99 protein-coding genes, 1 pseudogene and 1 CRISPR repeat array (1 of these 101 cut by a window edge) are annotated in these 115,343 nt (G+C 65.9%); of the genes and pseudogenes, 66 read left to right on the top strand and 34 right to left on the bottom strand.

What is annotated here, in order from left to right; all coding sequences use genetic code 11:
- Together G332_RS0105070 and G332_RS0105065 are read right to left on the bottom strand one after the other, a co-directional pair.
- Window positions 1-690: the 5' portion of a hydrogen peroxide-inducible genes activator gene (locus tag G332_RS0105070; protein WP_019625916.1), read on the bottom strand. The gene continues 249 nt to the left of window position 1, outside the view; the window shows 690 of its 939 coding nt (coding positions 1-690); it begins with the start codon at window positions 688-690; its stop codon lies beyond the left edge, outside the window.
- Complete coding sequence (locus G332_RS0105065) at window positions 687-1,043, bottom strand: DUF3301 domain-containing protein (RefSeq protein WP_019625915.1); 357 nt, start codon at window positions 1,041-1,043, stop codon at window positions 687-689. The genes G332_RS0105070 and G332_RS0105065 overlap by 4 nt, the downstream gene beginning before the upstream one ends.
- 112 nt (window positions 1,044-1,155) lie before the next feature.
- Between G332_RS0105065 and G332_RS0105060 the strand changes: the two genes are divergently transcribed.
- The 4 genes from G332_RS0105060 (at window position 1,156) to G332_RS0105045 (ending at window position 5,836) form a co-directional block, all read left to right on the top strand.
- Entirely contained in the window at window positions 1,156-1,986 is an 831-nt protein-coding gene (locus G332_RS0105060) for an inositol monophosphatase family protein (RefSeq protein ID WP_019625914.1), read from the top strand.
- Entirely contained in the window at window positions 1,983-3,377 is a 1,395-nt protein-coding gene (locus G332_RS0105055) for an adenylate/guanylate cyclase domain-containing protein (protein ID WP_019625913.1), read from the top strand. Before G332_RS0105060 ends, G332_RS0105055 begins: the two co-directional genes overlap by 4 nt.
- Window positions 3,378-3,464: 87 nt before the next feature.
- A complete protein-coding gene (locus G332_RS0105050; RefSeq protein WP_019625912.1) occupies window positions 3,465-4,538 on the top strand; it encodes a hypothetical protein in 1,074 nt (357 codons plus the stop codon).
- A gap of 83 nt (window positions 4,539-4,621) precedes the next feature.
- Window positions 4,622-5,836: a TraB/GumN family protein gene (locus G332_RS0105045; RefSeq protein WP_019625911.1), complete on the top strand. Its 1,215-nt coding sequence runs from the start codon at window positions 4,622-4,624 to the stop codon at window positions 5,834-5,836.
- 196 nt (window positions 5,837-6,032) lie between these two features.
- Here G332_RS0105045 and G332_RS0105040 read toward each other — a convergent pair whose 3' ends face one another.
- The 9 genes from G332_RS0105040 to metH all read right to left on the bottom strand — a co-directional run bounded on the left by G332_RS0105040 (window position 6,033) and on the right by metH (window position 17,446).
- Complete coding sequence (locus tag G332_RS0105040; protein WP_019625910.1) at window positions 6,033-7,031, bottom strand: zinc-binding dehydrogenase; 999 nt, start codon at window positions 7,029-7,031, stop codon at window positions 6,033-6,035.
- Between the two features lie 407 nt (window positions 7,032-7,438).
- A complete protein-coding gene (locus tag G332_RS0105035; protein WP_019625909.1) occupies window positions 7,439-7,936 on the bottom strand; it encodes a Slp family lipoprotein in 498 nt (165 codons plus the stop codon).
- Window positions 7,936-8,502, bottom strand: coding sequence for a Slp family lipoprotein (locus G332_RS0105030; protein ID WP_038059517.1), 567 nt, complete (start codon window positions 8,500-8,502; stop codon window positions 7,936-7,938). Before G332_RS0105030 ends, G332_RS0105035 begins: the two co-directional genes overlap by 1 nt.
- Before the next feature lie 96 nt (window positions 8,503-8,598).
- Window positions 8,599-9,489 (bottom strand): HDOD domain-containing protein, encoded by an 891-nt coding sequence (locus G332_RS0105025; protein WP_019625907.1) that lies wholly within the window; start codon window positions 9,487-9,489, stop codon window positions 8,599-8,601.
- Between the two features lie 278 nt (window positions 9,490-9,767).
- Window positions 9,768-11,006 (bottom strand): response regulator, encoded by a 1,239-nt coding sequence (locus G332_RS0105020; RefSeq protein ID WP_019625906.1) that lies wholly within the window; start codon window positions 11,004-11,006, stop codon window positions 9,768-9,770.
- A gap of 175 nt (window positions 11,007-11,181) precedes the next feature.
- Window positions 11,182-12,750 carry a bifunctional GNAT family N-acetyltransferase/carbon-nitrogen hydrolase family protein gene (locus G332_RS0105015; protein WP_019625905.1) on the bottom strand — a complete coding sequence of 523 codons (1,569 nt, stop codon included), beginning with the start codon at window positions 12,748-12,750 and terminating at the stop codon, window positions 11,182-11,184.
- Window positions 12,751-12,807: 57 nt separating this feature from the next.
- Window positions 12,808-13,131, bottom strand: coding sequence for a hypothetical protein (locus tag G332_RS0105010; RefSeq protein WP_019625904.1), 324 nt, complete (start codon window positions 13,129-13,131; stop codon window positions 12,808-12,810).
- A complete protein-coding gene (locus G332_RS0105005) occupies window positions 13,128-13,520 on the bottom strand; it encodes a PH domain-containing protein (RefSeq protein WP_026340613.1) in 393 nt (130 codons plus the stop codon). Before G332_RS0105005 ends, G332_RS0105010 begins: the two co-directional genes overlap by 4 nt.
- 134 nt (window positions 13,521-13,654) lie before the next feature.
- Window positions 13,655-17,446, bottom strand: a complete 3,792-nt coding sequence (gene metH / locus G332_RS0105000; RefSeq protein ID WP_019625902.1) for a methionine synthase — start codon at window positions 17,444-17,446, stop codon at window positions 13,655-13,657.
- A gap of 146 nt (window positions 17,447-17,592) precedes the next feature.
- Between metH and G332_RS0104995 the strand changes: the two genes are divergently transcribed.
- Complete coding sequence (locus G332_RS0104995) at window positions 17,593-18,333, top strand: arginyltransferase (protein ID WP_019625901.1); 741 nt, start codon at window positions 17,593-17,595, stop codon at window positions 18,331-18,333.
- 28 nt (window positions 18,334-18,361) lie between these two features.
- On the opposite strand, the gene G332_RS0104990 is transcribed toward G332_RS0104995, so the two are convergent.
- The gene (locus tag G332_RS0104990; protein WP_019625900.1) at window positions 18,362-19,210 is read right to left on the bottom strand and encodes a methyltransferase domain-containing protein; all 849 of its coding nucleotides are present in this window, start codon (window positions 19,208-19,210) and stop codon (window positions 18,362-18,364) included.
- On the bottom strand, window positions 19,210-20,025 hold the full coding sequence (locus tag G332_RS0104985) for a class I SAM-dependent methyltransferase (RefSeq protein ID WP_019625899.1): 816 nt from the start codon (window positions 20,023-20,025) through the stop codon (window positions 19,210-19,212). The genes G332_RS0104990 and G332_RS0104985 overlap by 1 nt, the downstream gene beginning before the upstream one ends.
- Before the next feature lie 473 nt (window positions 20,026-20,498).
- On the opposite strand from G332_RS0104985, the gene purH reads away from it, so the two are divergent.
- Genes purH through G332_RS0104970 form a run of 3 tightly spaced genes read left to right on the top strand, consistent with a single transcriptional unit; the run spans window position 20,499 to window position 25,894 of the window.
- A complete protein-coding gene (purH, locus tag G332_RS0104980; RefSeq protein WP_019625898.1) occupies window positions 20,499-22,064 on the top strand; it encodes a bifunctional phosphoribosylaminoimidazolecarboxamide formyltransferase/IMP cyclohydrolase in 1,566 nt (521 codons plus the stop codon).
- An 8-nt stretch (window positions 22,065-22,072) separates the two neighbouring features.
- Window positions 22,073-23,365 (top strand): phosphoribosylamine--glycine ligase, encoded by a 1,293-nt coding sequence (gene purD, locus G332_RS0104975; RefSeq protein WP_019625897.1) that lies wholly within the window; start codon window positions 22,073-22,075, stop codon window positions 23,363-23,365.
- A 42-nt stretch (window positions 23,366-23,407) separates the two neighbouring features.
- Entirely contained in the window at window positions 23,408-25,894 is a 2,487-nt protein-coding gene (locus G332_RS0104970) for a glycogen/starch/alpha-glucan phosphorylase (protein ID WP_019625896.1), read from the top strand.
- A gap of 20 nt (window positions 25,895-25,914) precedes the next feature.
- On the opposite strand, the gene cysQ is transcribed toward G332_RS0104970, so the two are convergent.
- The 3 genes from cysQ to G332_RS0104955 all read right to left on the bottom strand — a co-directional run bounded on the left by cysQ (window position 25,915) and on the right by G332_RS0104955 (window position 28,470).
- Entirely contained in the window at window positions 25,915-26,748 is an 834-nt protein-coding gene (cysQ, locus tag G332_RS0104965; protein ID WP_019625895.1) for a 3'(2'),5'-bisphosphate nucleotidase CysQ, read from the bottom strand.
- Window positions 26,749-27,105: 357 nt separating this feature from the next.
- Window positions 27,106-27,651 (bottom strand): ADP compounds hydrolase NudE, encoded by a 546-nt coding sequence (gene nudE, locus G332_RS0104960; protein WP_019625894.1) that lies wholly within the window; start codon window positions 27,649-27,651, stop codon window positions 27,106-27,108.
- 105 nt (window positions 27,652-27,756) lie between these two features.
- The gene (locus G332_RS0104955) at window positions 27,757-28,470 is read right to left on the bottom strand and encodes a hypothetical protein (RefSeq protein ID WP_026340612.1); all 714 of its coding nucleotides are present in this window, start codon (window positions 28,468-28,470) and stop codon (window positions 27,757-27,759) included.
- A 41-nt stretch (window positions 28,471-28,511) separates the two neighbouring features.
- Here G332_RS0104955 and G332_RS0104950 point away from each other — a divergent pair, with 41 nt between their 5' ends.
- Window positions 28,512-29,243: an HAD family hydrolase gene (locus G332_RS0104950; RefSeq protein ID WP_081619757.1), complete on the top strand. Its 732-nt coding sequence runs from the start codon at window positions 28,512-28,514 to the stop codon at window positions 29,241-29,243.
- Here the strand turns inward: G332_RS0104950 and G332_RS0104945 are convergent.
- On the bottom strand, window positions 29,236-29,475 hold the full coding sequence (locus G332_RS0104945; protein ID WP_019625891.1) for a hypothetical protein: 240 nt from the start codon (window positions 29,473-29,475) through the stop codon (window positions 29,236-29,238). The genes G332_RS0104950 and G332_RS0104945 overlap by 8 nt on opposite strands.
- Entirely contained in the window at window positions 29,472-30,113 is a 642-nt protein-coding gene (locus tag G332_RS0104940; protein ID WP_019625890.1) for a 7-cyano-7-deazaguanine synthase, read from the bottom strand. The genes G332_RS0104945 and G332_RS0104940 overlap by 4 nt, the downstream gene beginning before the upstream one ends.
- 52 nt (window positions 30,114-30,165) lie before the next feature.
- On the opposite strand from G332_RS0104940, the gene G332_RS0104935 reads away from it, so the two are divergent.
- Window positions 30,166-30,639, top strand: coding sequence for a TerB family tellurite resistance protein (locus G332_RS0104935; protein ID WP_019625889.1), 474 nt, complete (start codon window positions 30,166-30,168; stop codon window positions 30,637-30,639).
- A gap of 26 nt (window positions 30,640-30,665) precedes the next feature.
- Entirely contained in the window at window positions 30,666-31,328 is a 663-nt protein-coding gene (locus tag G332_RS0104930) for a sulfite exporter TauE/SafE family protein (RefSeq protein WP_019625888.1), read from the top strand.
- Between the two features lie 51 nt (window positions 31,329-31,379).
- Here G332_RS0104930 and G332_RS0104925 read toward each other — a convergent pair whose 3' ends face one another.
- From G332_RS0104925 to ppsA, 4 genes are all read right to left on the bottom strand, one after another.
- A complete protein-coding gene (locus G332_RS0104925) occupies window positions 31,380-31,832 on the bottom strand; it encodes a DUF4426 domain-containing protein (protein ID WP_026340611.1) in 453 nt (150 codons plus the stop codon).
- Between the two features lie 137 nt (window positions 31,833-31,969).
- Window positions 31,970-32,533 (bottom strand): YggT family protein, encoded by a 564-nt coding sequence (locus G332_RS0104920; RefSeq protein WP_019625886.1) that lies wholly within the window; start codon window positions 32,531-32,533, stop codon window positions 31,970-31,972.
- 196 nt (window positions 32,534-32,729) lie between these two features.
- Entirely contained in the window at window positions 32,730-33,554 is an 825-nt protein-coding gene (locus G332_RS0104915) for a pyruvate, water dikinase regulatory protein (protein WP_019625885.1), read from the bottom strand.
- Entirely contained in the window at window positions 33,554-35,932 is a 2,379-nt protein-coding gene (gene ppsA, locus G332_RS0104910; RefSeq protein WP_019625884.1) for a phosphoenolpyruvate synthase, read from the bottom strand. Before ppsA ends, G332_RS0104915 begins: the two co-directional genes overlap by 1 nt.
- Before the next feature lie 164 nt (window positions 35,933-36,096).
- Between ppsA and G332_RS0104905 the strand changes: the two genes are divergently transcribed.
- The 10 genes from G332_RS0104905 (at window position 36,097) to G332_RS0104860 (ending at window position 45,010) form a co-directional block, all read left to right on the top strand.
- The gene (locus G332_RS0104905) at window positions 36,097-36,591 is read left to right on the top strand and encodes a RimK/LysX family protein (RefSeq protein WP_026340610.1); all 495 of its coding nucleotides are present in this window, start codon (window positions 36,097-36,099) and stop codon (window positions 36,589-36,591) included.
- Window positions 36,588-38,123 carry an inactive transglutaminase family protein gene (locus G332_RS0104900; protein WP_019625882.1) on the top strand — a complete coding sequence of 512 codons (1,536 nt, stop codon included), beginning with the start codon at window positions 36,588-36,590 and terminating at the stop codon, window positions 38,121-38,123. The genes G332_RS0104905 and G332_RS0104900 overlap by 4 nt, the downstream gene beginning before the upstream one ends.
- Entirely contained in the window at window positions 38,123-39,145 is a 1,023-nt protein-coding gene (locus tag G332_RS0104895; protein WP_019625881.1) for an alpha-L-glutamate ligase-like protein, read from the top strand. The genes G332_RS0104900 and G332_RS0104895 overlap by 1 nt, the downstream gene beginning before the upstream one ends.
- A 4-nt stretch (window positions 39,146-39,149) precedes the next feature.
- Window positions 39,150-39,632 carry a Fur family transcriptional regulator gene (locus G332_RS0104890; protein WP_019625880.1) on the top strand — a complete coding sequence of 161 codons (483 nt, stop codon included), beginning with the start codon at window positions 39,150-39,152 and terminating at the stop codon, window positions 39,630-39,632.
- Window positions 39,633-39,644: 12 nt separating this feature from the next.
- The gene (locus tag G332_RS0104885; protein ID WP_019625879.1) at window positions 39,645-40,148 is read left to right on the top strand and encodes a DNA-deoxyinosine glycosylase; all 504 of its coding nucleotides are present in this window, start codon (window positions 39,645-39,647) and stop codon (window positions 40,146-40,148) included.
- A gap of 149 nt (window positions 40,149-40,297) precedes the next feature.
- Entirely contained in the window at window positions 40,298-41,620 is a 1,323-nt protein-coding gene (locus G332_RS0104880) for a hypothetical protein (protein WP_019625878.1), read from the top strand.
- 105 nt (window positions 41,621-41,725) lie between these two features.
- On the top strand, window positions 41,726-42,652 hold the full coding sequence (locus G332_RS0104875; RefSeq protein ID WP_019625877.1) for a metal ABC transporter substrate-binding protein: 927 nt from the start codon (window positions 41,726-41,728) through the stop codon (window positions 42,650-42,652).
- 89 nt (window positions 42,653-42,741) lie between these two features.
- On the top strand, window positions 42,742-43,350 hold the full coding sequence (locus G332_RS0104870) for an ATP-binding cassette domain-containing protein (RefSeq protein ID WP_026340609.1): 609 nt from the start codon (window positions 42,742-42,744) through the stop codon (window positions 43,348-43,350).
- Window positions 43,340-44,110, top strand: coding sequence for a metal ABC transporter permease (locus tag G332_RS0104865; RefSeq protein WP_019625875.1), 771 nt, complete (start codon window positions 43,340-43,342; stop codon window positions 44,108-44,110). The genes G332_RS0104870 and G332_RS0104865 overlap by 11 nt, the downstream gene beginning before the upstream one ends.
- Window positions 44,111-44,143: 33 nt before the next feature.
- On the top strand, window positions 44,144-45,010 hold the full coding sequence (locus G332_RS0104860) for a class I SAM-dependent methyltransferase (RefSeq protein ID WP_019625874.1): 867 nt from the start codon (window positions 44,144-44,146) through the stop codon (window positions 45,008-45,010).
- 166 nt (window positions 45,011-45,176) lie between these two features.
- On the opposite strand, the gene G332_RS0104855 is transcribed toward G332_RS0104860, so the two are convergent.
- Complete coding sequence (locus G332_RS0104855) at window positions 45,177-46,139, bottom strand: LysR family transcriptional regulator (RefSeq protein ID WP_019625873.1); 963 nt, start codon at window positions 46,137-46,139, stop codon at window positions 45,177-45,179.
- 81 nt (window positions 46,140-46,220) lie between these two features.
- Between G332_RS0104855 and metE the strand changes: the two genes are divergently transcribed.
- From metE to G332_RS0104825, 6 genes are all read left to right on the top strand, one after another.
- A complete protein-coding gene (metE, locus tag G332_RS0104850) occupies window positions 46,221-48,539 on the top strand; it encodes a 5-methyltetrahydropteroyltriglutamate--homocysteine S-methyltransferase (RefSeq protein WP_019625872.1) in 2,319 nt (772 codons plus the stop codon).
- 332 nt (window positions 48,540-48,871) lie between these two features.
- Window positions 48,872-50,878 (top strand): TonB-dependent hemoglobin/transferrin/lactoferrin family receptor, encoded by a 2,007-nt coding sequence (locus tag G332_RS0104845; RefSeq protein WP_019625871.1) that lies wholly within the window; start codon window positions 48,872-48,874, stop codon window positions 50,876-50,878.
- A gap of 16 nt (window positions 50,879-50,894) precedes the next feature.
- A complete protein-coding gene (locus G332_RS0104840) occupies window positions 50,895-52,010 on the top strand; it encodes a hemin-degrading factor (protein ID WP_019625870.1) in 1,116 nt (371 codons plus the stop codon).
- Window positions 51,997-52,830, top strand: coding sequence for a hemin ABC transporter substrate-binding protein (locus G332_RS0104835; protein ID WP_019625869.1), 834 nt, complete (start codon window positions 51,997-51,999; stop codon window positions 52,828-52,830). The genes G332_RS0104840 and G332_RS0104835 overlap by 14 nt, the downstream gene beginning before the upstream one ends.
- Window positions 52,827-53,924, top strand: coding sequence for an iron ABC transporter permease (locus G332_RS0104830; RefSeq protein ID WP_019625868.1), 1,098 nt, complete (start codon window positions 52,827-52,829; stop codon window positions 53,922-53,924). The genes G332_RS0104835 and G332_RS0104830 overlap by 4 nt, the downstream gene beginning before the upstream one ends.
- On the top strand, window positions 53,921-54,766 hold the full coding sequence (locus tag G332_RS0104825) for a heme ABC transporter ATP-binding protein (protein ID WP_081619756.1): 846 nt from the start codon (window positions 53,921-53,923) through the stop codon (window positions 54,764-54,766). The genes G332_RS0104830 and G332_RS0104825 overlap by 4 nt, the downstream gene beginning before the upstream one ends.
- 207 nt (window positions 54,767-54,973) lie before the next feature.
- Here the strand turns inward: G332_RS0104825 and folE2 are convergent, their stop codons facing one another.
- Complete coding sequence (gene folE2 / locus G332_RS0104820) at window positions 54,974-55,918, bottom strand: GTP cyclohydrolase FolE2 (protein WP_081619755.1); 945 nt, start codon at window positions 55,916-55,918, stop codon at window positions 54,974-54,976.
- Window positions 55,919-56,036: 118 nt separating this feature from the next.
- Between folE2 and dksA the strand changes: the two genes are divergently transcribed.
- From dksA to G332_RS13460, 7 genes are all read left to right on the top strand, one after another.
- Window positions 56,037-56,438: an RNA polymerase-binding protein DksA gene (gene dksA, locus G332_RS0104815; RefSeq protein WP_019625865.1), complete on the top strand. Its 402-nt coding sequence runs from the start codon at window positions 56,037-56,039 to the stop codon at window positions 56,436-56,438.
- Between the two features lie 63 nt (window positions 56,439-56,501).
- On the top strand, window positions 56,502-57,755 hold the full coding sequence (gene zigA / locus G332_RS0104810; protein WP_019625864.1) for a zinc metallochaperone GTPase ZigA: 1,254 nt from the start codon (window positions 56,502-56,504) through the stop codon (window positions 57,753-57,755).
- Window positions 57,752-58,399: a DUF1826 domain-containing protein gene (locus G332_RS0104805; RefSeq protein WP_019625863.1), complete on the top strand. Its 648-nt coding sequence runs from the start codon at window positions 57,752-57,754 to the stop codon at window positions 58,397-58,399. The genes zigA and G332_RS0104805 overlap by 4 nt, the downstream gene beginning before the upstream one ends.
- A 328-nt stretch (window positions 58,400-58,727) precedes the next feature.
- Complete coding sequence (locus G332_RS0104800) at window positions 58,728-59,189, top strand: hypothetical protein (RefSeq protein WP_019625862.1); 462 nt, start codon at window positions 58,728-58,730, stop codon at window positions 59,187-59,189.
- 4 nt (window positions 59,190-59,193) lie between these two features.
- Window positions 59,194-60,162, top strand: a complete 969-nt coding sequence (locus G332_RS0104795) for a YafY family protein (protein WP_019625861.1) — start codon at window positions 59,194-59,196, stop codon at window positions 60,160-60,162.
- The gene (locus tag G332_RS0104790) at window positions 60,162-60,692 is read left to right on the top strand and encodes an MOSC domain-containing protein (protein WP_019625860.1); all 531 of its coding nucleotides are present in this window, start codon (window positions 60,162-60,164) and stop codon (window positions 60,690-60,692) included. The genes G332_RS0104795 and G332_RS0104790 overlap by 1 nt, the downstream gene beginning before the upstream one ends.
- 87 nt (window positions 60,693-60,779) lie before the next feature.
- Window positions 60,780-60,938: a hypothetical protein gene (locus G332_RS13460; protein WP_019625859.1), complete on the top strand. Its 159-nt coding sequence runs from the start codon at window positions 60,780-60,782 to the stop codon at window positions 60,936-60,938.
- 157 nt (window positions 60,939-61,095) lie between these two features.
- Here the strand turns inward: G332_RS13460 and G332_RS0104780 are convergent, their stop codons facing one another.
- Together G332_RS0104780 and G332_RS13750 are read right to left on the bottom strand one after the other, a co-directional pair.
- Complete coding sequence (locus G332_RS0104780) at window positions 61,096-62,262, bottom strand: Fic family protein (RefSeq protein WP_019625858.1); 1,167 nt, start codon at window positions 62,260-62,262, stop codon at window positions 61,096-61,098.
- 105 nt (window positions 62,263-62,367) lie between these two features.
- A pseudogene (locus G332_RS13750) lies at window positions 62,368-62,469 on the bottom strand (histone deacetylase family protein); the annotation flags it as partial.
- Window positions 62,470-62,541: 72 nt separating this feature from the next.
- Between G332_RS13750 and G332_RS0104770 the strand changes: the two are divergent.
- The gene (locus G332_RS0104770; protein WP_019625856.1) at window positions 62,542-62,955 is read left to right on the top strand and encodes an HIRAN domain-containing protein; all 414 of its coding nucleotides are present in this window, start codon (window positions 62,542-62,544) and stop codon (window positions 62,953-62,955) included.
- Between the two features lie 192 nt (window positions 62,956-63,147).
- On the opposite strand, the gene G332_RS0104765 is transcribed toward G332_RS0104770, so the two are convergent.
- Entirely contained in the window at window positions 63,148-63,375 is a 228-nt protein-coding gene (locus G332_RS0104765; protein ID WP_019625855.1) for a BrnA antitoxin family protein, read from the bottom strand.
- Window positions 63,356-63,676 (bottom strand): BrnT family toxin, encoded by a 321-nt coding sequence (locus G332_RS12675; RefSeq protein ID WP_019625854.1) that lies wholly within the window; start codon window positions 63,674-63,676, stop codon window positions 63,356-63,358. Before G332_RS12675 ends, G332_RS0104765 begins: the two co-directional genes overlap by 20 nt.
- Before the next feature lie 362 nt (window positions 63,677-64,038).
- Between G332_RS12675 and cas3u the strand changes: the two genes are divergently transcribed.
- Genes cas3u through csb2 form a run of 4 tightly spaced genes read left to right on the top strand, consistent with a single transcriptional unit; the run spans window position 64,039 to window position 70,800 of the window.
- Window positions 64,039-66,702 carry a type I-U CRISPR-associated helicase/endonuclease Cas3 gene (gene cas3u, locus G332_RS0104755; RefSeq protein WP_019625853.1) on the top strand — a complete coding sequence of 888 codons (2,664 nt, stop codon included), beginning with the start codon at window positions 64,039-64,041 and terminating at the stop codon, window positions 66,700-66,702.
- Window positions 66,702-67,577, top strand: a complete 876-nt coding sequence (gene cas8c, locus G332_RS0104750) for a type I-U CRISPR-associated protein Cas8c (RefSeq protein WP_019625852.1) — start codon at window positions 66,702-66,704, stop codon at window positions 67,575-67,577. Before cas3u ends, cas8c begins: the two co-directional genes overlap by 1 nt.
- On the top strand, window positions 67,574-68,614 hold the full coding sequence (gene cas7u, locus G332_RS0104745; RefSeq protein ID WP_019625851.1) for a type I-U CRISPR-associated RAMP protein Csb1/Cas7u: 1,041 nt from the start codon (window positions 67,574-67,576) through the stop codon (window positions 68,612-68,614). The genes cas8c and cas7u overlap by 4 nt, the downstream gene beginning before the upstream one ends.
- A gap of 11 nt (window positions 68,615-68,625) precedes the next feature.
- The gene (csb2, locus tag G332_RS0104740) at window positions 68,626-70,800 is read left to right on the top strand and encodes a type I-U CRISPR-associated protein Csb2 (protein WP_026340606.1); all 2,175 of its coding nucleotides are present in this window, start codon (window positions 68,626-68,628) and stop codon (window positions 70,798-70,800) included.
- Here the strand turns inward: csb2 and G332_RS0104735 are convergent.
- Both G332_RS0104735 and G332_RS12670 read right to left on the bottom strand, forming a co-directional pair.
- Entirely contained in the window at window positions 70,794-71,165 is a 372-nt protein-coding gene (locus G332_RS0104735; RefSeq protein ID WP_231362879.1) for a type II toxin-antitoxin system PemK/MazF family toxin, read from the bottom strand. The genes csb2 and G332_RS0104735 overlap by 7 nt on opposite strands.
- A complete protein-coding gene (locus G332_RS12670) occupies window positions 71,156-71,446 on the bottom strand; it encodes a CopG family transcriptional regulator (protein WP_019625848.1) in 291 nt (96 codons plus the stop codon). The genes G332_RS0104735 and G332_RS12670 overlap by 10 nt, the downstream gene beginning before the upstream one ends.
- A 134-nt stretch (window positions 71,447-71,580) precedes the next feature.
- Here G332_RS12670 and G332_RS0104725 point away from each other — a divergent pair, with 134 nt between their 5' ends.
- From G332_RS0104725 to pap, 3 genes are all read left to right on the top strand, one after another.
- Window positions 71,581-73,308, top strand: a complete 1,728-nt coding sequence (locus G332_RS0104725) for a CRISPR-associated endonuclease Cas4/Cas1 (protein ID WP_019625847.1) — start codon at window positions 71,581-71,583, stop codon at window positions 73,306-73,308.
- A 13-nt stretch (window positions 73,309-73,321) separates the two neighbouring features.
- Window positions 73,322-73,615, top strand: a complete 294-nt coding sequence (gene cas2, locus G332_RS0104720) for a CRISPR-associated endonuclease Cas2 (protein ID WP_019625846.1) — start codon at window positions 73,322-73,324, stop codon at window positions 73,613-73,615.
- A gap of 204 nt (window positions 73,616-73,819) precedes the next feature.
- A CRISPR array of direct repeats spans window positions 73,820-75,534; the repeat unit is 36 nt; unit sequence GCTACCCGGAGCCTTTAGCTCCGGCCTCATTGAAGC.
- A gap of 166 nt (window positions 75,535-75,700) precedes the next feature.
- Complete coding sequence (gene pap, locus G332_RS0104715) at window positions 75,701-77,212, top strand: polyphosphate:AMP phosphotransferase (protein WP_019625845.1); 1,512 nt, start codon at window positions 75,701-75,703, stop codon at window positions 77,210-77,212.
- Between the two features lie 66 nt (window positions 77,213-77,278).
- Here pap and G332_RS0104710 read toward each other — a convergent pair whose 3' ends face one another.
- Together G332_RS0104710 and G332_RS0104705 are read right to left on the bottom strand one after the other, a co-directional pair.
- Window positions 77,279-80,485, bottom strand: coding sequence for a DEAD/DEAH box helicase (locus G332_RS0104710; RefSeq protein WP_019625844.1), 3,207 nt, complete (start codon window positions 80,483-80,485; stop codon window positions 77,279-77,281).
- Between the two features lie 111 nt (window positions 80,486-80,596).
- Window positions 80,597-81,970 (bottom strand): NAD-dependent succinate-semialdehyde dehydrogenase, encoded by a 1,374-nt coding sequence (locus G332_RS0104705; RefSeq protein ID WP_019625843.1) that lies wholly within the window; start codon window positions 81,968-81,970, stop codon window positions 80,597-80,599.
- Window positions 81,971-82,074: 104 nt separating this feature from the next.
- Here G332_RS0104705 and G332_RS0104700 point away from each other — a divergent pair, with 104 nt between their 5' ends.
- From G332_RS0104700 to G332_RS0104660, 9 genes are all read left to right on the top strand, one after another.
- Entirely contained in the window at window positions 82,075-83,046 is a 972-nt protein-coding gene (locus G332_RS0104700; protein ID WP_019625842.1) for a complex I NDUFA9 subunit family protein, read from the top strand.
- 25 nt (window positions 83,047-83,071) lie between these two features.
- Entirely contained in the window at window positions 83,072-84,304 is a 1,233-nt protein-coding gene (locus tag G332_RS0104695) for a multifunctional CCA addition/repair protein (RefSeq protein ID WP_019625841.1), read from the top strand.
- 141 nt (window positions 84,305-84,445) lie between these two features.
- The gene (locus tag G332_RS0104690) at window positions 84,446-85,105 is read left to right on the top strand and encodes a protein-L-isoaspartate O-methyltransferase (RefSeq protein WP_019625840.1); all 660 of its coding nucleotides are present in this window, start codon (window positions 84,446-84,448) and stop codon (window positions 85,103-85,105) included.
- A gap of 106 nt (window positions 85,106-85,211) precedes the next feature.
- Window positions 85,212-86,537, top strand: a complete 1,326-nt coding sequence (locus G332_RS0104685; RefSeq protein WP_019625839.1) for a TolC family outer membrane protein — start codon at window positions 85,212-85,214, stop codon at window positions 86,535-86,537.
- Window positions 86,537-87,109 (top strand): isochorismatase family protein, encoded by a 573-nt coding sequence (locus tag G332_RS0104680; RefSeq protein WP_019625838.1) that lies wholly within the window; start codon window positions 86,537-86,539, stop codon window positions 87,107-87,109. Before G332_RS0104685 ends, G332_RS0104680 begins: the two co-directional genes overlap by 1 nt.
- Window positions 87,110-87,133: 24 nt before the next feature.
- Entirely contained in the window at window positions 87,134-87,274 is a 141-nt protein-coding gene (locus G332_RS13660; RefSeq protein ID WP_019625837.1) for a hypothetical protein, read from the top strand.
- 10 nt (window positions 87,275-87,284) lie between these two features.
- Complete coding sequence (locus G332_RS0104670) at window positions 87,285-88,136, top strand: hypothetical protein (RefSeq protein ID WP_019625836.1); 852 nt, start codon at window positions 87,285-87,287, stop codon at window positions 88,134-88,136.
- Window positions 88,136-89,206 carry a homoserine O-succinyltransferase gene (locus G332_RS0104665; RefSeq protein WP_019625835.1) on the top strand — a complete coding sequence of 357 codons (1,071 nt, stop codon included), beginning with the start codon at window positions 88,136-88,138 and terminating at the stop codon, window positions 89,204-89,206. The genes G332_RS0104670 and G332_RS0104665 overlap by 1 nt, the downstream gene beginning before the upstream one ends.
- 311 nt (window positions 89,207-89,517) lie before the next feature.
- Complete coding sequence (locus tag G332_RS0104660; protein ID WP_019625834.1) at window positions 89,518-90,858, top strand: MFS transporter; 1,341 nt, start codon at window positions 89,518-89,520, stop codon at window positions 90,856-90,858.
- Window positions 90,859-90,967: 109 nt separating this feature from the next.
- Here G332_RS0104660 and G332_RS0104655 read toward each other — a convergent pair whose 3' ends face one another.
- Window positions 90,968-91,393: a hypothetical protein gene (locus G332_RS0104655; protein ID WP_026340604.1), complete on the bottom strand. Its 426-nt coding sequence runs from the start codon at window positions 91,391-91,393 to the stop codon at window positions 90,968-90,970.
- Between the two features lie 449 nt (window positions 91,394-91,842).
- Here G332_RS0104655 and G332_RS0104650 point away from each other — a divergent pair, with 449 nt between their 5' ends.
- From G332_RS0104650 to G332_RS0104595, 12 genes are all read left to right on the top strand, one after another.
- Window positions 91,843-93,357 (top strand): multiheme c-type cytochrome, encoded by a 1,515-nt coding sequence (locus tag G332_RS0104650; protein ID WP_019625832.1) that lies wholly within the window; start codon window positions 91,843-91,845, stop codon window positions 93,355-93,357.
- A 369-nt stretch (window positions 93,358-93,726) separates the two neighbouring features.
- A complete protein-coding gene (gene ccmA, locus G332_RS0104645; RefSeq protein ID WP_019625831.1) occupies window positions 93,727-94,389 on the top strand; it encodes a cytochrome c biogenesis heme-transporting ATPase CcmA in 663 nt (220 codons plus the stop codon).
- Window positions 94,386-95,054 carry a heme exporter protein CcmB gene (gene ccmB, locus G332_RS0104640; RefSeq protein WP_019625830.1) on the top strand — a complete coding sequence of 223 codons (669 nt, stop codon included), beginning with the start codon at window positions 94,386-94,388 and terminating at the stop codon, window positions 95,052-95,054. The genes ccmA and ccmB overlap by 4 nt, the downstream gene beginning before the upstream one ends.
- 12 nt (window positions 95,055-95,066) lie before the next feature.
- Entirely contained in the window at window positions 95,067-95,819 is a 753-nt protein-coding gene (locus G332_RS0104635) for a heme ABC transporter permease (protein WP_019625829.1), read from the top strand.
- Complete coding sequence (gene ccmD, locus G332_RS0104630) at window positions 95,816-95,983, top strand: heme exporter protein CcmD (RefSeq protein WP_019625828.1); 168 nt, start codon at window positions 95,816-95,818, stop codon at window positions 95,981-95,983. The genes G332_RS0104635 and ccmD overlap by 4 nt, the downstream gene beginning before the upstream one ends.
- On the top strand, window positions 95,980-96,441 hold the full coding sequence (gene ccmE / locus G332_RS0104625; RefSeq protein ID WP_019625827.1) for a cytochrome c maturation protein CcmE: 462 nt from the start codon (window positions 95,980-95,982) through the stop codon (window positions 96,439-96,441). The genes ccmD and ccmE overlap by 4 nt, the downstream gene beginning before the upstream one ends.
- 2 nt (window positions 96,442-96,443) lie before the next feature.
- Window positions 96,444-98,483, top strand: coding sequence for a heme lyase CcmF/NrfE family subunit (locus tag G332_RS0104620; RefSeq protein WP_019625826.1), 2,040 nt, complete (start codon window positions 96,444-96,446; stop codon window positions 98,481-98,483).
- A 195-nt stretch (window positions 98,484-98,678) separates the two neighbouring features.
- Complete coding sequence (locus tag G332_RS0104615) at window positions 98,679-99,209, top strand: DsbE family thiol:disulfide interchange protein (protein WP_019625825.1); 531 nt, start codon at window positions 98,679-98,681, stop codon at window positions 99,207-99,209.
- Entirely contained in the window at window positions 99,206-99,721 is a 516-nt protein-coding gene (locus G332_RS0104610) for a cytochrome c-type biogenesis protein (protein ID WP_019625824.1), read from the top strand. Before G332_RS0104615 ends, G332_RS0104610 begins: the two co-directional genes overlap by 4 nt.
- Window positions 99,718-100,659 (top strand): c-type cytochrome biogenesis protein CcmI, encoded by a 942-nt coding sequence (ccmI, locus tag G332_RS0104605; RefSeq protein WP_019625823.1) that lies wholly within the window; start codon window positions 99,718-99,720, stop codon window positions 100,657-100,659. The genes G332_RS0104610 and ccmI overlap by 4 nt, the downstream gene beginning before the upstream one ends.
- Before the next feature lie 407 nt (window positions 100,660-101,066).
- A complete protein-coding gene (locus tag G332_RS0104600) occupies window positions 101,067-102,983 on the top strand; it encodes an ATP-binding cassette domain-containing protein (RefSeq protein ID WP_019625822.1) in 1,917 nt (638 codons plus the stop codon).
- A gap of 117 nt (window positions 102,984-103,100) precedes the next feature.
- Entirely contained in the window at window positions 103,101-105,116 is a 2,016-nt protein-coding gene (locus G332_RS0104595; RefSeq protein ID WP_019625821.1) for a methyl-accepting chemotaxis protein, read from the top strand.
- A 6-nt stretch (window positions 105,117-105,122) separates the two neighbouring features.
- On the opposite strand, the gene G332_RS0104590 is transcribed toward G332_RS0104595, so the two are convergent.
- The gene (locus G332_RS0104590; RefSeq protein ID WP_019625820.1) at window positions 105,123-107,072 is read right to left on the bottom strand and encodes a GNAT family N-acetyltransferase; all 1,950 of its coding nucleotides are present in this window, start codon (window positions 107,070-107,072) and stop codon (window positions 105,123-105,125) included.
- Window positions 107,073-107,311: 239 nt separating this feature from the next.
- Here G332_RS0104590 and G332_RS0104585 point away from each other — a divergent pair, with 239 nt between their 5' ends.
- From G332_RS0104585 to G332_RS12665, 3 genes are all read left to right on the top strand, one after another.
- Window positions 107,312-108,031, top strand: coding sequence for an SDR family NAD(P)-dependent oxidoreductase (locus G332_RS0104585; protein ID WP_026340601.1), 720 nt, complete (start codon window positions 107,312-107,314; stop codon window positions 108,029-108,031).
- Between the two features lie 402 nt (window positions 108,032-108,433).
- Window positions 108,434-108,637 carry a cold-shock protein gene (locus tag G332_RS0104580; RefSeq protein ID WP_018873518.1) on the top strand — a complete coding sequence of 68 codons (204 nt, stop codon included), beginning with the start codon at window positions 108,434-108,436 and terminating at the stop codon, window positions 108,635-108,637.
- 491 nt (window positions 108,638-109,128) lie between these two features.
- A partial coding sequence (locus G332_RS12665; protein WP_231362875.1) for a PKD domain-containing protein occupies window positions 109,129-115,343 on the top strand: 6,215 nt, incomplete at its 3' end.

Raw genomic sequence — 115,343 nt, 5'->3', positions numbered from 1 at the left:
CAGTGAAGACCCCTCCAGATTGCGCGGCGTACTGCCATCGGCGGTCACGGTACGCTGACAGTCCGCGCAGCGCTCCAGCACCTGGTCGCGAAAGCAGTGCCCGGCACCCAGCATCAGCAGGGTCGCATCGGCCATGTCCTCCAGGCGCAGCGGCGTCTTGTCCTTGAGCGGGTGCGCCGCGGGCAGCACGGCCATGAAAGGCTCGTCGTACAACGGCAGGGTGACCACACCCGGTTCCTCGAACGGCAGCGAAATGATGATCGCATCCAGCTCACCCTGCTTGAGCCGTTCGCGCAAGCGACCGGTGTAATTCTCCTCGATCACCAGCGGCATGTTCGGAGCCCGGTCGCGCAACGCCGGGATCAGCTCCGGCAACAGGTACGGCCCGATGGTGTAGATCGCACCCAACCGCAGGGGTCCGGAAAGCTGATCCTGGCTTTGCACCGCCACCGAGCGCAGTTGCTCGACCTCGGCCAGCACCCGCCGCGCCTGCGCGATGATCTGCTCCCCTGCGGGCGTCACACTCACCTCCCCGCGGCCGCGCTCGAACAGCGTAACCCCCAGCTCGTCCTCGAACTTGCGCACCGCCACCGACAGCGACGGCTGGCTGACATTGCAGGCCTCCGCCGCCCGACCAAAATGACGGGCATCGGCCACCGCCACCACATAGCGCAGCTCGGCGAGCGTCACCCTGCCGGCCCTCCCCTGCGATCGTCCGGGTCCGGTCCCTGAAACTCGCGCCCGCCGTCCGGCCAGTCCAGGGTCACCCGTTTTAGCTGTTGTCCCTCCAGCGAGATCTCGCCGGGATGCCGCCCGGCGCCGTCGGCAGAAAACTCGAAGCGGTAACGCCGCTGTAGCGCGAACCCCCGCGCGCCCCACACCGGACGCTGTCCGATACGCACCACGGTCGCATCCAGTAACTGCACGCCGGCGCGCTCACAAGCCTGACGCCCCACCCGCCGGGCACGTTCATTGGCACGCCAGGTGTCATTCACGTAAAACGCCACCAACGCAAGGGAAAGGATTATCATCAAGCCCGTCATGGCCCGGTATGATACGGCGATCCGGGCTCGAATTCGCCTGTGCGCCGACGCCAACGCCGCTCCGCCCCGAACCGATCCAGTCAACCCGCCACCCTATCCCCCAGGCCCCCCCATGACCGCCACCCGCATCCCATTTTCCGATCTCGCCCAGGATCTGCGCGAGATCGGCCAGCAGGAATTGCTGCCCCGCTTCGAGGCCAACATCGCGGTGGACTACAAGGCCGATGGCAGCGTAATCACCCCGGCCGACCATGCAGTGGATGCACGGGTACGCCAGCTGCTGCCCGCGCACGGCCAGCACGAACCGATCCTGAGCGAGGAGCAGACCCGGGGCGAGCAGACACGGGTCCTGGAGTCCGCCCCGGCGTTCTGGCTGGTAGACCCGCTGGACGGGACCTCCAACTTTGCCGGCGGCATGCCGTTCTTCGCCATCTCCATCGCGCGTATCGAGGGCAACCGGGTCACCCACGGGGCGACCTACGACCCCGTACGCGACGAGCTGTTCAGCGCCACCGCAACGACCGCACTGGAACTCAACGGCGCCCCGCCTGCCGCGAGCCGCCGCCCGCCGGTCGAGGAACTCGGGCACGCGATCGCACTGGTGGACTACAAGCGCCTGCGCACACCGCTGGCACAACAGCTCGCCAGCGCCGCCCCGTTCCGCTCGCAACGCAACCTCGGGGCCTGCGCACTGGAATGGGCCTGGCTGGCCGCCGGGCGGGCCGATCTCTACCTGCATGGCGGCCAGGCCCCGTGGGACAGCGCCGCCGGCGGCCTGCTCCTGGCGCAAGCCGGGGGGGCGATGTGCAGCCTTGATGGCGGTCCGGTGTTCGCACGCTCCCTGGCCAAGCGCTCCGCCGTGGCAGCCCGCTCCGACACTCTGCTCGCGGACTGGCGCCAGTGGCTGGCCCCCTGGCTCGCCCCCGCGGGTGCGGCCCCGTGACAGGCCGCCGTCAGCCGGGGCGCGGCACCCGCCTGCACCTCACCGGCAGCGACTTCACCCCCCGCTATCTCCCGATCGCGTGGAAGATCGTCGCCGCGATCGCCGGGCTGACCCTGGCAGGGATCGTAACCCTGTCCGCCGTGGTCCTGAATCAGGTCAATAACGTGCTGGACAACCAGATCCGCGCCCAGGCCGAGAGCACCATTGCGCCAGTGGCGAGCACATCGGCCGAACTGATCCTGGCCGAGGACTACCTGACCCTGGAGACCCTGCTGAACTCGCTGGTGGAAGAGGGCCGGGTCGAGTCCATCGCCGCCTACGCGATCGACCGCGGGCAAGTGGCCCGCGCCGGGACCCCCCCGGATCAGTCCCTCACGGAGGGCGTGTGGCCACTGGCCCCCAGCGTCGAGCCCTATCGGCGCAACGTGCGCTTCCAGGATGTGCAGGTGGGCCACATCGAGGCGTACATCGACACCTCGCCCATGCAGGAGTTGATCCGCAACACGCTCAATGCCGGGATTGCCACCGCCATCGGGGTGTTCCTGCTGAGCCTTGTGCTCGCCATCGACATCAGCAAGCGCCTGGTGCGTCCGCTGGAGCGCCTGGCGGAGAGCATGCGCGCCCGTATCCAGCCGACGGCTGACCCGGGTCAGCCATTGCCGATGGTGCGCCAGGACGAGATCGCCCAGCTCACCGATGCCTTCAACGACATGGCGCGCGACCTGCTGCGCAAGGACCAGGTCGAGGCCGCCCTGCGCCGCTACGTGTCGGACGCCATTGCCCAGGACATCCTGGAGAACCTGGACCGAGTGGAACTGGGGGGCCGCGCGGTGGAAGGCTCGGTACTGTTCGCCGACATCCAGGGCTACACCGCCCTGTCCGAGCGCTGTACCCCGGAGGCGCTGGGGCAGATGCTCAACGAATTCTTCGGTCCGATGGCGGAGTGCATCGCCCGCCACGGCGGCATGGTGGACAAGTACATGGGCGACTGTACCATGGCCGTTTTCGGGCTCGGGACCGAACCGGGTGCTCACCGCCTCGCTGCCGTGCAGACAGGCCTCGCCCTGCTCGAGACCGTGGCCACCATCAACGCGGAACGCGAGCGCCGCGGCGAACCACGGGTGGAATTCCGCATCGGCCTGAATGCCGGCGAGATGCTGGCCGGCAACATGGGGGCAGAGGACCGCATGCAGTTCACCGTGGTGGGCGACACCGTCAACCTGGCCGCCCGCCTGGTCACGATCGCGCCACCGGGCGGACTGGTCACCACCCGCGCATTCATGGAGCACGAACAGGTGAAGGGGCAGTTCCACACCGAAGACTGGGGCACCCACGAACTGCACGGCGTCAGCGCCGCCGTGCCGGTCAGCCGAGTGGCCGGGAAACACTGATCCGTGTTTCCCCGGGAGCCTGTCGGATCGGGAACGCATCTGCTGCGCTGCGCCAGGCGCGGCCCAAGCGCCCTGCTGGCGGCGCTAATGCTGGCCCTACTGGTCCAGGGCTGCGCCATCCTCGACCCACTGGCACCCCCGGAACTGCGCATCGAACGCGCGGTCGCAGACGGCGACTACCAGCACGCACTCGAACTGATCGACCTCCATGACCCCGCCCCCCGGGCCGAGTGGGACGAACGCCGCGTGGCCATCACAGCGCGTGCGGAGACGGCCGCGGCAGACGCCATGCGCCAGGCTCGCGCCGCATCCGCCGAGGGTGCAGTCGCACAGGCCCTGGAGATCCTGGAACAGGCCGAACAACGGCTGCCGGCCGACGACGAACGGCGCCAGTTCCTGGAGCAGATCGAGCGCCAGCGACAAGTGGCACTGCACACCCTGGGACAACGCCACCATATCCTCGAGGCCCGGACGCTGGTCCAGCAACTGCGGCTGCTGGAGGTCATGCGTCCGCTGGTCCACCATGGCGAACAGCTCCCCGATGACCCCGACCGCCTCGCGGCCCGCAGCAAGCCTCTGGCCGCCACCATGGATGCCTATGCCGAACGTGCCGAGGGCGAGGAGCGCCTGCAGCTGCTGCGACTGGCCCAGGGCCTGAACCCCGGCCCGGAGCGCGCAGAGCAGATCGCAGCACTGGAACGCGAACAACAAGCAGAGGCCCCCGCCGCGATCGCGGACGAGCTCCCGCGCGCGACCATGAATGCCCGTCTGCGCGAGGCCCTGGAGGCCGACGATCTGACCGCAGCCGCACGCTGGTGCCACAGCGAGCTTATCCCCGATGCCGACGCCTCCGGACCCGACCAGGCGGCCCAACGCACCCACCGTGCGCTGTGCGCGGAGTGGCACGAGCGACGCGACATCCGCGTCGAGCGTCTGCTGGAGGAAGGCCGGCACCACTACTCCGCCGGGCGCATTGAAGAGGCCCTGGGGCAATGGGCAGAAGGGCTCGAACTGAAACCCGATCACGCCGGCCTGATCGCCGCCCACCAACGCGCCCTGCGCGTAATCGAACGCCTGGAGACCCTGCGCGTGCCGGAACCGCGGCTGCAGACGGACGGCCTGCCGGAGGATGCCCCCCGGGGCGAACCGCACGCCCCGTGACCCGCCCTGGCCGGGCCGGCGCTGCGAGGCCCGGCCATTCACCGTAGAATAGCGCCGCCGCTCCGGAGCAAGAGCCACCACAGATGAATCCAGCCGTACAGGAACTGATCACCAACGAACCCCACCGCGTCCTGCAACTGGGCGATACGGAGGTCGTGGTGCTGGGCACCGCCCACGTATCCCGCGCCAGCGCCGAGAAGGTGCGCGCCCTGGTGGACACCGGCGCGTTCGATACCGTGGCCATCGAGCTGTGCGAGAGCCGCCAGCGCGCAATGCTCGACCCGGATGCGGTCGGCCGCATGGACCTGTTCAGCGTGATGCGCCAGGGCCAGGCCCCGATGATCGCTGCGAGCCTCGCGCTGGGCGCCTATCAACAGCGGCTGGCCGACCAGTACGGGATCGAGCCGGGGGCCGAGATGCGCGCGGCAATGGATGCAGCCCTGGATCGCGGTCTGCCGCTGGCCCTGATCGACCGCGACCTCGGTTTGACGCTGCGCCGAACCTATCGCGCCGTCCCCTGGTGGCAGCGCATGGGTCTTGTTGGCGGGCTGTTTGGCTCGGTCCTGTCGCGCGAGAAGATCGACGAGTCCGAGATCGAACGGCTGAAGGAAGGCGACATGCTGGAGTCCACCTTCAGCGAGTTTGCCGAACAGTCCGAGGATCTCTACCGCACCCTGATCCACGAACGCGACCAGTACATGGCGGCTCACCTGCGGCGTCTGGCCGAATCCGGCCAGCATCGCCGCATCCTGGCCGTGGTGGGCGCCGGGCACCTGCCCGGGATCGCAACCCAGACTGAAGACGAGCTGACTCCGCCCGACGCCATCCTGGACTCCCTCGATCAGCCGCCGCCGAAGGCCCGCTGGCCGAAGATCCTGCCCTGGGTGATCGTCGGCGTGATCCTGACCGGCTTCGTCATCGGCTTCCTGCGCAACCCGGACATCGGCCTGCAGATGGTCATGGACTGGGTAATGATCAACGGTGGCCTGGCCGCGATTGGCGCGATCATCGCTCTGGCGCACCCGCTGACCGTGCTGACCGCCGCACTGGCCGCGCCGCTGACCTCGCTGAACCCGACCATCGGCGTGGGCTTTGTCGCGGCCGCAGCCGAGCTGTTCCTGCGCAAACCGCGCGTGGACGACTTTGCCCGCCTGCGTCAGGACACCACGACCCCGCAAGGCTGGTGGCGCAATCGAGTCTCCCGCGTTTTGCTCGTGTTTATCCTCACCACACTCGGGTCTGCGGCCGGCACCTATATCGGTGGCGCCCGCGTCTTCAGCCACCTCTTCGGCGGCTAGGGAGACGCTGAGTGAATCGCACCACGCAGCAGGGCAGGGGCGGTTTCACAGGAAGGATCGGAGACTCGAAGCTTTTTCGGGTGAGGACACGCAAGAAGGCCGGGGCTGACTCTACGGCCTGTCACGTTACAGCGCTGCCCCGCCCAGCCCCCTTCCGCCCTTCGTGTCTTCCTGTGGATATTCCCCGACCCTGACGCTATTCGGGGATGCGCAGCACGAGCTTGCCGCTGCGGCCGCCGGCCTCGATGCGGCGGTGCGCCTCGGCTGCTGCGGCCAGTGGCAGGCTGTCCTCGACGTTGACCTGCAGGCGCCCACTGGCCAGCCGCGCAAGACCTTCGGCCACCAGCGTGGCCTGATGCCTCGAGCGCCGGCGGTCGCCTTCCAGCATCGGGGTCAGCATCAGCTCCAGGCTGATACTCGGGTTGCGCAGGCGTGCCGGATTCCAGTCGGTGTCCGCCGGGGGCGCGAGCAGGGTCACCAGGTCCCCGCCATAGGCCAACCGGGACAGTCCCTCGCGGAAGACATCGCCACCGACGGTGTCGAGCACGATGTCGAAACCACGACCGTCGGTGTAGGCCCGGATCAACGCCTCGGCATCGGGTTGGGTCAGGTCGACCACGTCGCCGCCGAGACCGGTCACCAGGCGCCGCGCCTCCTCGCGTCGGACCAGCCCCAGGACCCGAGCCCCGGCCATGCGCGCGATCTGCACGGCCATCTGCCCTACCCCGCCGGCGGCGGCATGCACCAGCACGCTCTGGCCGCGCTGCAGATCAGCCCGCTCGAACAGGGACTCCCAGGCAGTCAACCAGGCCAACGGAAGGGCTGCCGCCTGCAGGTCCGTCACCGCGGCCGGTACCGGCACCACAGCCGCCTCGGGCACAACCACCTGTTCCGCATAGGTGCCGGGGTCGGCCCCGACCCCGCCAAAGCAGAACGCTACCCGCTGGCCGGGCCGCACATGATGCACGTCGCTGCCGCAGGCTTCGATCACGCCTACACCATCGCAGCCGGGCGTGTTGCGCGGCGCGCCGGGGACGATCATCCCGCCAGTGCGCACCTTGGTGTCCACTGGATTGACGCCCGCGGCCAGCATTCGGATACGGACCTGATCGGCGACGACCAGGGACGGCTCGGGCACATCCTCCAGGCGCAGTACATCGGGATCACCGGGTTGGTCGAACACCACTGCTCGCATGGCAACTCCAGGGTTGCGGAGAACGGGCGGGCGCGCCGGGGAACGACGTCCCGCCCCGCCTTAAGGAGACGCTGATTGAATCGCACGTGCGCGCTCGAGTCGCTTTTGCGTGCGTTTAATGCGCGGTGACTGCCATGCAGTCACTCTGCTACAGGTGAACCGCAACGCTGTGCGCGCGCCCGTTTTTGATAACAACGGGCGGCCGAGCCCCTCCTTTCCATGACTTGTGGGGTTGGTGCCTCCCCCCGATTCTGAATGAATATGGCCCGATCCTGCGTTGCGCCCCGAATCCATTAGAAACGGTCGGGTAGAACCACTACCCGCTGTTTGAGGCGCCTTGTCTCGGAACGCTTGTCTCCAGAAACTGGGGGGCACCCACGCGGACGTGCGATTCAATCAGCGTCTCCTTAAAGCCCGATGCCGATACCGATGCCGAAGCGCACGCCACCGGAGGGATGTGACGGCTCGCGCTCGGGCCACAGATGCACGGAGCGGGCCTCCAGCACCGGGAAGCTGTAGTCGGACTGGCCGATCTGCCCTGCCTCGACACCACTGACCGTACCCACCGCAGTCACCCGGCGGCCGCTGCGGTAGTCGACCGGATCGGCAAACCCCTCCACGCGCAGGCGGAAGCGGCCCGTCGTGGACTGCCGGGTCTGGGGCTCCTGTCGGCTGAGCGGATAACCCACGACCTCGATCACGGTCGCCTCGGCGCGATTATCCACCCGCGCGATCACGCCACCCCACACCTGCTCGTCAACCGGCAGGCGCTCCGCGGTCACGGCACGCGGCTCGATCTGTGCAGCGGCATCCGCCGGAGCCTCCAGCGGCCCCGATGCACAGGCCGCGAGCACGAACGGCAGGAAAATGGCCAACCAGGGGATCAGGACACGGGAGCGTTTCATCAGAACCACGAATAGGCGTTAATCCGTCCGGGCGGGCCAAAGCGCGGTCCCCACGGGCGATAGAATGGATCGTAAAACGGGTCATGCAGGCGACGATCCGTCAACGGCGGCCGTCGCGGCCAGAGGTGTACGGCATCGGCCTGCAGCGAGACGAAGGTGTAGGCGTAGTCGCCGATGTGGCCCTCCTCGGTGCCCTGAATCGAGCCGCGCACGGTGATCTCGCGCCCCTGGCTGTAGATCTGCGGATCGAGAAAACCAGTGCTGAACGCCCGGAAACGACCGGGTGAGCCGTCCGACTCCCGTGGCCGACCTTCACGGTCGAGTTCGCGGGCGACCACCTCCAGTCGAGTCCCCCCGGAGGTGTTCTCGATGTCCGCGATCACCCCGCCCCATACCACGGTCTCGCCTCGGACTGCGGCGGGGTCTGCCAGCACCTGTTCGCGGTCCGGCGCCGCGTCGGGCAGCGGGGCCAGGTCGGCCGGCAAACCGGCGCAGCCCGCCAGCAACCACAACACCCCGGCGGCCAGCAGTCCGCGCAAGGCAATCGTGAACATGTGCGTTTTCATGTGTGAGTAGACCGCGGGAACATCCCGTGGTTCGCTACGAGGCCCCTGAGGAAACACGGATTGAATGGGTCCGCGTCTCCTTGACCATGGCCTTCCCTACGACACCGGCTCATGCGTGGGGTCACAGAAACCCTGGACCGCCAGCACCTCGTGCTGTGCCTCCTCGACCGCCGTCAGCAGAACCCCCGGGTCCAGGTGCAAGGCCTCCCAGACAGCCGGGTCCACCGGCGGGGCATCCGCCCAGTCGCGCGAGTCGATTTCGGCGAGATGGGCACCGGTATTGGCCAGGTGGACCAGCATCACGGCGGTACGGTTGCGCTCGGGGGCCTGCATCGGCTGATGGTGGCCGGCCAGGCAGTCGACCAGGAGCTCCGGCAGCCCCCAGTGTTCGGCCAGCGCACCCCCCAGTTGCGCATGATCGAAACCGAGCTGGGCACGCTCCGCTGCGTGTGGACTCAGGCCATCGCTGGCATCCAGACTGGAGAGAAAGGCCCGGTGTGCGGACTCCGGCGATTGCGTGAACAAGAGCAATTTGCCGAGGTCGTGCAGCAGCCCCGCGAGGAAGATCCCGCCGACCTGCCGCGGCAACAGCCGTATGGCCAGCTGGCGCGCGATCACCGCACAGTAGGCGGAATGCCGCCAGAACACCTCCAGCGGCAGGCGCTCCTGGTCGGGAACGGAGGCCGTGGCACGGGTGATGGCACTCGCCACGACCAGCCGCTGCAGGGCATCGCGGCCGAGCATGGTGATTGCCCGCTCCACCGAATCCACGGTCCGGGCCGGGGCATAAGCCGGACTGTTCGCGATTCGCAGCACAAGAGCGACCAGCCCCGGGTCCTGACTGAGACTCGCAGCAATCTGCGCGGCGCTGGCATTGTCGTCTTCCAGCAGGCGCGCCACCTCGAACACCACCTGGGGCATGGCCAGGAGCTTGTCGGCCGACCGGACCTGAGCCTCGAGGGAATCTGCGGCAGGGTTTTCGGACATTGCTCAATCCTCTTGCCCGAGGCAGGCCGGCATGGCGCCGCCTCATTGGTGCTGCGTCAGGGTCGGCAGTGGCACTGCCCCCGACACCTACAGGTTACACGGACGCGGCGGAATCCGGGTCGCCCGCCGCCTGCATGTGGCCGAGGGGCTCGGCGATCTCCGGTATCGAGCACCGCCTCCACCCGTGCGACTCTACTGTAGCCGCTGACCGTGTTGATGTAACCCGGCCCGCCGTGAATCCGACGACGGCGTCCGGGCACCGCCGGGGAACCGCGGAGTCAGAAGCCGCGCTGATAGAGTGCCACCGCGAGCGTCGCGATCACGGCCAGCACGGCAACAAACAGCAACCGGAACCAGCGCCGCCGCCATAGCAACAGCGGCGTCCGGCCACGAACGCCCGGTGGATGCTCTGCCGGCCGCGCACGAGCCGGCGCACTGCCGACCGAGGGACGCGCAGACGCTGCAGCAGCCTGGTTAGGGTGTCCGTTCACCGCCTGTTCGAGATCTCGGACGCGCCCACGCAAGTCCTGGATACGCTGTTGCGCCGACTCCAGTTCGCGTTCGCGCATTGCCAGACGCTGGCTCGCCTCGGCGGCCGCCGCCTGACTCTCGTTGTAACGGCTTTCCGTATCTGTCAGGGCCTTCTCGGCGGCGGCCGCACGATCGCACTGCTGGTTGCGCTCACCGCGCAGGCGCTCGGCTTCGGCCCGCACCTGCGCCAGCTCCTGCTGCACCGCCTCGCGCTGGCGTTCCACGTCCACCAGGTCGTGGTCCAGGCGCACGTTCTCGCCCTCAAGCTCACGCAGACGGGCGCGCAGCGCGTCGGCCTCCGGGTCCGTCGGCGTTGGCTCGGCTTCCAGCTCCTGCAGGCGTGCCCGCAGCTGCTCGACCTCGCGTTCGTGCTCGTCAATGCGCTGGAAGGCAGCCGTAGACTCGTCACGGGCCACGCCCAGGGCGATACGCAAACGCTCCAGCTCCTTCTGCGCCGCGCGTTCGTTGGTGGACTGCTGACGCAGCATCAATTCGCGGCGCAGGCGCTCCACCTCGTCACGCAACGCCTGGACGGCGGGGCTATCGATCTCGGCGGCGGCCGGATCGGGTTGGGGTTCGGGCGGGGGCGACGGCAGCAGCTCGGCCACGACCTCGCGCACGCGGGCGGGAACAAACGGCTTCATCAGGACCGCATTGGCCCCCAGCGAGCGCCATTCGTCGGACGCAGCCTCGTCACCCTCCTGGCCGGTCACGATGACCACCGGGAGGTCGGCGGGTACACCGTCGAGGCCGTCGCGCACGCGCAGCAGGAGATCCTGGCCGTCGATGCCGGGCATGGAGAGATCGGTCAGGACCAGGCCGATGTCGGGGTGCTGTTGCAGCAATTCCAGGGCCTGCTCGCCATCGGAGGCCTCGTAGACCGAGTTCTGACCCTGCAGGATGCGCTGCAACGCAACCCGGATGACCTTGGAGTCATCCACCACGAGGATGGTGCTGCGGCGCGGGTCCGGTATCTGCGTGTTCATGCGTCCCCCTGGCGGACACCCGTATGCCCGGGCAACCGGGTGGTCATGGACTTCGCGGACCACCACGTAACGTTCGCCCTGAGTCTGTCAAGACTACGGGGCCTGACGCACGGATGCCAGCAACACGCGAGACAGATGGCGGCGGTTGACATCGTCGTGGCGTCCGAATCCGCCGCTACACCGGTTTGGATTTCCACTGGACCGAGTAGAGGTCGCGGCGGCGATCGCGCAGGTTGCGCACAGAACCGTGGCTGCGCAGTTCCTTCAGGTTGTCCAGATCGAGATCGACGATCAGGGTCATCTCGGTGTTCGGGGTCGCCTCGGCGGCCACCGCATCATGCGGGAAGGCGAAGTCGGACGGGGTAAACACCGCAGCCTGGGAGTACTGCATGTCCATGTTCTCGACCTTGGGCAGGTTGCCGACCGAACCGGACATCACTACATAGCACTCGTTCTCGATCGCGCGCGCCTGGGCGCAGCGCCGCACCCGCAGGTAGGCATTCTTGGTGTCGGTCCAGAACGGCACGAACAGGATCTGCAGGCCGTGATCGGCCATCACGCGGGGCAACTCCGGGAACTCCACGTCGTAGCAGATCAGGATGCCGATCTTGCCGAAGTCGGTGTCGAACACGTGCACTTCATCACCGCCCTGCAGGCCCCAGTAGGAGACCTCGTCGGGGGTCACGTGGATCTTGTACTGGCGGTCCCAGGTGCCATCGCGGCGACACAGATAGGACACGTTGTGCAGGACCTCGTTGTCGTACTCCGGCATCGAACCCGCGACGATATTGATGTTGTAGGCCAGCGCCAGGCGTACCATCTCGTCACGGATCGCCTCGGTGTATTCCGCCAGCCGGCGCACGGCCTCGGCCGGGTAATCCTGATTAAAGGCCCCCATCAGTGGCCCGTTGAAGAACTCGGGGAACAGCACGCAATCGGAGCGGTAGCCGGACACCGCATCGACAAAGTACTCGACCTGCTGGAACAGGGCATCCAGGTCGATTGTCGGGCGCATCTGCCACTGGACCACGCCGATACGCACGTCCGAACGCCGGCCACCGATCAGCTTTTCCTTTTCCTCGTAGTAGATGTTCAGCCACTCGATAAGCGTGGCATAGGCACCCGACTTCTCGTCGTCCGGCAGGTAGTTGGTGATGATCTTGCGGACGTGGAAGTCGTTGGCAAGCTGGAAGGTCAGAATCGGATCGGTGATCTCGTGATTCTTGACCTTGCGCACGTATTGCTGCGGGGTCAGCTCGTCGCGGTGGGCCTCGTAACCGGGGATGCGCCCGCCGGCCACGATCGCCCGCAGGTTCAACTTCTCGCACAGCTCCTTGCGGGCATCGTACAGCCGCCGCCCCAGGCGCAGACCGCGGTAATCCGGGTGCACGAAGATGTCCACGCCGTACAGGGTATCCCCGTCCGGATTATGCGTGGTCAGAAAACCGTTGCCGGTGATCTGCCAGTAATTGTGGTGATCGCCGAAGCGCTTGTATTCGACGATCACGCTGATCGCCGCGGCCACCACCTTGCCGTTATCCTCGATGCAGATCTGGCCCTCGGGGAAGCGCGTGACCTGCGACCGGAACTGGGCCTCGCTCCAGGCACCATCGAGGTCGTGGTACACCCGCTCCATGATCTCGCGGATGTCTTCATAGTCCTCCATCCGGGTCTGGCGCAGGGTCAGGAGGTGCGACGGATTGGGCTTCTCGGCACCGGGTTCGTTATCGACGTCAGTGGTCACGCTGGGGGCTCCGGGTCGGGTCGGGGACAGGAAGGACGCATGGCGAACACCGCCGGATCAAAAGATCCAGGCAAGCATCAGCCAGAAGAACACGAAGAACAGGAAAAAACCGGGGATCATGAACTGCAGCTCCCCGATCAGGCCCTCGCCTGCGGCCAGGGCGAAGACGATGGACAGCACGACCGAGACGATAGCCGCCACCAGGGCCGCGTTTTTCAGCCCCATGCCGTCGTCGAAGGTGACCGCCACCCAGTCGGACAGCCCCGGCAGGGAGACTGCTGCGGCGAGCACCAGCAGCGCCACCAGCAGGGCCGTCAGCGCCGATATGCCGAACAAGAGTCGCAACGCCAGGCGGCTGTCGCGGCGGTCCTCCTGGCTCATGCCACGGCCTCGCGGCGCGCGCGCACATACTCGCGCACACGATTGGGGTCGGGGATGCCGGTAATCCGGAATTCCGGGTTGTCACCGGTGGTGTACACGGCAATGCGCCCGACCCGGAAGATCCGGTCAGTAAAGCTCTGCTCCACCTTCACCGTGCGGATCTGAGCGATATCGAGGTCCACATGCGATTTCGACAACAGCCCCCGCTCCAGATGCACCTGGTCGGCATCGATCCGCAGGCGCACCGAGCGCGTCTGCAGATACCACCACAACAAAATCAGAATCCCCAGGCCAAGGGCCGGGATCAGCAGCAGGCTCAGGATAAAACCAATCGGGTGATTGCGGAACATCGCCGGTCGGGCGTCAATCGCGGTAACAGGACTGGACATGCACGGGCTCCCATGAAAGCGGTCCCGACCAGTGTGGCGCGATACCCCAAACAAATCGAGCCCCGCACCAGGCGGGGCTCGCAGTTTGCCGGACGGAACCGCAGCGCCGTTCCGTCCGGGGCCGGGGTCGCGGGTCAGGCGGAGCGGGCCTCGCGCTCGGCGCGGGCTTCCTCCTTGGCCGCGTCGCTGTCGTCGTAACCGATGTTCGGCGCAAGCCAGCGCTCGGCCTCCTCGAACGACATGCCCTTGCGCTTCGCGTAGTCCTCGACCTGATCGCGGTTGACCTTGCCAAGACCGAAGTAGCGCGACTCGGGATGCGCGAAGTACCAGCCGGACACGGCCGAGACCGGCAGCATCGCGTAGCTCTCGGTGAGCGTCATGTCCGCGTGCTCGTCGGCCTGCAAAAGCTCCCAGAGCGTGCCCTTCTCGGTGTGCTCGGGGCAGGCCGGGTAGCCCGGGGCCGGGCGGATGCCCTGGTACTTCTCGTCGATCAGGTCTTCGTTCGCCAGCGCCTCATCCGGGACGTAGCCCCAGTAGTGTTTGCGCACGTACTGGTGCATGCACTCGGCAAAGGCCTCGGCCAGACGATCCGCCAGGCTCTTCACCAGGATCGCGTGGTAGTCATCGTTGTCCTTCTCGTATGCCTCGGCCTTGGCGTCGACATCACCGCCGGCGCTGACTGCGAATGCGCCCAGGTAGTCCGGGCCACCCGCCTCCTTCGGCATCAGGAAGTCGGCCAGCGAGTGGCTCGGCTGACCTCGGCGCTTCTCGGTCTGCTGTCGCAGGTGGTGCAGCTTCTTCAGGACCTTGGAGCGGCTCTCGTCGGTGTAGACCTCGATGTCGTCGTCATTGACGGTGTTCGCCGGGAAGAAGCCGACCACACCACGCAGGGTGACCCACTTCTCCTCGATCATGCGATCGAGCATCTCCTGGGCGTCCTTGAACAGCTTGCGCGCCTCTTCGCCCACCTTCTCGTCCTCGAGGATGCGTGGGTAGGCCGCGTGCAGCTGCCAGGAGTGGAAGAACGGCGTCCAGTCGATGAAATTCTTGACCTCGTTCAGGTCGAAGTCATCGAAGCGCAGCAGCACGGAGCCGTCGCCATGCGGGTGCAGCACGGTCGGCTCGCCCGGCAGCTTGTCGGTCTCCAGCGCCTTCGGCCTGGTCGGGGTATAGCTCGACCAGTCGATCTGCGGCTTGTTGGACCGCGCCTTCTCCAGGGTGACCCACTGGGTCTTCTTCTTGCGTCCGGCGTTCTGCACGCGCAGCTTTTCGTACTCCTCGCGGATCTCGGCGGCGTACTTCTCGCGCAGTTCGGGGCTGATCAGGCTCTGGGCCACGCCCACCGCACGCGAGGCATCCTTCACCCAGACCACCGGCCCGGAGTAGTTCGGCTCGATCTTGACCGCGGTATGGGCGCGCGAGGTGGTCGCGCCGCCGATCATCAGCGGCGTGTTCATGCCTTCGCGTTCGAGGTCAGCCGCGAAGTTGGCCATCTCCTCCAGCGACGGGGTGATCAGGCCGGACAGGCCAATCACATCCACGTCATGCTCCTTCGCGGCCTTCAGGATGTCCGCACCCGGCACCATCACGCCGATGTCGATCACCTCGAAGTTGTTGCACTGCAGCACGACGCCAACGATGTTCTTGCCGATGTCGTGGACGTCGCCCTTCACCGTGGCCATCAGGATCTTGCCGTTGTTCTCGGTGCCGGTCTTCTCGGCCTCGATGTACGGGATCAGGTGCGCCACGGCCTTCTTCATTACGCGGGCGGACTTGACCACCTGCGGCAGGAACATCTTGCCCTCGCCAAACAGGTCGCCGACCACGTTCATGCCGTCCATCAGCGGGCCCTCGATCACCTGGATCGGGCGGTCGTACTGCTGGCGCGCCTCTTCGGTGTCCTCGACCACGTAGGTGTCGATGCCCTTGACCAGCGAGTGCTCGAGGCGCTTGGTGACCTCCCACTCGCGCCACTCGAGGTTCTCTTCCTTCTTGCCGCCGCCCTGGCCCTTGTACTCATCGGCCAGGTCCAGCAGCCGTTCGGTCGCATCGTCGCGACGGTTCAGGACCACGTCCTCGACCGCTTCCTTCAGCTTCTCGTCGATGTCGTCATAGACCGCCAGCTGACCGGCGTTGACGATCCCCATGTCCATGCCCGCCCTGATGGCGTGGTACAGGAACACGGCGTGGATCGCCTCGCGCACCGGCTCGTTGCCGCGGAAGGAGAACGACACGTTGGACACGCCGCCGGAGACCAGCGCGTGCGGCAGGTCGTTCTTGATGCGGCGGGTGGCCTCGATGAAGTCCACGCCGTAGTTGTTGTGCTCTTCGATACCGGTCGCGACCGCGAAGATGTTCGGGTCGAAGATGATGTCCTCGGCCGGGAAGCCGACCTTCTCGGTCAGCAGCTTGTAGGCACGGGTGCAGATCTCGACACGGCGTTCCTCGTTGTCGGCCTGGCCGTCCTCGTCGAAGGCCATGACCACGATCGCGGCGCCGTAGCGGCGGCACAGCTCGGCCTGCCGGATGAAGTTCTCCTCGCCCTCCTTCATGGAGATCGAGTTGACCACCGGCTTGCCCTGCACACACTTCAGGCCGGCCTCGATGATCTCGAACTTGGAGGAGTCGATCATCACCGGCACGCGGGCAATGTCCGGCTCGCCGGCCAGCAGGTTGAGGAAGCGGACCATCGCATCCTGCGACTCCAGCATGCCCTCGTCCATGTTGATGTCGATGATCTGGGCGCCGCCTTCAACCTGATTCAGGGCGACCTCCAGCGCGACGTCGTATTCCTCGTTCTGGATCAGTCGCAGGAACTTGCGCGAGCCGGTCACGTTGGTGCGCTCGCCGACGTTCACGAACAGCGAGTCGTCGGTGATGTTGCACGGCTCCAGGCCCGACAGGCGGCAGGCCGGGGCGATCTCCGGCACCTTGCGCGGCGGGAACTTCTCCACCGCCTCGCGCATTGCGCGGATGTGCTCCGGCAGCGTGCCGCAGCAACCGCCGATGATGTTCAGCATGCCCTGCTCGGCCCAGGGACCGATATCCTCGGCCATCTGCTCCGGGGTCTCGTCGTAGTCGCCGAACTCGTTCGGAAGACCGGCGTTGGGGTGCGCGGAGACGTGGGTGTCGGCGATGCGCGACAGCTCTTCCACGTACTGGCGCATCTCCTTCGCGCCCAGCGCACAGTTCAGGCCGATGGAGATCGGATTCGCGTGACGCACCGAGTTCCAGAAGGCCTCGGTGGTCTGGCCGGACAGGGTCCGGCCGGAGGCGTCGGTGATGGTGCCGGAGATCATGATCGGGAGGTCCTTCCCGAGCTCGTCTTCCAGCGTCTTCACCGCGAAGATCGCGGCCTTGGCGTTCAGGGTGTCGAACACCGTCTCGATCAGCAGCAGGTCCACGCCGCCCTCGACCAGGGCCGCGGCGGCCTCCTTGTAGGACTCGACCAGGGTGTCGAAATCGACGTTGCGCGCGCCCGGGTCGTTCACGTCCGGCGAGATCGACGCGGTACGGTTGGTCGGGCCGAGGATGCCGGCCACGTAGCGCGGCTTGTCCGGGGTCTTCTCGGTCCAGGCGTCGGCGGCCTTGCGCGCGAGCTTCGCGGATTCGCGGTTCAGCTCGGGGACCAGGTCCTCCATGTGGTAGTCCGCCATCGCGATGCGGGTACCGTTGAAGGTGTTGGCCTCGATGATATCGGCGCCGGCCTCGAGATAGTCGTTGTGGATCTGCTCGATGATGTCCGGACGGGTCAGCGACAGCAGATCGTTGTTACCCTTCAGGTCCGATTCCCAGTCCTTGAAGCGCTCGCCGCGGTAATCGGCCTCCTCCAGCTTGTACAGCTGGATGGTCGTGCCCATCCCGCCATCCAGGATCAGGATGCGCTCTTTCAGCGCGTTCTCGATGTCGTTTCGCGTTGCCGTCATGTGCGGTACACCATTGTGTTGAATCGATTCATGGTCATCGCCGGGCGTCCGCGCCCGGCGGGGAACCCGCCCCGCAGGGCGCGTCCCGGATTATGCTGTTCGGGTACCCGGTTTGCGTCGCTCGCGAGCCGTGTCACGATAACGCCATGCAGGAACACCCGATCCGCTGGTTCATCACTGCCCCGCAGGCCTGTCCCTATCTGGACGACCGCGAGATGCAGAGCCTGCTGGTCGACCCCGCAGTCAGCCTGGGCGGCCGCCGTTTCGGTCAGCTCCTGGCCGAAGGCTTCCGCCGCAGTGGCCAGTTTGTCTACCGGCATCATTGCGCGTGCTGCAACGCCTGCGTACCGGTCCGCATCCCGGTCCGGGCCTTTCGGCCGAACCGCAGTCAGCGCCGCTGCCTGAGTCGCAACCACGACGTCACGGTCACGCTGACGCGACCGCCCGACCAGGCCGGGCCCGGTCCGACCGCAGATCTGGACGAGCACATGCCGTTGTTTTCGCGCTACCTGTCCAGTCGCCACACTGGCGGCGGCATGGAACAGATGGGTCGCGAGGATTACGCGGGGATGCTGACCCATCGCAACGGCCCGGTCGATCTGATCGAATTCCGTCACGCCGACCGGCTCATTGCGGTGGCGGTCACCGACCGCACACCACAGGGGCTGTCGGCGGTATACAGCTTCTTCGATCCCGACCAGCCGCGGCGCGGCCTTGGCACCCTCGCGATCCTGACCCAGGTCGTGCATGCGCGCCGCCTGGGTCTGCATTATGTCTACCTCGGTTACTGGATCGCCCAGTCACCGAAGATGGAATACAAGACCCGGTTCCAGCTACTCGAAGGTCGCGTGAACGGGACCTGGGAGCAACTGGCGGCCAACCGGTAGCCGGCCGCCAGCCGTATCCCCGACCGGCTTATTCGGCCGGCTTGCGGAAGCGGAAGATTCCCCAGGTCAGATACCCGGAGTGACCGCCATCCACCCAGTGCTGCAGGCCCTGCTTCATGCGGTCGATGTAGTCCTGCGAGATGTGCGGGCGCAGCTCTTCTTCGCGCGACTCCAGCTCCTGCTTCACACGGCCGTAATGGGTCGCGATCTGATCGGAGTGTTCCTCGAAGGAGACCTCGTACAGACCGGCGGCCTCCGCAGCCTCGCGATACAGCGCGGGGCTGGCCAGCGAGTTCAGATGGATGCGGGCCAGGATCGGATCCAGCACCCCCTCCGGGCAGTCGTCGGTCTGCATCGGGTCGGTGAAGATCAGCCAGCCACCCGGCTTCAGCAGGCGCGCGGCCTCCTTGATCACCTCTTTCTTCTTCGCGTTCTCGCTGTGCAGGAACGAGTCCTCCGACCAGACGACATCGTAGGAGGCATCCGGCTCGTCGACCTTTTCGAAGGAGCCGTCGACCACGTTGATCTTGTGATCCAGGTGGCGCGCCTTGTTGATCTCGCGATCGCGCTCATTTTCCTTCTCGGAGAGATTGAGCGCAGTGACCTCGCAGCCGTAGTTCTCGACCAGGTAGCGGGCCACGCCGCCATAACCGGCGCCCATGTCGAGCACGCGCCATTCCGGCTGCGGCTCGCCCAGCAGGTCGGACATGTGCGCCACGGTGCGGCGGCTGGCGTCCGCGATCGGCTCGCCCTGGTATTCGTACATGCCGATGTGGAGGTCTTCCCCCCCCCACACCAGCTTGTAGAAGGTGTCGGCGTCTTCACTGTTGTAGTAGTCGCGCGCCGTCTCGACGACGTCGGAGTACTGAGTGCTCATCAGGATTCGTCCTCGATGTAACGCTTGTCCGCAACGTGGATGAAGAAGTCCGGATCGGTCTCGCGGTAGGTTTCCTGGAAATCACCGTAGGTCTCGATCTGCTGGAAACCGACTTCACGCATCAGGCGACGCACATAGGCCTTGCGCAGCGGGAACATGTTCAGGAAGTACTCGGAGTTGTCCGGGAAACGGTACTGGAAGCGGGCCAGGCCTTCATCGACGTGGGCCGGCTGCACCTGGACGTTGTCGCCGCAGTAGTAGTAGGTGTGCTTGGACGAGTAACCGTGGTCCATGATGGTGTCGTAGTTGCGCTGGTCGAGGATCAGCACGCCATCGTGGTTCAGCGCGGAGTAGAACTCGGCCAGGGCCTTGCGACGATCACGCTCCTTGAACAGGTGGGTGAACGAGTTGCCCAGGCAGACCACGGCGTCGTAGCGGCCGTAGATGTCGCGGTTCAGCATGCGCCAGTCGGCCTGCACGGTGCGCAGGATGTGGCCGCGCTTGCGACCGTTCTCGAAGGCCTTGGCCAGCATCTCCGGGCTGCCGTCGGCGGTGACCACGTCAAACCCGGCCTCGATCAGCTGCACGGAATGGAAACCGGTACCGGCGGCCACGTCCAGCACGCGCTTGGCGCCACGCTTCTTCAGTTCCTCGATGAAGAAGGTGCCCTCGCTCTTGGCACGGCTGTCCCAATCGATCAGGTCGTCCCACTTGTCCACGAAACCGGTGGTGTACTCGTTGCGGTAGTTCTCGGTATCGCGGCGTTCGATCGGCTTCTCGCCGAAATCCTGATCATTCTTGATATTCGCTGCCATGCTGGTTCCTCTTGGCTTTGCTGCTGTTGTTAGCTTGACCCGACCGCCCGCGGCGGCCTGTCGGCACAACACCCGCAAACGCACTCAACCGCGCCCCCTTCATGTTGCGGAGGTCTCGCCATTGGCTCCGGCCGTCCAGACGCTGCCTGGTGCCCGAGTCGCAATGCAGCGGGCGCGTCGCAGTGGCGCCCGGCATCGGCGTAGGCGGTTTATCCTGAACATCCGGGGGGTCAATCGTTACCCGGATGCCAAGCCGTGGTTTGGCGGGCCCATCCCGCCTGGCTCGGGGATCGTTTACGGCGCCTCGCGCTGCATCTGAACGCGGGCGTTGTGTCCGAATTTGTTTTTATACCCTGAAGGTTTTGCGCAAAAATTACAAGCTGAGACCATGCCCGGCGCCCCTGACCCGGGCCGGGCCACCGCCCCCGAACGTTCGATATAATGTCCGTTTTGATGCGATTCCGAGGCCCCGAATGACCCCCAGCCGACCCCTTCAGCGCGCCCTTTTGTCGGTCTCCGAGAAGACCGGCGTTGTGGAGCTCGCCCGCGCCCTGCACGAGCGCGGCGTAGAGCTTCTGTCCACCGGCGGGACTGCCCGCCTGCTGGCCGAAAACAACCTTCCGGTGATCGAGGTTTCCGCGCACACGGGCTTCCCCGAGATCATGGACGGCCGGGTCAAGACCCTGCATCCGCGCATCCACGGGGGGCTCCTGGGACGACGTGACATCGACGCCGACGTCATGGCCGAGCAGGACATCCCGCCGATCGACCTGCTGGTGGTCAACCTCTACCCGTTCGAGGCCACGGTCGCGCGCCCGGGCTGCAGCCTGGAGGACGCCATCGAAAACATCGACATCGGCGGGCCGGCCATGCTGCGCGCCGCAGCCAAGAACTACCGCGACGTGGCCGTGGCCACCAGCCCCGACCAGTACACTGAATTGCTGGACGCAATCGCCGCGGCCGGCGAGGTGCCGCAGTCCCTGCGCTTTCGTCTGGCGGTCGCGGCGTTCGACCACGTGGCGCGCTACGACGCCGCCATCAGCAATTACCTGTCGGCGCTGACCGCAGATGGCGCAGCCGAGCCGTTCCCCGGCCAGCTCAATGCGACCTTCCAGCGCGTCGAGTCGCTGCGCTACGGCGAGAATCCCCACCAGCGCGCGGCGTTCTATCGCGACCCGCAACCGGCGCCCGGGAGCCTGGCCAGCTACCGCCAGCATCAGGGCAAGGCCCTGTCCTACAACAACCTGGCGGACGCCGATGCCGCCTGGGAATGCGTGCGCCAGTTCGAGACCGGGGCCTGTGTGATCGTCAAACACGCCAATCCCTGCGGAGTCGCCGTCGCGCCAACCCAGCTGATGGCCTACGAACGCGCCTTCCAGACCGATCCGACATCGGCCTTCGGCGGCATCATTGCCTTCAACCACCCACTGGACGGTGACACCGCCCATGCGATCGTCAGCCGCCAGTTCGTCGAAGTCGTGATCGCCCCCGAGATCACTCCCGGCGCCCTGCGCGCCCTGGCCACCAAGAAGAACGTTCGCGTGCTGGAGATCCCGCCGGCCGCCACCGCCCCGGGGCTCGACTACAAGCGCATCGGCGGCGGGCTGCTGGTGCAGGATGCCGACCGCGGCTCGCTGGCTGACGTGGAACTCAAGACCGTGACCACACGCACGCCCTCGGAGCAGGAACGGAAAGACTTGCAGTTCGCCTGGCAGGTCGCCAAGTATGTGAAGTCCAACGCGATCGTGTACGCCCGCGACGAACAGACCATCGGCGTCGGCGCCGGGCAGATGAGCCGTGTGTACTCCGCCCGCATCGCCGGCATCAAGGCGGCCGACGAGGGTCTGCAGGTGGCCGGGTCGGTGATGGCCTCGGATGCCTTCTTCCCGTTCCGCGACGGCATCGACGCAGCCGCCGAGGCCGGCATCACCGCCGTGATCCAGCCCGGGGGCTCAATGCGCGACGACGAGGTGATCGCCGCCGCCGATGAACACGGGATCGCGATGCTGTTCACCGGCATGCGCCACTTCCGCCACTGAGGTCCATGATGAACGTACTCGTTATCGGGAACGGCGGCCGCGAACACGCCCTGGCCTGGAAACTGGCCCGGTCCCCGCGCGTGCAGCGCGTGCTGGTCGCGCCCGGCAATGCCGGCACCGCGCATACCGCCAAGTGCGAAAACGTCAACATCGGCGCCACCGACATCGATGGCCTGCTGGCCCTGGCCGAACGCGAAGACATCACGTTCACCGTGGTCGGCCCGGAGGCACCGCTGGTCGCGGGCATCGTGGATGCCTTCCGCGCCGCCGGCCGCCGCTGCTTCGGCCCCACGGCGCAGGCCGCGCAGCTCGAGGGTTCCAAGAGCTTCGCCAAGGACTTCATGCAACGTCACGGCATCCCCACCGCGGCCTACGGCAGTTTCGAGGATGAATCCGCCGCGCTCGACTTCATCCGTGCCCACGGGGCCCCGATCGTGGTCAAGGCCGACGGTCTGGCCGCGGGCAAGGGCGTGATCCTGGCGCAGACCGAGGACGAGGCCTGCGCCGCGGTGCGCGACATGCTGGCCGGCAATGCCTTCGGCGCGGCCGGACACCGCGTGGTGATCGAGGAATTCCTGCGCGGCGAGGAGGCGAGCTTCATCTGCATGGTGGACGGCGAGCATGTGCTGCCACTGGCCTCCTCGCAGGACCACAAGGCGCGCGACGACGGCGACCAGGGCCCGAATACCGGCGGCATGGGTGCCTATTCGCCGGCCCCGGTGGTCACCGACGCGCTGCACGCGCGCATCCTGCGCGAGGTCATCGAACCGACCGTGCGCGGCATGGCCGCCGACGGCGAACGCTACACCGGCTTTCTCTATGCCGGCGTGATGATCGACGCTGCGGGCAATCCAAAGGTACTGGAATTCAACTGCCGCTTCGGCGACCCGGAGACGCAGCCGATCCTGAGCCGTCTGGAGTCGGACCTGACCGACCTGGTCGAGGCCGCACTGGACGGACGCCTGGACCGGATCGAGGCGCACTGGGACCCGCGCGTGGCCCTGGGCGTGGTCCTGGCCGCCGGCGGCTACCCGGAGGCCTACCGCAAGGGCGACGTCATCACCGGCCTGGACACGGTCGAACGCGACGCCGAGGCGCATGTCTTCCATGCCGGGACCGCAACCCGCGAAGACGGTGCGGTGATCACCGCCGGAGGCCGCGTATTGTGCGTAGTGGGCCTGGGCCACGACGTGAAATCGGCGCAAAAAAAGGCCTACGAGGCCGTACAAACGATTCACTTCGAGGATATATACTGCAGGTCCGATATCGGCTATCGCGCCGTCGCCCGCGAGGACAGATAACCCTCTCGGCGGCGGCCCCTGCCAACCCCTGGAGATCGCCTGATGGCCGCCCCCGAAGTCACGCAACTGCCCAACCTCCCGAACGACGTCGAGGGCCTGCGGCAATCCATCCGTGATGCCATGGTCCGCGTGGTCGGCGAAGATCCACAAGAGGCCACCCAGCGCGACTGGCTGGAGGCCCTCTCGTTTGCGATCCGCGAACGCGTGGTAGAGCGGCGCCTGCTGACCCGTCGTCAGTTCGCCGATGAAGACGTCAAGCGCGTCTACTACCTGTCCATGGAGTACCTGATCGGGCGCATGCTCGAGGCAAACCTGCGCAACATGGGCATCCTCGACGCGGCCCGCCAGGCGCTGTCCGATCTCGGCCAGGACCTCAATAGCATCCTCGATCTCGAGGACGACGCGTCACTGGGCAATGGCGGCCTCGGGCGCCTGGCGGCCTGCATCCTGGAGTCGCTGGCCACCCAGGGTTACCCGGGGTACGGCTACGGCATCCGCTACGAATTCGGCATGTTCCGTCAGCAGTTCGAGCCCTATCACCAGGTGGAACACCCGGATAACTGGCTGCGCTTCGGCAATCCCTGGGAGTTCCCGCGCTCGGACCGCAGCTATCCCATCCACTTCTACGGCTACGTGGTCGAACACCACCACCCCGACGGCTCCATCCGCCACACCTGGGAGGACGGCGAGGAAGTCCTGGCCATGGCCTACGACTACCCAACGGCGGGGTATGGGCGGCGCAACGTGAACAACCTGCGCCTGTGGGCCGCCAAGGCCACCCGTGACTTCGACCTGCGCTACTTCAACGAGGGCGACTACATCCGGGCGGTGGCGGACAAGGCCGAGTCCGAGACGATCTCCATGGTGCTGTACCCGAACGATGCCACGGCGATCGGCAAGGAACTGCGCCTGAAGCAGGAGTACTTCTTCGTATCCGCGTCGCTGCAGGACATCATGGAGCGGCACCTGGCCCTGGGCTACGACCTCGATGCGCTGCCCGACAAGGTCGCTATTCAGCTGAACGACACCCACCCGGCGATCGCGGTGGCCGAGCTGATGCGCCTGCTGGTCGATCACCACGAGCTGAGCTGGGACCACGCCTGGGACCTGACCCTGCGCACCTTTGCCTATACCAATCACACCCTGATGCCCGAGGCACTGGAGACCTGGCCGGTCGAACTGATGGAGCAGGTACTGCCGCGCCATATGGGGATCATCTATCAGATCAACCACCTGTTTCTCGAGGAGGTCCGGCACCGCTACCCGGGTGACCACGACCGCCTGGCACGCATGTCGATCATCGACGAGGCCAACGGCCGCCGTGTACGCATGGCCCACCTGGCCGTGGTCGGATCGCACCACGTCAATGGCGTGGCGGCGCTGCACACCCAGCTGCTGCAGGAGACCCTGTTCGAGGACTTCTACAGCCTGTGGCCGGAACGCTTTATCAATGTCACCAACGGCGTGACCCCGCGCCTGTGGATGATCCAGTCCAACCCCGCCCTCACCACCCTGCTGGGCCAGTACATCGGCGACGACTGGCAGTACAACCTGGACGGCCTGCGTGCGCTGGAACCTCACGCCCGGGATGCCGGACTGCAGCAGGCCTTCATGGACGTGAAACACGCCAACAAGAAGCGCCTGGCCGAGCTGGTACGTGCGCGCACCGGCGTGGAACTGAATCCGGATGTCCTGTTCGACGTCCAGATCAAGCGCATCCACGAATACAAGCGTCAGCTGCTGAAGCTCCTGCACGTGGTGGATCTCTACCGCCGCATCCGCGCCGGCGAAGACATCCCGCCGCGCGTGGTGCTGTTCGGCGGCAAGGCCGCACCGGGCTATGCGCGTGCCAAGGGCATCATTCAGGTCATCAACGAAGTGGCGGATATCGTGAACCACGACCCGACCATTGGCGACCGCCTGAAATGCGTGTTCTTCCCGAACTACGAGGTCAGCTCCGCCAGCGTCATCATCCCTGCTGCGGACATCTCCGAGCAGATCTCCACGGCTGGATTCGAGGCCTCCGGCACCGGCAACATGAAGCTGGCCCTGAACGGGGCGCTGACCATCGGCACCCTGGACGGCGCCAACATCGAGATCCGCGACGCCGTGGGCGAGGACGCGATCTTCATCTTCGGCATGACCACCGACGAGGTCGTCGAACACCGCCGCCACGGCCCGAGCCCCGAGGCCATCCTGGCCGGGCAGCCAGGCCTGAAAGCGGCGGTCGAGATGATCGAATCCGGCTTCTTTACCTGCAACGACCCGGGGACACACGCCGAGCTTGGTCGCTACCTGCGCCAGGAAGACCCGTTCTTCGTACTCGCCGACTACGCGGCCTACGCCGAGGCCTGCGCGCGCGCAGACAGCCTGTATGCGGACCGCAGCGCCTGGGCCGAGGCCGCGATCCTGAACGTCGCCCGCATGGGCTACTTCTCGATCGACCGCACGGTGCGTGACTACGCCGACAATATCTGGGCCATTACGCCGGAACCGGTGGCACCATCGCACACCAACGGCGCCGCCTGAGCGGCGCCCCTGCCGGGGGCTCAGGCCTCCGGCAGACCCAGCCGGCGCAGCCAGCCATCCGGGCTGCCGGCGCACACCAGGAACTCCGGGTTGAGCAGGCCTTCACGCGTGTTGTAACGCAGCTCGCAGCCGTGCAGGTCCGTCACCCGCCCGCCGGCGGCCCGCACTACCGCGTGTGCGGCGGCGGTATCCCATTCACTGGTCGGCCCCAGACGGGGGTAGATATCGGCCGCCCCCTCGGCCACCAGGCACAGCTTCAGCGAGCTCCCCATGCTGACCAGCTCGTGCGGACCCAGCCGCTCGAGCGCAGACTGCAGCCGCCCGGCCCCGAATGAACGGCTGCCTGCGACCAGCGGGCGCGCCGTCCCGATGCGCTCCCGCGCGACCGCGATCTCCCGCGCAGCCTGACCGGCATCCCGGCGCAGCGCCACACCGTCTCGGTGCCCGGCATACAGGCGCCCGAGCACCGGGCACCAGACCACCCCGAGGACCGGCTGGTGATCGTGGATCAGCGCCACGTTGACGGTGAATTCGCCACTGCGCCTGACGAATTCACGGGTACCGTCAAGGGGGTCAATCAACCAGTAGGTTCGCCAGTGGATGCGACGCTCGAAGGGCACCCCCTGCCCCTCCTCGGACAGCACCGGCCAGTCCGGGTCGATATCCGCCAGGCCCTGGCTGAGGATGCGGTGCGCGGCGAGATCGGCCTCGGTGACGGGGGAGTGATCGGCCTTCTCGGTCACCGCAAAGCGCGTCGCGTAGATGTCGAGAATCGCGTGCCCCGCCTGCTCGGCCAGGGAGGATACCTCGTGCATCAGGGCGGTGAGGGCCGCATCCTTCGGCGGAACATGCATGGGGAACTCCCGTTTTCCCGGGTGTTTGGAGAGACACTGCCTTAATCGCACGCCCGCGCTCGAGTCGCTTTTGCGTGTGAACAAGGCGCGGTGACTGCCGTGCGGTCATTCTGCACAAAGGAAGCGCAACGCCGTGCGCATGCCCAATTTTGACAACAACGGGCGGCCAGGCCCTGTGTTCAATCGCTCGCGGGGTTGGTGCCCGCTGTTCCCGATCCTGCTTTGCGCCCCGAATCCATCAGAAACGGGCGGGTAGAACCTCTACCCACTGCACTAACGCGCCTTGTCCCGGAACACAGGGGCACCCGCGCGGACGTACGATTAAAGCAGCATTTCCTTAGCTTGGCAGGGTTGGGCTCAGGCGTCGAGGTGGTCGCGCACCATGTACAGGGCGGCGATGGAGCGCGCCTCGGTCAGGTCATCGCGGGCCACCAGCTCGGTCAGGCGATCCAGCGACCACGGCACCACCTCGATCGCCTCGGGCTCGTCGCCCTCGGCAACCTGCGGGTAGAGCTCCTCGGCCAGCACCAGGTGGGTCTGGTGCGCCATGTACCCCGGGGCCACCGTCAGCGCCCCGAGATGGGTCAGGCGCTGGCCGCCATGGCCGACCTCTTCCATGATCTCGCGATTGGCGGCGGCCAGAATCTCCTCGCCCGCCTCGATCCGCCCCTTGGGCAGGCCCAGCTCATAGCGATGGGTGCCGGCGGCATATTCACGGATCAGCAGTACGGTGCGGTCCGTCTGTACCGGCGCAATGATGACCGCACCATTGCCACGGCTGACCAGACGCTCGTAACAGGTCCGCGCCCCGTTACTGAACTCCAGATCCAGCTCTTCCACCTCGAACAGGCGACTGCTGGCCACCGTACGCCGTCCCTGGACATCCGGCTTGTCACGACTCATGCCTGTAGCCTCCCGGGACTCCACCCATCGATGTCATCGCATAACGCGCCGGGCCGCGGTACATCCGGAGTGGTCATCAGGAATGTCAACATGGATCAGCGCTTCCTACGGACTGTTGCGCAGACGAATCCGGGTACGCAACTCACCCTCGAACAGGGTATCGAACATCAGGCCATGATCGGAGCTGACCACCCGAAAACCTTCCTGCTCCGCCGGTTCGGTAGCCTCCAGCTGCAGGCCGAGATCGCCCCAGTTCACCGCCATGGTGACCCGCATCGGAAAGTACCCGTCCAGGAAACGGCGCACAAACGGTCCATTATCCAGCCGATAGACGCCATCGCCTTCGGACTCGACAAGCTGCATGCGGGCGGTCACGCAGACCTCGGCATCCCGCGTGACCCCGCGCAGGTCCACGCGGTCACCGTCCAGCACCTGCGCGGAATCGATATTACGGGTGGACTCGATCTCGAGATCATCAATGGTCTGTTCGTTGTACACAATGACCATGCGACGAATGGCGGCCACATCATTATGGCACTGGCGCAGGTCGGCCCAGCCGTCCTCCAGCGAGGAGGCCGACAGCCGGATCTGATTCTGATGGTGGTGCGGGGTACGCTCGGGCTCCTGCAGCAGAAAGGTCAGCTCCGGACTGGTCGTCTGGGCATCCTCGGGAGAGACGGTCGCCGCCTCGCCCCACAGCCGGTCATCTTCGAGCGGGTCGTAGTCGGGATCGCCCGGCTCCGGACCCTGCGCCGCCAGCGGCAGGGCCCACAGCGCCAGCAGCAGCGGCAAGGGAAGAAACCGTGGTTGCGTTATCATGGGCGCCATCGTATTCACCCTCTTTCCTGTTGCGCTCTGCTGTGGACCTGCAAAACTCCGAAAAAAATCCGTCCGCCCGTCCGGGCACACCCGCAGTCGACTGGGCCGGGATCGACACGGTGCTGTTCGACATGGACGGCACGCTGCTGGACCTGCACTTCGACAACCGCTTCTGGCGCGAACTGATCCCGGAAGAATACATCCGCTGTCAGCCGGACGACCCGGAATGCGCCCGGCGCCGGCTGGAGGACGAGATGCAGCGGGTACGCGGCAAGCTGGAATGGTACTGCGTGGATCACTGGACCCACTTTACCGGCCTCGACATCCTCGGTCTCAAACGCGAACTGGCACACCACATCGCCATCAAGCCCCACGCCGTAACCCTGCTGGATCGGCTACAGCGCGCCGGACGCCAGCGCGTACTGGTCACCAACGCGCATCCGCAGGTCTACGCCTTCAAGCACCGGATCACCCGCATCGGCGATCACCTGGACACCATCATCTCCGCCCATGACCTGGACTGTGCCAAGGAGGACGCGGCGTTCTGGGAGCGGTTGCAGCGCGTCGCCCCTTACGACCGCGCTCGCACTCTGCTGGTCGACGACAATCTGCTGGCCCTGGCCAGTGCGGCCCGGGCCGGACTGAACGAACTGCGCGGCATGCGCTACCCGGATGAACGCGGCGCGGCGATGACCTCGGAGCGCTTCGTGCTGCTGGAGTCGCTGGCCGACCTGCTCCCCGGCCTGCCCGACGCAGCCCCGACCGCTACTTGACCGGCGTCGGCAGATTGCGGATGCAGTCCAGACGAATCTGCACCGGCCGCCCCTCGCACTCGCCATCCAGCCAGGAATGGCCATCGGCCTCACGCAGCGCATGCGGGACGACCTTGCCCCACCAGGCCTGATTCGAGTCCGGCTCGGCCCAGTTCAACTGCAGGGTCTCGCCGGTGAGAATGGCGATCTCCAGACGCTCGGATACATGACGGGGAATGGCGGAATCGGTCATCGGGGCGCTTCGCGGTAGTCGGTAGGATCGGGAATGCCGGCGCTGGCGAAGGCCGCCCGCCGCGCCTGACACTGCGGGCAGCGCCCGCACTGACGGGATTGTGCCAGAAGGCAGCTCCAGGTGCGGCACCAGTCGATCCCCAACGGGTCCGTGGCCGCGATGATCTCCGCCTTGGACTGCCCGATCAGCGGGGCCGCCACCCGCAGCCCCGGCACCAGGGTCGCCGCCAGCGCCGAAACCTGCTCTACGAAATCCGCGCGCGAACCCGGGCCGTGCCCCTGATCCTCGCGGTTGAGCGCCAGCAGGATGCGCCCGGCGCCGTGGTGTTGCGCAAGGTTGACCGCCAGCGCCAGCACCAGCAGATTGCGCTGGGGCAGCGGTACATGTCCGACCCAGTCGTTGCGCCGGGTGAAGGCCGAACGCAGGGACCGCAAGTTCAGGGCAATGGGCGCCGTGCCGTACACCCCGGCCAGCTGCTCCACCGCCGCCCACTCGCGGGCCGCATTGCGCTGACCATAATCTACCCATACGGCGCGCGGCACCTGGCCGGCGGCATGACGCTGCGCCAGCAGGGCACTGCTCTCAATGCCACCGGAGAGCAGGAGCAAATCGGGGGATTCGGACCGGATGGTTTCCATTCGGGCACCATACGCAATCCCCCGCGCCGCGCAAAACCACGGAGACCGGGACGTGATCGAACAACTACGCAGCCACTGGCAACGCCTGCTGGGCGCCGAACGCAGTGATCATGCCGAGGGCGCACCCGAGGAACGCCTGCAGCGCGCCGCCGCGGCGCTGATCATGGAGGTCTGCCGGGCCGATTTCCAGCTACACGAGCAGGAGCTCGAGTCCCTGCGCACCAGTCTCATTGACCTGTTCCGGCTGGATACCGAGACCGCCGATGCAATGCTGGAGATCGCCCGTGAGGAAAGCGACGAGCTGATCTCCATCCACCCCATGGTGCGAGAGGTCAACGCGGCCTTCGATGCCGATCAGAAGGCCGCGATCATGCGCGCCCTGTGGCGTGCCGCCTGGGCGAACCGGGAGCTGCACAAGCGTCAGGAGGCCGTCATCCGGCATCTTGCGGACCTGCTCTATGTCCCGCATGCCACCTTTATCCGAACCAAGCACGAGGTGCTGAACAATGCCGCCGAACCGCACTGAGTTCGCAAGTCTGCGGGGCCGCGCCCATGGGTGACCCGGGCACTCTGCTGGCAGCACTGGCGGTGGGCATCCTCGGCGGTGTGCACTGCCTGGGGATGTGCGGCGGTATCGTCGGGGCGATTTCCATGGGCCACGGCCGGCGCGGGCCGGGGCTGGACCTGTTGCTGGCCTACAACCTGGGGCGCATGGCGAGCTATGTCGCCGCCGGGGCCCTGGCCGGGTGGCTGGGGGCCAGCCTGCTGGGCGGACTGCCGGCCGGCCAGGCCATCCTGCAGGGCTTCGCCGCGATATTCCTGATCCTGCTCGGGTTCTATCTCGCGGGCTGGTGGCCGATCCTGGCGCGTCTGGAACAGGCCGGCGGGGTGCTGTGGCGGCGCATAGAGCCCCTGGGCCGTCGTTTCCTTCCGGTACGCCATGCGGGGCAGGCCCTGGTCGTCGGCGGGCTATGGGGCTGGCTGCCGTGCGGGCTGGTGTACAGCGTGCTGGCCTGGTCCCTGGGGGCCGGCGGGGCGCTGGAAGGCGCCGCCCTGATGGGTGCCTTCGCCCTGGGTACACTACCCAATCTCCTGTTGATGGGGGTCTTTGCCGCACGTCTGGCGGCCTTCGTACGCCGCCCCTGGGTCCGCCGGATTGCCGGCGGCGGGGTGGCCCTGTACGGCCTGTGGATGCTGCTGGGCGTATGGATGTGATACCCCGCCCGTCCGGGCGGGGCAGCGTTCAGGGGGGGTGAAGAACGCGGGTCAGTCCGCGAAGAAGTCGCGCGAGAAACGCACCGGCAGTTCACGCTCGCTGCCCGCCGGAAGGATATCGATCACGAAGTCGAGCGTCTCACCGCTGCGCACCGTGACCTCGGAGAGGAAGTAGATGGCATCGCCATCCCGCACCTCGCGGAAACGCAGGCTGCGCATCTGGTCATTCATGTTGGTGGTGGTGCCGCTCACGTCGGCGGAGACCGCCTGCATGCCTTCCTCGCCACGCTCCATCACGCTGATATTGACCATCGCCCGATTGGAACTGCGCCGCACGTCATAGGCCCGCGCCACCTCGGGGGACAGGAAGGTCGTGTTGATCACGTTGTAGTGGACAACATAATTGTCGAACTCCGCCTCGTTGGCGGATGCGATCGAGCTGCCGAAAGCAACCGCCGCCAGAGCGACGAGGAGGCCGGTAAAGACCCGATGCATTCTTGCCATGGATGACTCCTTTGCCTGATTGGGAAAGCGGGGCCCTGCGACGGCTCGTGTCCAGGAACCCCTCCTGCGAGTCTAGCCATTTTTGCGGCCGATGGAACCGGGAACCCGGGGCACCACCCCGCCCGACCCTGACAGGATCAGAAAGAGCGCACGATAATCAGCAGGATATAGAGCCCGACCAGGGCGATCATCGGCGAGAAATCAATGGCGCCGGTATTGGGCAGGGCACGGCGCAGCGGACCCAGAAGCGGGCGGTTCACGGCGCCAGCGAGGCGCATGATCGGATTGTTTGCGGCCCCGCCACCACCGGCCTGGATCCAGCTCATCACCACCTCCACGATCAGCGCGATGATGAATACCCAGATCACGCTGGTGAGCAGTTCGCGAATCGCCACCACGAAGATGACACCAAACCCCGCGTCAAGACCGACGATCAGCACACGCAGCCAGATCTCGATGCATTTGAGCGCAATCATCAGCACGATCGCCGCCAGATCGACCCGACCCAGCGACGGGATCAGCGGCCGCAGCAGCCGCAGCGGCGGATCGGTCAGCATCACGATGGTCTGCGAAAGCGGGTTGTAGTAATCGGCCCGAACCAGGCCGAAGATCGTACGCAGGATCAACAGGATGATATAGATCCCGAAGACAACGCTGACGAGAAAGATGGCGATCTCTTGACCGGTTCCTGCGGCGGGCATGCGAACTCCTCGGGTGACACTGAATACGTTGGACGTCTCAACGCCCGACCACCCCGGTGCCGCCCGGGTTGGGGGCACCGGGGTGGTCGGGCCTCATCAAGGGCCGGACTTCCCGGGACGGGCGCCCCGTGCGGTCCGACCGCTCAGCCCGCGTATTCTCGAGCAAGCCCGGCGGGATTCCAAGCACGATGGCATCTCAGCGCCGGACATCCATGCAGTCGCGCACCCGGGTGGCGATCTCCTCGATCGACAGCTCGGTCACGTCCAGATGCGGGATCTGCCAGCTATCGAAGAAGTCCTGGATGGCGCCACACTCGGCCCGGCACTGGGCCAGACTGGCGTAACGGCTGTCGGGCCGGCGGCCTTCGCGGATCTGCGCCAGACGCTGCGGGGCGATCGTCAATCCGACCAGGCGCCCGCCCAGCCCCCGCAGCCCCTCTGGCATGTGCGGGACATCCCCCTGATTCAGGTCCTCCGGAACCAGCGGGTAATTCGCCGCGAACATCCCGAAGGTCATCGCGAGATAGAGGCTGGTCGGCGTCTTGCCCGAACGCGAGGCCCCCAGCAGCACCACATCGGCCACCGACAGGTCCTGTACTGTCAGGCCGTCGTCATGGGCCAGGCTGTAGTTCAGTGCCTCGATGCGGCGATCGTAGAGGCTGACATCGCCCATGCCGTGGGCGCGCCCGGAAACCGACTGCGCCGACAACCCCAACGTTCCCTCCAGACGCTCGATCTGCTCGCCAAAGACGTCGATGACCGGCACCGGGCAGTGCCGCAATTCGGCGCGCAGATCGGCATTGGCCAGTGTGGCCACCAGCAGCGCCGGTTGCGGCCCGGCCTCCGCCCGCGCAAAGACCCCGGCCAGACGCCCCGGGGTCTGCACAAAAGGCAATCGGTGCCAGGCGGGGTCGACCTCCGGGAACTGGGTCAACAACGACCGCGCCAGGGTCTCCGCGGTAATCCCGGTTCCGTCCGAGACCAGATAGACCTGCGGACACTGGGCGGTGTAGTTCACCATCACCGCAGCCCGTCATCCGGATCATGCACCCGCGCGAGCTGCTCCCAGGTCGACAGCAGAGAGTCGGGGTTCAACGACAGCGAATCGATGCCCTCGCCCATCAGCCAGGCAGCCAGCTCCGGGTAATCCGACGGGGCCTGGCCGCAGATCCCGACATACTTGTCGGCTCGCCGTGCAGCCCGGATGGCCATGCTCAGGAGCGCCTTGACCGCATCGTTGCGCTCGTCGAAGGAATCGGCCACCAGCCCCGAATCGCGATCCACGCCCAGCGTCAGCTGGGTCAGGTCATTGGACCCGATGGAGAAGCCATCGAAATATTCGAGGAACCGCGCCGCCAGCAGCGCATTGGAGGGGATTTCGCACATCATCACGACCTTCAGGCCGTTCTCGCCGCGGCGCAGGCCCTCCTCGCCCAGCACATGGATCACGTCAGCGGCCTCGGCCAGCGTGCGCACGAAGGGCACCATAATCTGCACGTTGTCCAGGCCCATCTCGTCGCGCACCCGCCGCAGGGCCTCGCACTCCATCGCGAAGGCGGGACGGAAGGTCTTCGAGCGGTAGCGCGAGGCCCCGCGAAAGCCGAGCATGGGGTTTTCTTCCTGCGGCTCGTAGCCCGCGCCCCCGATCAAATGCGCGTATTCGTTGGACTTGAAGTCGGACAGGCGCACGATCACCGGCTCTGGCGCGAAGGCCGCCGCCAGCGTCGCGATGCCCTCGGCGAGCTTGCGCACGAAGAACTCGCGCGGGCCGTCGTCGAATCCATGCAGCCGCTCGGCAATGCGCTCCTGTACCTCGGCATCCAGCCGGCCTGGGTCCTCGGCGTAGTCCAGCAGCGCCAGCGGGTGCACCCCGATGGTGCCGTTGATGATAAACTCCAGCCGCGCCAGACCGATGCCCGCGTGTGGCAGTTGCGAGAACGCGTAGGCGCGGCCGGGGTTGGCCACATTGAGCATCAGCTTGACCGGCAGCTCCGGCAGTTCGCCGATGTCGGTCTTCCTGACCTGATATTCCAGCTTGCCCGGATACACGTGACCGTCGTCGCCCTCGGCGCAGGAGACGGTCGCCTGCATCCCGTCGCTCAACACCTCGGTTGCATTGCCGCAGCCCACCACCGCCGGGATGCCCATTTCGCGGGCGATAATCGCCGCATGGCAGGTACGCCCGCCGCGGTTGGTCACGATCGCGGCGGAGCGCTTCATGATCGGCTCCCAGTCCGGGTCGGTCATATCCGCGACCAGGATGTCGCCCTCCTCCATGGTGTGCATGGCATCCGGGGAGTCCAGCACGCGCACGACACCGGCCCCGATCTTCGCGCCGATCGCCCGGCCCGTAACCAGGGGCTCCGCCTCGTGCGGCGCCAGTTCGTAGCGCTCGCCCGCGCCCAGCTCGACGCGGCTCTCCACGGTCTCCGGGCGCGCCTGCACGATGAACAGCTCGCCGGTCTCGCCGTCCTGCGCCCACTCGATATCCATGGGCCGCCCGTAGTGCTGCTCGATCGCCACCGCAAAGCGCCCGAGCTGCTCGGCATCGGCATCCGACAGGCAGAAGCGCTGGCGCAGGTCCTCCGGGGTCTCCTCGGTGCGGGTACCCTCCCCGGTCAACACCATGCGCACCGCCTTGGTGCCGAGGGTGCGGCCAATGATGGCGCGCTTGCCCGCCGCCAGCGCCGGCTTGTAGACCTGATACTCGTCGGGGTTCACCGCGCCCTGCACCACCGTCTCGCCCAGCCCCCAGGCCCCGGTGATGAACACCGCATCGCGAAACCCGCTTTCGGTATCCAGCGTAAAGATCACGCCGCTGGCGCCGACGTCGGAGCGCACCATGCGCTGGATACCGGCGGACAGCGCGACCTCGTCATGGGCGAAACCGTTGTGCACGCGATAGGCGATGGCGCGGTCGTTGTACAGGCTGGCGAAGCACTCGCGCAGGCGCTGCAGCAGGGCGTCGATACCGCGCACGTTCAGAAAGGTCTCCTGCTGCCCGGCGAAGGAGGCCTCGGGCAAATCCTCGGCGGTCGCGGAGGACCGCACGGCAACCGGGACATCCGCGCCCAGTTGCGCATAGTGCTCGCGCACGGCCTGTTCCAGTTCCGGCGGCAGCTCGGCCTGCTCGATCCATCCCCGGACCTCGTGCCCCGCAGCCCGCAGGGCCTCGATGTCGTCGATGTCCAGATCCGCCAGGCGCGCCTTGATACGCGCGTCCAGCCCGTCCCTGGCGAGCAGGGCGCGGTAGGCATCCGCGGTGGTGGCGAACCCGCCCGGCACGCGCACCCCGGCCGCGCCCATCTGTCCGAGCAGCTCCCCCAGGGACGCATTCTTGCCGCCCACCTTCGCGACATCGTTCATGGTCAGGTCGGCAAGATCGACTACCCAGCGCATTGCAACTCCTGTTTGGATGTGGCCCCGCCCACCGGCTTTGTGACCCTCTTAACAAGAGGTAACCACCGTGGTCGGCTAAACTTTCCCAACTTGCATACTAGAGAGATTGTGTGACCACCGCTGCTCCCCCTCGTTTCAGCCTGTTCCGTCCGCTTCTGTCCACCATGCTGCTGGGCATTGCGTTACTGACGCAAGCGGCCGCGGCCCACGCGGCCGCGGCCTCCATGAGCATCCTGGGCGCGGTGGAGAACGTCCGTATCGTCCAGGAAGATGTCGTGCTGGAGGCGCGCATGGATACCGGCGCGACCTCTTCCTCTCTGAACGCGCTGAACAAGGAGCGCTTCAAAAAGGATGGCGAGGACTGGATCCGCTTCGAGATCATCGACCCGGACGATGAGACCGCACGCATTACCCTGGAGCGACCGATCGAACGTATCGTACGCATCCGCCGCCACAGCGGGGAATCACAGGAGCGTCCCGTCGTGCGCATGGAGTTCTGCATGGGCGGCCTGCGCCTGGCCGCGGATACCAGCCTGATCGACCGTACCGCCCTGACCTACCAGGCCCTGATCGGGCGCAGCCACATGGCGGGCCACATCCTGGTGGACTCCGGCGCCGAGCATCTGCTGGCGCCCGACTGCCCGGCGAATACACAGTGAAGCGCTTCCACCTGCCGATCCTGATCGTGCTGCTGAGCACGATCGGGCTCGGAGTCTTCGCCTACAAGGTGCTTGCGCTGAACATGCCGCTCGCGCCGGGCGCGGCAGCCGAGACCTGGCTGGTCGAGGCACGGGTGCGCTACCAGCCCAGCGGCGGCGCCACCAATGTCCAGCTGCGCATCCCCGAACGCCTGCCCAACTTCGCCCTGCTGGACGAGGGCTTCGTCTCGCGCGGCTACGGCCTGAACACGCTCGGCGCCGGTGATGACCGCATTGCCCAGTGGACCACCCGCCAGCCGCGCGGCGAGCAGGTGCTGTACTACCGCGCCACGCTTTATCGGATGGGCGATGACGGCTCCGAGGCCGAATACCCGGGGCCGGTATCCGTGCCCGAATGGACGGAACCCCACCGCTCCGCGGCCGAGGCCCTGATCGAGGACGTGCGCGCCCGTTCCTCGGACATTCAGACCTTTGCCTCGGTGCTGGTGAACGACCTGGCGGAGGCGCCCCGCGCCTCCAATGCCGCGGTCTTTGTCGCGGACAATGGCGACCCGCGCGCCCGCGCCGAGACCCTGATCGACCTCCTGGCCACAGCGCGCATCCCGGCGCGCATCGTCACCACCCTGCCACTGCGTGACGGCCGCCGCGATATCAGCCCCGAGGTCTGGCTGGAGGTCCACAACACTCGCCGCTGGGTGCCGATCCATCCGCTCAGCGGCAAGATCGAATACCCGCAGGACGTGGTCGTATGGGCGCACGGGACCGACCCCGTGCTCGAGGTCAGCAATGGTCGCGAGGCCGAGATCCGCTTCGCCGTGTCGCGCAGCGTGCAGGATGCGCTCGCCACCGCGGAACGCTTTGGCGAGACGGTCAACGCCCGCATCCTCGACTTCTCCACACTGGCCCTGCCGCTGGGCACTCAGAACACCTACCGCGTACTGCTGATGGTGCCGCTGGGGGCCATGATCATCGTCTTCCTGCGCAACGTGATCGGCATCCAGACCTTCGGGACCTTCATGCCGGTACTGATCGCGCTGTCCTTCCGTGAGACCCAGCTGCTGGCGGGAATTATCCTGTTCACGCTGATCGTGGCACTTGGGCTGGGCGTACGATTCTATCTGGAACACCTGCGCCTGCTGCTGGTACCGCGACTGGCGGCCGTCGTCAGCGTGGTGATCATGCTGATGCTGGGCATCAGCATCCTGTCGCATCACCTCGGGTTCGAACGGGCCCTGGCGCTGTCGCTGTTCCCCATGGTGATCCTGGCCATGACCATCGAGCGCATGTCGGTGGTCTGGGAGGAACACGGCCCGTCGGACGCGATCACCCAGGGCATCGGCAGCCTCGTGGTCGCGGCCGCCGCCTACGGGCTGATGGCAAACCGCCAGCTGGAGCACTTGCTGTTCGTGTTCCCGGAACTGCTGCTGGTACTGCTGGCCATGACCCTGCTGCTCGGACGCTACACCGGCTACCGCCTGACCGAACTGTTCCGCTTCGGCCGCATCCAGGACGCGATGCGGAGGGACAGCTGATGCCCGGCTGGCTGCCCCGGTTTGTCCGCCCGCGCGTGCTGAAGGAACAGGGCATCGTGGGCATGAATGCGCGCAACGCCCGCTACATTGCCGCCTGGAACGCGCGGCGCTTTTACCCGCGCGTGGACAACAAGCTGCAGACCAAGCAGCTCGCACTGGATGCCGGCCTGTCGGTCCCCGAGCTCTACGGGGTCGTGCGCACCCACCGCCAGATCCGCGAGATCCGGCGCGAACTGCGCCAGCACGAGCAGGGCTTCGTGATCAAGCCCGCCCACGGGGCCGCAGGCGACGGCATCCTGGTGATCGACGGCTGGCGCGGCGACCGACCGCGGCGTGCCGGCAGCCGCACCCTGGAACTCTCCGAGCTGGACGATCACATCTCCAACATCCTGTCCGGGATGTACAGTCTGGGCGGGCATCCGGATGTCGCCATGATTGAGCAGCGGGTGCGCTTTTCGTCGGTGTTCGATGCCGTGGCGCACCAGGGTGTACCGGACATCCGCACCGTGGTCTACCGCGGCTACCCGGTCATGGCGATGATCCGACTGCCTACCCATGAGTCCGATGGCAAGGCCAACCTGCATCAGGGTGCAGTGGGTACCGGGATCGATCTCGCTTCGGGACGCACGACTGGCGGGGTCCACCACAATCAGCCCTGCCGCAACCACCCGGACAGCGAGCACAGCCTCGTCGGTCTGCAAATACCCGGCTGGGAGGCGCTGATGGAGCTGGCCGCCGGTTGTTTCGAGCTGAGTCAGCTGGGTTATCTGGGGGTGGACGTGGTCATTGATGCCGAACGGGGCCCGCTGATCCTGGAGCTGAACGCGCGCCCGGGACTGGCCATCCAGATCGCCAACGGCGAAGGCCTGGACCACCGCATCCGCACCGTGGATGCCCATCTGGAAGCCGGTACGACCGAAGCGGCGACGGAACGCGCCCGCTGGTCCGGCACGACCTTCGCCCGTCCCGCCGCAAGCGGCGATCCCGCGGCCGCGACACGCACGCAGTTTGGGCTATCCTAGGCGCATGACGATTGCAGCCGCCGCCCCGACACTGGACATCGAACAAGCCCTGGCCAACGCCGAGCGCGTGTGTGCCCGCCATGGGGCACGCCTGACCGAACAGCGTCGACGCATCCTGGAGCAGATCCTGCGGACCGAAGGCGTGATCAAGGCCTACGACCTCATTCGCGCCCTGTCCTCCGACGATCACAGCATCAAACCGCCCACCGTCTACCGCACACTCGCCTTCCTGCTGGAGCAGGGCCTGATCCATCGCATCGAGAGCCTGAACGGATTCGTTGCCTGCTCGCATCCGGGCGAGCGCCACGAATCGGCATTGATGATCTGCGATGGCTGCGGCCGCATCACCGAATTCCACATCCCGGAACCGGTCAGCCGTGCCCTCGACAGCGCAGCGGCAGAACAGGATTTCGCTATCCAGTCGCGCACGGTGGAACTGCACGGCCAGTGCGGAGAATGCCGCCGCCAGCCACGGGATTCGACCTGAGGACCATCCCTGATGACGCCCCCCCTGGAGTCCTTCCCGCCGCTGTTGCGTGAGGACACCCGGCTGGTGGTCCTGGGCAGCTTTCCCGGCATCGCGTCACTGCAGGCCCGGGGCTACTACGCCCATCCCCGCAACCAGTTCTGGCTCATTGTCGGCCAGATCCTGGGCGAACCCCTCACCGAACTGGACTACCCCGGCCGTTGCGAGCGCCTGCTCGATCACGGCGTCGGGCTGTGGGATGTCTACGGCGCCTGTACGCGCAAAGGGAGCCTGGATAGCGCCATCCGCAACGCCGTCCCCAACGATCTCGCACGCCTGACCCGCGAAGCGCCGGGCCTGCGCATGATCCTCCACAACGGCGCCGAGAGCGCGCGCCGTATCCGCGAGAGCCGCGCCCTGGGCGTCGAGGCGCTGCGCCTGCCTTCCACCAGCCCGGCCAATGCGCGCACGAGTCTGGCCGCCAAGCGGGAAGCCTGGGCCGAAGCCTTTGCCCGCGCGGGCCTGCCCCGCGACTAATCCCCGTCCCGGACTCGATTTTGCGGGTTGAAAAGCGGAACGTTATTGTATAACGTTCATTACCATATTGTAACGCTATAACGATTCACCCCACGTTGACCGGCACTCACTGCCCCGTGCAGAGGGTTGCCCCCAACCAGGAGCCCGAAATGCCGCGCACCCACTACACCCGGCCCGTACTCGCCGGACTGACCGCCCTCACCCTCGCCGCCCCCGGAGCTGCTGCCGCGCAATGGGCCGCCCCTGGCGACGACTCAGCCTGGGACCTGGATATCTCGCTGATCCTGGAAGGCGTCTATTTCAACGAATTGTCCGAGGGCATCAGCGACCCGGCGGGCTTCGACGACGGCCATGATCATGGCCACAGCCATGGCCACGACCATGGTCATGACCATGGCTTCGACGACGGTTTCAACCTCGGCCACAGCGAACTGGTATTCGAGGCCAACCTGGGTGACCTGTTCGACGGCGTGGTGATGATCGGCTTCGACGAAGACCACCTTGAGGTCGAAGAGGCCTACCTGGTCACCCGCGGGCTGCCCGCCGGCTTTCAGGTCAAGGCCGGCCGGTTCCTGTCGGACATCGGCTACATCAACAGCCGCCATGTGCACGACTGGGACTTCGTCGATCGCCCGCTGGTGAACGAATTCCTGTTCGGTGACCACGGTCTGCAGGAGACCGGCGTCCAGGCCACCTGGGTCGCCCCGACCGAGACCTACACCCAGCTGGGCATCGAGCTCCTGCAGGGCGACAACAGCTTCATCCCCTACGAAGGCGCGGGCGGTTCGCACTCCCGCGACGGGGACACGATCCACTCGTCATTCTCCGATGTGTCCGGGCCCCGCCTGATCACCGCCTTTGCCAAATTCGGGCCGGACCTGGGCCCGGATCATGCGGCTCAGTTCGGCATTTCCGGCGGCTATGCCGATACCTGGCAGCAGCAAACCGAACATGGTTCGGGGCTCGAGGAATGGGATGGTGATGCCTGGTTCGCCGGCATCGACGCCGTCTATAAGTACAGCTCCGGCCGCGCCTACGGCCACGGCGACTGGCGGCTGCAGGGCGAGTACTTCTACCGCGAAGTCGACCTCGATTATCAGCGCCGGCAGTTTGATACCAACCATGAACGCCATGGCATCACGGGTAGCGGAACCTCCAAACAGGACGGCCTCTACATCCAGGGCGTATACGGCTTTGCCCCCCGCTGGGAGGCCGGCCTGCGTGCCGAGGCGCTGGGCCTGACCAATCGAGGCCGGATCGAGCGCGATGGCCTCGATACGACCGTCCCGTCCTTCGGCACCTCGTATCGCCACAGCGCCCAGGTCACCTTCCGTCCGGTGGAGCCGGTGTTCCTGCGCGCCCAGCTGTCGCAGAATGATTTCATCGATGACCATGGCCACCGCGACCGCGGGCTGGAGTTCCTGCTGCAGCTGAACGTCGCCCTCGGTGCCCATGGCGCCCATCGCTTCTGATTTTCACCCGCGCGGGTCCGGTCGGGCCCGCGCCCCGATCCTGTGTCCGCCACTCCCGCCAGCATCGGCCCCCTGATTCCACACTACATTGCCAAGGAGTCCCGCATGTTTCCACGCAAGACTCGTCGTCACCTCACCCGCACATTCGCGGCCGTTGTCGCCGCCACCCTGCTCACCCTCGCCCTGCTGCCGGCACAGGCCGCCGCCGGGCTGAACATTGTGGCCACCACCTCCAGCCTGGGCGTGCTGGCCCGCGAAATCGGCGCTGACCAGGCCGAAGTGCGCGTACTCGCGCCGCCGGACCGCGACGCGCACTACCTGGATGCCCGCCCCAGCTTCATGGCCGCGCTGCGTCGCGCCGACATGCTGCTGGAACTGGGCGCCGGCCTCGAAGAAGGCTGGCTGCCGGCCGCCCAGCGCGGCGCCAACAACCGCGCCATCAACTCCGGCCAGCCGGGCCACTTCCGCGGCGCGGATCAGGTCGAGCTGCGCCGCTCCATCACCATGGATGGCCCAAACATGGGGCACGTGCATGCCGAGGGGAACCCCCACTTCAATAGCGACCCGCTGCGTCTGGCCGAGCTGGCCCTGGCCCTGGGCCAGCGCATGGGCGAACTGCGCCCGGAGCACGCCGATACCTTCATGGAACGCGCGGAGCACACCGCCGAACGCCTGCGCGCGCACGCCGAGGCACTGGCCGAGCAAGTCGCGCCGGACCAGCGCATCGTGGTCTACCACGAGGATCTGGACTATCTGGAAGAGTGGCTGCCGGTGGAGGTCGTCGGCTATCTGGAACCGGCCCCGGGTATCCCGCCCACCGCCCGCCACCTGCGCCGACTGGTCGGTGATCTCGAAGGCACCGAAGGCACTGTCCTCTATGCCGAGTTCCAGCCGCCGCGCGGGGCCGAGTTCCTTGAACGCAACCTGGGCTGGCCGACGCATGCCGTCCCGCTGGACCCGCCGGCCGACGCCGGCCTGGACGGGTACCTGGAGCTGATGAGCACCTGGGCGCAAACCCTTCCGCAACGCTAACGGTTGGCAAGGCCAGCCGTATCCACGGACCCGGAAAGCCCCTTTCCGGGTCCGTTATCATTTGCATCCCCCTCTTTCTGCGAGCCTGCATGCCGCCCGAAGCCCTTCCCCCCATCTTGAGCGCACGCTCGGCCCGGCTGGGATTTGACCGGCCGGTGATCGGCCCGCTGACTCTGGAGATACCCGCCGGCGCCCGCTGGGCGCTGACCGGCCCCAACGGAGCGGGCAAGTCGCTGTTGCTGAAGGCCATCACCGGCCAGGCCCGGGTCCATGGCGGGCTTTTCCAGCCCGCCCCTGCGGCCCGTATCAGCCTGCTGGCACAGGACCACCACCGCCCGCAGCCCTGGCCCCTGTCGGGGCATGACTGGTTTCGCGCAATGGGCGCCACGACACCCGCACATGCGGGCGTTCGCGCCCTGCTGGATCGACGCCTGGACCGGCTCAGCGGCGGTCAGTGGCAACTGCTGCGCCTGGCCGCCGTGCTGAACAGCCACGCGGACGACGCATCATCGCAGCGACTGATTCTGCTGGACGAACCCGCCAATCACCTGGATGCCGAAGTTCGCTCCGACGCCATCGAACTGATCAAGACCGTCCCGACCCAGACAACGTTGCTGATCACCAGCCACGATGATGCGTTCCTGCGGGCGCTCGAGCTGGAAATCCATCCCCTCGCGGAGTATCTCGATGCCCGGTGATCTGCTGCTGATACCGTTCCTCGCCGGCGTACTGATCACCATACTCCTGGCACTGGCCGGCGCCGGTCTGTTCCTGCGCGGATCGGTCTGGCAAGCCCTCGCACTGGGGCAATGGGCCGCCGTCGGCGGCGTGTTCGCCTCCATCCTGCACTGGCCGGTACTGCCGGTTGCCCTGCTGCTGGGGGGCGGGGTCATGGCGCTGCTGCAACGCAGCCGCGAACGCGAGCGCCTGCCACTGGCCGTATTTCTCGCCGGCCTGGCGGCGGTCACGTTGCTGGCGGCCAATTTCGCGCAGGCCAGCCTGGCTGCGGCCGCATGGGCCGAAGGGCAGCTCTACTTTGCCGGCCCCGGCGAGCTCCAGGCGGCAGTGGGGCTGGCCCTGCTGACCGTGCTGATGATCCCGGTGCTGCGCCGCATCTGGCTGCATGCCCAAATCGCACCGGATGTAGCCGCCGCAAGCACCCCGGTGCTGTGGCAGCGGCTCGGCGAGATTGTCTGGCTGGTCGCGGCCATCGTGCTGGGCAGCATGGTGCTGGGCCTGCCGGCCGCCCTGGCCACGCTGCTGCTCCCGGCATGGGGCGCGGCCTGGCTGGCGCGCAACTTGACCGGTCTGCTCCTCTGGACACAGGGCATCGCCATGGTCGGGTTCCTGACCGCCTGGGCCATCAGCCTGCCGCTGGATCAGCCCTTCGCTCCGGTGCTGGTGCTGGTGAATGTCGTCCTGGCGCTCGGCGCCCGGATCGCCGCCATGCTGCGCTGACCCCGACCGCACTCACAACCCACGAGCCGTACCATGACATCCAGAATCTCGAATTCACCATCCACCAGCACGTCGCCCATTTTTCAGGCCATCGAGAAGGCACAGGGCGACCTGCCCTGGGGCAGCTTTCTGGATGCCGGGACCGGGCGCAAATCCATCGAGTGGATCTGCAGTCTGGACACCGAACGCTGGACAGCTGTCACCGCCACGCAGGAGATGGCCCAAGCCACACGCAAGGCCTCCGGGCCCGGCCTGCGCCGACAGGACCGCATCCTGGTCGGCAACTGGATGTCCGATCAGCTCCTGTTCGGTGAACGCTTCGACACCGTCCTGCTGGACTACTTCATCGGCGCGATCGAGGGGTTCGCGCCCTACTGGCAGGACCGCGCGCTGCACCGAGTGCGTCCCCATGTGGGCGAGCGCCTCTATCTGGTCGGGGTCGAACCCTATGTGCTGATCGAACCCAAAGACGAGGCAGCCGCGATCGTGCGCGAGATTGGGCGCCTGCGCGACGCCTGCCTGTTGATCGCCGGCAACCGGCCCTATCGCGAATACCCGTCATCCTGGGTCATGCGCCATCTCGGCAGCGCCGGATTTCGGGTTCTGAATGTGCGCTATTTCCCCATTCAGTACCGCGAACGCTTCGTCAACGGCCAGCTCGACCTGTGCCTGCGGCAACTGCCGCATTTCAGCGACGCCGGCCTGGCCAAGGCCATGCATCACCAGATCGAGGCCCTGCGCAAACGTGCCCTGCCACTGGCCCGCAGCCAGGAAGGGCTAAAACACGGCGCGGACTACCTGATTACCGCCGAACCCATGGCCGAACGCCATCGCGGCCTGCCCGATCCCGCACAACCCCCGCAGGCCTCCGCAGCCGGCTCCCGGGGAAACGCCGCATGACCCTGTAATACCGGGTATTGGAAACCATCAACTGGGGCAGAAGCCGGCCGGGTTTGCGCGATCGTCGCGCACGCACAGCGTTGCGGTTCACCTGTAGCAGAGTGACTGCACGGCCGTCACCGCGCATTAAACGCACGCAAAAGCGACTCGAGCGCGGACGCGCGATTCAATCAGCGTCTCCCTGGCCCCTGGCCTCGCGCAGAATGTCGCGCGCGGTTGCGACGAAATCCAGGATGTACGGACGCTCCCGGTCGGCACGACGAACGGTGATCGCCAGCTGGCTCCAAAGGCCCTCCGGGCCAAGCCGCACACGCCGGGTCGCAGGCGGTCCGGCGGCCCCGCCGTCGAGCCCGGCCTCCAGCTCCGGAAGGGCCCAGTCCGGCAGGACCGCAACCCCGCGGCGACTGGCCACGAGTTGCAGGAGCATGGCGCTGACCTCCGTGGTCCGCCGCGGGACCGAAAGCCCCGCCGGATGCAGAAAGCGCCGATAAATATCCAGACGCTCCTCGCTGACCGGATACGTGATCAACGTCTCCCCATGTAGATCCTCCGGCGCCGCGCAAGGCCGCTCGGCCAGCCGGTGTCCGGCCGGCACCACCAGGAGATTTTCGTAGTCCATCAGGTGGACCGATTCCAGGTCGGGATCATCCACCGGATCGACTGCAACGGCGGCATCCACATCACCGTTGCGCAAGGCGTCCAGGGCCGTGAAACCATGGCTGAGGGTCAGATCCAGTTCCACCTCCGGCCAGTGCCGCCGAAAGGCCCCGACCGCGGGCATCAACCACTGAAAGCAACTGTGACACTCCAGCACCAGGAAGAGACGGCCACGCCCCCCGTCGCGGATCTGCACCACATCGCGCTGGGCGGCAGTGATCTCGGGCAACACCCGGTCGGCCGCCTGTAACAATCGCTCGCCCGCACCCGACAGCCGCACAGGCCGCGTACGGCGTTCAAACAGGGTAACGCCCAACCGTTCCTCCAACTGACGCAACTGATGCGACAGCGCCGACTGCGTCACGCAGAGGCTTTCGGCTGCGGCCGTCACGCTGCCCAGGCGCACGATCTCCCGAATCGCCCGCAGGTGGCGAACGTCCAGGGTGATCGCCAGGTCATGATCAATATTCATAAAAACAATGAAGAAATATCGTTTTACTCATGCCTACAGCTTGCGGAGACTGGGCCGCGTGTTCAACCCGGAGACCCATCCATGATCACCACGCATAACCTTGGCTTTCCCCGTATCGGTGCCCGACGCGAGCTGAAGACCGCGCTCGAGCATTACTGGCGCGGCGACAGCAACCGCGAAGAACTGGAAGCAACGGGGCGCGAACTGCGCCGACGGCACTGGAGCTGGCAGCGCGAGGCGGGCATCGAGCAAGTCCCGGTCGGCGACTTCAGTTTCTACGATCACGTGCTGGACATGATGCTCACCCTGGGGGTTCTGCCGCAGCGCTTCCACGCGGCGGCGAGCGAAGACCCGCTGGATCTGGCCTTCTACATGGCCCGCGGGCGTTCGCGAAACGCCCGGCTGCCGGATGTGCCGGCCCTCGAGATGACCAAGTGGTTCGATACGAACTACCACTATCTGGTCCCGGAACTGACGCTCCAGCAAACCTTCGCGGCCGATCCGAGCCGCCTGCAGACCGAGATCCGCGAGGCGCGCGCAATGGGGCTGCAACCCAAGCCGGTGCTGCTCGGCCCCGTCAGCTTCCTGTATCTGGCGAAAATGAAGGATGACGGGGAGCCCCTCGAATTGCTGGACCGGCTCGTCCCGATCTATCAAGAGCTCCTTGAATGGCTCGGAGACGAGGGGGCTGGCTGGGTCCAGATGGACGAACCCATCCTCGCAACGGATCTCCCGGTCGAATGGCAATCGGCATTGCAGACCGCTTACGACCGCCTCCATCGGGGTGGGCCACGCATCCTGCTCGCAACCTACTTCGGCACCCTTGGCAGCCAGCGCGATCTCGCCATGGAACTGCCGGTCGCCGGGCTTCATGTGGATGCCGTGCGCGGCGCGAGCGAAGTATCCACCCTGATTGCGCGAGTGCCGCAGGACAAGATCCTGTCGCTCGGCGTCATCGACGGTCGCAACGTGTGGGCTGCCGACCTGGAGGCCTGCATGGACACCCTGGAGCCGGCCGCGAGCAGCCTGGGTGCCGACCGCCTGTGGCTGGCACCCTCCTGCCCCTTGCTGCATGTGCCGGTGGACCTGGAACAGGAGACCGGGCTGGATACGAAACTGCACGGCTGGATGGCCTTCGCAAGGCAGAAACTCGCCGAGCTGGCGGCCCTCAAGCGTGGCCTGACCGCGGGCCGTGCAGCCATCGCCGCAGAGCTGGAGCGCAGCCGCCGCGCGCGCAACAGCCGCCAGAATGCCGCGCGTACACACCAGCCACTGGTGCGGAAACGGGTGGAGGCACTGGCACCGCACGATGACTGCCGCGGCTCGGCCTATGAACAACGTGCACCGCTGCAACAACGCGCACTCAACCTCCCGCTGTTCCCGACGACCAGCATCGGCTCCTTCCCGCAGACCCGGACCATTCGGCGGGTACGTCGAGACTACCGCCGCGGCGAAGTATCCCGGGAAGACTACGAGCGCACCATGCGCCAGGAGATCGCGCGTGTGATCCGCTTCCAGGAAACGATCGGCATGGACGTGCTGGTTCACGGCGAACCGGAACGCAATGACATGGTGGAGTATTTCGGCGAGCAACTCGACGGTTATGCCTTCACCCGGCATGGCTGGGTACAGAGTTACGGCTCCCGCTGTGTGAAACCCCCGATCATCTACGGCGATGTGCAGCGCAGCACACCCATGACCATCGAGTGGATGCGTTATGCCCAGTCCCTGACCGACAAGCCGACCAAGGCCATGCTGACCGGCCCGGTCACCATGCTGCAATGGGCCTTCGAACGCGACGACCTGCCGCGCGAGGCCATTGCCATGCAGATCGCGCTGGCGCTGCGCGACGAGATCGCCGATCTCGAAAGCGCCGGGATCGGCGTGATCCAGGTCGACGAACCCGCGTTCCGGGAGGGCCTGCCGCTGCGTCGAGGCGAATGGAATGACTACCTGGAGTGGGCCGCCCGTTCCTTCCGTGTCGCGACCTCCGGTGTGTCCGATGTCACCCAGATCCATACCCACATGTGCTACTCGGAGTTCAACGACATCATCGATGCCATCGCATCACTGGATGCCGACGTCATCACCATCGAGACCGCACGCTCGGATATGGAACTGCTGGATGCCTTCGAGCGCTCCACCTACCCGAACGAGATCGGACCGGGCGTCTATGACATCCACTCTCCGCGCATCCCGCAGGTCGAGGAGATGGTCGCGCTGCTGGAAAAGGCCGCACGCGGAGTCCCGGCCGAACGGCTGTGGGTCAACCCCGACTGCGGACTCAAGACCCGCAACTGGGACGAGGTCCGTCCATCGCTGGAGGCGATGGTCCATGCTGCGCGCGAGATGCGGAGTCGCCATTCCGAGGCCGGCCAAAAAGCCCGTTCCGGGGCTTGACGCAAAAACAGAGATGAGTATCATTCTCACTTAGATACACGGCCTGGACAGCTGTGTGTCGCCAGGACGAAAGGCGACTCCCTGCCTTTGGTCTCTCCAACCTCCGTAAGCATTGCCGCCGGATTGCGCATCCGGCGGCTTTTTTATGTTCTCGGCTCGAATGTTTCCTGAATGCGCACGCTGATCGTGCTTGACATGCAAATGCGAATCAGTATTATTCGCATAAATACGAGACACGGGCGCTGCGGCGACGTATCTCCACTTTCGCACTGTTGTCTAGCCAGCCGCTTCTGCATGCCAGCCAGACCGCCTTGATTCAGAGGTAAGGGCTGATGCATCGCAAGCAAACCACACTGTACCGTTCCGCGGGCCTCGCCCTGCTGGGCCTTGGCCTGGCCTCGCCTGCGACCGGGGGCACGCCGGAAGGTCCGCTGCAACTCGAGCCGGTTCGCGTCTATGCCGACCGTTTCGGAACCACGAGCCAGGACGGTCCCTCGCAGGCCTCGGTCAAGAACCGCGAGACGCTGCAGCAACAGCAGGCGCGTTCTCTGGATGACGTTCTGCAAGACATGCCCGGTGTCACCACCAGCGGTGGCCCCCGCACGACGGCGCTGCAGCCGGTCATCCGCGGTCTGGGGGACGAGCGCGTGGTCATACGCCAGGACGGTGCGCGCCAGAACTTTCGTTCCGGGCACCGCGGCCGGGTATTCTTCGATCCCGAGATCCTGCAACAGGTCGAGGTGCTACGAGGCCCTGCCTCGACCCAGCACGGTAGCGGTGCGCTGGGCGGGGTGATGAGCCTGCGGACCCAGCGCGCAGATGACTTTCTGCACCCGGGTGAAACACAGGGCGGGAGGGTCACGGGCGGTTACCGGGACCAGGGGCAGGAAACCCTGCTGGCGGGTACCGCAGCGACCCGGGGCGAGCGCTGGGGCCTGCTCGGAAGCGTGGCACGGCGCAACGCCAGCGACTTCGCCGATGGCCGCGGCGAGGATGTGCCGAACACCGCCGACGCTGTCCTCTCGGGGCTGGTCAACGCATCCTTTCAGCCGCACGAACACCACCGGTTCGAACTGGGCCTGAGCGCCTATCGCAACGACCACGAGATCCCCTCGGCGGCGAACACCGCCAGCACAGACAACATTGTTGACCGCAATACCCGCAGCGACACCCAAACGCTCGGCTACGAATGGCGCCCGGACACGGCCAACGTGCGCGAGCTGGATGTGGTTGTGTACCGCACGCGCGTCGATCTGGACGAGACCCGCCTCGAAGACGGTCGGCATGACGAAACCGCGCTGACCACACTCGGCCTCGATACGACGTTTCGTCAGGGGTTTGCGACAGGATCGGTCGATCATCTGCTGATCCTGGGCGGTGAACTGTATCGGGATGATCAGTCCGGCACCCGCAATGGCCTGGATCGACCGCAGTTCCCCGACGCCGAACAAACCGTGGCCTCCGCGTTCGCACACCACAGGATGTTTTTCGGCGAACGCATCGAGCTCACGCCCGGCGTACGCATGGACCGGTTCAGGCAGGAGGCTGCGGGGCAACCTTCACGCAGCGAGTCCGAGACCTCGTGGCAACTGGCGGCGCGTTACGCACTCAGCCAGAACCTCGATGCCTACGCGAGCTATGCCGAGGCGTTTCGCGCCCCTTCGCTGACGGAGCTGTATGTCGGCGGTCAGCACTTTCCCGGCAACCTTTTCGAGCCTAACCCGAACCTGCGCCCGGAAACCGCGCGCAACGTCGAAGTCGGCGCCACGTACGAGACAGACGGCATCCTGCGCGACGGGGATCGTCTGAACGTGCGGGTCTCCGCGTACGAGAACCGTCTGAGCGACTTCATCGAACAGCGCGTGGTGTTTGATTCGTTCTTTCCCGTGCCGACCGGTCGAACTCTGAACGAAAACGTGCGGGAGGCGCGCATTCGCGGGCAGGAACTGGAAGTGGGCTACCAGACCCGTTCCGGCTATCTGAAGCTCGCGGGCTCGCGTCTGCGCGGGGTGGACCGCGCCCAGGGCACCCCGCTGGGAGGCATGCCGGCCGACCAGGTGTCCCTGGAGGCGGGCACCCGGGCGTTGTCGCCAGCGTGGCTCCTGGGCGGTCGGATGACGGCCGTGCGCGACCAGGATCGCGTGCCGGAGGATGGCACCGCCACGCCGGGCTACACCCTGTTCGATCTCTTCCTCAGCTGGCACCCGCAGCATTTCGACGACGCGCTGCGGGTTGATCTCGGTGTCGACAACCTGACCGACCGCACCTACCGCAATCATCTGTCAGCTCTCAACAGCCCGGGACGCAACCTGCGTCTCCAGGCCACATACCGCTTCTGATCCCGGGAGGATTGCCATGAACGCCATGACCCTTTTGTCTCCACTGCAGGAACCCACCCCCGAATCCACGCGCGAGATCGTACAACGCTGGCAGAGCCTGAAGGACGCCGAACCTCAGATTCGTGCGCGCGATGCGGCCGATCGCCTGGGGGTATCCGAGGCGCAGCTGGTGGCCGCCCGCTGTGACGGGTTGACGATCGTGCGTCTGCGCCCTGCCTGGGCGGACCTGTTGGCGGAACTCGAGTCCCTGGGATCGGTGATGGCCCTCACGCGCAACGAGCATGTCGTACACGAAAAGCACGGCAAGTACCTTGGGGCAAAGGTATTCGGAAACATGGGCTTGCTGGTGAACCCGGACATCGATCTGCGCCTGTTCCTGAGCCAGTGGGATCATGTATTCGCCGTCACCGAGGAGACCCGCAGCGGAGTGCGTCACAGCCTGCAGGTGTTTTGTGATGACGGCCTCGCGTTACACAAGATCTACGCCACGCAGCAAACGGATGATGCCGCGTGGTCACGATTGGTCGGCCGGTTTCGTGCAGCGGATCAGTCACCCGGCATTCGCGTGTCGGCGCCCCATGCGATTCCCGCGGATCCACCCGACTCGTTCGTGGATGTGGGGGCCATGCGGGCGCGCTGGGATGCACTGAAGGACACGCATGACTTCGTCGATCTGCTGCGGCAGTTTGGAGTCGGTCGCCTGCAATCGCTCCGTCTGGCGGGCTCGGAACGCGCCTATCCGGTACAGCAGGATGCAGGCCGTATCGTCCTGGAGTACGCCCGCGACGACGCATTGCCCATCATGGTGTTTGTGGGCAACCGTGGCCTGGTTCAGATTCACACGGGACCGGTATCGAAACTGGTACCTGCCGGGGACTGGTTCAACGTCCTCGATCCCCAGTTCAACCTGCATGTGCGCGTGAGCGCCATCCATTCCGCGTGGGTCGTCGCGAAACCGACGGTGGATGGGCCGGTTCACTCGCTGGAATTGTTTGACGAGCAGGGAACGCTGCTGATGCAGGTATTTGGCGAACGCAAGCCGGGGCGCCCCCAGGACCCGCGCTGGCGGGCCTTGCTGGGCGTCCTTGAGCCCTGCAACTCGGCCGAGGCAAGCCATCATGTCGCGTCGTGAGATCCTGCGCTCCCTGCTCGCGCTGCTGGCCCTGCCGGCGACCGGTGCCACGGCCGGACCGCCGGATCAACGCCTGGTGTCGATTGGCGGGGGCGTAACCGAGACGATCTTTGCACTCGGAGAAGGCGGTCGCCTGGTCGGTGTGGACACGACCAGCACCTACCCGGAGACCGCTCGCGCGCTACCGACCGTCGGGTACCAGCACACGTTGCCGCTGGAGGGGATTGCAGCGCTCCGGCCCAGTGCCCTGCTGCATGACGGCTCGGCCGGACCGGAGCGCACCCTGCGGAGACTCGAGCGAATGGGCATCGACGAGATCGTACTGCCCGGAGAGCCAGGCTTCGAGGGGTTTCGTGCCCGCACCCTGAGCCTGGGCGACCTGTTCGGACGCCGGGACGAGGCGCAGAAGATCATCGACTCAGTCGCGACCGAACTGGAAGCGGTCCGCCGCAAGACCCCGTCCGAGGCACCTCGCGCGGTGTTTCTGATGTCGCACGGGGAAGGCGCAACGGTCGCGGCCGGGCGTGCAACCAAGGCAGATGCACTGCTGCAGCTCGCCGGGGGCCGCAACGTGTTTTCCGAGTTTGAAGGCTATCGGCCCGTATCGGTGGAGGCACTCATGCAGAAGCATCCCGATGCCGTTCTCACCACCGGGGCCGCCGCGACCGACGCGGCCTTGCGGGGCGTCCCGACACTGCAGGGCGATACCTTGTTCTGGCTGGGCTTCGGGCCGCGTCTGGGCCAGGCCGTGTCCGAGGTCGCGACGTTCCTGCAGCGTGCGGTGGCCCACGACACCGGCCATCGCTCGCCGATCGCATGAGCGCCGTCCTCGAACGCGCGGGACTCGCGGTCGAAGGTCAAGCGCCGACCGGGAGCGAGCACCCGGGATCACGCCAGACTCGCGCGCGCTATGTGACCCTGGCACTGATCCCGGCGCTGGGGCTGGTCATGATAATCGGTCTGCTCACCGGCGCCGTGGCGACCTCCCCGCGGGATCTTCTCGTCCTGCTGCCGGGGGCCGGAGGCGACGAGTGGACCCGCTACGTGCTGCTCGAAGTGAGACTGCCGCGTGTGGTGCTGGGTGCCCTCGTGGGAGCGGCGCTGGGCGCCAGCGGTGCAGCGCTGCAGGGGCTGTTTCGGAACCCGCTCGCCGACCCCGGATTAATCGGGGTCGCCGCGGGAGCCGCGTTCGCAGCGGTGGCGGTGATTGTGCTCGGGGGCACGGTGCTGGCGCCGCTGGTAGGGTGGCTGGGCATGGCGGCGCTGCCCGTGGCGGCGTTCCTCGGGGGGCTGGTCACCACGTTACTGGTCTACCGTCTGGCCAGTCACCAGGGGCAGACGGCCGTGGCGACCCTGCTGCTGGCTGGCATCGCGATCAATGCGATCGCCGGCGCTGGCACCGGGTTGCTGGTGTACATGGCCGATGACCAGCAACTGCGTACGCTGACCTTCTGGAACATGGGGTCCCTCGCCCAGGCGGAGTGGGCCTCCCTGGCCGTGGGAGCGGGATTGATTGCCCTCGCGTTTCTGGTCCTGCCGCTGGCCGCGCGGGGTCTGAACGGAATGATGCTGGGCGAAAACGTGGCGCGGCATCTCGGGTTTTCCGTGCACCGACTGAAACTGCTGGTCATTGTCATGGCCGCGCTGGCCGTCGGTTCGGCGGTCGCTCTTTCGGGCATCATCGGCTTTGTCGGGCTGGTCGTCCCGCATATCCTGCGCATGGCGATCGGCCCGGACCATCGCTACCTCCTCCCCGCATCTGCGCTGGGGGGCGCCCTGTTGCTGGTCATGGCCGATGCCTTCGCCCGGGTGGTGGTCGCCCCGGCCGAACTGCCCATCGGTTTGCTGACCGCGCTGGTCGGCGGACCCTTCTTCCTCTGGCTGTTGCTGCGCATGCGGGGACGCCTGGGATGAGCGCCCTCACTCAAGCCATCGACCCGCCCGGGGACAGCGTGCTGGAGGTATCCGGGGTCTCCGTGCGGGGGCAACGTGGCTGGCGTTTGCAGGAGGCTTCGCTGAGCGTAATGCCCGGCGAGATCCATGCCGTCATGGGCCCCAATGGCGCAGGCAAGAGCACGTTGCTTTCGGTGCTGTCCGGCACCCTTGAACCGGACGCAGGCGAGATCCTCTTCGACGGCCACCCGTTACCGGCATGGTGCCCCGGAATGCTGGCGCGCCGTCGCGGCATTCTGCCGCAGGAGACCACCGTCAGCTTTCCCCTCACCGCGTGGGAGGTAGCCGCCCTGGGGCGTCTCCCGCACGCCACACCACTGGAGGACCCCGAGATCGTGCGTCGCGCCATGCACCGCATGGACGTCCTTCATCTGGCCCCGCAACGCTATAGCGACCTCTCCGGAGGGGAACGTCAGCGCGTACAGATGGCCCGGGTGCTGGCCCAGGTTGCCCGACCGGCGCCGGACCCCGCAGCACCGGTGCTGCGGCTTGATGAACCCTCCTCCGCGCTGGATCTGAGGCACCAGTTCGAGCTGTTTGAACGCATGCGCGACGAGGCCCGGGCCGGCAGCGCCATCCTGGTCATCCTCCACGATCTGAACCTGGCAGGCCGTTATGCGGATCGCCTGACGTTACTGCACGATGGGCGTGTTGCAGCGCAAGGGCGCCCGCGGGACATCCTGGACGCCACGATTCTGGAGCGCGTCTGGGGTGTGCGCGCCCGAGTCACGCCAGGTGCCGCGGGGGCACCCTTGCAGATCCACCTCCTGGGGCCGGCCCACGAGCCGGTCAGGGTCGGCTGAACGTCGCGGGCGTCGGGCAGGAGAGCGAGACCCTTTTTTCGATCTCGCGGGGCGCGCAGGGTAACGCCGAGAAAGCCAGGATGGCTCTACTCAGCGCTTCCGTAGTGGGAGCGATGGCCACGAGGGAACGCGGGAAAAGGGACCGCGGTCCTGCCCTCGCGCAGCCGATCCGTCCCGGGTCCGGCAGGCTCCTGGAAAGACGCAGATTCAGCGATTGTCGGGTGCACGGCGTTCGACACGGGCCACCGCGTCGTGTGCGTGCAGGCTCTCGCGGTGGCGGACGTGGACGCGATAGCCCTGTGGGGCGTAATCCGCATTCAGGGCGTCATCCAGCCGCCGAACGGCATCCTCGCAGAACATCAGATTGCGGCCATTGGCGAGCGCGAAGGCCTTCTCGTCGACACGCTTCACCGCGGTTTGCAGGGCCGTGCCCAGTGCCCGTTCCACGCGATCAATCAGGGTGGGCAGCGGCAGCGTCGGCACGAGCGGGTCCAGCCCGACGGTCACGGTTGCCTCGCTGCGCTGGCTGTGGGGTGTCGCGACAATGCCCTCGGCCCGCCCCAGCCATTCGCGTACCGTGGCCGCATCCACCGCCGATTGCGAGAAATCGCGGTCGAACTGCTCCTGAATCGCCTGCCGTGCCAGGGCAGCGGAGCAGGGACAGGTGGAGGAATAGCCGACCTCAATCTCCAGCTCCAGCGCAACCGCTCCGGCCTCGCTGCGTGCCGCGATCCGGAACGGATAGCGCTTCCACCCGGCTGCCTCACTGACCAGGGCCGGGCGCTCCAGCGGCAGCGCCCCGGCCAGACGAACCTCGGCCACGCTGGACAGCCCCTCGTGCGAAGCCAGGAAGGCTTCGAGCACACCCGACAGCCGCGCGGCATCCAGCTCGCGGGACTCGAGCTCCCGCAGGGCCCCGTAGAGCCGGGACATATGAATCCCGCGCGCGCCGGCAGCGTCGAGGCTCACGCCCGCACTGGCGCGGGCCAGCACCGGCTGGCCCGCCAGATACAGCGGAAGGCTGATGTCCTCCATACCCACCCAGTCGAGTGTGGACGCATGCGTGGGCGCCGACGCGGCGATGTCCGGCAGCGGATCGGTCGTGGCGGTTTTCGAATCCGGCAAGGCGGGAGACACGCAGGTAGAAGACATAGGGCACCTGTTTTCATGAGAGTCGGCCCCCTTTACCAGACGCGGAGCCGATCCTTGTTGTCGGGGATTAATCGAAACGTTATATTGTAACATCATGAGCGTAATGGACAGAAACCCCATGACCCGCGAAGAACTCCTGGCCATGCCGGCCGAGGACTACATGAACGAGGCCCAGCTCGCGTTCTTCCGCAAGCGACTGCTCGAAATGCGCGACGAGATCCTGGCCGACATTGAAGGTGCCCGGGATGATCTGCTCGAAAACGAGCGCACCCCGGACGAACTGGACCGCGCGGCCATCGAGGAATCCCGACTCCTTTCGATGCGCGTACAGGAACGCGAGGGCCGCCTGCTGCGCAAGATCGACCAGGCCCTGGACCGCATCCAGACGGGCGAGTACGGCTACTGCGAAGTCAGCAGCGAGCCTATCGGTCTGCCGCGGCTGCTGGCGCGCCCCACGGCAACCCTCTCCATCGAGGTCAAGGAACGTCAGGAGAAGACCGAGCACGTGTTCCTGCGCTGAGGCCCACCACCTTTCGATCCGGGCGCACCCGGTGCCCGGGCATCCCGATCTCCAGGAGGTACCATGAAACGTCTTCCCGTCACTGTCCTCTCCGGCTTTCTCGGCGCCGGCAAGACCACCCTGCTGAACAACATCCTGCACAACCAGTCGGGGCTGCGCGTCGCGGTCATCGTCAACGACATGAGCGAGGTCAATATCGACAGCGCCCTGATCCGCGGCGGGCAGGATGCCGTCACGCGTACCGATGCCCGCACGGTCGAGATGACCAACGGCTGCATCTGCTGCACGCTGCGGGACGACCTGCTGGTGGAGGTGCGTCGCCTTGCCGAATCCGGGCAGTACGACTACCTGGTCATCGAATCCACCGGCATCTCCGAGCCCATGCCGGTCGCAGCCACCTTTGCCTTCCGCGACGAAGACGGACAGTCCCTGGACGATGTCGCCCGCCTCGACACGATGGTCACGGTGGTGGATGCCGGGGCCCTGCTGCAGGACTACGCGTCCAGCGATTTCCTGGGCGACCGCGGCGAATCGCTCGGCGAGGAAGACGACCGCACCGTCGTCGACCTGCTGGTGGACCAGATCGAGTTCGCCGACGTCATCGTCCTGAACAAGGTGGATCGCCCGACGGCGGAACAGCTCGATACGGTACGTGGCGTCCTGCGGGCCCTTAACCGTGACGCCCGCATTATCGAAACCACCCACGGCCAGGTCGCACCGGAGTCCCTGCTGGGTACCGGACGCTTCGACTTCGAACGCGCCTCCCAGGCCGCTGGCTGGGCCCAGGAGATGATGGGTGGCCACACCCCGGAGACCGAGGAATACGGCATCTCCAGCATCGTGTACCGCGTCAACCGGCCGTTTCATCCGGAGCGCTTTTTCGACCTGCTGCACGAGGAATGGCCCGGCATCATCCGCAGCAAGGGCTGGTTCTGGCTGGCTTCGCGTCCGGACTGGGCCGGCACGCTGTCTCAGGCCGGCGGGGCGCTGACCCACCACGCCGCCGGGTTCTGGTGGGCAGCCGTTGCCCCCGAGAAACGCCCGACCCACGAGGACTGGTGGGAAACGGCCATCGCCCCGGTCTGGGATGACCGCTTCGGGGACCGACGCCAGGAGATCGTACTGATCGGCATCCACATGGACGCGGATGCGATGCGCAAGCGTCTCGACGCCTGCCTCCTCACCGACGACGAGATGCTGGAAGGCCCGGAAGGCTGGGTCCGCTATACCGATCCGTTCCCGGTCTGGCGTCTCGGGGCCGAGGACGCCGAGCCCGAAATGGAGACCACGGAACCGCGCCCGGACGTACCCGCATGAAGGCCTCACAAACCTCACAGCCGCTCGGCAAGGCGCCGGCGCGGCACCGCTTCATTGATCGTGCCACCGAGCTCAAGGGCATTCACCGGAGCAATGTGAACGCCCTCATCTGGCGCCGAAGCCTGGATCCGCAGCTCAGGGACCAGGCCCGTGCTCTGGTATCCCAAGGCCCCGGAATGATCCTGGACGCCCGCTGCCGGCCGGACCAGGTCCGGGAACGGCTGCACGCATCCGCCGACCTGCCACCGTTCAAGATTCATCGTCTGGCATATGATCTTGAACGGCTGGCGCACAACTTCGCAGTTGTGGCGCATGCAGTCAGTATCCGCCTGCAACTTGAGGTACTGGCCCACCAGCCCTGCCCCCTGTTTCATGAGGACCACAACATCCTGCGGATGGTCTGCAGCTACACCGGCCCCGGAACCGAGTATGCAGACGACCGCTTCGTAAACCGCGACCGCCTGGGTTGTGGCGACAACGAAGGCGTTCTTGCCGGGCATCCGCCAATCGCGCTGGACCGCGGCGCCGTCATCCTGATGAAGGGCAAACGCTCACCCACCTGCGGCGGGCTGGCAGCCGTGCATCGCTCGCCGCCCGTCACAGGCGACCCGCAACGCCTGCTGGTACGACTCGACCACCCCTGACCCGGGACCGCTGCGCGCGCCGAGAGGCGACGCCCTCCCTGCCCGTAACCATCGGGATGAAATCGCGCCTTGCATCCCGATTGCCCCGGTTCGCGAACACGGACTGGTGGCCACGACGGACGCCGCCCGCAGTACCCAACCGCGACGTCCGGCGTGCGCACACCCCGACCCCCTGATGCGCCCCCGCCTCCGGTCCCGGAATAGTCGATCAGACCGACCGCGCCACTGCATCCACAACCCCGCATGGCGACCGGCATTCAGTGCTTGACGCGCGCATCCCGCTTACGTGATCATGGATGCGAATGGTTATCATTTATATGGAGGCAGAATGTTCACCCTCGACGCATGGCTGGAAAACCCGAACCCCTCGCTCCGGATCATCGACGAACGCTCGCATCGAATCGTGGCCGAATGGCGCGGCCAGGAACTTCGGGATTTGCTGGATACTGGCATCATCGCACCCACGGATTGCTGCGGCCCGCAATCCCGCGCAACGGCCCACGAAACGATTCGCGAGCTCATCCTGGAGGCCTGCCTGGAGGGCATCACCGTGCAACGCAGACCGTCAGAACCCGCCTCCGCACCCGCGGTGAGCGCTCACGCCGCAAACACCCACCCCGACCGCCCCGCGCACGGGCACACCCGCGAGCCCACCGCCGCTGGCCGCCGCTCACGGCACCTGACCTGCACCCGGGCGCCCGGAACGGCACAGCCGACCCAAAAACACCGTGACATTGCCAAGGGGCAGGTTCTCCACGTAGCGTTCCGGAAATGCCCACCGCCGCATTGATGCCGTGAACCGCGCCGAACGCATCTTCCACCTGGACCGCCTGCTGCGGGCGCGCCAGCCACCATCGCTGGCACACCTGATGGAGGTGCTCGAGGTATCGCGCGCGACCGTCAAGCGCGACCTCGAATACATGCGCGACTTCATGCAGGCGCCGGTCACCTACGACCCGGAGGCCAACGGCTACCACTATGCGCAGGATGCCCCGGCCTTCGAATTACCGGGGCTGTGGTTCAACGAATCCGAACTGCTGGCCCTGCTGACCATGGAGCAGCTCCTGGAAGACGTGCAACCCGGCCTGCTGGCACCGACCATCGGGCCGCTGAAGACCCGCATCCGCGCATTGCTGGCAAGCGGCAACCAGCACATGGACACCCTGCGCCGGCGCATCCAGATCCAGCCACTGGCAGCGCGCGGCCGCCAAAGCGACACCTTCCAGGCCATCGCCGAAGCCACCCTGAGCGAACAGCCGGTCCACATCGAATATCACGGCCGCGCACGCAATACCGCCACCCACCGCAGCGTCCACCCGCAGCGACTGCTGTACTACCGCGACAACTGGTACCTGATCGCCTGGTGCGAACAGGCCGGCGCCCTGCGCACCTTTGCCCTGGAGCGCATCCGTTCCAGTACCCCGTCCGCTGGCCACTACTACACACTGGACGACACCGCCCTGGACGCCCACATCGGCGCCGCCTTCGGTATCTTCACCGGCCCGGCCGAGCAGTGGGCCGATCTGCGCTTTACCCCGGAGCACGCACGCTGGGTCGCCGACGAGTGCTGGCACCCGGACCAGACCGGCCACTTCGAAGACGAGCACTACCGCCTGCAGGTGCCCTATGCCGATCCCACCGAGCTGATCCAGGAAATCCTGCGCCACGGCTCCGGCGTCGAGGTCCTCAGCCCGGCGTCCCTGCGCCAGCGTGTGGCCGCGACCCTGCACGCTGCAGCCGCACAATACCCGGACCCGGCCTGATGCTGCGCCGCTGGTTACGCAGCCTGCGGCCAGGCCGCGCCCGCGGCCAGCTGGAGACGATCTGGCTCGCCGACCGCGCCGGCGCCCCGATGTACGCACAGGCCACCGCCGCCGTCACCGCGCAGGGCCTGTCCGGCGACCGCTACGCCACCGGCCAGGGCCACTGGCACACGGTGGAATCCTGCCCCGTCACCCTCATCACGGTCACCGAACTGGAACGCGCCACCCGCCGCGCCCGACGCCTGCGCGAGCCGGCCACACCCGCGCCCGGCGAACACCGCCGCAACCTCGTCGTCAGCGGCCTCCGGCACAGCCCGCGCACGGGCACCCTGCGCATCGGTGCCGTGCGCTTTGCCATCACCCGCCCCCGCCCGCCCTGCGGCTGGCTCAACCAGGTGGTGGGCTACAACTTCGCCAGAGCCCTGCGCCAGGACAGCGGCATCTGCCTGCAACCGCTGGAAACCGGTGTCATTCAGTGCGGCGATCGCGTGCACTGGGAGACGGAAGCGCCAACAGGCGGCCCCGAATAAACGCGCAAAAAAGGCAGAGGGGTGGCTCATTCTGTGAGCCACCCCCGGTGATGGAACGGTAGCCAAGTCCACCGAAGGAGACCCTCCATGGCGCAACCCCGGCAGGTCCGCTCCATTCCCGCCGTGCGCAGCGACCACGCCCCGCACGGCGAGTACAACCGCATCGCCACCACCGAGGAACTGCTGCAGCGCATACCGCTCGTCGGCCACCGCTACCACGATGACCCTAAGGGAGACGCTGATTGAATCGCACGTCCGCGTGGGTGCGTCCCAGTGTCTGGAGACAAGCGTTCCAAATTCACACTTCGTCTTCTTTTCGTGAATAGCGCTGCACCCGACGTCGCCTTCGGGCACCCGCTCGTTAACCCCATTACATCCCGGGCATCGGGATTGTCGCCCCTCTCTACAAGGGCTCGGCACCCTCGTTGAGCACCGCGATATAACGCCAGTAGGCAAAGACGCGGTCCCGGCGGCGCCCTGTGATCTCCCGCAGAATCCCCAACCCTTCGAGCGCCTCGACCGCGCGAGACGCCGTGGGGTAGGCCACCCCGGAACGCTCCGCAAGGTCATTGATCGAGGCCACCGGCCGTGTGCCCAGGGCATGGAACACGCGCAGGGCATTGGCAGCAGAGCGCCCCGTCCCCTCCACCTGTTCCCGGTCTTCCCGAAAGACATCCAGAAGCCGGTGGGCGGTCTCCACCGCCCCGTTGGCCGTCGTCAGCACTCCCTCCAGAAAGAAGTCCAGCCACGCCTCCCAGTCACCTTCGCGACGCGTTGCATCGAGCAACCGGTAATACTCTTCCCGGTTCTGCTTGAAATAGAGGCTCAGATAGAGCAGCGGCTGATGCAGCACACGGTCTTCGTGAAGGATCAACGCAATCAGCAGCCGGCCCATACGGCCATTACCGTCCAGGAAAGGGTGGATGGTCTCGAACTGCACGTGGGCCAGCGCCGCCTTGATCAGGGCCGAAAACGGCTGTTGGTCGTCGTGGAGGAAGCGCTCCAGATCGGCCATCTGCGACTCCACACGCTGTGGGGGCGGCGGGACGAAATGCGCATTGCCGGGCCGGGTTCCGCCAATCCAGTTCTGGGTACGACGCAACGAGCCGGGCTGCCGCTCGGCCCCTCGCCCCCGGGCCAGCAAGCGTTCGTGGATCTCCCGCAGCAGGCGATTGGACAAGGGGAATCCCTCCCGCAAACGCCCGAGTCCGTGTTCCAGCGCGGCGATGTAGTTGGAGACCTCCACCACATCATCAAAAGGGACGCCCGGCGTCTCTTCCAGTTCGAAGAGCAGCAGATCCGACAGCGAGGACTGGGTCCCCTCGATCTGACTGGAAACCAGCGCCTCCTTGCGCACATAGGCGTACAGGAACAGATCCGGCTCCGGAAGGAGCGCGGTAATCGCGTCCAGCCGCCCGCAGGCGAGCAGGGCCTGTTCATGCAGACGCCCCCGCTCACCGGCCAGATCCGGGAGCGGATCCGGGGGCAGAGGCGCCGGGACAAATGCGCGCACCTCTTCCTGCCCCACCACGGAGCCGATCTCGTACTGTCCCGAAAGACCTCGCTGCATGGCTGCAATCACTCGTGAGAATAACGACAGCCACTATTATCACTTTGGCCGGTTTTCGTTAATAGCACCCACCCCATGAATCTGCTCCCCCTATTCAAGGGAAGATGCTCGGGAGGTCATATCGGAAGGCTCGCCCGCCACCAGCGACTCGGTGCCATCGCCGTGGTGCATATCGAAATCGACAATGGCGGCACGGCCCACGCCATACAGGGGGGGTGGCTCATTCTGTGAGCCACCCCCGGTGGTAAAACGGTCACAACCCCCAACAGGAGCGCGACCATGCGACCGACCCACCGCACCGGACAAGCCCGCCGCATCCCCGTATTGCGCGGCTACTACGCACGCCGCAGCACCTTCAAGGCCACCGCCACCACCGAAGAACTGCTACAGACCATCCCCCTGGCCGGCTACCGCCACCACGAGGCCCCGAAACTGTGGCACACCCTCAAGCGCGGCCAGGCCCTGACCCTGCGCCGCGAGCGGCTGAACCCGCACGATGACAAGGCCGTCGCTATCGACTGGATCGACCACCAGCTCGGCTACCTGCCGCGCGAACAGAACCAGCTCGCCGCCGACCTCCTGGACCGCGACGAACCCCTGCTCGCCCGCATCATCAACAAACGCGACCACGGCGACCGCCACAACCGCCTCGAACTCGGCCTGTACCGCCGCCGCCCCAAAGGCACCACCTGAGTCCCGGGGCACCGGGGCTCAGGCCAGCAACCGGTCTGACCCGGCCCAGCGCGTTGTTCTCCCCCGCGAGCAGAACACCAGCCGCCATCCACACTTCAAGCGGTTTTCGTGAACAGCGCCCGAAATTTCTCGGACAAGCCGGGGGGGCTCACTCTGTGAGCCACTTGAGGGAGTACAACGGGACGTGCGCGCTCATTGATCGTTCCGGTGAGCCTCAACATACGCCCTGAGCAGGGCATTGATGCGGGATTGATACCCCTTGCCACCGTCCTTGAACCACTGCAGAACATCGGCGTCGATGCGCAACGTTACCTGCTGCTTGCGTGGAGCGGGTTCGAGCCCTCGCCGCGCCACGGCGCGAGCGAACTGCTCCGGAGTCGGATCGGGGATGTCCGAGGTATCAATGTCTTCGTCCGCCATCCGATTCAGGCGGTCCCAGTCGGTTTCCGATTTCTTTGAAGTATTGGTCGACATGAGCCTTCCCCGCCTTGCGTGCATGGATCAGCCGAATGGTGTCGGCCGTCTCGGTGTGGGCGATGAGGACGACGATGGGGCCGAGCTGTCCGATGGTGATGTATCGGCACTCACCGTAATCGTAGCGGTCATCCTCGTAGGTCAGCGTGTCCCCCTCGAAGACGGCCGGAAGATCCACGAAATCGATGCCGTGCTTGTCCAGATTGGCTCGGCGCTTTGCCTCGTCCCACAGGAATCCCTTCCTCAAAGCGTAGCTCCATATTGTAGTTACGACAATTCCGTTATTTCGGACCGGATCTCTCGGTTCGATTTTATGGTTTTAAGAATATTCGGTTTGAAAAAGCATCCATCCGCGTCTAGTATACACACTGCGAGAGAGGGAGTGCCCGTCCCAAACGGCCTCATTAAAGGTAAGAGTATTCTGCTTGAAACCAACAAGGAGCGTGTTTCCGGGGTGGTGCCCCGGCCTCATTTGAGCAGCAGGAAGCTGCCGCGCCCGGATCAGTGAAGTGCTTTTACCTATCCCCGGGAAGACAGATTTGGCACGGATAGCTCCCACCATGCCCTTGTAGCGGCACGGGCTAGATTGATGACAAGGAGGGGAGAGTTTTGACCGAGAAAGAGGATTTCAATCTTCGCTTCCAAGCCTTGACCGGATTTGCGCCGTTTGCGTGGCAGACCCGGCTTTTCCTGGACTGGTTCTCCCAAGGCCGCATCCCTGACGCCTGTGGTGTCCCTACCGGTCTCGGCAAGACAACGGTCATTGCCCTCTGGCTTATTGCGAGAGCGTCCGGCGTCGCCCTTCCTCGCCGCCTGGTTTATGTTGTCGACCGTCGCGCGGTCGTTGACCAAGCCACACTATTTGCCGAGAGGCTGAAAACGGCTGCCCCCGAGGCGCTCGGAACTTCCGACCTAACGGTCTCCACACTTCGTGGACAATTTGCCGACAACAGGGAGTGGCTTCAGAACCCGGCCGCCCCGAGCGTTGTGGTTGGCACCATCGACATGATCGGATCCCGACTCCTGTTTTCCGGGTACGGTGTGTCTTCTCGCATGCGGCCCTTTCACGCCGGACTTTTGGGGGCGGATACCCTTGTCGTTCTCGACGAGGCGCACCTCTGCCCGCCATTCGAGGCCCTTCTGGCTACCGTGGCAAACGATGAGGGGTTACACGCAACCGGACAAGCCCGCGAGGTTGTTCCACCTTTCCGTTTGCTACCGCTATCCGCCACTGGGCGCAAGGAAAGCAATCAAGTCTTCAAGCTGAAGCCTGAAGAGGTTGACCGAACCCTTCAACCTGTGGCTCACCAGCGCTTCAAGGCCGAGAAACACCTCATAGCGCACCAGCTCGACGAAGACGCCAATCTGGTGGAAGCCCTGGTCGAGCAGGCGTGGCAGCGGGGAACTGATGGCGCCCCGTCCCGAGTGCTCGTCTTTTGCGATCGGCGCACCGACGCAACCCGAGTGAAAGATGCCCTGGACAAACGCCTGAAAAAAGAAAAATTTCCACAGGCCACGGAGCTTCTTGTCGGGGCTCGGCGTGTGCGCGAGCGCGAAGCCTTACAGGCATGGCTCGAGCTGAACGGCTTTTTGGGTGAACCCTCATCGGTACCCGACACGCCGACCTTTCTGGTTGCCACCTCGGCGGGCGAAGTGGGAGTCGACCTTGATGCGGACCACCTGGTTTGCGATCTGGTGGCCTGGGAGCGGATGGTTCAACGCTTTGGCCGGGTCAACCGCCGGGGTGGTGAAGAGCGACGCGCCCGGATTGACGTGCTGGCCCTGTCCCCGAAGAAGAAAGCGGGTGAAGAAGAACACGAAATATTTCTTTCCCGTCGCGTCAGCCTGGAGAGACTCCCCGCCGTCGGTACGGAAGGAGCACGTGATGCCAGCCCGGCCGGTATCGAACAGGTGAAGCAGGAGGCCGCTGATGATCCGCCGCTGCGCGAGATGATGCAGAAGGCTTCCACGCCCCTACCTCTCCGCCCGCCGCTGACGCGTCCCGTGGTGGAGGCCTGGTCCTTGACCTCCCTGGATGAGCACGCGGGCCGGCCCGATATCGACCCCTGGTTGCGTGGTTGGGTGGATGAGCAGCCGCAGACCACCGTCGCGTGGCGGCGCACCTTGCCGTGGCGTCGGGATGCCGATGAGCCTCTGGCTGCGGATGTGGAAAGCCACTTCGAGGCCGCACCCATCCATCTGGAGGAAACGCTAGAGGCCACGACCCAGCTGGTCATGGAAGTCTTGTTGAAACGAGCCGGCGAGGTGGTCACGGAGGCACCACAAGAGCAACGGCTGCCCCAATCGGAACGAGCGCCGGCGGTGATCGCGCTGGGCCCCACGGGGAAATTCAGGGGGGCATGGACCATCACCGATCTGGAACAGCTTGGTCGCCGTAAACCTGATGAGCAGCGACGGGAACTGAGCTCCTGGAGCGGCGCTACGCTGGCCGTTGCTGCGCGGTTGGGCGGCTTGAGTGGAGACGGGATGCTGGATTCAAAAGCCCCCGCTCACGATTCGACCCTGGACGGTGATTGGGACGAGGCGTTGCGGAGCCGGCTCGGCTATTTTCCGGTCGGGCCGGGAGACGTTGCCCCGGATACCAAATATTGGAAGGTGGTTTCCACGATACCTGTGGCCGCCCCTGAATCGAATGCCGAGGGAGCGGCGGAAGCACTGCGCGTGTTTGTAACTCGTGGAAAGGGGGCATCGTCTGCGGGAGATCAGGCCGTGGCGGCGGCCGCGCAGACCTTGCCGGAGCACCTGGCCTGGGTGGCCGATGAAGCGCGCCGGATTGCCGAAGAGATCGGGTTGCCGGGTCCCTATGCCGAAATGCTGGTGTTGGCCGGTCGAGCCCATGACCTTGGCAAGGCACGCACCTTGTGGCAGGTGGCCATGAACGCTCCTCTCGCCGGAGGACCTTATGCCAAGACGCTCGGCGGTGGTGATGGAAGACGATTGAATGGCTATCGGCATGAGTTCGGATCGCTTCGGGACAGTGACAAACAGGGGTTGTTCGCGAACCTGGAGCCGCATTTACAGGACCTGGCCAAGCACTTGGTCGCAGCCCATCATGGTTTTTCCAGACCGGTGATTTCAGCCTTTGATCCTGATGCGGCTCCCGAAGAAAGGAGCGAAACAGCGCGAGAGGCCGCGAGGCGATTTGCTCGTCTGCAAGCCACCTGGGGACCGTGGGGATTGGCGTGGTGGGAGTCACTGCTACGGGCGGCCGACCAGCGGGCCTCCGCGCGGCTGAGCTGGGGAGGCAAATAATGGGCACCTCCAGCATACCAGTAGACCTGCTCAACCCCGGCCAGGTGCTTGCCTGCATGGGATTCCTGGAAGCGGCTGACCAACTTTTCGGCGATGCCAGAGGCGGATTTCAGTGGGAAAGTGATCACGACACTGCAGTCTCGTTCGTGCTTGATGCGCGGAGCGAAGACCCCGTTGCTCAGGTACTCGAATTTCTGGCCGGCTCAGAGATACACGAGTCGGCACCGGATGGGTGGACACCCGAGAAAGGGGATATGACCGACGTCGTTCGCTCGGGCGATTGCTTCCCTGGTGACGAGCCCAACCAGACCTCACTGCCCATCGTTTTGAGCAACCAAGGAACCGCAATTCCGCTTGGTCATTGGACCGATGGCACAACTCGCGATGAGTTCAAACTCTATTCGGGGAATCGGTCGGCCTTTTCGATTGCATCCAGCCAGATTCACGGGACAGTTCAGGCCAATGGAAAGGTGATCGTTCCGGGCGTCGCCCAACTTCTGGAGCGTGACAGTGAGGCCTTGGTGCGAGACCCCTTCGGTTTGGTTGTACCCATGAAGGGAAGCTTCAACATGGATGCACGATGTGCCTGGTCTGCAATCGATGCGGGCTATTCCCCGAACGAACACGACCAGAAGGTTATGGGGTCGCCCGTTGTTGAAATCATGGCCGCCTGGGGGCTGGAAAATGCGAGGCCGGGGCTGCTTGGCAAGAGGCGTTACCGGTACGGGACCTGGAAAGAGAGCTTTTCTCCGGTTCTGGCCCGGCCCATGTTGTCCGGTGGTTTTGGGGCATTTGAATGCCGACTGTTCACGTTCACGCTCGAGATGTCAGGGAAGAACAAGATTGTCCAATATGCGGAAGAGGAGAAAGCATGATGGCTGAGACTCAAGCTGTAACCAAGGAACTTCTGGACTCGTTTGTGAGCGATTCCGGACCTGTGGCCTTGCATCTACGGCAGAAGATGTTGCCGGTCGAGGGTGAGGGAGGTGTCATCTTCCCGCCGACGTACGCCAATATTGGGTATGTGATTGATGATCTCTCCGATGGCACCAAAGTAGCGCAGATGGATTCGGTGGGTTCACAGGCCAACCGCATGGAGCCACTGTTCAAGGAGCGCTACAAGGATCTGGTCCCGCAGGTCGACATCAAGCTCGAGAACGGGCGCACCGTGTCCATGCTTGATGCGGGCCACCGGCTGGGTGATGCACTGGTGCGTTCGACACGCGAACTTTCGGACGAGGCGCGAAAGGCCTTTGCCGCGTTCGACAAGGAGGGTGATGCCGAACCCATGGCCAAACTGGCCCCCACCTCGCTGGTATTCGGTGCCTGGGATTCCCGAGACAGTCAGACCAAGTTGCCGCGCCTGGTCAACTCGGTCATCCGTGCCTGGGATGTCGACAAGATTTCCAGGGCGGCCACCTATATCCCCCCGGTGGATTACGCCGAACTCGAGGTCTTTGATGAAAAGGAAAAGGAAAAGGCGGAGGGAAACTCCAAGAGCCCCCTGGCGCAGCGTGGTTTTGTCCACAACCCAGCCGATGGTGTTGGGGGGATTGTCGTTCGGGGAGGAATCTACCGAGATGTCACTGTGAACCTGGTGGCGCTCCGCCACCTCAAGGGGGACAACGCCGAAGCCTTGCAACGCTACATTTTGGGTCTCGCCCTGATTTCGGCCACTGACCCGCAGGATGGCTTCCTGCGTCAGGGCTGCCTGATCACTCCCGATTTCGACGAACCCGGCACGTGGCAGCAGATCAACCGGAATGGCCAGCGGATCGATCTGGACCTGAGCCTGGAAATTGCCGAGGGGTATGCCCGGGAAGCTGCGCGTGAGTTCGGTGTGGGTGAGGGTGGGATCTACGAGTTCGACAAGAAGCTTGCCAAGCAGGACGTGGCCAAGAAAGACAAATAAGGAGTCGGATGATGGCCGAATCCGCATTGTTGCTGAAAGTCCGGTTGCCAGGGCAGCGCTATCATGGTCTGCCCGAGTGGCCGCCCTCTCCGTTTCGGCTCTACCAGGCGCTGGTCGCGGGCGCACTTGTCGGCGAGCCTGATGGTCGTGCCGACGAGCTGGCTTCTCTGTTCGATTGGCTGGCCGAGCTTCCGCCGCCTTGGATCGCTGTCCCTCCGTCCCGGCGGGGCGGAGCTGTGGACATGTTCATGCCGAACAATGACCTCGATACGAAGGGCGGCGACCCACGCAAGGTACCCGAGATACGAGGGGCGCAGAAACACGTGCAGCCCCGATTTTTCGAGGCCGAGGCCCCGGTTAGTTATCTCTGGAACCTCCCGTTGGGAGAAAGAGAGCGGGGCCAGGAGATCGCCGCCGTTGCCGAGCGTCTCTACCAGTTGGGGCGTGGTATCGATATGGCATATGCCGAGACTGAGCTGACGACTCCTGAGGATGCCGAGACACAGTTGATGGAGAACGGCCTGATCCTCTATCGCCCTTGTGGAGAGAACAGGGAAAGGGGTGTTTCCCTGAGGGCTCCGGCACCCGGGAGCTTCGAGTCACTGCAAAAGCGGTTTGCCGCGCAGAGGGAGCGCCTTATCGGCGGACACTTGACCCAGGCCCCTCCGCCCCGTTTCCGAACGGTGACCTACAACGCCAAGCCGGTCAGATTGTTGTTCGACCTGATTTCGAGTTCCGAGAAGGGTTCAGGCTTTCATCCGATACCGCAGCGTCGCGCAACTTGGTTGACCGGGCAGGTTCGCGATCGGCTGGCTCACCTCCTTGGCCATGCCTTCGGCAAGGAGTTGGTCGGGCGGATCATCATAGGTCGAGGCGCAACGGCTGAAGACAAGGCCAAGCGGGTGATGATTACACCGTTGCCATCGATAGGCTCGGAGTTTGCCGATCACGCCCTGCGCCGAGTCATGCTCACGATCCCGCCCAACTGTCCCATCCCCGCTCGGGAGGTCGAATGGGCGGCAGGTGCCATTCATCTGGGTGTTACTGAAGAGGGGGAGATCGTCGACGAGAACCAGCCCCAGTTAGTGCGGGCTAGCGAGACCGGGATGCTGGACCACTATGGAGTGGGCGAAAACGGAGGCGGATTTCGGACTTGGCGAACGGTCACCCCCATGGTGCTCCCACTGAAGCGGCCGAAAGGTCGTGTCTCGGCCGCGGAACGCGCGGATCATGAAAGCCGGGTGGCTGGAACTGTTCTGAACTCATTGCGTCACGCAGGAGTGAGGACACCCGTAGAGACCATTCATGTTCAACGCGAGCCTTTCGACAAGAAGGGAATGTGCGTCAATGGCTATGAAGCGCCTGAACGATTTGAACCGCGGCGCCGTTACCATGTTGAGATCACTTTTGCAGAGCCGTGCACGGGTCCTTTGCTTATCGGTGATGGTCGTTTCATGGGGTTGGGGCTTTTCGCGCCAGACCGGCGGCGATCCCGTGATACTTTCGCCTTCAAGCTTCCCCCGAAGGCCCAGGTTTCCGTCGGTAATCATAGAAGCTTGCTATCTTCGGTTCGCCGCGCCTTGATGGCGCGTGCGCGCGATGAGGGTCAACGGGGTCGATCCATTCCTCGACTGTTCTCGGGCCACGAACAGGATGGAAGGCCGGCTTCAGCCGGGGGGCGGCATAACCATATCTTTCTGGCTGCGGATGATACCGACGGAGACGGGCTTGTCGACCGGATATACGTCTTCGCACCGTGGGCGTGCGATCGATCGACACCCATCCGGTACTCGGACTTGGTGTTCTTCGACCGCGTCGTCAGCTCCCTAGAATGGATCAATATGCGACATCTCGGCAGACTTCACCTGGAGAGGGAATCGACTTTGGATCCGGAAGACCATCTACTCCGGGCGGCCCGGAAATGGGAGACGGTGACACCTTACTGGAGCACGCGCCATCTCAAACCCGGAAAAGAGAGGGCGGCGATCGAGCGGGACGTTCAGATGGAGTGCCAACGTCGCGGACTTCCCATTCCTGCGATACGAGTCCGGGACTATCACCATGGACCAAACGGAGGGCAACCGAAGGCCTGGCTTCAGCTCGAGTTCGCTCAGGCAATTGCTGGTCCGTTACTGTTGGGGCGTGGCAGTCATGGGGGCAATGGGCTCTTCAAGCCAGCTCACTGATACAGAGCAATCCCCAGAACATCCAGCAGGGCGCCCTCGACAGCTTGTAGTTCCGTCCTGGAAAGGCTGGCCAGAGGGCCTTCGCCGAAGCGCGATGCATCAAGTGCCCGGAGCTGTTCCACGCAGACCCAGGAGTCGATCAGCAGGCGATCGCGCGCCGAAATCGGCACCCGGAGGGGCTCCAGCCCCTTGCGGAACTGCGTGCTGAACGGGGCCACCAGGATGGTCGGGAGCCCGCCACGAATCAGGGCGTTGGCCTGAAGGACGAGTACCGGCCGCGTCTTGCCGATCTCCCGTCCGTGGTTGGGGTTCAGGCGCGCTACCCATACCTCGCCTCGCCGTACCGGAACCTCCTTTATCGCCACCAAGGTCCGCCATCCGCTTCGCCGTCTGGATCTGGTGCCTCGCTTTCCAGTGGCAGGAATTGCTCTGCCATGTCGCGGGCCTCCTGGTAGAGCTCTGGATCCTCCGCGATCACCCGTGCCGCTCCTTCAAGCTGGCGTTCACGTCGCTCGGTGGCCCTGCGTTCCAGCATTTCGTCGATGGCGGCGCGCACCAGCTCGGAGCGGGGCATATCGGCCCGTGCGGCTTCCTCCGCAAGGCGGCGCTCGAGATCATCCGGGAGGCGGACGTTCAGCATACTCATCGACCACACCCTCATCTGTGTATTACGTATTGTAGTACACGTGTGGTGGCATGAGACTCCAACAGTGCCATCGCCTGCAAACCTGGGCGCTTCCTGCTAAATGGAAAACGGGAGGGTGTTCAGGGGATGAGGCAATGAGCGAATCCGGAGAACCGCGACCGGAACGTCAGCCGGAGCTGCCGCTGCCGTTTCCCGAGTTGACCGGCGACCAGCCGTTGCTGCCCGCGCGCATGATCAACGAGTTTGCCTATTGCCCGCGCCTGGCTTACCTGGAGTGGGTGCAGGGCGAGTGGGCGGACAGCGGAGACACGGTGGACGGTCGGCGCGTTCACCGCAGGGTCGACCGGCAATCGGGCAAGGCCCCTGCGCCCGATGAAGAGATCGAACCTTTCCACGCACGCTCCGTCGAGCTGTCATCCAACCGGCTGGGTCTGATCGGCAAGCTCGACCTGCTGGAAGAAGACGGTGAGGGTGGCGTCACCCCCGTGGACTACAAGCGCGGCAAACGCCCCCACGTGGCCAAAGGTGCATACGAACCGGAACGTATTCAGCTTTGCGTGCAAGGCATGCTGCTCGAAGACCACGGATACCGGTGCAGCAGCGGGGTGCTTTACTTCGCCGGTTCGCGCGAACGCGTGCATGTCGAGTTTGATGACGAACTGCGCGAAGCCACAGTCCGGGCCATCACCGGCCTGCGTTCCATGGCCGACGCCGGTCAGATCCCGCCGCCGCTCGAAGACAGCCCCCAATGTCCGCGCTGCTCCCTTGTAGGCATTTGCCTGCCCGATGAAGTCAACTTCCTCCGACGCGGCGAGAACCCGCCCCGTCCACTCTCCGTACAACAGGACGAAGCACTCCCCCTGTACGTGCAATCGCATAGCGCAAAAGTCACCCGCAAGGGCGAAGAACTCGTGATCTCGGTGAAAGACGAGGTAGTACAAAAGGCCCGCATCATGGACATCTCACAACTGGTGCTCATGGGCAACGTCTATGTGACCTCACCCACACTGACCGAACTCATGCGCCGCGAGATTCCCATCTCCTGGCATTCCTACGGGGGATGGTTTATCGGCCACAGCCAGGGTGTAGGGCACAAAAACGTGGAACTGCGCACCGCGCAGTACGCAGCCAGTTTCGAAAACTGGCGCTGCCTGCAGATTGCCAAAAGCTTGGTCGAGAGCAAGATCATGAACAGCCGCACCCTCCTACGCAGGAACTGGCGCGGCGACACAGAACCTCTCGAACTTCTCGCCCAACTGCGCCAAGATGCCCGCAGTGTACGCAAGGCCAGCTCCTTGCAGGAATTGCTCGGCATCGAGGGCGCGGCTGCCGCACGCTATTTTCGGGTCTTTGGCCAGCTCATCAAATCCGACCCCGACAAGAAGAGCTTCACCTTCGACTTCGCCCGGCGACGCCGAAGGCCTCCCCCTGACCCGGTAAATGCCCTCCTGTCCTACGCCTACAGCGTGCTCAGCCGCAGTTTCACCGTGGCTTTGTCGGCCGTTGGCTTCGATCCCTATCGCGGCTTCTACCACCAGCCCCGCTATGGCCGACCCGCTCTGGCCCTCGACATGATGGAGCCTTTTCGGCCCTTGATTGCCGAATCCGCCGTTCTTTCCGCCATTAACAATGGCGAGGTCCGCCCGACCGACTTCATCACCGCCGCAGACGCCTGCAACCTCACCCCTGACGGACGCAAGCGCTTCCTCGGCACCATCGAGCGACGTCTCAACCAGGAGATCACCCACCCTATTTTCGGATACCGCGTCAGCTACCGTCGCATCCTGGAGCTGCAAAGCCGACTACTCGGGCGCCATCTACAGGGCGAACTCGACCAACTGCCTGGCTTCACCACCCGCTGAGACTGGAGGACGCATGAAGAACGAACACCTCTATCTAGTCACCTACGACATCAGCGACCCCAAGCGATGGCGGGCCGTCTTCAAGGTCATGAAAGGCTACGGAGAGTGGCTGCAACTCTCCGTTTTTCAGTGCAGAATGAACAGCCGGCGCCATGCAGACCTAACCGCCACGCTTGATCAGATCATCCACCACCGCGAGGACCACGTCCTCCTGATGGACCTTGGCCCAGCCGACGCCGTAGACCCCCGGGTAACCAGCCTGGGCAAGACCTTCAAAGCGGTTCAGCGAGAGTCAATCATTGTGTAGAACTGCCGGAATGACGCGAGCGGTCCAATGATGCAAAAATCCCCGGGCAGCACTCGCGGTTGCTCAACTCCTTGTCAATTCGGACTTTTTTGCGCACCTGATAGCCGCGTTCCAACCACGCCCTGGAACGCACCACACCCGACCGCGACACCACTCGCAAAGCACCTCTACAATGCAAGTGCCAAGCGCCTCGAATCTGGGTCTGCTACCCGGAGCCTTTAGCTCCGGCCTCATTGAAGCCATTTTATTGCACAAGCCGCGCCCCGAAATTAGCTTGCTACCCGGAGCCTTTAGCTCCGGCCTCATTGAAGCCAGATCGAGAGTCCACGCGGCTTCCTGAGCCACCAGGGCTACCCGGAGCCTTTAGCTCCGGCCTCATTGAAGCAGTCAGAATTTCGATCTGATTGTCATATAGTGGTTGCTACCCGGAGCCTTTAGCTCCGGCCTCATTGAAGCTTCTTTCAAAGAAGAAACTTGTTCTTGATATCTCTCGCTACCCGGAGCCTTTAGCTCCGGCCTCATTGAAGCCCCGGCAAGGCCCCGTGCCACGTCGGCATCCTCGCGGACGCTACCCGGAGCCTTTAGCTCCGGCCTCATTGAAGCGTAGACTGTATATCTTCTATTCGATATGGCTTCGACGTGCTACCCGGAGCCTTTAGCTCCGGCCTCATTGAAGCGGGTGATTCGGCGGCGGGGCGAGACGCATCTGAAGAGCTACCCGGAGCCTTTAGCTCCGGCCTCATTGAAGCAATTCCGCCGCGCCATTCTTTCTAATCCGCCAGCCCGAAGCTACCCGGAGCCTTTAGCTCCGGCCTCATTGAAGCACAGCGAGCGGCTGCGTGGCCGGGACGTCGTGTGGCCGCTACCCGGAGCCTTTAGCTCCGGCCTCATTGAAGCTCGTGATTGAGAAAGGAAACACGAGCACAACGGGCTAGCTACCCGGAGCCTTTAGCTCCGGCCTCATTGAAGCCAGGTAGGACACCACCCCACTCGTATCGATACCCGCTTCGCTACCCGGAGCCTTTAGCTCCGGCCTCATTGAAGCGTATTGCAGACGCCGGTGGCAACTCGGGTGATTGCGCTACCCGGAGCCTTTAGCTCCGGCCTCATTGAAGCAGCACCCCACACGCTGGCCCCCAGCTTTTCCGGCCGCTACCCGGAGCCTTTAGCTCCGGCCTCATTGAAGCCGCGCCAATCAAGGGCATCACCTCTTCCAGGCGTGCCTTGCTACCCGGAGCCTTTAGCTCCGGCCTCATTGAAGCCGGGATTCGTGGGATTTCAAGGACTTACCTAAACCTGGCTACCCGGAGCCTTTAGCTCCGGCCTCATTGAAGCGCCCGGCTCGAGGTCGTCGAAGACCATCCCGGGGCGCTACCCGGAGCCTTTAGCTCCGGCCTCATTGAAGCCAGTTGATATCCAAATTCGGAGAGGGGTTGTACACCGCGCTACCCGGAGCCTTTAGCTCCGGCCTCATTGAAGCAGCCCACCCTGTCCAGCTACTTTCCGGTGGACCCGGGCTACCCGGAGCCTTTAGCTCCGGCCTCATTGAAGCAGGCTCGGGGTTTTCCTCGTAGGTCCACCACGACTGGCTACCCGGAGCCTTTAGCTCCGGCCTCATTGAAGCTGCTGCATGGACCGAGCCGCCTGACGGCTGTACTCGTGCTACCCGGAGCCTTTAGCTCCGGCCTCATTGAAGCCCGATGAACACGTGGGGGTCCGTCTACCCGCGCTGGGGCGGCTACCCGGAGCCTTTAGCTCCGGCCTCATTGAAGCTGCGTATGGTTGGACCGTCACTGATGATGGCGAGATGCTACCCGGAGCCTTTAGCTCCGGCCTCATTGAAGCAGCGAAACAACGGCGCGCTGCCCGTTGTTCAGGTAGGTGCTACCCGGAGCCTTTAGCTCCGGCCTCATTGAAATCCGCGACGCTCGGCACATGGCGGGACCAGGATATCTCCTGGTACTACCCGCCTCGCCAATCTCTGTCGCGTTGGGGACAGGCAAGACCGCGGCAGCGCGCCCCCCTGTGTTAGCGTTTGGCTTGCTGTTCGGGGGTTCCTGTCGTGAACGCGTGGAGGGGTTGCGGATGTTCGAGGCTGCAGAGTTGGGGCGTTCGGTCAGCAAGGCCGACTTCAAGCAGGCCGAGCCCGATCTGCGGCTTGCGTTGCTGCATGCTCAGCGGCTGGCCCGTCAGCGGGGGCTGCCAGTGATCCTGCTGGTCTGCGGGGTGGCCGGGGCCGGCAAGGGTGCGATGGTCAATCGGTTGCTCGAGTGGCTGGATTCGCGCGGGGTGCAGACCCACGTGTTCTGGGACGAGACCGATGAAGAGCTGCAGCGCCCACGCTGGTGGCGGTACTGGCGCAAGATGCCCGCGGCGGGGAACGTCAGCGTGATGTTCGGTGCCTGGTACAGCCGGCTGATCCAGGAGTTTCTGCAGCAGGGTGTCGATGCCGAAGGCGTCGGTGCAGAGCTTGAACGCATCCGTGCGGTGGAGCAGATGCTGATCGACGGCGGAGCGCTGCTGGTGAAGTTCTGGCTGCATCTGCCCCGGGACGAGCAGGCGCGCCGGGTCGAGAAACGCCGCAAGGACCCGCAGAGTCACTGGCACATGGCCCCGGAAACGGCGCAGGCCGCGGAACATTACGGCTCTTTCCTTTCGATCGCGACCCGAGTCATCCGCGAGACGGACACGGGCCATGCGCCCTGGTATTTGATCGAGGCGACCGACCAGCGTTTTCGCGACCTGACGGCGGGCAAGACGCTGCTGCGCGCGATCGAGACCCGTCTGAGCTCGGCCGAACCGCGAGAAACGGTCCGCACCTCGCATGCCCCGGCCCTGCCCGACAGCGCATCGGCGCAGGTGACCATCCTCGACCAACTGGACCTGAGCCTGCAGCTCGACCGGGCGGAGTACAAGCAGGCCCGCAAGGCGCTGGACCCCCGCATCAACCGGTTGGGCTGGCGGGGTTTCGAGGCGCGCCATGCCGTGGTTGTGGTGTTCGAGGGTTCGGATGCGGGTGGCAAGGGGGGTGCCATCCGGCGGCTGACCGAGGCGCTGGATGCCCGTCTCTACCGGGTCGTCCCGGTTGCGGCGCCAAATGACGAAGAGGCGTCGCATCACTATCTGTGGCGGTTCTGGCGTCAGATGCCGCGTGACGGTTACTGGACCATTTTTGACCGCTCCTGGTACGGACGGGTGCTGGTCGAGCGGGTCGAGGGCTTTGCCACGGAGGCGGAATGGCGGCGCGCCTATCACGAGATCAACAATTTCGAGGCGCAGCTCGCGGAACACGGTGTGACCGTACTGAAGTTCTGGCTGAGCATCGACCGCGACGAGCAGTTACGACGGTTCGAGGCACGCAAGGAGACCCCGTACAAGAAACACAAGATTACGGACGAGGACTGGCGCAACCGCGAGCGGTGGGACGACTACAAGGCGGCGGTCAACGAGATGATCATCCGAACCGGCACCGAGTACGCGCCCTGGCACATCATCCCGGCGAACGACAAACGTTACGCCCGCATCGAGGTCATGCGCATCGTCAGCGAAACACTGGCACAGGCGCTGGGTGACGACGACCCCAAAGGGCAGCGCTGACCAGGAGCCGGTCAGATTTGGGGCGGATTGCCTGCGGAGCGACGCCCGCCCCAATCCGACAGGTTCCTAGTCCGATGTCAGCAGGCGCTGGAGGGTTTCCGCGTCGATGGGGAGTTCGTCGGCAGCGGCGGAGTCGTTCCGGCCATGGACCTGGTCAGCGAGCTGCTGTTTCTGCGCCTGTAGCGCGAGGATCTTTTCTTCCACCGTACCTTCGGTAACCAGCTTGTAGACGAACACCGGCTTGTGCTGATTGATGCGGTGGGCGCGGTCCGTCGCCTGGCTCTCCACTGCCGGGTTCCACCATGGGTCGTAGTGGATGACGGTGTCGGCTTCGGTCAGGTTAAGGCCGACACCACCGGCCTTGAGGCTGATCAGGAACAGATCGACCTCGCCCCGGCGGAAGCGCTCGATAGCGGCTTCGCGCTTGCGTGTCTGGCCGGTGAGCTTGGTATAGGCAATCCCTCGTTTGTCGAGTTGCTCGCCGATCAGGGTCAGCATCGAGGTGAACTGCGAGAACAGCAGGATGCGCCGTCCCTCTTCCAGCAGCTCGGGGACCAGCTCCATGAGCATTTCGAGCTTGGCGGAACGGATGTTGTGGGTATCGAACTCCGAGGTGCGGACCAGGCGCGGGTCACAACAGACCTGCCGGAGCTTGAGCAGGGCATCCAGGATGGTGATATGGCTGCGCGCCAGTCCCTGGCGTTCGACCGCCTCGCGGACCTTCTTTTCCATGCTCAGGCGGATGCTCTCGTACAGCGCACCCTGCCGGGTGTCCAGTGCGGTGGTGCGCAGCAGCTCCGTCTTGGGCGGGAGTTCGCGCGCCACGCGGTCCTTGGTGCGGCGCAGAATGAAGGGCGCAGTGCGCTGACGCAGGCGTTCCAGCGGGCCGCGTTCACCGCCCTGCTCGATCGGCTTGCGGTAGTGCTGGTTGAAGGTCTTCTGGTCACCGAGAAAGCCCGGCAGCAGGAAGTCGAACTGGGCCCACAGCTCGCCCAGGTGGTTCTCCATCGGGGTGCCGGTCAGGCACAGCCGGTGGTTGACCTCCAGCGTGCGCACCACTTGGGCGGAGCGGGCCCGCGGGTTCTTGATCTGCTGGGCCTCGTCGAGGATCAGGTAGTGCCAGCAGTGGTTCAGCAGCACCTCGTCGTCGCGGGTAAGCAATGGGTAGGTGGTCAGCACCAGGTCGTGATCCTCGATCGAGTCGAACCAGGCACGCCGGTCCGGCCCCTGCAATATCAGCACCCGGAGTTTCGGGGTGAACTGTGCGGCCTCGCGACGCCAGTTCCCCAGCAGGCTGGTGGGCGCGATGATCAGGCTGGGGTGGCGCATGCGCCCGGCGCGCTTTTCCACCGCCAGATGCGCCAGGGTCTGAACCGTCTTGCCCAGCCCCATGTCGTCGGCGAGGATGCCGGCCAGCTCGTATTCGCGCAGGAACTGCAGCCAGTCCAGCCCCTGTTGCTGATACGGCCGCAAGGCCCCCTTGAAGGTACTCGGCGGCGGGACCGGCCGGACCCCTTCGAAATCGCGCATGCGGCGGGCCAGCTTTTTCAGACGCCCGGCTCCGCGCAGACGCGCGGCGTCGAAGTCCAGCAGGCGCGGGGCATCCAGGCGCGACAGGCGCAGGGTCTCGGCGGCCGGCTCGCGGTCGAACAGGTCGAGCAGGGTCTTCAATACCGGGCGCAGCATTTCGCCGGCCACGGCGATGAAATGGCCGTCCCCGGCATCCAGGTAAAGCGTCTCCGGCAGGTCGTCCACGTCCACCCGGCCGATCAGTTGCGCGACCAGGGGCAGCAATGGGATGCGCCTGCCTTCGACCTCCAGGTCAAAACGCAGATCAAACCAGTCGCGTTCCGAAGACTCGACCTCGGCATCGACCCCTTCCGCGCGGCTCAAGATCGGGGCATTGGTGGCGTCCGGGTAGATCTCCCAGCCGCCCGCCTCCAGATCGGGGATGGCGGTTTCCACAAACCGCAGCCAGTGATACAGGATGGCAGCGGCGTCGGCTGGATCGACATCCAGCTGGAACCGATGCGGCGATTCGGACAGGGGGCGCGTCCCCATGCCAAGCAGGACATCGCGTGCCGACTGCTCTGTCTCGGGATCGCGCTGCACGCGGACCAGCCGTTCGCCCGCCTCGCGCAGCGGGGCCGGCCGGGTCTCGCCGGGTTCCAGCACGGCCTCGCCATAGCGAAACCCCAACGCCAAATGGGCTCCGAACGGCTCGCTGCGATCGAACAGCAGATGAAGACAGGGCACCGGCTCGGCTACAAGGGTCTCGACCTCCACCGGCTCGGGCGTTGGCAGGTCAGGCATGCGTAGCGCCAGGGTGCGACTGATGCGCGCGGCCTCGCTCGCCGGTACCGAGGGGGCCTGCGGCAACGCGGCGAGCAGGCGTGCATCCACCCCCTCGGGCAGACGCAACGGGCCCGCTTCGAGGCGCCGGGTATCCACATATAACGGGGGATCGGTGCGCGGGTAAACCTCCAGCTCTGGATCGGCGAAGCTCAGGCGATAGCTCTCGCCGTCATTCGTCCAGGCCAGTGCGGCCGCGCGTTCGGCTCCGACCTGAAGGGGCTGCGTAAGGGGCGTGCCCCAGAATATGCGGTCGGTCTCCAGCATCAGCTGCAAGGCCAGTCCGCCGGCGATCCCTTCCAGGACAGGCGCGCCATCATGGAAAAACGGCTCGCCGCCCGAGGCACGCAGCAGGGACAGGATTTCGACGTCTTCCGGACTCAGGTAGTCCGTCCGCCGCCAGGGATCGCCCAACGTGCTGAAACTGACCGCACGCCCGGCGCCCCAGTCGCCATCCCGCTTGCGCCGCGAGACCCGGAAATGCACGGCCAGCATTTGCGGGCGGCCGGGAGCAGGGGCCAGTTGATACAACAGGTGATTGTCCGTGCCGCCCCGCTCGGCACCGGGCGTCGCCGCATCCGTAACCCGCTCAAGCCAGGCCTCGAAGCGTGTGTCAGGCGCCGGGTCTTCAGCGGCCATTGCGCTCCACGCCAGACATACCGCCGCCACGTGTTTGCACTGGTATGCCACCGGGCAGGAACAGTACCCGTCGATTTCCACGCGCGAACCGTACCGACGGACATGGACCTCCTGGGTGTACAGGCGGCGGCCGCTGCCCTGCACCGATGCCAGGAGCACGAAACCGCCGTCTTGCTCCAACCTCTGGACATCCTCCACCCGCCCCTGATGGAAATAATCCAGCCCGCGTTCCAGGAACAGCGGATCAAAGCGATCGAGCAGCAGACCCGGGGTGAACTCCATGACTCTCACTCATGCGTGAATGGCGACGAGACCGGCAGCCTGAGTCCATGACCCAGGAGCCCGGGCAAGGTAGCAAAAACGTCCCGGGTGCATCCGCTCAGGTGAGCGCGTTCACGCCTGGCCCACCCAGATGGTCTTGGCGTTCTGGAATTCACGGATGCCGAGTTCGGAGAGTTCGCGGCCGTAGCCGGAGTCCTTCACGCCGCCGAAGGGCAGGCGCGGGTCGCTCTTGACGATGCCGTTAACGAAGGCGCAGCCACACTCCAGACGCCGCGCCAGGGCCTCGCCCCGGGCCGGGTCCGCGGTCCAGACGCTGCCGCCGAGACCAAAGCGGGAGCGATTGGCGAGTTCGATGGCATGATCGGCATCTCGCGCCCGGGTGACCGCCGCGACCGGGCCGAAGGTCTCCTCGTCGAAGGCGGGCATCCCCGGTTCAACCGCATCCAGCAGCGTGGGCGGATAGAAGTAGCCCGCCCCGGCGCGGGGCTCGCCGCCGGTGACCAGGCGCGCGCCCGCGGCCACGCTGCGGGTGACCTGATCGTGCAGTTCGTCGCGCAGGTCGGCGCGCGCCAGCGGACCGATATTCGTCGCCTCGTCTATCGGGTCGCCGATCACCAGCGCCTCGATGGCCGCGCGGAAGCGCTCGATGAAGGCATCGGCCACCGCCGCCTCGACGATGAAGCGCTTGGCGGCGATGCAGGTCTCGCCATTGTTCTGGAAGCGCGCCCGCACGGCCTGTTCCACGGTGTCATCCAGATCGGCATCCGCCAGCACGACAAAGGCATCCGAACCGCCGAGTTCCAGCACCGAGCTCTTGAGCGCCTTGCCCGCGGCCGCACCCACCACACGCCCGGCCCCCTCGGACCCGGTCAGGCTCACACCGCGGATGCGGGCATCGGCGATGATGTCGGCCACCGCCTCCGAGCCCACCGCAAGGTTCTGGAACACGCCCGCGGGAAATCCCGCTTCGGCAAACACGCGCTCGAGGTGCTCGGCGCAGCCGGGGACATTGGAGGCATGCTTGAGCAAGACGGTGTTGCCGGCCAGGGTCGCCGGCACCGCCTGGCGGAAGACCTGCCAGTAGGGGAAGTTCCACGGCATCACCAGCAGCACCGTTCCCAGGGGCTGCCAGGCGATAAGGGACCGGCTGGCATCCGAAGCGATCATGGTGTCCTGCAGATAATCCGGGCCATGCTCGGCGTAGTACTCGCAGGCGGCCGCACATTTGTCGATCTCGGCACGCGCCTCCGCCAGACGCTTGCCCATCTCCTGCGTGGCCGTACGTGCGAGATCCTCGCGCTGGGCCCGCAGCACACCGGCGAGATCCCGCAGCCGCGCGGCGCGTTCGGCCACCGGTCCGGCGGCCCAGTCCGGCGCCGTGGCGGCGGCTCGGTCCAGTGCCACCTGCAGCTGATCCGCCGTCATGCGCGGATAGCGTGCCAGGGTCTCGCCGGTGGCGGGATTGATCGCATTCAGTTCGCTCATACTCGTTGCCTCGGCCAGGCGCTTGTAAAAAGGCCTTGTTTGAACAATGCAGATCACCCGAGTATAAGACCTCCCGCATTCGCTTTTGGAAGGACCTTGCCATCATGTCGATCAACTCGATTCGCAATGTCTGCGTGCTCGGCGGCACGGGCTTTGTCGGCCACCACATCATCCGTCGGCTGGTAGAGCGCGGCCTCAAGGTGCGGGTGCTCTCGCGCCGCCCCCATCGCCACCGTGACCTGCTGGTCAACCCCGAGGTGGATCTGGTCGAGGGCAGCGCCCATGACCCGGCCACCCTGGAACGCGTATTTGCCGGCCAGGATGCCGTCATCAATCTGATCGGCATCCTGAACGAGCGCGGGCACCGCGGCGCCGGCTTCCGCGCCGCCCACACCGAGTTGACCGAGAAGGCTCTGGCGGCCGCCGAGGCACAGGGCGTGCGCCGCTTCCTGCAGATGAGCGCCCTGAAGGCGGATATGGACGACGCCCCCAGCCATTACCTGCGCAGCAAGGGGGCAGCCGAACAGGCGGTGTTCGCCAGCCAATCCCTGGCCGTTACGGTCTTTCGGCCCTCGGTGATCTTCGGCCCCGAGGACTCCTTCCTGAATCGCTTTGCGGACCTGCTGCGCCTCACCCCGGTGATGCCACTGGCGCGGGCCAGGGCCCGCTTTGCCCCGGTCTACGTGGGCGATGTTGCCGAGCACTTCGTCGAGGCCCTGGAAGATACCGCGAGCTTTGGCCAGGGCTTTGAACTGTGCGGTCCGAAGGTCTACACGCTGGGGGAACTGGTGCGTTATGTCGGTCGCGTGTCCGGTCATCGGCGCCCGGTGATCGGCCTGCCCGACTGGGCCGGCAAGCTGCAGGCCAGTGTGCTCGAGTTCGTGCCGGGCAAACCGCTCTCGCGCGACAATTTCGCCTCGCTGACCATCGACAGCGTCTGCGACGGCGAGCAGCGCCTGCCCTGTCCCACCCGCCTGGAGTCGATAGCCCCGTCCTATCTGGGTGGTGGCGGCGCCGGTCGCGAGGCGCGCATGCAGCGCCTGCGCACCCTCAACCGCGGAGCCAGCCGCGGCTGAGCCGGGACACGAACCGGCAGCCACCATGCAGACCTATCTCGTCGGCGGGGCCGTGCGCGACCGCCTGCTGGGCCGGCCGGTCACGGAACGTGACTACGTTGTGGTCGGCAGCACCCCCGCCGCCATGGAGGCCGCCGGCTTCCGCCCGGTCGGGCGCGACTTTCCCGTCTTCCTGCACCCGCACACTCACGCGGAGTACGCCCTGGCGCGTACCGAGCGCAAGACGGCGCGTGGCTACCACGGCTTTCAGTTCAATGCCGCGCCCGAGGTCACCCTGGAGGAAGATCTGGAACGCCGCGACCTCACCATCAACGCGATGGCCGAGGCCCCCGATGGCACCCTGATCGACCCCTACGGCGGCCAGGCCGACCTCGCGGCCCGCCAGCTGCGGCATGTCTCCCCGGCCTTTGCGGAGGACCCGGTGCGGCTGCTGCGTGTGGCACGCTTCGCGGCCCAGCTCGCCCCCTGGGGCTTCCGGGTGGCGCCGGACACTCAGGAGCTGATGCGCGAGCTGGTCCGTTCCGGAGAGGTGGATGCGCTGGTGCCGGAGCGCGTGTGGGCGGAGTGCGAGAAGGCGCTGCGCAGCCCCGCCCCGCGCCGTTTCCTGGAGGAACTGCGTGCGGCCGGCGCACTCGCCATCCTGTTTCCCGAGATCGAACGCCTGTTCGGCGTGCCGCAACCACCGCGCTACCACCCCGAGGTCGATACCGGCATCCACACCTTGATGGTGCTGGAGCAGGCCACTGCGCTGTCCGAGTCCCCCGAGGTCCGCTTCGCCGCGCTGGTGCACGACCTCGGCAAGGGCACGACCGATCCCGCGATCCTGCCCGGCCATCACGGCCATGAAGAGCGCGGTGTGGACCTGATCCGAGCCCTCGCCGATCGCCTGCGTATCCCCAACCGCTACCGCGATCTGGCGGTGCGCGTGGCGCGCTATCACGGTCTGGTTCATCGCGTGTTCGAACTGCGCCCGAAGACCGTGATGAAGCTGGTCGACGGGCTGGACGTCCTGCGTCGTCCGGAAAACGTGGAACCCTTCCTGCTGGCTGTAGAGGCCGACTACCGCGGCCGCACGGGCTGGGAGGACAAGCCCTACCCGCAGGCCGATGCCGTGCGCCGTGCGGTAACGGCCGCACAGTCGGTGCAACCACAGGCGCTGATCCAGCAAGGCCTCAAGGGCAAGGCCCTGGGCGAGGCCCTGCAACGCGAACGCACCCGGGCGATTGCCAAGGCCCTCGAGGATCACCCCGACACGTAGGGGCCCGGCGAGCGCAGGAGTGCACCACCTGGGCAATGGCCTGTCCGACATCCAGTCTCTCAACGGGCTGAACGCCTACTTGCCTGTTTCGGCCGGCGAACGTACTCTTTCGCGGCTCTTTAGCGTACAGAGGAAACCGCGATGGATTTCGCCAAGGCCCGGATCAACATGGTCGAACAGCAGGTCCGCCCCTGGGACGTGCTGGATACACGCGTACTGGACGTGATGGAGACGCTGCCACGCGAGCGTTTCATGCCCGAACCCTATCAGGCCCTGGCGTACGCCGATGCCGAGATCCCGCTGGGGCATGGCGAAAACACCCTGGCCCCGGTCGTGATCGGCCGCCTGCTGCAGGCGGTATCCCCGCAGCCCACGGAGACCGTGCTGGAAATCGGCACCGGCTCCGGCTATGTCACCGCCTGTCTGGCCCGTCTGTGCGCCCGCGTGGACAGCATCGAACGCGTTGACACACTGCGCCTGAACGCGCGCAATTGCCTGGCCGATCTCGGGATCGAGAACGCCCAGTTGCGCACCGACACCGTCACCACTCCGGACTGGGCCCCGCCGCGCCCGCGCTACGACGCCATCATCGTCACCGGAGGCATGCCCGAATATGACGATTTCCTCGAACCCTACCTGACCCTGGGTGGGCGCCTGTTCGTGATCACCGGTGACGGTCCGATCATGGAGGCGCAACTGATCACCCGCACCACCGAAGACAGCTTCCATCGCGAGAGCCTGTTCGAGACCCGTGTAAAGCCGCTGGTCGGTTTTGAACCGAAGCCTGTGTTCGAATTCTGAACTGGGTCACTTGCGCACCGGCATGAGACGCGTTTCGGACGCCCCATGCCGGTGCGCGCTCTGCTACGATACATGTTTGCCTAATTCATCTTCCGGAGTCGTGTCCATGAACCGTCTGCCGTCGTTTATCGCCGCCGCCGGGCTGGCACTTGTCGTTTCGACCCCAGCTGCCGCCTCCAGTCTGATGGAGGTCTACGAGCGCGCGGCTGCGGAAGACGCCGAACTGCGCACTGCCAAGGCGGAATACCGCAGCGTCCTGGAAAGCCGGCCACTGGCGCGCTCCGCGCTGCTGCCGCAGCTCTCCGCACAGGCCGAAGCCGGCGCGTTCTATCGCAACGACCGCGCTCAGCCCGGCAGCATCGACGGCCGCCAGACCAGCTTCGGGCTTAACCTGTCGCAAAGCATCTACGACCGCCGCAACCTCATCGAACTGACCCAGGCAGATCTTCAGATCGCCCGCGCCGCGGCCGAGCTGGACGCCGCCCGCCAGGATCTGATCCTGCGCGTGGCCCAGGCCTATTTCGATGTCCTGATCGCACAGGAAACCCTGGCCTTCCGCGAAGCCGAGCTGGAGGCCATTGAGCGCCAGCGGGAACAGACCGAGCGCCGCTTTGAGGTTGGCCTGGTCGCCCGTACCGACGTCACCGAGGCCCAGGCCCAGCGCGACATCGCCGAGGCCGAACGTATCAGCGCCGAAAACCAGCTGGACCTGAGCCGGGAACAGCTCGCGGTGATCACCAACAGCTACTGGGACGAACTCAATCCGCTCGATCCGGATGCCGAATTCACCACGCCGGACCCCGCCGACCCGCAGTCCTGGGTGGACATCGCGCTGTCCAACAACCTGGAACTGGCCGCGCAGCGCCTGGCCACCGAGATCGCGCGTGAGCAGATCCAGCGCCAGCGCGCCGAAGGCCTGCCGCGCGTCAGCCTCAACGCCGCGATCAACGAGAACCGTTACCACGGCCTGGACAACGATGCCTTCGGCCCGATGTTCTTCGAGGGCACCGACGCCCAGATCGGGCTGAATGTGGAGATGCCGCTTTACACCGGTGGCCGCGTCAGCGCCCTGACCCGCCAGGCGCGCGAGGACTTCCAGGCCGCCCAGGAAGGCCAGGCACTGGTGGAACGCCGTACCACTCAGGACACCCGCAGCGCCTACCTGTCAGTGATCTCGAACAGCTCCCGTGTGCGGGCCCTGGAACAGGCCCTGGCCTCGACCCAGGAGGCGTTCGAGGCCGCCGAGGCCGGCTTTGATGTCGGCACCCGGACCCAGGTGGACGTACTCCTGGCGCTGCGCGAGGTCTTCCGCGCCGAACGCGACTACGCCGAGGCTCGCTACGGCTTCCTCGGCGAATCCCTGCGTCTGCAGCGGGCCGCCGGTCTCCTGGACGTATCCGAGCTCGAGGCGATCGACCAGCTGCTGGAGTGATGCCCGCCACCGCGCACCACCTCCGGGCCCGTTGTGATCGTCACCATTCACGCCTGGTCCTGATCGACCTCCAGGAGCGCCTTCTGGCTGCCATGCCGGAAGGCGCCCGCCGCGAGGTCGAGCGCCATTCCGCACGCCTGATCGAAGCGGCCCGCAAGCTCGGCATCCCGATCGAGATCTCGCGCCAGTATCCCAGGGGCCTTGGCGACGTCACCGAAACCCTGCAGCAGGCACTGGGTGGAGAAGGCCGGGTCAGCGACAAGACGGCCTTCTCCTGCTGCGCAGAACCCGGGCTACGGGCGCACCTGACCGCCGGCGAGCAGATCATCCTGACCGGTGCCGAGGCCCACATCTGCGTGACCCAGACCGCGCTGGAATTGCTGGAAGACGGCATCACCGTGTTCGTGGTCGAGGATGCCGTCTGCTCGCGCGACGCGACGCGCAAGCACAACGGGCTGGAGCGCCTGCGTGCGGCGGGCGCGATCATCACCAACCACGAATCGGTGCTGTTCGAATGGCTGCGCGACGCCGCCGACCCGCAGTTTCGCGAACTGAGCCAGCTGATCCGCTAATCAGGGATATCCGCACGAATGCGCATGCTTGGAAACATTTTGCTGGGCTTGTGGCTGATCCTGTTCGGCCTGCGCGGCTTGCTGGGGCTGCAGTTCCAGTATGACCACTATGTGATCAGCGGCCTGGCGGTCATCGCCGGTATCCTGTTCATCCTGCGTCGATAGAACCTCCGCCATGCGCCTGACCCCCGACGAGTACCGCAATCAGGACCACCGCCGCATTACCCTGCTGGGGATGTCCGGTGTCGGCAAGACGCGCCTGTCCAACATGCTGCGGCGCGAGGAGTGGTTTCACTATTCGGGTGACTACCGCATCGGCACGCGCTACCTGAGCGAACCGATCCTGGACAACATCAAGGCGCAGGCGATGGCCGTGCCGTTTCTGCGCGACCTGCTGCGTTCGGATTCGATCCAGATCATCAACAACATCACGGTGGACAACCTGCACCCGGTGGCGAGCTTTCTGGGCAAGCTGGGCAACCCGGAGCTGGGCGGCCTGCCACTGACCGAGTTCAAGCGCCGCCAGAGCCTGCACCACGAGGCCGAGGTGCAGGCCATGCTCGACGTGCCCGACTTCATCCACAAGGCACAGTCGCTGTTCGGGTACCCGCATTTCGTGAATGATGCCGGCGGCTCGGTCTGCGAACTGGACAGCCCCGGCGTGCTGGAGACCCTCGCCGAGCACACGTTGATCCTCTACATCAAGGCGACCGACGAGGACGAGCGCCAGCTGATCGAACGCGCAGAAAGCGATCCGAAGCCGCTATACTACCGCGAGGCCTTCCTCGATCAGCAGCTGGCCGAATACATGCGCGACGAGGGGCTCGACTATGTCGCCCAGATCGATCCCAACGCCTTTGTGCGCTGGGTGTTCTCGCGTCTGTTTCGTGCACGCCTGCCGCGCTACGAGGCAATCGCCGAGACGCATGGCTACACCATCAGCACCACCGAACTGGGCCGTGTGCGCAACGCGGCGGACTTCGATGACCTGGTCTGCATGGCCCTGGAACGGAAGGCTCGACTCTAATGCCACTCGTCGCCCACTCCGGCCTGCCCACCTTCGCCCGCCTGAGAAGCGAGGGCGAGACCGTACTGCCCAACGACTTTGCCCAGCAGCAGGAGATCCGCGCGCTGCATATCGGGCTGCTGAACATGATGCCGGACGCCGCCCTGGCGGCCACCGAGCGCCAGTTCTTCCGCCTGATTGGCGAGAGTAACCAGATCGCACAGTTCTACATCCACCCGTTCACCCTGCCGCAGCTCAAGCGCGGGCCGAAGGGGCGCGATCACGTCCAGCAGTACTACGAGGACTTCGAGAACCTGAAGAAGGAGGGCCTCGACGCCCTGATCATTACCGGCGCCAACGTGACCCAGCCCGATCTGGCACTGGAGCCATTCTGGGAACCGCTGGCCGAGGTGGTCGACTGGGCCTGGGAGAACGTGACCTCCACCTTGTGTTCCTGCCTCGCCACCCACGCCGTGCTGCAGGCCCGCTACGGCGAACATCGCGTGCACATGGGCGAGAAGCTGTGGGGGGTATTCCCGCATCGCGTGGTGGACCGCGGCCATCCGCTGGTCATCGGCGTGAACACGCGTTTCGACGTGCCGCACTCACGCTACAACGATGTCTCGCGTCAGCAATTCGAACGCCACGGCCTGCGGGTGCTGGTCGAAAGCGAGGACGCCGGCATCCACCTGGGGGCATCCCCGGACGGCTTTCGCATGGTCTTCTTCCAGGGCCACCCGGAATACGACTCGATCAGCCTGCTCAAGGAATACAAGCGCGAGGTGGTGCGCTACATACAGGGCGAGCGCGACGCCTATCCGCCGCTGCCGGAAAACTACCTGCTGCCGCAGGCAGCAGCGATCCTCGACGAGCACCGCGAACACGTCGAGGCCGCGCTGGAACACTGCACCGAGATCCCGGCCCTGCCCGAGGCGCTGCTGCTGGATCGCCTCGACAATACCTGGCACGACACCGCGCTCGCGGTCATGAACAACTGGCTGGGCAACGTCTATCAGCTCACCAACCTGGACCGGCGCCACCCGTTCCGCGACAGCGTCGACCCGAACGATCCGCTCGCCGGCCGGCGCTGACGTCACGCCGCAGGCTCCGCCCCCCGCCGTCGTTGCGCAGCGTGATTGGCAACGAGCGTCCACCAGTGGCAGGGCCCGGTCGGGAGCGTGCATGGCCCGCCCCTCTTCGTCATCCCGGCCGCAGTGCAACACAGAGCCGGGGTCTCCACACGCCGGTTCAGTCCCAGCCTACGGGTACAATCCCACCCCGTGGAGCCCCCGGATAACCGCCGCGCGGTTTCCGGGGTGACGCAGCGACCGCGGCACCCTCGCCGCCAGGCCAGGCGCAGACGGAACAGGAACCGGAACCCCATTCACACCGGATTGCACCGATGACCGAAAACACCCGGGACCCACTGCCGCGCCCGATGCTCGCACTCTACGAGACCATCGCCGGCGACGAAGACGCGCGGGTCTGCAAGGACATCCCCGAGGAGGCCTGCCGCGCACAGCCGGCCAACTTCTTCGTCCACCTGATCGCGAATACCCTGAGCAAGATCGGCGATGAACTGGCCTCTGCCCGGCTGGTGCTTGCCTGGCTGCTCGGGGCCCTTGGAGCCCCGGCCGCGTTCGCCGGCTTCCTGGTGCCCATCCGCGAATCCGGCTCGCTGCTGCCGCAGTTGGTGGTCGCCGCCTCGATCCGCCGCCGCGCCATCCGCAAGGGCTTCTGGATTCTGGGCAGTGTGCTGTCCGGGCTGGCCGTGGCCGGGATGGCCATTGTCGCAGTGACCCTGGAGGGGGCCGCCGCCGGCTGGGCCATCCTCGGTCTGCTGACCCTGTTCGCCCTGGCACGCGGCCTCAATTCGGTTGCCTCCAAGGATGTATTGGGCAAGACCATCGCCAAGCACCAGCGTGGCACGGTGATGGGCTATGCCGCCTCCGCCGCCGGCTTCTTTACCCTCGGGCTGGGCGTCTACCTGACCCTGGCCAACCTCGAGGAGGCCGGCGTCGGCGTCTTCGTTGCGCTGCTGCTGGCCTCCGCCGGTGCCTGGTGGGTGGCCGGCGCTACCTTCGCGCGGCTGCGCGAGACCCCCGGTGCCACCGCGGGCGGTGCCAACGCCGTGGTCGAGGCCCTGCGCTCCATCCGCCTGCTGTGGACAGACCGCGCATTTGCTCACTTCGTCTTCACCCGTGCCCTGCTGATGAGCACCGCCCTGGCGCTGCCGTTCTACGTGCTGCTGGCAGAGGATGCCACCAGCGGCGACCTGGGCACCCTGGGCCTGCTGATCCTGGCCAGCGGACTGGCCTCGGCGGTCTCCGCACCGGTCTGGGGACGGTTGTCCGATCGTTCCGCGCGCGGGGTCCTGATCCTGTCCGGGCTGCTGGCCGCCGCACTGGGGATCGCGGTCGCGCTGGCCATATGGTTCGCGCCGGCAGATACCGATCATGCCCTGGTGCCTGGTGGCTGGGTCTTCGCCGCGCTGTTCTTCCTGCTCGGCGTCAGCCATGCCGGGGTGCGACTGGGGCGCAAGACCTATCTGGTGGACATGGCAACTCAGGAGACCCGCGCCGCCTTCACCGCTGTCAGTAATACAGTGATCGGCGCACTGCTGCTGGTCGGCGGGTTGTTCGGGTTGCTGGCGCAGCTCGCCGGCACCGAAGTCGCGATCTTCGTACTCGCACTGATGAGCCTTTCCGGTGCAGTCAGCGCAGCGCTGATGCGCGAGGCCTGACGCGGCCGCACGGGCAAACTGCCCGACCGCTATCCCTCAGGCCGCGCCCACACCCATCCGGCCCTGACAGACCGGGCACACGCAGACTGGCGTAAGCAGGGGCACTGGGCTACCTCGGGGCAGCGCGGTCCAGCAGCTCTCTGATCTCGGCCTCGGTCTCCGGCGCCTCCAGGGCGCCGATGCGGTGACCCTGAGCATCGAACAGCACGACGGCTCCGTCGCGTACGCCGTGGTCACGGGCAAATGCCTGGCCTTCAGGTCGTCCGTGGTGCGCGGCCATGAATTCGATCCGATCCGCATAGTCCGGGCGCACCTGATTCAGGCGGTCCATGACTTCGGCTCCGGTCACATAAGCGATATCCCGCACCACAACCACCACCGGCTGGCCCTGACCGATGCGGTCCAGGTCGGTCGGGAACGCACCGCGCGGGAGCTGGCTCCAGATCAGGGTCGCTGCCGCCACCAGCACGGCAATGGTAATCAGGGCCTTGCCCCACCCCGGCATCCGGGCGCCTCCGTTTGCTTCTGCACTCATCTCTGTTCCTCTCCGATCATCCAATGGCCAAGCGGCTGCCGAGTCTACCGGCAACCCGGGTAAAACTCGCGCCCCAGGGGAAACACTGGCTTCTTGCACAAGGACGACCGCGAGCGAGGCCGTCAGACGAGGCAGCCTCATCGCTGTGTGCCAATGCCAGACACCCTCGCGACTTCGGCCATGACACCCATCAAGAAATGCCCTCCCGTGGCGGCCCGAAACCCACGGGCAATCGGCTTCTCGGACTTGCATATACGGCACGACCACCGACTCGGGCCATCCAGCCCGGCACTGACGCGGGTACCTATCTGCGCAAGCCCGAAGGTAAGAACATATTGATGCACTTGATGAAAAAACCCGCAGCGGCGTCTATCTAATCCATCCAGGGCCCGCAGCCATTCCACCGGGGCACCGAGCAGCACCACACAAGATCCATCAAGGGAGGCAACATGAAGATGCGACTCTGGGCATCGGCCCTCGGGCTGGCCCTTTTCCTTTCTATCCCGGCGGCTGCCGAGGTCGATATCGAAGCCGGCGCGGCGCTGGCCGGTCAGTCCTGTGCGTCATGCCACGGCGCTGCTGGCGAAGGAATGGGCCCCAACCCGCCGATTGCCGGCATACCGGAAAACGAATTTGTCCAGATGATGCATGAGTTCCGCTCGGGCGAGCGCGAAAGCGGGACCATGGGCGCCCTGAGCGCCGGCTTGTCGGACGAGGCAATCGAACAGCTGGCTGCGTTCTATGCATCCCTGGACGCCGCGGAGCCGGCCGCATTTCAAGTGGAAGGGCCCCTGCATCACGTGTCCGCCGAGGTCTGCGCATCCTGCCATCAGGAGATCTACGATGAATGGAAGCAGTCGATGCACCGCAACAGCACGGCGCTGAAGGACCCTATCCACGAGCTGATGTACCGCGGAGAAGTCGGGGACCCGCGCAAACACGACCAGGTCCATAACCGCTCGGGGACGTTCCCGGTGTGCCTGAACTGTCATGCACCCAACGCCGCCAGGGATCAGGTCACCAAGCTGGACGCGAAGGATGCCTACGCCGAGGGCGTGAGCTGCGTGACCTGTCACCAGATCTCGGGCTACCGGGGCGTTGAGCGTGAAGGGGGTGGATTGCGCCTTGGTATCCTTGCCTACGAAATGGACGAAAACCGCCTGCAGGGGCCGCGCGGCTTCCCCTTCGATCAGGTCGCCAAACACGACAGCGACGTAACCAACCCGCACATCCCGCGCCAGGACGCATCCGGGAATCATGTCGATGCTGCGTTGCCAATGGACAGCAACCCGTCGATGATGAAGAGTTCGCAACTCTGCCTGGGTTGTCACGAACAGCGCCCCAACCCGCAGGGCGTGCCTCTGTGCGATACGGGCAGCGAGATTGACGAAAGTGGCTCGCAGGTCACCTGTCAGTCCTGCCATATGCCAACCACCGGCGACCACGCCAGCCACCGCATGGGTGGCGGACACGACCCGCACATGCTCTCGCGCGCCGTCCGCATGGAGGTGAAGGCCCGCCGCAACGGCGAAAACGTGCGTGCGGATGTCGAAATCACCAACCTGCTGCCGCACAAGATGCCCACCGGGGCACCGTTCCGAAACGTCAAGGTTCGGGTTACCGCGCTGGACAGCACCGGCAACGTGGTCTGGGAGAACTACACCGACCATCCACAGCACGAGGCACCGGAAGCGTACATGTTCTATCAGCTCGGCGATGACGAGGGTAAGCCGGCGATGCCGCCGGTAGCGACCCAGGTCCGTCAGGACACCCGCCTGGAACCACATGAACAGCGGGTCATCTCCTACGATGAGATTCCGACGGAAGCCGCGTATGTGCGTGCCGAAATGCTCTACAACCTGGTCTTCGAACCCATGAAGCCCCGCATCATGGAACTGGGGGCCACTGCCGAACACCTGGCACCACGCAGCATGGCGTTCCACGAGGCACGCGTACAGCAATAGCGCAGCGCACTACCCTCCGGGCGGACCGCGCGACGGCCCGCCCGGGCGGGCACAACCACTCGCCCGAGCAAGGCAACACTGAACAACCCAATCATCCTCGGCTCGCTGCGCGAGCCAGGCTCACATTGGTTCAAGCCGAATTCGGCCGGATTCGGGCCGGATCCACCCCCCTCATCCTGAGACGGCATCCCGAAGGCGGTGATGCTCCGGCCCCCGAGGATGGATCACACAGGGCCCCCACTGACACCCAGACGAAGGCTCGATGCAAGCGTCCAGCCACCCAGCGCCAGATCCGGTCGGAACCTCCGTACCCAGCGGACGCCGCGTCGGGCACAATACACCCTCGCCATGCGACCGGGACCCACTTCCGTGAACCAGGAGCGTTTCCTTCATCCCCCTCGGGAATTCCGCGCCCGCGGGCTCGCCGTCGAGCGCGGCGTGCGCCTGCTGTTCAGCGCTCTCGATCTCACCCTGAACCCGGGCCAGCTCCTGCAGGTCGCCGGCCCCAACGGCAGTGGCAAGACCACTCTGCTGCGCATGCTGGCCGGCCTGTCACGACCGCTTGAGGGCACCATCTTCTGGGACGGCCAGCCCCTGGAGCGTCTCGAAGAAGGCCCCGGCACCTGTCTGGCATATCTGGGCCATCAGAACGCCCTCAAGGATGATCTGACCACGCTGGAGAACCTGACCTATGCCGGACGCCTGGACGGCAGCGCGGGAAGCCCCGACCAGGCCTTGGTCATGCTTGACCGGCTTGGCCTCGGCGGCTATGAAGAGGTGCCGGCACGGTACCTGTCTCAGGGGCAGAAACGGCGGGTGGCGCTGGCGCGGCTGCTGCTGCAGAAGCGGCCGTTATGGATCCTGGACGAACCGTATGCGGCCCTCGACGTCCACGTCATCGAGGTCCTGCGGACCACGTTTCAGGACCACATTGACAGAGGCGGCATGTTGATCATTACGACACACCAGATCGTCGACATTGACGGCGACTGCCAAACCCTGGAACTGGCGCCGTCGCAGCGCTCGGCATGACGGCATCGCTGTTCGCCCTGTTGCAGCGCGACCTGGTCCTTACGCTGCGCCGTCCCCAGGATGCACTTACGGTGGCCGGCTTCTTCGTCGTGGTGGTGGCGCTGTTCCCGCTGGGCATCGGACCCGACCCCGAGGTCCTCCGGACCGTGGCGGCGGGCGTTCTGTGGGTGGCCGCGCTGCTGGCGGTCATGCTGTCGCTGGAACGCCTGTTCGCGGATGACTATCGTGACGGGAGCCTGGAGCAGCTCCTGCTGGTCCCTCTCCCGCTTGCCCTGCTGGTGCTGACCCGCACCTTCGGACACTGGCTGGTTGCCGGCCTGCCGCTGGTCCTGCTCTCCCCCCTGCTGGGACTCCAGCTTGGCCTGGAGGCGCGGGAGATCGGCGTCCTGATGCTGGCCCTGCTGCTCGGTACGCCCATCCTGAGCCTGATCGGTGCCGTGGGTGCCGCCCTTACGCTCGGGGTGCGTGGCGGGGGCGTGCTGATTGCATTGCTCATCCTTCCGCTCTACGTTCCCCCTCTGATCCTCGGATCAGGTGCAGTGGACGCGGTGATGCACGGCTCCAGCGCACAGGCCCATCTCTCGCTGCTGGGGGCGCTGCTGATCTTCGCACTCGTCACCACGCCCTGGGCCACCGCCGCCGCGGTGCGCATCATGTTGGACTGATCGGAGTTCGCTGTGTCCCGTACCCGAATTCAATGGTTTCACTTCACCGCCCCGGCAAACTTCTATGATCTGGCCGGGCGGCTGATCCCCGCCTTCGCCCTGCTCTCCGTGATCCTGTTCGCGATGGGCCTGTATCTCGGCCTCTGGGTGGCCCCACCCGACTATCAGCAGGGCGACAGCTACCGGATCATCTACATCCACGTCCCCGTCGCCTGGATGTCGATGTTTCTTTACGTGCTGATGGCCATCTATGCGGGCATCGGTCTGATCTGGCGCATCAAGATGGCCGAGGTCATGGCCAAATCCATTGCCCCCACGGGCGCCCTGTTTACATTCCTCGCCCTCTGGACCGGAGCCCTGTGGGGGCGGCCCACCTGGGGGGTCTACTGGGTCTGGGATGCGCGGCTCACCTCGGAGCTGATCCTGCTGTTCCTGTTTCTGGGCTACATGGCCCTGCATGCCGCGATCGAGGATCGCCAGCGAGCAGCGAATGCCAGCGCGGTTCTGGCCCTGGTCGGCGTCGTGAATGTCCCGATCATTTATTTTTCCGTGCAGTGGTGGAACACACTGCACCAGGGGGCATCCATAACGGTGACGCAGGCACCCACCATGGCGACGATCATGTGGGTCACCATCCTCATCATGTTTCTGGCCTGCTGGATGTATTCGATCGCCGTCGTCCTGGCCCGTGCCCGCACGGAAATTCTCGAGCGCGAGCGACGAGCCCGGTGGGTGCAAGAACGGCTGGAGAGTGAAAAGCCATGACTGAATTTCTCGCCATGGGCGGGTACTGGCCCTGGGTCTGGGGATCCTACGCCATGATGGCGGGTGTGACCGCCGTCGAGATCGCCCAGCTACGTTTCCGTCGCCGCCGTCTGTGGCAATGGCTGCAGCGCATGGCGCGCTTGTCGAGACAGGAGGAACGATGAAAACACGTCAAAAACGCCTGATGCTGGTCGGATTCGGGCTTGCGGCGCTGCTCGCCATCACCGCCCTGGTGCTGAACGCCTTCAGCGACAATCTCGTCTTCTTTCACACACCGTCGGAGATCGCCTCCAACAGCGTACCCCTCGAACGCACCTTCAGACTGGGCGGGCTGGTCGAAGACAACAGCGTCCGGCGCGGCGAAGACGGGGTGACCGTGCACTTCAAGGTGACCGACACCGCGAAGGCGGTGCCCGTCATCTACAGTGGCGTCCTGCCGAACCTGTTCCGGGAAGGACAGGGTGTAGTGACCGTCGGTCAGCTTCAGGAGGATGGCGTGTTTCGCGCCACGCAGGTCATGGCGCGCCATGACGAAGAATACATGCCGCCCGAGGCCGCGGAGGCCATCAAGCAGGCCCAGCGCGAGCGTGCCCGCACCGTTGAACGCCCGGAAGGGCTCTGAACATGATTGCTGAAGTTGGCTTCTTCGCCCTGATTCTGGCCCTGATTCTCGCGCTGGTGCAGGGCACCCTGCCCCTGCTGGGGGCGGCACGCGGGGATGTCGCCCTGATGTCGGTGGGGCGGAGTGCCGCCTACGGACAGCTCGCCTTTCTCACGGTCGCGTACGCCGCACTCACCTGGGCCTTCGTCACCGACGACTTCTCGGTCGCCTACGTGGCCAGCCACTCCAATTCCCTGCTGCCGTTACAGTACAAAATTTCCGGAGTCTGGGGCGGACACGAAGGGTCACTGCTGCTGTGGGTCCTGATCCTCGGCTTCTGGAGTGCGGCCGTGGCAACCTTCAGCCGTAGTCTGCCGCGGGAGGTGCTCGCGCGCGTACTGGGCGTGATGGGCCTGGTCGCTGTCGGCTTCCTCAGCTTCACCGTATTCACCTCCAGCCCGTTCGAACGCCTGCTGCCGGCCGCCATCGAAGGCCGGGACCTCAATCCGATGCTGCAGGATCCGGGGCTGATCTTTCACCCTCCGATGCTGTACATGGGCTATGTCGGCTTTGCGGTGGCCTTTTCCTTTGCCATCGCTGCGCTGATCGGCGGACGGCTGGACGCCGCCTGGGCACGCTGGTCACGCCCCTGGACCGCAGTCGCCTGGGCCTTCCTGACGCTCGGGATCGGCCTGGGCAGCTGGTGGGCCTACTACGTGCTCGGCTGGGGCGGATGGTGGTTCTGGGATCCGGTCGAGAATGCGTCCTTCATGCCGTGGCTGCTCGGCACTGCCCTGCTGCACTCGCTGGCGGTCACCGAGAAACGCGGCAGCTTCAAGAACTGGACCGTCATGCTCGCCATCCTCACCTTCTCGCTGGTGATCCTGGCGGCGTTCCTGGTGCGCTCCGGCGTGCTGACCTCGGTACATGCCTTCGCGGTAGACCCGGATCGGGGTCTCTATCTGCTGGCCTTCCTCGGGGTAGTGGTTACGGCGTCGCTGCTGCTCTTCGCCTGGCGCGCCGGCAGCGTCGGTCTGGGCGGGCGTTTCAGTCTCGTATCGCGGGAGTCCGCGCTGTTGTCGAACAACGTACTGCTGGCGGTGGCCGGGGCCGCGGTTCTCCTCGGCACGATCTACCCGCTGCTGCTGGATGCGTTCAACCTCGGCAAGATCTCGGTGGGTCCGCCCTATTTCGAGGCCGTATTCATGCCGCTGATGCTGCCATTGCTGCTCCTGCTCGGCTTTGGTCCCCGTCTGCGCTGGAAACAGGACAATGCCACCGAACTGCTCTGGCGCCTGCGCTGGATCTTCGCCTTCAGTTTCGTCGTCGGCATGATCTGGCCCGTATTCGTGGGGCAATGGTCGTTCCTGGCCGGGCTCGGGGCATTCCTGGGCGTCTGGATCATCGGGACGTCGCTGCACGATCTGGCCTATCGGGTTCGCCCCCGCAGCGAATCGCGCCAGCCCCTGACAACGCGTCTGCGCCGTCTCGGTCGCAGTTACGCCGGGATGCAGATTGCACACGTCGGCGTTGCCCTGGCCGTAATTGGTATCACCTTCGTGATCGGGTATGACGACGAACGCGACGTGCGCATGGCCCATGGCGAGGTTATCGAAGTCGGCGGCTACCAGTTCCGCCTCGATTCGCTGGACCGAGTCGACGGGCCCAACTTCGTGGCCGACCAGGCAACGGTCTCGGTATTCGACGATGGCCAGCCGCTGACCACCCTGTACCCGCAGATGCGCGAGTACTTCAGTCAGGAACAACCGATGGCCCACACCTCGCTGCACCGCGGGCTGTTCCGTGACCTGTACGTCAATATGGGCGAACAGCTCAGTGCGGACGCCTGGGTGATGCGCGTCTACTACAAGCCGTACATGAACTGGGTGTGGACGGGTGTCGTCCTGATGGGGATTGGCGGCTTCCTGGCGGCCTCCGACCGCCGTTACCGGCGGCGGGCACAACATGACGACCAGGGATTGTTGGCGGCCGATGACGCCGGCACAGCCGGACCCGATGTACCGGGAGATCGCGAGCAACCGCGGCCGACGGGTGCAGGCTGACCGCCTCGATCATCAACCGGTTCAAATGAGATTCGTGCGATTGATATACGAATGGGACATTATTCGACCCGGTCACCGGCGCGGGTCCTGCCACCCCGCGCTACGGTTCGGGCTAGCGCCGCTGCGGTCCGGCACCACACCGCTCAACCACGGCCACGCTGAGAGTTTGTGCCTGCCGGCGGAGGATTCGACGCCATGAAACTGCGTTTTACGCTACCCCTGGTCGCCTTCCTGGCGCTCGTGGCGCTGCTCTGGGTGGGGCTGAGCCTGGAGCCGTCCGAGTTACCGTCACCGCTGATCGACAAACCGGCACCGGAATTCGATCTGCCCGAGCTGCGCGACCCGGAGGCCCGTTTCACCTCTGCCGATCTGAAAGGCAAACCGGTCCTTGTCAACGTCTGGGCCTCGTGGTGCGTCACCTGTCGACAGGAGCATCCGATGCTGGCCCGACTGAGCCGGGCAGGGGTTCCGGTCTACGGTCTCAACTACAAGGACCGGCGCGAGGATGCGCTGCGTTTTCTCGCCCAGTTTGGCGACCCCTACGACGCGATCGGCTTTGACGAAAGCGGCCTTGTCGGGATCGACTGGGGGGTTTATGCGACACCGGAGACCTTTCTGGTCGATCGCAACGGCACCATCCGCTACAAGCACATCGGGCTGATCACGCCCGAGATCGTCGCGAACGAGATCCTGCCGAAATACCGGCAGCTGGAGGCGGAATCATGAATGCAATGCGAAGTCGCCTGGCCGTCGCACTGACCCTTGGCGGCATCCTGCTGGCAGGCCCGGCGGCGGTGGGCGCGAATACGCCGACCGCACCGGCATCCGCTCCCATCGAGTTCGAGACCGAGGCGCAGGCCCAGCGCTACCAGGTGCTGGTGCGCGAGCTGCGTTGCACGGTGTGCCAGCACCAGAACCTCATCGAATCCAACGCGCCACTGGCAGCGGACCTGCGTCGGCAGATTTCCCTGATGGTCCGGGACGGGGCCGAGAAGGAAGAGGTCATCGATTACATGGTCTCGCGTTACGGGGATTTCGTCCGCTTCCAGCCGCCGATGAACGCCTCGACCTATCTGCTGTGGTTCGGTCCGGGCCTCCTGCTCGCCGGCGGTTTTTCCGCCCTCGGCATCGCTCTCTGGCGGCGCCGTCGGCAGGTCCGCCCTGACGCACTCTCCCCCGAGGAAGAAGCGCGGCTGCAGAAGCTGCTCAACCGCACCAAGGACAAGGAGAAGCAATGACTGTCTTCTGGGCCATCGCGGCGACCCTGACCCTGGTTGCCCTGCTGTTCGTCTTCGTACCCCTGCTGCGCTCCGGCAAACACCTGCAACGCCCGCAGGACGAGGACACCCGTACCGCCTCCGGGCCCGGTACGGAGAATGCCGACCCGCAGGACGACCAACTTCGGACCAGCGTTGACATCTACCGCTCCCAGCTTGCGGAGCTGGAAACGGATCTCGACAACGGGACCCTCTCGCGCGAGCAATTCGACAAGGCACGTCTGGATCTGCAGCGCAGCCTGCTCGAGGCCGGCGATCAGGCCGGCTCCCGGCAACAGCGACACCCCGGCGTCTCCTGGCGGCTGCCGGCGGGCGTCTCCGTGCTGATCATGATCCCGCTGCTGGCCTTCCTGATCTATGACGGCTTCGGCGCCGGGGCCGCCGCTATTGACCCCGAACCGGCAAGGGCCCAGCCCGGAGATTCGGAGGCCCAGTTCGAAGCGGAGGTGATGAGCCTGCGCGCGCGCCTCGAGCAGAATCCACAGGACCCCGAGGGCTGGCTGACGCTGGCTCGTTCCTACACCCTCATGGGCGAGGATACGGACTCGATGCACGCCTACGAGCAGGCGATCCGGTACGGGGCCGATCAGGACCCGAACGTACTGGTCACCTATGCGGACATGCTCGCTGCGGAGGACGACAACGATCTCAATCAGCGTGCCCTGCCCTACGTCCATCAAGCACTGGAAGTCGAACCCGAACACACGGACGCGCTCTGGTTCTCCGGGCTTGCGGCCTTCCAGCGTGCCGATTTCGAAACCGCGCGCGAACGCTGGCAACGCCTGCTGCCGCAATTCCCGGAGGACGCGCCGGAGGCTCAGGTCATTCGGCGCCAGCTCACGGAGATCGAAAACCGCCTGGCGGCCGAAGAAAGCGACGCCCGCGAAGACAGAGACTGACGGCGCCCCGACGCCCGGCTGCAGCCCGATGTCGCGATCGACGACACCCCGCGACCCGGGGAGATGTCAGGTCTCCCCGGGAGCCGGTCGGGTTTGGACGATCGTTGCGAGCATGAAGGGAGGCGAGACCCTTTTTTCGGCCTCTCGAGGCGCATGGTGGGGACGATGTAACGAGAGAGCGCGGAACAAGGGACCGCTGTCCCACACGCGCAGCCGATCCGTCCCAGATCCGACAGGCTCCCGGGCAGCCGGCGCGCGACCGCGCCAGCATCCGCTATACTCCCCGCAGCCGTGCAAACGTCGTGCGGAGGACACCCGGCTCCAGTGGTCGCCCCGGTGTCTGCCACCCGCCGCGCACGGTACCGGCGCCACCCTCCTGCAACCTGCCCGAGCCAGACACGGAACCCATGGCTGTTCTAACCCTGCGCAACATCCACCTGGCCTACGGCATGGCCGCCCTGCTCGACGGCGTCAGCCTGAGCCTGGAACCCGGCGAACGGGTCGCCATCGCCGGACGCAACGGCGAGGGCAAATCCACCCTGCTCAAGGTGCTCAATGGCGATGCCCAGGCAGATTCGGGCGAGATCACCCGTCAGGACGGTCTGACCACGGCCTACCTGACTCAGGAACTGCCACCGGGGATCGAGGGCACGGTGTTCGATGTCGTGGCGGAGGGTCTGGGCGAGGTCGGCCGCCTGCTGGAACGCTTCCATCACCTGAGTCAGGCCGCCGCAGCCGGTGACATGCAGGCGCTGGAAAAGATGGGGCCGGTACAGTCACAGCTGGATGCGCTGGACGGCTGGAGCCTGCAGAACCGGGTCGAGACCACCATCTCGCGCCTGACGCTGGACCCGGAGGCAGCATTCGCGGCGCTGTCCGGCGGGCTCAAGCGCCGGGTCTGGCTGGCCCGCGAACTGGTGCAACGCCCGCAGTTGCTGCTGCTGGACGAACCCACCAACCACCTGGATGTGGCGGCGATCCGCTGGCTGGAGGCGTTCCTGATTGACAGCGGCCTGACCGTGGTCTTTATCAGCCATGACCGTCAGTTCATGGAGAGCGTGGCCACCCGCATCCTCGAGCTGGACCGGGGCCACCTGTACGAACACCCGCCGTCGATCGAGACGTTTCGCCAGCGCCAGGCCGAGCGCCTGGAGACCGAGGCCAGCCAACGCGCGGAATTCGACCGCAAGCTCGCCCAGGAAGAGGCCTGGATCCGTCAGGGCATCAAGGCCCGCCGCACCCGTAACGAGGGCCGGGTGCGTGCCCTGCAGGCCCTGCGCAAGAAACGCGCCGAGCGGCGTGAACGTGGCGGCCAGGTCAAGATGAAGCTGAGCCCGGAACAACGCTCCGGACGTCTGGTGATCGAGGCCGAGCACGCAGACTTCGGCTACGACCATCCGATCGTGCGCGACGTGAACCTGCTGCTGCAGCGCGGCGATGCGCTGGGCATCGTCGGGCCCAACGGGGCCGGCAAGACCACCCTGCTGCGCGGGCTGCTCGGCCAGATGGCTCCGCTGACCGGCACGGTCAAACTCGGGACCCAGCTTGAGATCGCCTACTTCGACCAGGCGCGGGCCCGGCTCGACGAAGCCACCACGGTGCAGGATGCCGTGGGTGAGGGGCGCGACCGGGTGACGGTGAATGGCGAAAGCCGCCACATCCTCTCCTACCTGGAAGACTTCCTGTTTCCGCCGGCACGCGCGCGCCAGCCGGTATCGGCGCTGTCGGGCGGTGAACGCAACCGCCTGCTGCTGGCCAAGCTGTTCCTGCGCCCGGCCAACCTGCTGGTACTGGACGAACCCACCAATGACCTCGACGTGGAGACCCTGGAACTGCTGGAGCAGTTGCTGATCGAATACACGGGCACCGTCATCGTGGTCAGCCACGACCGTTCGTTCCTGGACAACGTCGCCACCTCCACCCTGATCCTGCCCGGCGACGGCTCGGTGGAGGAATTTGTCGGCGGCTGGTCGGACCTGCCGGAGCGTGTCACCCAACGCCTGCTGGAAGGGGCCGGCAGTCAGGCAGCGACGCCGGGGGCGATGCCGAAAAAGCCCGACCCGAAGCCGGCCGTACCGGCGGCAGCCGCCACGCCCGCGGCTGCGCCGCGCAAACGCTCCTACAAGGATGCCCGCGAACTGGAGACCCTGCCGACGCGTATCGAGGCCCTGGAACAGGAGCAACTGGCCATCAGTACCTCAATGAGCGATCCTGAAACCCTGCGCGACGGAACGCGCATGCGTGACCTGCAAACGCGGCTGCAGCAGGTGGAAACCGAGCTGAACCAGTGCTACCAGCGCTGGGAGGAACTGGAATCCGACTGAGCCTCGAGGAGACCAGCCCCCTCAACTCCTGCCCGTGGCGGCCGTAACAGAGGTTGAACTGCCATAGGCCCCGTATCGCGCAGGGATCCGACCACGGCGCGAAAAAGGAGTTATCGCATGCTGGACAAACTCTCCATCCGCGGACTGCTGATCGCCGGGTTCGGCCTGGTCGTCGCCATCCTGATCATCAACTCGTTGCTCGCCCTGAGGGCCCTGAATGTGGGTGACCGCGGGATCCACGAACTCACCCAGGCGGACTATCCGGCGGTTGCCCGGGCCAACGACGTGGAACAACTGCTGCAGGAGAGCGCGGCCTTCCTCGGCTTCTACCTGATGAGCGCGGAATCCGAGCATCGCGACGCCTGGCTGACGGCAATGGAAGACCTCGACCAGGCCATGCACAACTTGGCACAGGACCCGATGGTTGCGGGCTCCGAAGAGCTGACGCAGATCGCCGCTCGCGCGCGCGAGCGCATTAATGCCTTCGCGGCCCACCGCGACCACCTGAGCGAGATCGCCGAGGATATGGCCGCGAACATGCCGGCCCAGGGCGTCGCCAACGCCCGCGTCAACCCGGCGACCATCGAGCTCACACAGCTCACCAGCACGATGATCAACGAGGAAATGGCCCGCCCGCGCGAGCAGCGATCGTTTGAGCGACTGGACGATTTCCATACCCTGCGCAGCAATCTGCTGCAGATCACATCCAACCTGCGCGGGTTTATCGCCTTCCGCGATGACGCATTCGAACAGAATCTGCGGCTGTATCTGGGCCAGACCCACGACGTGGTGGCGCGCCTGAGGGAGCAATACGATGACCTCGGCTTCGAACAGCAGATCGCGGTGGAGGACTTCGAACAGCGACTGGACAATCTCGACCGCGGACTCCAGGACATCATCCGCATCCACGGCAGCGACCGGGCCCTGCAGGATGCCTGGCTGATCCGCACCGCGGTCGGCCCGGCCATCGTCGCGGCCCGCACCGAACTGCAGACCCTCAGCCAGCACATTACCGAACACGCAGAGGGGGCCGCCGCCGACCTGGGCGGCACCATGCGGGCAACCCGGGTCACTCAGGGCGTGCTGGCGCTGATCGGAGTCGTTCTCGGCGTCATCAGCGCGTTCTTCATCATCCGGGTCGTGCGCCGGGCCCTGGCGCGTTCCACCGCGGCCCTGGAGGCGATCGCCGATGGCGACGGCGACCTGAGCCGCCGCCTGGATGAACACGGCCTGATCGAGACCGCCCGCCTTGGGCATGCCTTCAATCGCTTCACCGACAAGATCGCGCAGGCAGTCGGGAACGCCCGCAGCAGCACCGAGACCCTGAACCGCGCGACCGAGCACCTGAACCAGGAGGCCTATCAGGCCCGCGAGGCCGTCGCACGCCAGCGTGACGAGACCGAGCAAGTCGCCGCTGCCATGAACGAGATGCAAAGCAGCGCCGAAGAGATCGCGCGTAACACCGATGCGACATCGCAGGCCGGTGACCAGGCCAGCGAGGCTGTCGACAATGGCTCACGGGTGATGGAAAAGAACATCGAGTCCATGTCCGCGCTCCTCGGCACCGTGGAACAGGCGGCCGGGACCGTCGCCCGACTGGGCGAGGACTCGAAGCAGATCGGAACCATACTGGAGGTCATCCGCGGCGTGGCCGAGCAGACCAATCTGCTGGCGTTGAACGCAGCGATCGAGGCCGCGCGCGCCGGCGAGCACGGTCGCGGCTTCGCAGTCGTGGCCGACGAGGTGCGCAAGCTGGCAACCCGCACCCAGGAGTCCACCGACGAGATCGAGGACATGATCTCGCGGCTGCAGACCGCCACTACCGATGCCGTGACGGCGATGCAGCATGGTCAGGACGAGGCCGAAACCACCATGGGGCACACCTCCGATGTGAACGCGGCCCTGCAGCAGATCCGTCAGGCCGTCACCACCATTGTGGAGATGACCGACCAGATCACGGTCGCCGCACGGGAGCAGAGCAACGTCGCCGAGGAGATCAACCGCAACATCGTGCAGATCTCCAACGAGGCCGATCAGTCCGCCAACAGCGCCGACCGGGTCAGCGCCGCCACGGACGAACTGAAGCAGGCGGAGCGCGAGATCCAGCACGCCCTCGCCCGATTCCGGCTCTGACGTCGATCAGTCCCAGCGCCGCCAGGCACGGACGGCCCGGCGCAGGCGCCGCACCACCCCGCGGCGTCCGGAGACCCGCAGCCGCGCGGCCAGGGCGTCCCAGGCGACCGGGCCATCCGGCAGCAGCGCTGCCGCCAGCAATCGCCCGTCCGCGTCGGTGGGCGGATCGGCACGCAACCGGCGCAGCAAGGCTGGCAGCACCCACTCCAGCGGCCGGGCACGTTCGGCAAAGGCCCGGATCTCCTGCCAGTCCTGCTCGGGCTCGGGATCCGCAGCTACCACCTTCGGCATGACATCTTCCAGTGCGTTCGCCAGGGTCGTCTCGTGCCCCGGCCACAAGCGTGCGTGCCACTCAGGCCAGTCGCGCGCCTGCGCCGCGGCCAGCTCCCGCATCGCACTCGTTGCCGTGGCAACCGACCGCAACACCACACCCCCCGGCCGCCCACTGGAGGGGTCGGGCCGCAACCCGACCCGGACCAGATCAAACCCGGCGCGGCGCCACAACCTCAACAGCCCGGCATCCAGACCGAAGCTGGCCCCCAGCAAATCGACCCCTTCCGCACGTGCCCGGTCCGTAACCGTGCGCAGGAGTCGCAGCCCCAGACCCAGACCCTGCCACCGTGGATGGACCGCGATGCGCTGAATCCGCCAGATCGGATGCCCCGCGAGATCCAAAGCCCCGACGCCGGCCAGCACACAGGGCAGGAAATGCCCCTGCGGGCGCCGCTCGCCGGCCCACACCGCCTCCGCCAGGGGCCGGTTCAGTCCCGGCTCCGCGGCCACCAGTACCGCCCCGAACAGGCCACCGTGCCCCACCCCCTCAAGGGTCAACAGGCGCATCGCGGGGTCTTCCAGCCAGCGTTGCAGATCCGATGGGCGGGTACGGTAATGAGCATCCGCCAGCAGACCCGTGACGGCCTCCAGGCGCTGCGGCTGGTCCGCCAGGTCGGCAGCCGCACCCCAGCGCCACCGCACGGCCCGGGGCACCGGCGTGGCACTGCGCGCACGCAACAGAAACAGCCCATCCAGCCAGTCTTCAAGCGGGTCCGCCACGCCCCAGCGCACCGGGGTCTCAAGCCGAACCTGACGCACCCGGACCCCGGCCTGTTCCAGGGCCGGCAACACCCGCAGGCGAAACCCCTGTCCGCTGCCCTCGAACCCGCCCGTCGTGGTCGCCAGCACCAGGCGCCCGGCGCGCCGCGCCAGCCCCAGCAGCCGGTCCACCGGCAGCGCGGCCGCCTCGTCGACAATCAGCGTCCCGGCGCGCGCGGCGGTCACCTCCAGTTCGCCCGGCGCGCGGTACTCCAGGGCCGCCGGCAACGAACCCAGGCGGGCCCGCGCTGCTGCACCCACCGCACTCACCGCCGTCGCGGTGGGGCCAGTGAGGCGCATATCCATTCCGCGGTCGGCCCATGCCGCCGCCATCCAGTCCCCCAGCAACGTGGACTTGCCGCGGCCACGGGGTGCCGTGAGCACGCCGCATTCGCCCGGCGCCAGCGCCTCCAGCAGGCCCCGCGCGGCGCGCTGATCTGGCGTCCACGCAAACGCCCCCCGAGCTTCCGTGGCGGGCAGCGGCCAGTGCGCCGGATCACCCGCGATCCACTCCACCACCGGTGCGCGCAGCGCAGCCCGCCAGCGCTTTGCCCAGCCCCCCGAACCCGGTGTCGCCTGCACGAGCAACAACAGAATCCCGCCTCCCCGCAGGAGCCCGGTAGCAATGGCCAGGGCATCACCCGCAACCGGGTCGCCTGCCTCGAACACCACTACCTCGCATTCGGAACCGAGGCGATGCCCGGCCTGGGCCGGGCGGGTGGCCGGCACACCGGCCGGTGCACGCGCGCCCACCCACAGCAGACGCACCCCGGCCGGCATTCGCGCCAGCCAGCGGGACACTCGGTCGCGGCCGGAATCCGACTCCGGCAACGCCAGCAGACGCCTCGGGGGACTGGCCACCATCACCCCGCTGCCCGCGCACAGGCCCTCGCCCCATGCGGCCTCGAATCTCCACCTCGCAGGAGGAAGGGTATGCGACCGGGACACAATCGAGAATGTCTGTGGAGGTCGCCGTACATGGTTACGTTGATGTCGATGAACCCGAATGGTTTGTGCATTGCGCACGTCTCCGCCACGCTTCGTGCCTTCGCGCTCTGAAAGGTAGACAATCCCCGTCACCAACCCAGCAAGAGAGAATGAACATGCAGGATGGCAGTATTGGTTCGGCGCTCGTGACCGGCAACTCCAGCGGGCTGGGCCTGGGGATGACCCGGGTACTGCTCGAACGCGGCGCCAGAGTATATGGCCTGAGCCGGCGCGGCTGTCCCGAGGCCGGGGTCAGCGGTGACGAACCGGTGGACCTCGGCGACTTCACCGCGACCGGCAACGCGATGGACCGCATGCTGCAGGGCGTGGATTCGCTGGACCTGGTCGTGCTCAACGCCGGGCTCCTGGGACACATGCAGCGCATGCAGGACGCGCCCATGGACGAACTGCGCCGGCTGATGGACGTGAACACCTTCGCCAACAAGGTCATCCTCGACGCCCTGCTGCAGAACCGGATTCGGGTCGGCCAGATCATCGCGATCTCCTCGGGCGCCTCGGTCTCCGGTCACGCCGGCTGGAGCGGCTACTCGCTGTCCAAGGCCGCACTGAACATGATGATGCAGCTATACGCCCACGAATTCCCCGCTGACACCGCGATCAACGCCTTCGCCCCGGGCCTGGTCGACACCGCAATGCAGGACTATCTGTGCGACGAAGCCGACCGCGAGAGCTTCCCCGTCCTCCAGCGCCTGAAGGCCGCCCGCGGCACGCAGGACATGCCCGGCCCCGAGGCCGCCGCGCGCGCCATACTCGCCACCCTGCCGCGCCTGCACCAGACCCCCCGCGGCAGCTTCGTCGACATCCGCCAGCTCTGACGCCGGTCTGTGCAGGCCAAGGGTGTCCCACAGAAGACAAGATGAGAGGAAGGGTGTCCGCATGGACGCTGGGCGTGCGCAGGCCGACCGCCCCGCACCGCAACGTCCGGCCCTGCTGGTCTCCCTGCCTTCCCTTCTGCCCGGGAGTCGTCCTTGACCGGCCACGTGCCTTCGAGCGCGTCGTGGCAAATCCTGCAACGTGCGGAAATCGGCGGCGGAGCGCCAAAAAAAGTTCATGGAGGGGCGTTGGCTTTTGCCGGAAATGGGGCGTATAGTCGAAGACGTGACTCGCGGTTCAGCGACAACACTAGGAAGTTTCTAGTTGCTTAACCAGTGCTCCCGTTGATCTGTTGGCAGCATACCGCGATCACTTTTGTTTGTTAGATGAAGAGGTTACAAGTTGTGAATACTGGTGTTGTTAAGTGGTTCAACGAGAGCAAGGGTTTCGGTTTCATTACCCCGGATGATGGCGGCAAGGACGTGTTCGTCCACTTCTCCGCGATCAACGGTTCGGGTTTCAAGACCCTGGCCGAAGGCCAGAAGGTCTCCTTCGAAATCCAGGAAACCGCCAAGGGCCTGGCCGCCGGTGAAGTGACCGCCATCTAAGGCGCACTTCCCAGGGCTGACGATCCTCCGGGATCGTCCGAGAAAGGTCGCCTCCGGGCGGCCTTTTTTGTGCCCGGCATCGAGCGATGCGAAACGCACCGATGTCGGGCCGCCCGCTGGAACGAATGCGATTCGCTGCGCGAATCCGCATCCCGCCCGCCACCCAACCGCTCCTGCTTTCCTCTGTACCCTCTGTAGCGATCATCCTCGACCATGGGGTCCACTTTGTTCGGCGGAACGCCGATTCCGGTGGCGCGTTGCAACGACCGTCTGCCGATCTGCCGGGTATGGCCAATGGGGCTGGCCGACGTGCATATGATGCGGGCGCTACCTATACTTGAAACATGGCTGGAGGCTCACCGTTACCACGGAACCGCACAAGCCCAAGAGAAGCCGCCCTGGGTGTTGGATAGTTGGTCCACCTACGGATTATTGCGGTACAAACAACCACTTGAAGCACCGCCATGGCGTTGCTCACGAGCGCAGGCGCCATGTATTCGACAAGTACGGAACAAGCCCCTCTCCCCGAACCTCTGGCTGCAACCCTGCGTCGCGTTCCTCGTGCCACATTGCGGGCATTCGTCGCCCTTGTCCTGTTGTTCGCCAGCGCGTTCGGATCGGCGTACGGGAGCGAGTCAGCCGACGCGATCTGGCGTGCCGCCACCGACCTGAGCGACCCGCACAACCAGGCGGTACTGCTGAAAAACATCAACCACCTGCACACGCTGCGCGGCGTTTCCGAGCAGTACTGGGATCGCGTACCCGGCATTGGCGATCTGACGCACCGTCAGTACCAGGAGGCGATGTTCTGGCATCAGCGCGAGAATCTTCGGATCGCGCGCAAGGCGGTCAGCAGTCTGGACAACTACGAGTTCAATCTGCAGCGACCGGCACCGGATGCCGGCGAGTGGCGTGTCGGCTCGGATACGGATTTTCTGGTCCGGCGCAAGGACCGCCGGCCGGTCACGCTCGAGGACATCCAGCGGGTCGAGGCTGCCTACCGTCAGGCCGTCGCGCTCGAGGTGCGCCGGCGCAGCGGCGGCGCGGTGCAGATGGACCCCCGCGATTTCGACACCGGAACCGATTTCATGGTCGCCCACGACGCGACCACCGAAGCCGAATTCACGCGCATCGCGGAACACTTCGGCCGCCGCGACGCCGATACCTACAGCCGGGTCGAGGCGGCCCGGGTCGAGGCGCATATGCGCACGCCGGGGAAATTGATCGACTACCACGACGCCGGGATGTATGTCGCCGAGATGGTTGATCAGGCCCAGCGCAAGCAGCAGCACATCGACCGGCTGCTCCGCGAACAGGCCGACGTGCCGGCACGCCAGCGCACGATCAACGAAGCCCGAATCAAGCAGCTCGAGTACGAACGTGACAAGTATCTGCGGCGCATCAATTCGGTCAACAATCACCTGCACACGCAGGCGCGCACCCAGTTCGGCCGCGGCGTCAGCACGCCGCCGCGCGACATCGCAGGCATGCAGAACCTCGCGCAGCAGGCGCGCGCGAATTACGCGCACACCCTCGGGAACATCCTCCAGGTAATGCCCGAAGGTCCGCAGGCCCGCCAGACCAATTTTGTCCTCGCGTTGCAACTGGTCGATCTGCCCGAGGGCCAACGCAGCGAGGTGCTGTCCCGGCTCGATCGGCAGGTACAGCAGAACGTGCTCCAGCAGCTGGATGAGTTTCGGGCCTGGCGCCGGGCCGAGCGCGAGCAGGTCGCGCGCGAAGACGTCGTCACCCTGCGCAACTTCCTGCAAAAGACCGAATTCGGGCAACAATTGCTGCGCGTGTTCGGTACCGAGATCGAGGCACTGACGACCCGTCCGACCGCGAGTTCGCAGTTTATGGCCGATGTCTACCGCGACCTCGCCGCCACCGACCGGGCGATTCAGAACCGGGCGCAGTCGCTGTCGATGTGGCTGGACCTGATGGTGCAGGTCCGCGACGCGCAATCCGATGCCGAACTGGCGATCGCACTCGGGCGCACGCTGGCGTCGAAGACCTACTACGGGATGGTCGCCAGCCACCTCTACACCGGCCTGATCGAACGCGACGGCACCGCGCTGACCAGGTCGCTGATTCTGATGCTTTCGCCCAAGACCGCGCTGCCGCAGGTGGTGCAGTCGATCGGCGGTTCGGTGATCGATCTGACCACTGCGGTCATGTTCGACCACCAGTTCATGGTGCTGTACGTGACCGCGAGCTTCGACGACGACGGCAGATTCACGGGGCTGGACGGGTACCAGCCCGGGTCGGATGCCGTTTGCCGCTTCTTCGACGATGTGCTGCAGCCCGGTGGAGAACACTGGGTCGAGGGGATCTTCACGCGGGCGCTGGCGTTGTCCGAGGAACGGAACTTCAGCCAGGAGGTGCTGAGCGGGATCAATGCCTTTGGTACCCGCGCCTTCGTGCGCGCGCTCGAGAGCACCGTGTACGGCGGGACTGCAAGCTTCATGGGGCAGCATCCTGCGGTTCAACATGCGCGCGCCGAGGTGGCCGGACTGACCGGCATGATCGACGATTTTGCCGAGGCGCTGGGCGAGCATGTGCCGGCGCAGGCAGAGCCGGGCTGGGAGGGGCTGTCGCGCTTCGAGCCCGCGGCCCAGCATGCGATGCGGCCATTGCTCGAGCAACGGACCGCCGCCTGGGATGATGTCGAGGCGGCGCTGTGCGCGGCGGTGACGGAATCGCTCGAATCGCGGCATCGCGCCGAGCAGGGGCTCGAGGGCGGCGACGAGGCCGCGCTGGCGTTACTGGCCGAGGTCGAGCGTCTGTTCCACGAACTCGATATCCACGACGTCGGGATGGCGTGGTTGAACCACGAAGGCACGCGCAACGTCATCATGCGCTGGTTCGGGTCCGCCGAGGAGCAGCGCATCGAGGCGATGCAGGCGTTGCAGCGTTACCACGATGCCTATTCGGCGGTGCTCGAGATCCGCGATACCGTCGAGAGTCTTTATCGCACCGCGACTGGCGGTGCCGAATCGCTTCTTGAGCGGCCTTTGACCGGGTCGCCGCCACTGACCGCCGATCCGGCATTTGATCACAGTCTGGCGGTGCGTCTGTTCCAAGAGACGATGGACGACCTGGACCGCTACGAGACACAGATGCTGCGGATCAAGCGCGAAGCGCTGAACGACAACCTCGCGCAACTCGATGCCCCGTTCGATCGCCATATCCAGACGGCAATCCACGCCGCGACGATCGGGTTGAACGAAGCCAGGGCGACGATGCAGGGGGCATCGCATGCTCAGCAAAGGCTGTACCGGGTGCAGTGGTGGGCCGCGCACGATCTGCGTGCTCGGCATTCGGCCGCTTCCGAGCATGCGCGCGCGCAACGCGCGAGGATCGATGAACTGCGCGAAGAGTTCCGTGCTCACTATCAGCCGGTCGAACCCGCGCTGGCGATTCTGCCGCCACCGGCGGTGATCGAAGAACGCGCGGCGACGGATGCACCCTACGCATTCGGACTCGATGCAACGGCGATTCCGCCGGAGACGGTCTACGTCTGGTTCGAGGACGGCACGGAAATCGGCCGCGGCGATACGCTGCTGCATCTGTTCGAGGAGCCCGGGCCACGGACCCTCGAGGTCCGAGCCCAATGGACCCGATCGGATCGGGTATTGCGCGACGGCAGCGCGACCGCCGAACTCAGTATCGATGTCCACGCCGATGCCCTGCTGCCCGAACTGGCGATTCGGCCGCCGCGCGAGCTCGGCGCGCTGGCCGAGCCGGATCGCGCCTACGAGTTCCACGCATTGCGCCGCAACATTCCGGACGACGCGACGCTGAGCTGGCAGATCAACGGCCGGCCGGCGGGGGTCGGCGCCGACGTCGAGCTGCGTTTCAGCGATCCGGGCTCGAATATCGTCGAGCTGTTCGCCGAGTGGGAGGTTCCCGGAAGCTGGACGGGGCAGGAACAGGTGATCGCCCCGGTGCTGACCGTCGAAGTCGATGACCCCGGCCCGCTGCTGGCCGAACCCTGTCGCATCCTGCTGGCCGGCACCTTTGACGAAGCGGTGCCCCGGGTGGGCATCGAGCAGTTGCTGCGCCAGTTCCCGACCCCGGAGGAAGTCGAGAATTTCATTGCCGACCGGGCAGCGGTCGCTGCGCAGCATGGCCTGCGCGCGAGCCCCGACGAACCCGATGCGGTCGACGCGGCCACCGGCCTGACGCAGCAGTGCGGGCCCGAGATTCTGGCGCAATGGCATTCCCGGCGCGCCGACCTGGAGCAGGAATTCCGCGAGCGGTGGGAAATGCTCGACGACGCCACGCTGACGCTGCAGGTCGATACCGGGAACTTGCAAGCCCCTGAGGCACTCGGCGTATCCCTCGCCGAAGCGGCGCAGACGCCGGAACTGAACCGGGTATCGGTGCAGCTCGAAGCACTCGGCATCGACCTGTCCTCGCTGCACGCCGAACTGGCGTCGATGCTCGACATCCTGGCCGGTGACGAGGTGCGGCCCGGTTGCGGGACGACCCCGCCGTACTACCTCTGGCTGGACATCGACTGGACGCTGGACGGCGCAGAGGTCGGCACCGCCCAGCGCACGCCGGACGGTCGGCAGATGACGTTCCAGGCGCTGGAGGAGAGGACCTACCCGGTGACCGCGCAGGTCACGCTGCGTTATCAGCGCGGTTGCAACAGCGGCTATCCGCAATGGATTCCCGATCAGGTGCAAACGGTCCGCACCCTGATCGAGATCGAGTTCGAAGACCCGGCCGCGCCTGCGCCCTCGCCCGAGGTCGTCGCTGAACCTGCCGCGCCCGCGGAACCTCCCGCCGCGCCGGAACCGCCCGATCTTTCCGAACTGGAGGAACAACGCCAGCAGGTTCTGGACGTCTGCGAGGAATGGACCGCGTCGAAGAGCGGGGGCTACGGCACGACAACCGAGGTCTGGGACATCAGCAGCCTGCCCGAAGGCACGGCCTTCGATTTCTCCTACGACGCGATGACCGTGCCCGACAAGTTCGTCATCGAGTACCCGGTGGGCAACGTGGTGCTTGATACCGGCTGGCGCGGATCGGCCGCGCGCGCCGCGCGCCGATCCGATCTCTACCCCGGCGGCGTGACCGGCCCGGGGCGGGGCGCGGCCGACGACGTGTTCGAAAAGGCGGCGGCCGACGCGTTCAAGGTCACCGTCTACGGCCCGGAAAGCGGCACCGCCTGGAACTACCGAATCCGGCCGCGCTGCCAGCCGGACGCGGTACTGCGCATCGCCGAGTCGCCGACCCAGATCACGTACGGCTCGCAGGTCCGCTGGCCGGCGACGACCGGCGGCGGGCTCGAAGTCACGCGCTACACCTGGCAGGCAACGCCGGACCTGACGTTCGACGAACCGGTGACCACCGAGCCGGCGACGCGAATCACCTTCGACCGGCTGGGGCGGGTGCTGCTGTGGGCCGAGGGCAAGCCCCGGGACAGCAGCCTGCCAACGGTCGAGTCGCAGCAGGTCGAGATCGAGGTGGTGCCGCCGCAGTTCGAACTGGTGTTCGATCCCCCGGATGGCCAGGCCCGGGTCGGTGACGAGGTGCAGGTGGAGGTGCGCAGCGATCCGGCGCTCCCCGCCGAACTCGTTGATTACCGCTGGGTGCAACCCAGCGCGCGCAGCACCTACACCGACAATGCGTCGCGGATCGGCTTCACGGTGGGCGATGGCGAGCGTGCGCCGCTGCAGGACATCCCGCTGCATGTCTGGGTGCGGGTGCCCTACCACGGCGACACCCTGGAAGAGATCCAGGCCACCTACTCGGGGCAGCCCTACGAGGTGCAGATCAGCGAGCCGGTACACCGCGGCCCGACCCCGCAGACCTGGGACCCCGAACGCGGCAGCCTGGTCGATGTCCCCCGTGGCCAGGTCGTCACCGGGCAGGAGGTGCGGCTGAACGCCAGCGTGCAGCCGACCCCGCCGGGAGAAGTGCGCTACCGCTGGTCGGTACAGCCGGACGGTGCCCGCACCCACGGCACCATCGGCAGCAGCCAGACGTTCTCGGCCAGCAACCCCGGCAGCTACACCGTGGAAGTGGTCGCGACCAACGCCGCCGGTCTGGTCCTCGGCCGCGGGAGTCGCAGCGTGATGGTGGCGCAGGATCAGCCGGCGCCGGCAACGCCCGATGAGGCCGAACCTGCCGCCGCGGATGCCCCGCCCGCGGCGACGGTGGATCCCGATGCACTGCTGACGCCGCCGGACGTGATCGACCTGGAGCAGGCCTCCGGCCGACTGGATTCCGATACGCGCGAGCAGCGCCACGCGATCGAGGTGCCACGGCATGGCTCGCTGGGCGTCGAGGTCGAGGCCGATCCGGAACTGCGGATCACTCTCCGGCTGGAGGACGCCGACGGCAACAACCTGCGCGCGTCCACGGGCGGGTCAACGTCGAGCCGCAGCGTCGAACGCGCCGATCTGGCGCCGGGCACCTACTATGCCCGGGTCGCGCGTTCCAGGGGCGAAGGAACGTATCGGCTGACCACGCGGCTCACAGCGCCGAGCATCCCGAACGATACCGGCCCGAATGACAGCCTCGAGGACGTGCAGGAGCACGGCGAGCCGATCCCGGTCGATCGGCACAGCACTGGCCTGCTGGGCTACCGGGACCGCGACGAGCGCGATACCGAGGACTGGTTCCGTCTCGACATCGGCGAGCATGGCGCACTCGACGTCTCGGTCGAGGCCGAAGAGAGCCTGCGCATCAC

Origin of the sequence: Thioalkalivibrio sp. ALJT (genome assembly GCF_000381825.1) — a bacterium.
GTDB lineage: Bacteria > Pseudomonadota > Gammaproteobacteria > Ectothiorhodospirales > Ectothiorhodospiraceae > Thioalkalivibrio.
This window is presented reverse-complemented; position numbering and strand designations above follow the sequence as displayed.

Excerpts from the sequence above, each read along its gene's own strand:
- G332_RS0105020 (WP_019625906.1), bottom strand. The coding sequence starts at position 11,006 with ATGAACACGCAGATACCGGACCCGCGCCGCAGCACCATCCTCGTGGTG.
- G332_RS0104920 (WP_019625886.1), bottom strand. The coding sequence starts at position 32,533 with ATGCCCGCCGCAGGAACCGGTCAAGAGATCGCCATCTTTCTCGTCAGC.
- G332_RS0104955 (WP_026340612.1), bottom strand. The coding sequence starts at position 28,470 with ATGATAACGCAACCACGGTTTCTTCCCTTGCCGCTGCTGCTGGCGCTG.
- G332_RS0105010 (WP_019625904.1), bottom strand. The coding sequence starts at position 13,131 with ATGAGCCAGGAGGACCGCCGCGACAGCCGCCTGGCGTTGCGACTCTTG.
- metH (WP_019625902.1), bottom strand. The coding sequence starts at position 17,446 with ATGACGGCAACGCGAAACGACATCGAGAACGCGCTGAAAGAGCGCATC.
- G332_RS0104600 (WP_019625822.1), top strand. The coding sequence starts at position 101,067 with ATGGCTGTTCTAACCCTGCGCAACATCCACCTGGCCTACGGCATGGCC.
- pap (WP_019625845.1), top strand. The coding sequence starts at position 75,701 with ATGTTCGAGGCTGCAGAGTTGGGGCGTTCGGTCAGCAAGGCCGACTTC.
- G332_RS12670 (WP_019625848.1), bottom strand. The coding sequence starts at position 71,446 with ATGAGTATGCTGAACGTCCGCCTCCCGGATGATCTCGAGCGCCGCCTT.
- G332_RS0104880 (WP_019625878.1), top strand. The coding sequence starts at position 40,298 with ATGCCGCGCACCCACTACACCCGGCCCGTACTCGCCGGACTGACCGCC.
- nudE (WP_019625894.1), bottom strand. The coding sequence starts at position 27,651 with ATGAGTCGTGACAAGCCGGATGTCCAGGGACGGCGTACGGTGGCCAGC.
- G332_RS0104770 (WP_019625856.1), top strand. The coding sequence starts at position 62,542 with ATGCGACCGACCCACCGCACCGGACAAGCCCGCCGCATCCCCGTATTG.
- ccmB (WP_019625830.1), top strand. The coding sequence starts at position 94,386 with ATGACGGCATCGCTGTTCGCCCTGTTGCAGCGCGACCTGGTCCTTACG.
- metE (WP_019625872.1), top strand. The coding sequence starts at position 46,221 with ATGATCACCACGCATAACCTTGGCTTTCCCCGTATCGGTGCCCGACGC.
- G332_RS0105030 (WP_038059517.1), bottom strand. The coding sequence starts at position 8,502 with ATGAAAACGCACATGTTCACGATTGCCTTGCGCGGACTGCTGGCCGCC.
- G332_RS0105060 (WP_019625914.1), top strand. The coding sequence starts at position 1,156 with ATGACCGCCACCCGCATCCCATTTTCCGATCTCGCCCAGGATCTGCGC.
- G332_RS0104590 (WP_019625820.1), bottom strand. The coding sequence starts at position 107,072 with ATGGTGGCCAGTCCCCCGAGGCGTCTGCTGGCGTTGCCGGAGTCGGAT.
- G332_RS0104595 (WP_019625821.1), top strand. The coding sequence starts at position 103,101 with ATGCTGGACAAACTCTCCATCCGCGGACTGCTGATCGCCGGGTTCGGC.
- G332_RS0104895 (WP_019625881.1), top strand. The coding sequence starts at position 38,123 with ATGCCCGGCTGGCTGCCCCGGTTTGTCCGCCCGCGCGTGCTGAAGGAA.
- G332_RS0104940 (WP_019625890.1), bottom strand. The coding sequence starts at position 30,113 with ATGGAAACCATCCGGTCCGAATCCCCCGATTTGCTCCTGCTCTCCGGT.
- G332_RS0104930 (WP_019625888.1), top strand. The coding sequence starts at position 30,666 with ATGGGTGACCCGGGCACTCTGCTGGCAGCACTGGCGGTGGGCATCCTC.
- G332_RS0104690 (WP_019625840.1), top strand. The coding sequence starts at position 84,446 with ATGGATTTCGCCAAGGCCCGGATCAACATGGTCGAACAGCAGGTCCGC.
- G332_RS0105005 (WP_026340613.1), bottom strand. The coding sequence starts at position 13,520 with ATGTCCAGTCCTGTTACCGCGATTGACGCCCGACCGGCGATGTTCCGC.
- csb2 (WP_026340606.1), top strand. The coding sequence starts at position 68,626 with ATGGCCGAATCCGCATTGTTGCTGAAAGTCCGGTTGCCAGGGCAGCGC.
- G332_RS0104885 (WP_019625879.1), top strand. The coding sequence starts at position 39,645 with ATGACGCCCCCCCTGGAGTCCTTCCCGCCGCTGTTGCGTGAGGACACC.
- G332_RS0104710 (WP_019625844.1), bottom strand. The coding sequence starts at position 80,485 with ATGGAGTTCACCCCGGGTCTGCTGCTCGATCGCTTTGATCCGCTGTTC.
- purH (WP_019625898.1), top strand. The coding sequence starts at position 20,499 with ATGACCCCCAGCCGACCCCTTCAGCGCGCCCTTTTGTCGGTCTCCGAG.
- cas7u (WP_019625851.1), top strand. The coding sequence starts at position 67,574 with ATGATGGCTGAGACTCAAGCTGTAACCAAGGAACTTCTGGACTCGTTT.
- G332_RS0104695 (WP_019625841.1), top strand. The coding sequence starts at position 83,072 with ATGCAGACCTATCTCGTCGGCGGGGCCGTGCGCGACCGCCTGCTGGGC.
- G332_RS0104830 (WP_019625868.1), top strand. The coding sequence starts at position 52,827 with ATGAGCGCCGTCCTCGAACGCGCGGGACTCGCGGTCGAAGGTCAAGCG.
- G332_RS0104615 (WP_019625825.1), top strand. The coding sequence starts at position 98,679 with ATGAAACTGCGTTTTACGCTACCCCTGGTCGCCTTCCTGGCGCTCGTG.
- G332_RS0104855 (WP_019625873.1), bottom strand. The coding sequence starts at position 46,139 with ATGAATATTGATCATGACCTGGCGATCACCCTGGACGTTCGCCACCTG.
- G332_RS0104845 (WP_019625871.1), top strand. The coding sequence starts at position 48,872 with ATGCATCGCAAGCAAACCACACTGTACCGTTCCGCGGGCCTCGCCCTG.
- dksA (WP_019625865.1), top strand. The coding sequence starts at position 56,037 with ATGACCCGCGAAGAACTCCTGGCCATGCCGGCCGAGGACTACATGAAC.
- ccmE (WP_019625827.1), top strand. The coding sequence starts at position 95,980 with ATGAAAACACGTCAAAAACGCCTGATGCTGGTCGGATTCGGGCTTGCG.
- G332_RS0104925 (WP_026340611.1), bottom strand. The coding sequence starts at position 31,832 with ATGGCAAGAATGCATCGGGTCTTTACCGGCCTCCTCGTCGCTCTGGCG.
- G332_RS0104680 (WP_019625838.1), top strand. The coding sequence starts at position 86,537 with ATGCCCGCCACCGCGCACCACCTCCGGGCCCGTTGTGATCGTCACCAT.
- G332_RS0104670 (WP_019625836.1), top strand. The coding sequence starts at position 87,285 with ATGCGCCTGACCCCCGACGAGTACCGCAATCAGGACCACCGCCGCATT.
- G332_RS0104890 (WP_019625880.1), top strand. The coding sequence starts at position 39,150 with ATGACGATTGCAGCCGCCGCCCCGACACTGGACATCGAACAAGCCCTG.
- G332_RS0104835 (WP_019625869.1), top strand. The coding sequence starts at position 51,997 with ATGTCGCGTCGTGAGATCCTGCGCTCCCTGCTCGCGCTGCTGGCCCTG.
- cysQ (WP_019625895.1), bottom strand. The coding sequence starts at position 26,748 with ATGCATGTTCCGCCGAAGGATGCGGCCCTCACCGCCCTGATGCACGAG.
- G332_RS0104650 (WP_019625832.1), top strand. The coding sequence starts at position 91,843 with ATGAAGATGCGACTCTGGGCATCGGCCCTCGGGCTGGCCCTTTTCCTT.
- G332_RS0104970 (WP_019625896.1), top strand. The coding sequence starts at position 23,408 with ATGGCCGCCCCCGAAGTCACGCAACTGCCCAACCTCCCGAACGACGTC.
- cas2 (WP_019625846.1), top strand. The coding sequence starts at position 73,322 with ATGAAGAACGAACACCTCTATCTAGTCACCTACGACATCAGCGACCCC.
- G332_RS0104865 (WP_019625875.1), top strand. The coding sequence starts at position 43,340 with ATGCCCGGTGATCTGCTGCTGATACCGTTCCTCGCCGGCGTACTGATC.
- purD (WP_019625897.1), top strand. The coding sequence starts at position 22,073 with ATGAACGTACTCGTTATCGGGAACGGCGGCCGCGAACACGCCCTGGCC.
- folE2 (WP_081619755.1), bottom strand. The coding sequence starts at position 55,918 with ATGTCTTCTACCTGCGTGTCTCCCGCCTTGCCGGATTCGAAAACCGCC.
- G332_RS0104985 (WP_019625899.1), bottom strand. The coding sequence starts at position 20,025 with ATGGCAGCGAATATCAAGAATGATCAGGATTTCGGCGAGAAGCCGATC.
- G332_RS0104610 (WP_019625824.1), top strand. The coding sequence starts at position 99,206 with ATGAATGCAATGCGAAGTCGCCTGGCCGTCGCACTGACCCTTGGCGGC.
- G332_RS0105065 (WP_019625915.1), bottom strand. The coding sequence starts at position 1,043 with ATGACGGGCTTGATGATAATCCTTTCCCTTGCGTTGGTGGCGTTTTAC.
- G332_RS0104990 (WP_019625900.1), bottom strand. The coding sequence starts at position 19,210 with ATGAGCACTCAGTACTCCGACGTCGTCGAGACGGCGCGCGACTACTAC.
- G332_RS0104995 (WP_019625901.1), top strand. The coding sequence starts at position 17,593 with ATGCAGGAACACCCGATCCGCTGGTTCATCACTGCCCCGCAGGCCTGT.
- G332_RS0104705 (WP_019625843.1), bottom strand. The coding sequence starts at position 81,970 with ATGAGCGAACTGAATGCGATCAATCCCGCCACCGGCGAGACCCTGGCA.
- G332_RS0104725 (WP_019625847.1), top strand. The coding sequence starts at position 71,581 with ATGAGCGAATCCGGAGAACCGCGACCGGAACGTCAGCCGGAGCTGCCG.
- G332_RS0104765 (WP_019625855.1), bottom strand. The coding sequence starts at position 63,375 with ATGGCGGACGAAGACATTGATACCTCGGACATCCCCGATCCGACTCCG.
- G332_RS0104655 (WP_026340604.1), bottom strand. The coding sequence starts at position 91,393 with ATGAGTGCAGAAGCAAACGGAGGCGCCCGGATGCCGGGGTGGGGCAAG.
- G332_RS0104945 (WP_019625891.1), bottom strand. The coding sequence starts at position 29,475 with ATGACCGATTCCGCCATTCCCCGTCATGTATCCGAGCGTCTGGAGATC.
- zigA (WP_019625864.1), top strand. The coding sequence starts at position 56,502 with ATGAAACGTCTTCCCGTCACTGTCCTCTCCGGCTTTCTCGGCGCCGGC.
- G332_RS0105050 (WP_019625912.1), top strand. The coding sequence starts at position 3,465 with ATGCTGGCCCTACTGGTCCAGGGCTGCGCCATCCTCGACCCACTGGCA.
- G332_RS0104660 (WP_019625834.1), top strand. The coding sequence starts at position 89,518 with ATGACCGAAAACACCCGGGACCCACTGCCGCGCCCGATGCTCGCACTC.
- ppsA (WP_019625884.1), bottom strand. The coding sequence starts at position 35,932 with ATGCGCTGGGTAGTCGATCTTGCCGACCTGACCATGAACGATGTCGCG.
- G332_RS13460 (WP_019625859.1), top strand. The coding sequence starts at position 60,780 with ATGGCGCAACCCCGGCAGGTCCGCTCCATTCCCGCCGTGCGCAGCGAC.
- G332_RS0104870 (WP_026340609.1), top strand. The coding sequence starts at position 42,742 with ATGCCGCCCGAAGCCCTTCCCCCCATCTTGAGCGCACGCTCGGCCCGG.
- G332_RS0104840 (WP_019625870.1), top strand. The coding sequence starts at position 50,895 with ATGAACGCCATGACCCTTTTGTCTCCACTGCAGGAACCCACCCCCGAA.
- G332_RS0105040 (WP_019625910.1), bottom strand. The coding sequence starts at position 7,031 with ATGCGAGCAGTGGTGTTCGACCAACCCGGTGATCCCGATGTACTGCGC.
- G332_RS0104685 (WP_019625839.1), top strand. The coding sequence starts at position 85,212 with ATGAACCGTCTGCCGTCGTTTATCGCCGCCGCCGGGCTGGCACTTGTC.
- G332_RS0104805 (WP_019625863.1), top strand. The coding sequence starts at position 57,752 with ATGAAGGCCTCACAAACCTCACAGCCGCTCGGCAAGGCGCCGGCGCGG.
- G332_RS0104620 (WP_019625826.1), top strand. The coding sequence starts at position 96,444 with ATGATTGCTGAAGTTGGCTTCTTCGCCCTGATTCTGGCCCTGATTCTC.
- G332_RS0105025 (WP_019625907.1), bottom strand. The coding sequence starts at position 9,489 with ATGTCCGAAAACCCTGCCGCAGATTCCCTCGAGGCTCAGGTCCGGTCG.
- G332_RS0104700 (WP_019625842.1), top strand. The coding sequence starts at position 82,075 with ATGTCGATCAACTCGATTCGCAATGTCTGCGTGCTCGGCGGCACGGGC.
- G332_RS13660 (WP_019625837.1), top strand. The coding sequence starts at position 87,134 with ATGCTTGGAAACATTTTGCTGGGCTTGTGGCTGATCCTGTTCGGCCTG.
- G332_RS0105035 (WP_019625909.1), bottom strand. The coding sequence starts at position 7,936 with ATGAAACGCTCCCGTGTCCTGATCCCCTGGTTGGCCATTTTCCTGCCG.
- G332_RS0104780 (WP_019625858.1), bottom strand. The coding sequence starts at position 62,262 with ATGCAGCGAGGTCTTTCGGGACAGTACGAGATCGGCTCCGTGGTGGGG.
- ccmI (WP_019625823.1), top strand. The coding sequence starts at position 99,718 with ATGACTGTCTTCTGGGCCATCGCGGCGACCCTGACCCTGGTTGCCCTG.
- G332_RS0104860 (WP_019625874.1), top strand. The coding sequence starts at position 44,144 with ATGACATCCAGAATCTCGAATTCACCATCCACCAGCACGTCGCCCATT.
- ccmD (WP_019625828.1), top strand. The coding sequence starts at position 95,816 with ATGACTGAATTTCTCGCCATGGGCGGGTACTGGCCCTGGGTCTGGGGA.
- G332_RS0104825 (WP_081619756.1), top strand. The coding sequence starts at position 53,921 with ATGAGCGCCCTCACTCAAGCCATCGACCCGCCCGGGGACAGCGTGCTG.
- G332_RS0104585 (WP_026340601.1), top strand. The coding sequence starts at position 107,312 with ATGCAGGATGGCAGTATTGGTTCGGCGCTCGTGACCGGCAACTCCAGC.
- cas8c (WP_019625852.1), top strand. The coding sequence starts at position 66,702 with ATGGGCACCTCCAGCATACCAGTAGACCTGCTCAACCCCGGCCAGGTG.
- G332_RS0104790 (WP_019625860.1), top strand. The coding sequence starts at position 60,162 with ATGCTGCGCCGCTGGTTACGCAGCCTGCGGCCAGGCCGCGCCCGCGGC.
- G332_RS0104905 (WP_026340610.1), top strand. The coding sequence starts at position 36,097 with ATGCTGCTGGGCATTGCGTTACTGACGCAAGCGGCCGCGGCCCACGCG.
- G332_RS0104800 (WP_019625862.1), top strand. The coding sequence starts at position 58,728 with ATGTTCACCCTCGACGCATGGCTGGAAAACCCGAACCCCTCGCTCCGG.
- G332_RS0104875 (WP_019625877.1), top strand. The coding sequence starts at position 41,726 with ATGTTTCCACGCAAGACTCGTCGTCACCTCACCCGCACATTCGCGGCC.
- G332_RS0104915 (WP_019625885.1), bottom strand. The coding sequence starts at position 33,554 with ATGGTGAACTACACCGCCCAGTGTCCGCAGGTCTATCTGGTCTCGGAC.
- G332_RS0104665 (WP_019625835.1), top strand. The coding sequence starts at position 88,136 with ATGCCACTCGTCGCCCACTCCGGCCTGCCCACCTTCGCCCGCCTGAGA.
- G332_RS0105045 (WP_019625911.1), top strand. The coding sequence starts at position 4,622 with ATGAATCCAGCCGTACAGGAACTGATCACCAACGAACCCCACCGCGTC.